The sequence below is a fragment of the Lewinellaceae bacterium genome (assembly GCA_020636105.1).
Lineage (GTDB): Bacteria > Bacteroidota > Bacteroidia > Chitinophagales > Saprospiraceae > BCD1.
Map to the genome: position 1 here is coordinate 3,863,992 of JACJYL010000001.1, position 115,343 is coordinate 3,979,334.

The following is a 115,343-nucleotide window of genomic DNA, read 5'->3' on the forward strand; positions in this document are numbered from 1 at the left end:
TACAACGAAAAGGAAGTTTCTACCGAAAAGCTTGACGAGATCATTAAGAAAGCTACAGAAAAAGCACAAAAATAGTGTCTTAAAAACCGAATCGTTCAACCCTTTTAGTTTGAAAATGTTTAATAGCTGTTCTCAATCTAATTTAAGGAATTATTTGACCAAATTTTAAACTCAGAAATATGTTCCAGAAGGACGAATTTATGAAATACGCTACCGGCCATCTTGGTATGAGTAGCATGCACCTGGAAAAGTATGCTCAGAAAACAATGGGCACTTATCCCAACATTTCGGCATTTACGCCTAATGTGATCGAGGAAAGGCAGATGAATGTCGCCGCCATCGATGTTTTCTCCAGGATGATGATGGATCGTATTATTTTCATGGGCGTGCCTGTGAACGACTATGTGGCCAACGTCATCCAGGCGCAGTTGCTGTTTTTGGAGTCTACCGATCCGAAACGCGATGTTCAAATGTTCATCAACAGCCCGGGAGGCTCGGTTATCGCCGGTCTGGGAATTTATGACACAATGCAGTACGTATCGCCGGATGTGGCGACCATTTGCGTTGGGCTGGCGGCTTCTATGGGTGCCGTGTTACTCGCTGCCGGAACAAAAGACAAACGCTCCTGCCTGCCCCACAGCCGGATTATGATCCACCAGCCCCTTGGCGGAATGCAGGGACAGGTGACCGAGATGGAGATTTATTACACCCTCATCAAGGAGCAGCAAAAAGAACTTTACGATATCCTGGCCCAACACACCGGTCAGCCTTATGAAAAGATCGAAAAAGACTGTGATCGTGACAATTGGATGAAAGCAGAAGATGCCAAAGCTTACGGCCTCGTCGATGAGGTGCTCAGGAGAGATAAAAAATAAAAGAAACGATCAGGTAAAACTGATCATGAAACAGTAATAGGATTAATCTTTAAATTTGGGTTAATCCTATTTTTTTCAATCTAAAAGGCTAAGTAGGATGGCTAGAAATAAAGAAAAGGTGAAATGTTCTTTTTGTGGAAGAGATAAAAGTGAATCTTTAATTCTCATTGCCGGTATTGACGGACATATCTGTGAGCTTTGCGTTGAGCAAGCCAATGATATTATCCAGGATGAACTTTACGGAAAGGAGAAAAGGGAACCTGAAAAATCAAAAAGCAGCTATTTCCTGCCCAAATCAGTTACTCCCAAGGATATCAAAGACCACCTGGATCAATATGTCATTGGTCAGGATGATGCCAAGAAAGTGTTGTCGGTGGCGGTTTACAACCACTACAAAAGATTGCGCCAGACCCCGCAACAGGATGAGGTGGAAATCGAAAAATCCAATATTTTATTTGTTGGACGTACCGGTACCGGAAAAACGTTGCTGGCCAAAACCATCGCAAAATTCCTCAATGTTCCTTTCGCCATCGTAGATGCCACTGTTTTTACAGAAGCTGGTTATGTGGGGGAAGATGTGGAAAGTATTCTGAGCAGATTGCTCCAGGTTTGTGATTATGATACCGCTGCGGCAGAAAAAGGTATTGTATATATTGACGAGATCGACAAAATTGCCAGAAAGAGTGACAACCCTTCCATCACCCGTGATGTGTCCGGGGAAGGGGTGCAGCAGGCGATGTTGAAAATGCTCGAAGGCACTGACGTAAACGTACCGCCCCAGGGAGGACGTAAACACCCTGAACAAAAATTGGTCAAAGTCAATACCGAAAACATCCTCTTTATTTGTGGAGGGGCCTTTGATGGTATCGAAAAGAATATCGCCAGACGAATCAATACGCAGGTGATCGGATACAGAAAACAAGAAGAGGAAGATGACAAAATTGATGTTGATAACCTTCTTCAATATATTTCTCACCAGGATTTAAAGCAATACGGGCTCATTCCTGAATTGATCGGTCGATTGCCGGTACTTACTTACCTGGAAACCCTGAGTAAGGGGGCCCTTAAGGAAATTCTTTCCGTACCCAAAAACTCCCTGGTCAAACAATACAAGAAACTTTTCAGCCTGGAAAATATCAAGCTGAGTTTTACGGATGAGGCGCTGACGTTTATTTCCGAAAAAGCGCTGGAGTACAATTTGGGGGCCAGGGGCCTTCGTTCTATCTGTGAAGCCATCATGACCGATGCCATGTATGAACTGCCTTCCAATAAGGATGTTACTACTTTTGAAATTACCAGGGAATACGCTGAAGAAAAACTCGGTAAATCGAAATTCAATAAACTGAGGGCAGCCTAAAACCTGCTGTTAAGATTCAAAATACAATTTTCAATCTCCAAATCTGGCTGGTTTTTTCCTTCAGGTTTGGAGACTGAAAATGCTGACCTCCAACTTCCAACGGATGAGATATTTTTCTGAACTGGCTTACCGGGGAACTCATTATTTTGGATGGCAACGCCAACCACAGCAAATCAGCGTTCAGGAAAGTTTGGAAACAGCCTTTTCTACCATCCTTCGGAAAGATCTCCAGATTACCGGTTGCGGCCGAACGGACACCGGGGTGCATGCAAGTCAGTATTTCATTCATTTTGACCTGGAGGAGCCATTTCATGAATCTTTGGTTCATCGCCTCAATAAACTCCTGCCACAGGATATTTCCATCAAACGTATTTTTGAAGTTTCAGACGAAGCTCATGCCCGGTATGATGCCTACGAAAGAAGTTATGAATATTACATGGGGTTTGAGAAGGATCCCTTCGCTACAGATCTCGTATGGCATTTTCCTTTTGCCGAAAAACCGGATTTAAAAAAAATGAATGAGGCCGCCTCTCTTTTGTTGAATTATGACCATTTTTATACTTTTTGTAAGAGCAATACCGATGTCAAAACGATGAAGTGTGAATTGAAAAGGGCAGAATGGATCGAAAATTTTGAAAAAAATCAATATGTTTTTTACATTACAGCCAACAGGTTTTTAAGGGGAATGGTGCGCCTGATTGTGGGAATGTGTATCAATGTTGGATTGGGAAAAGTGTCCTTGGAGGAAGTAAGAACGGCATTGGAAACACAGACCCTATTGAAAAAAAGTTTGAGCGTTCCGCCTCAGGGTTTGTACCTGACCGGCATCAAATATCCATACCTTTAGCAAAAAAGATCGTTAACCATAAAATGTAGCAGATCATGAAAAAAGCACAATTCAAGACCAATATTAATTGCAATAATTGTATCCGCAGCGTCACAGGGTTCATCAATGATGTGGAAGGCATCGACAAGTGGGAAGTCGATATTGAAAATCCGGACAAGATACTCACCGTGGAAGGTGATTTTGAGGTAGAGGCCCTTATCGAGGCCGTTGAGGATGCCGGATACGATGCCACTGAAGTAGTCCTTTAAATGATCCTTTACTTTTTCTCTACCAAATAAATACAATATTAGCATGAAAATTAAAGACAGCTTAAAAATTTTGATGAGCGGATTGTTCATCCTGATCTCCGTCACGGTATTTTCTCAAAAAATTGAATATGCCAAAGACGTTACCCCGAGCCGGTTTGATTACGGTAAGATGTGGACTTTTGAATATGCTCCTCTCGATTATTTTGAAAAAACATATGACTTTCGCCCTGATGAAGCGTGGCTCGAACATGCCCGAATGTCAGCACTTAGGTTTTCTTCCTATTGCTCGGCTTCTTTCATTTCAGCCAATGGCCTGGTCATGACCAACCACCACTGTTCCCGAGGGGAAGTTGGTAGTGTGATGGGCGAAGGCGAAGATTTTGATAAAAATGGCTTTTATGCCACCTCTTTGGAAGAGGAGCGAAAAGTTGAAGGGTTATTTGTCAAACAACTGGTGCGCATCGCTGATGTCACCCAAACAGTCAAAGAAGCGGTGGCTAAAGCTGCCGATGAACAGGAAGCGGCCAGAATACAGGAAGAAACCCTGAATGAGCTCATCGCTCAATACGGTGAAAAAGCAGGTTGGGAAGGGCTGGAAGTTGAACCGGTTGATTATTACAGCGGCGGACGTTTTTCCCTTTATGGTTATAAGCGTTACGATGATGTGCGTCTCGTGCTGATCCCTGAATTGCAACTCGCATTTTTCGGAGGCGACGATGATAACTTCACTTACCCGAGATACAACCTCGATTGTACCTTATGGCGCATTTATGAAAACGGAAAACCATTAAACACCAAAGATTTTTATTTTAAAGTCAATGTTGATGGGGTGAAAGACGGGGAACCCGTTTTTGTGGTAGGCAACCCGGCCAGTACCGAGCGGTACAGGACCATGGCCCAGCTTGAATTTGACCGTGATTACCGCTATAAGATACTGCTCGAATGGTTGTCCAACAGAAAGGCCATCATGGAGACACAGCTGGCGGATAATTATTCCCATGACATCCAGGAAATGATCTTCAATTTTGCCAACAGCATCAAAGCCATTGACGGTATTGTAAAAGGAATGTACGATCCCTACCTGATGGGCAAGAAGCAGGCGATGGAAGATTTGATGAGAGGAAAGTCAAAAACAGTGGCCGGAGGCAATGATTACTGGCAACAACTGGCTGATACTTACAAACCCCTGGAAGGATATTCTTCCGAGTTGAGGTTCATAGGCAATTCACCCTTTGGCGGTGCTGCCTTGCAGTTGGCTCATGCTACCTATGGTTATATTGAAGCGCTCGACAATGAAACCACCACGGAAGCGGATCTCAAAGCCATGAAAGAACAAATCCTTGCCCTGGGTCAGGAATTGGAAGGACCTTATGAAAAGACTTATTTGACTACTCTTTTGACTGAATTGCAAAAATATGCACGAAGCGACGATGCTTACATGAAGGAGCTTCTTGGCGGGAATACTCCGGAACGTGCTGCTGCTGATATGCTGAAAGAGACGGCTTTCTCCTCTGCTGAAGGCATCGAAAAAATGCTGGATAAAAAGGCGAAAAAGCTTAAAAATTCCAAAGATCCCATCATCAGGATGGGCCAGTTGCTGGTTCCTGAATACAATAAAGCCATTGCTGCTTTTAGCGCGTCTGCTGTGATGAGAAACGATTTGGCCAGTAAAATATCCAACGAAGTATTTTCTCATTACGGGCTTGACATTCCGCCGGATGCTACTTTCACCCTTCGACTGGCAGATGGTGTGGTACAATCCTATAATTACAACGGAACCAAAGCACCTCTCAAAACTACTTATTATGGACTCTACGATCGCAACCGTAGTTTCGACAATAAATTTCCATGGGCTCTTCCCGAAAGATGGAACAATGCTCCCCGTGAATTAATGGAAGCTCCTTTGAATTTTGTTTCCACCAACGATATCATCGGAGGCAATTCCGGCAGCCCGATCATCAACAAAAAAGGAGAAGTTGTCGGCCTGATTTTTGATGGCAATATAGAATCCCTTCCCGGAAATTTCATCTACGATGAAAAAGTCAACCGGGCCGTTTCCTTACATGCGGGAGGGATGATCGCAGCCCTCAAATATATCTATCGCGCGGATAGGTTGTTGAAGGAGTTGGGAGTGGAGTAAGTGTTGGCCGGTAAAAAGATAGCGCCGGAACCAAAATAAAGAAGTAAAATTAATGCATTTTCAGTGCTCCGTCCCTTTATCAGGGCGGAGCACTGTTTTTTTTAATATGGAGAGGGCTTATTCTATTAAAAAACCCTTATTCAAAAAATATAATGAATCTTGTGTTACGCAGCAATTAAGTATGATGTGATTGCAGTGCATGGACCTTTGGTATGTGAAATTTATAGCTACTCCAACTCATTAAAAGAAACTTCTCTTACGTTAAAAGTACCTTCCCCTTCCCCCTAAATGTTATACTTTCGTTAAGAAAGGAGGCTAATCTTTATGGGGGGCAAATTCCTCGTAGCTTTATGACGTTTGAAGGGACAGTAACGCAAAACAATCTATGAGTCCAAAAAAAAAGATCGGCTGGATCAGTGCCTCAGCTATTGTTGTAGCCAATATGGTTGGTATCGGTGTGTTTACGACGCTGGGCCTTCAGTTGGATATGCTGGGCAATACCTGGACGATTCTTTCTTTGTGGATCATCGGCGGAATTATTGCCCTGCTGGGTGCTTTTAGTTATGCCGAACTCGGTACTAAATTTCCACATTCAGGCGGGGAATATCATTTTCTTTCAAAAATATATCATCCGTTTTTAGGATACCTCTCCGGATGGGTTTCCCTGACGGTAGGATTTGCCACCTCTATCGCCCTTTCTGCCATGGCGATGGGAGCCTATCTCAATAACATGCTTCCCTTTTCAAGCTTGTGGATCGCTTTGTTGTCGATCATCTTGTTGTCCTTGATTCACTCCTTCAATATCCGCCAGAGCAGTTTCTTCCAGAACATTTTTACGTTGCTCAAAATACTGTTCATCGCCTTTTTGATTTTTAGTGGATTCTTCCTTACTTCTGATGCCAATGCATTTGATTTTAGTTCAACATGGAAAGGAGAGATATTCACTCCCGCATATGCCGTCGCTCTCGTATATGTGATGCATGCTTTTTCAGGATGGAATGCTGCTGCTTATATCGTGGATGAAATTGACCGGCCCAGGCGTAATTTGCCGCTGGCCCTGATTGGCGGCACCCTTCTGGTAGGTGTTTTATTCATCTTTTTACAGATGGCGTTTTTGAATCAGGTCAAATTTTCGGGCCTTGCGGGAAAGATTGAAATCGGACAGATCGTAGCCGAAAAGATGTTTGGTAACGGTGGCGGAAGTATTGTGGGCGGACTCATCGCCCTGATGCTGGTAGCCAATATCAGCGCCATGATCTGGGTGGGCCCGCGGGTGACCCGGGCCATGGCCGATAAATATGACATCTGGCAATATTTTGCTAAAGACAATCGGGCTGGGATTCCCGTAAGAGCCATCTGGTTGCAGGCATTCATTAGTATTTTGATGGTGGTGACGAGTTCTTTCGAACAAATTCTCACCTATAGCGGATTCATCCTCCAATTATTTACTACGCTGACCGTGGCCGGCGTCATCGTTGTCCGGGTTAAAAAAATGGGAGGAGAAGGGTATAAAAGTCCGGCTTATCCATGGTTGCAGATCATTTTTCTTCTTTTCAGTGTATGGACCCTTGCCTATTTGCTCTATGCCAAACCATATGAAAGTATGCTTGGCCTGGTAAACCTGCTTGCAGGTGCTCTCTCCTACGCTTTGAATCTCCACCAGAAAAAGGCATTGAAAAAAAACAAGGAAAAACAAAAATCACCTGCTGAGGTGGATGCGTCTTAGCGTTTTGATAAAATCAATAGACCTGTTTACCGCTGCTTCACCCTGTCCTTAAAGAGGAGTCTTCCTCAATGTTACTTTTTGGCATTCCCTTTTTTGCCACCTAAAATACGGCTCAAAATTTTAGTGGTGATCAAATAGGTTGGCTTGACCCCATCAACACCCAGCCCCCCGGAGGCCAGTGTACCTCCCGTAATCAGCGGATTATCAGAGGCATAATAGGCATACCTTAACACGATTTTGTCGTTGACGACCTTTCGAATCTTCGAGGCCGCCTGGATGGCCTTCTGGTAATGCGCACCTTCCATTTCAAGACCAATGCTGTTCCATGAAGATTTAAAGAAATACCTAAGGATATCTTTATTTTGGAGTGAAGTGCCGAGTACGGTAATCATCGGACCTTCATATACGGGAAGGCCGTGGTTTTCAAAATCTTCTTTACAAAAATCATTTTCAAAAGGATAATTATCAGCTGTTCCTTCAAAAATGTGGGCTGTCGGTACCATAATGTCTCCCTTGTCGCCAGCCAGGATGCCCGCTTTCCCCATAATTGAAATGGATTCCACATTGATGGGATAACGTTCCTCTCCCAGTTTATAGGGTTTTAATAATTCGTCCATGGTTTCGTACGCCTGTTCTCCAAAGGCATAATCCATTACTACCAGGATCGGTTTTTGTGATTCAATCAATTCCTTGTCGGCGATTACCTCCCTGGGAAGAATATCCGGGTTTATTTTTGCGGTATCAAAAATCTGAACCGTGATGTTTGTGCCACTGGTATTGTCGATAACCGACATGCCGTTATTGAGGGCATAGGTCTGAATCTTTTTCCGCAATTTGTTGTTTTTTCCCTGGCTGATCTCTCTCGCCAGAAACTCTACCTCTTCTTCGTTATATTTTTTTCCGAGTGCCGCTTTTCCGTAAATGGTATTCATTACACTGTGCAGGTTGGCACTGATGATATGAATAGGGCGATCAAACAAGTTATTTTCAAACAGAAATTTTTTAATATTCGTGGCCCAGCGTTCTCCGTATTCGTGATGTCCGATACGTTCCCGAAGCATGGGGGAAAAACTGATATCCCGGTCCGTTTTGTCATGAAATTCCTGGAAGGAAAGATTGCCCAGCCAATAGGTAATATGAAACAGGCTATTGACTTCCTCGTCTTCCTCAAATCTTTCATAAGCCGATTTTACTTCGCTATAGGTTCGGCCGAGTAAAGTGGTCATGTAGGTAAAAGCCACCTCCTTGTCGAATTCCTCCCCGCTTTTTTCGCGGGCTACAATGTCTTCGAGTTTTTCCCATTCCCGCTTTTTTTCGCCTTTGTGGGTCTGGCTGTTTTGCCGGATTTTTTCGGCTTCGATGTACATGAAGGTGAGGTGAGTGAGAATGTCATATATGTCGCTCCTACCGCGGGTAAGTTCTATGTACATTTCCTTATTGTCAATGCGGTAGGCATTTCTTCTTCTTTTTGACGGGACGAAGCAGGGCAGGCCGGAATGCTGTAAACCTTCCCGGGAAATCATACGGATGAACCGGCATTCTTCGATGCCTTTTGGCAATCGTTGAAAAATGTAAAGTAATCCATCGAGTTCGATCCGCTCAGGATCGTTGATGGATCCGTATATTTCAGGATTCAATGTTTTCAGGGAATTGATCATTGCCTCGCCTGAAATGCCAAGCGGTTTATAAGTACCACGGATAAAGAGGTGTCGCATGGCAATGTAAAGCTTTTCAATGGCAGCCCTAGATTCCTGGGCACGGCTACGTTGTGAGGTGGTTAGTGACATGAGTATTCTTGTTGCTGGTTATCTTGTTACTGGTTATTTGTTGCTGGTTTGGTAGAGTTCGATTTCTACTCTTCGGTTTTGCCGGCGACCTTCAGCTGTTTGGTTACTGGCGACTGGTTTTTGTTCACCATATCCATTATAGGACATTCTTGAAGGACTAATTCCTTGTCTTTCAAGATAGTAATAACAATTTTTGGCGCGCTTGCGCGAGATATATTTATTTTGATCTTTGCTCCCTCCGCTATCGCTATACCCGTTTAACCGGATGCTATAGGATGGGTTTTCCTGTAAAAAAACGGCCACCTGATCCAGGATTTCATAAGAATCGGGATCGTATTTTCCGGTGTCAAAATGGATATGTTGTTGATTGAGTTCGCTGGCTTGTTCTTCGGCAATGACTATTGCCGGACAACCATTGTTTTCATACAAGCCAAATGCTTCGGGACAGTGGTCCTTAGCATCCTCAACGCCGTCTCCGTCCGTATCGGGGCACCCTTTAAAAATGTCAATGCCGTAAGCATTTGGGCATTTATCGTCTTCATCAAGTATACCGTCCCCGTCAGTGTCGATTTCTGGGCATCCTTTCCGGGGTGCTGTCCCGGCGATGTACGGGCAATCATCGTCCAGGTCATCTATGCCATCCCCGTCAGCGTCTTTGTAGGGGCATCCAAAGTGAATGGCAGGGCCGGCCTCAAAGGGGCATCGGTCGATCTTATCCGCAATGCCATCGGCATCGGCATCCGGGCAGCCGAACAAATCAGGGACACCCGGATCGAAGGGACAATCATCAATAAGGTCCTCCAAACCGTCTTCATCCGTATCCGGGCAACCGGAAAATTGTTCTTTCCCCGGCACTTCGGGGCATTTGTCTTTGGTATTGGGAATGCCGTCCCCGTCGTCGTCAGCTTTACGAAAACGGTAACTTACGGAAAGCGTTCCTACTCCGTACCAATCATTTTGTTCGGGATTCCCTGCCTGACTGATACCGTCGAGATAATCGGTAAAAGGCACACGCAAACCAGCATCAGCCTCCAGGTAAAAACTGGCGCCGAGGTAAACATTAACGCCAATACCTCCTGAAAATCCAAAAAAAACATTGGGGTAATCCTTTGCCAGGTCGGAAATGATACCTTCTTTGTTGCCATCGATTTTATTTCTGTCAAAATTGGCATCAGGCTCAATAAAAAAAAGCGCCGGCCCGAAAAATACCGAAGGTGAAATTCTTTGAAGATCCGTTTTTCGGAAAGGCTCCCACTCAGGGGTAAAGGCGATTTCGGTAACAGAAGTATTGAAAAAAAAACCGCGGCTGAGTCGTTCGGGTTGTTCAGTGAAAAGATAATCATCCCCGGAAAGGCGTGTCGTCAGAAAACTGGATTTAAGACTAAAAAAATGGGTCAGTTCTTTTTTGATAAAAAATCCGTAGGCTCCCTTTGAAGTGCCTATGTTTAGGCCGGTTTTTGGGGCGATATCACCAAAATAGGTAGAAATGCCACCAATAGCCCCAATTTCCCATGCTCCGTTTTGAGCTATGGACAAAGCGGGAAGCAAAGAAAGCAGCAGAATGAAGACTCCTTTTTTGAAGAGGTAATATGTTATAGTTTTTGGCCCCACAAGTAGCTTTGCTTTGGTAATTTCATGGACAAAACTAATCCATCTTAAGCTAATTTGTATAAAAAGCCCTCAAATAATAATTCGTTGGAGGGCCGGGCCGTGGGGAATCTTTTTTAAAAGAATGGGAATTCAATTTATTGAAAACAATTTCCATCAACCCCAAGAAGTAAATAAATGGAGTAATTACCTCACATTTCATAGCCATTTTGTCAGCTTTCCTTCCCAATTAATGGCTTCGATCCGTATTTTTTGCAAAAGAAAATGAATATTTACGCAAAGGCTTATTTTTTCTTGAGCAACTCAATTTCCCGTTCTCTGTTTTTGAGCAGCCGGTTCAGTCTTTCATTTTCTGACTCTAGTTCGTCGATCCTTTTATTGAGTCTGGCTACTTCGGTGTCGTTACTCTTGTTTTCAGTGGTTTTCTTTTCTTCCTTTTGGGGCTGAAAATCGGTGGTGTCGTGAGTATCTTCCGCCAGATCAATACCAATCATTTTTTTTAGTTTAGCCACGCCATCCTCCCCATTGTAATAGGAAGCCCCGAAATAGGCAAGAGGAACAATAATAGCCATTGCAAAAAAGAAACGTGCAAATCCGGTAAGTTTAAATTTAGAAGCCATGAATTATTTATTTATTACAAAGATAATCACTGAGCATTATTTTATCTTCAAAATTCTACCTGCTTGCTGATTTTTAGGATGAAACATGCCCTGGAAAGGTTTTAAAAATAAATTGACATAATTTTGAGGGAAACTCCTCTTGAGGGACGGGGTGAAAGACTTAAAGACAAGGTTTCCTTTCCTTTAGGCTGAAAGTCTGATCAGGTTTATAGAAGACCTCTTGGGGAAAAATACCCGTTTTTAAACAGCAAGTTGTATCTTGTTTTAGTTTTAAAAGCGAATTAGGGTGTTTTTTTAAATCGATCCAATAAAAATCGGACTGGTTGGTTTTAGGAACACTCATTTTTTGTACACAAAAATTATTTAAAAATGAAGCAATTATTAGGATTGTGTTTGACACTCTTTTTGACAACCTCCCTTTTCAGTCAGCTGGAATTACCACAAAAAAGCCCAAAAGCATCCACTTCTTATGTCATTGGTTTGACGAAAGTTTCCATCAACTACAGCAGCCCGGCGGTAAATGGCAGGGTAATTTGGGGCGGTTTGGTCCCTTTTGACCAGGTATGGAGGGCGGGGGCCAACGAAGCGACCACTGTTGAGTTCAGTACTGATGTAATGGTTGAAGACAAATTTTTGAAAAAGGGGAAATATTCTCTTTTCTTCATTCCTAAACAAGACGGCAAGTGGATCGCCATATTCAATAAAATTGCGGATCAATGGGGTGCCTATTCCTACAATGAACAGCAGGATGCCTTGCGTGTAGAGGTACAGACCAAAGATACGGATTCTATGGAGGAGCGACTTAATTTCAGTATAGTGGATCTGGCTGATGAGAGGGGTTATATTCGTTTTGGATGGGAAAAGAAGCGCGTGTATATTCTTTTCCGGGAGGATTTGATGGCCCAGGTTTTGGAAAATATTAAAGTAGCTTCTGAAAGTGCAGCTCCTGATGACAAATGGCTGATCCATGCACAGGCAGCTGATTGGTATTTAGAGAATGGCCATCCCGCAAAAGCAGAGGCTCAGATAAATATTTCTACGGCACTGGCACGGCATTCCCGAAATTGCTGGATTGAGGCCAAAATAAAAGCCGAAAAGAAGGATTACAAAGGAGCGGTAGAAAGTGCAAAATTAGCCATGGACCTGGGAGAAAAAGCCAATAGTAAATTTTATATTTCTTCAAAAGACCGTATGGCAGAGGCCGTAAAAGAGTGGTCCGGAAAAATGTAGGATCTGCGGAAGTACGGGGCCGATGCGCCGGCTTGCCATGGATGAATGCCAAAGGAGTGACCCATCAATTGAATACTTGTTCATTTGCGTTGCTCCTTTGGCATTTTCAGGAATTTAGCCCTTTTTCATGGCATTGCCTATTTCCCTGAAAACCCTTAGCTTTGCAGGGAATTAGCGGAGTTTTTATTTAAAAGTTTAAAAAGCCAATTGAGCCTTTAGGCTCCCGGCGAAAGATATAAGGGGTTCTTCCCTAAAAGATGAAGTTGGATTTTCTCGAGCAGCCCGATAGTGAGTTTTCTCATTATTGGGCTTGTTCTTTTTAGGGGGACCATTTGAAATGCCTAACACTTTCCTACCGAGCAGTAGGGAAGGTGGAGATACTCCTCCTTAATCAGTTAATAAGTAAAGTGATGAGGAGTCACTTCAATATTTTTTTGCGTGTATACTTTATTGATCATACTCTTCCGGATGCCAGAAATGTTTTTCAAGATCAACGATTTTATTTTTTTCCACTTTCACGCCTTCCTTTTCCAGCTTTTCCTGCATCAGTTCAGGATGTGCAAAATGATTACGGCCACTGAGTTCTCCTTTTCTGTTGACCACCCGGTGTGCAGGGATGTCCATGCCCATGGAATTATTTAGCGCCCATCCGACCATCCTGGCAGAGCCAAGGCTCAAATAATCGGCAATTGCTCCATAAGTGCTCACCCTTCCCGACGGAATACGCCTAGTAAGTTCAAAAACTAATTCGTAGTAGTTATCTTTGCTCTTCATAATATTCAGATCATGTTGAGAACCAAAGTTAAGGCAAGTTCCATTACCAATTTAACGGATGCCCGTTATTTTGCTGCCATGGGAGTGGAGTGGCTGGGATTCAATCTAAATCCACAGAACGGATCCGTCATTTCAGCGGCAAGTATCCGTGAAATTGAAGGATGGGTAGAAGGCGTTCAGATTGTTGCCGAGTATGGGAGGGAGCACTGGGATAAAATCCGGGAAAGCGTGTTGGAGGTCATTCCCAATGTTATCCAGGTGGGCGAAAATTGTGGGATACAGGAAATGCTCGAGTTGCCTCCTTCCGTTCAGGTGATAAGGGAATTCATTATAGATAAAGAAACCTCTGCCGAACAATTGATTGAGGAAATGGAAAACCTGGACGGTCATGTGATGGCTTTTGCTTTTAATTTTATGGGCAATAGCCTTACCTGGGATCATCTGGTTAAGGGCATACCCTTTTCCGTCAGTACCCTCGAAGAAATTACCGCCCGGTTTCCTGTGATCCTTGAAGTGGATCTGGACGTTCCCGGACTGAAAGCATGCCTTTCATTATCTTCTTTGGAAGGGATTACCCTCAAAGGAGGAGAAGAAGAAAAAACAGGATTTAAATCCTTTGAGGAGCTGGATGAGTTGTTTGATGTACTGATGGATTGATTCTTAATTTGTCATTTTTCTAAAAAGATTGATGTATCTTTGATTTTCACAAAAAATAATGCTTTCATGAAGCGCGTATTTATTTTCATTCCAGTCCTGTTGTTAATAGTAGGTAACCTGAAAGGTCAAAATATACGTACCAACGAGGAGCCTCTCATCACTTCAATGATGGATAAATTCGTCGAAGTCAACCGGGCTACCCAATTTGTTGAAGGATGGCGCATACAGATACTTGCTACAACCAACAGGGAGCAACTCGAAAGTGCCCGCCAGCGGTTTCAGTATCGTTATCCCAATGTGCCGGTCAGTTGGGTGCATTCCAGCCCACACTATAAATTACGAGCAGGAGCTTTTTCCACCAAGCTGGAAGCACTGAGGCTTAAATATATTCTTGAGCGCGATTATTCAGGGCTTTACCTCGTTAAAGATGATCAAATACGCCTTGAGGAATTATTGAGTTCGTTTTAGTATTCTCTGATTTTCCATAAAGTGCAACCTGGATCATTTGGTCCTGATTTAAAAAATACAAATTTGACGAGTGTAACCCAGACTTTGAGGAAGCGACCGGATTTTGTCACCTTTGGGATATTCCTGGGCTTGGTGGCTATCGGTTGGCTGATGATTTTTACGGTAGGGTATGAGGATGGATATACCATGGCTAATTTTCTTGGCACACCCGTAGGAAAACAGACTATTTGGATCGGCATCAGTTTTTTTGCTTTTTTTATGATGCAGCTGGTGAGCTGGAAATTTTGGCAATCCTTTGCTTATCCCATTTATATCTTCACCTTATTTTTGTTGATTGCTGTTTTATTTTTTGGTGCCAATATTAAAGGAGCTATGTCCTGGTTCAGGTTCGGGGGATTTACCATACAGCCTTCGGAGTTGGCCAAGGTGGGGACTTGCCTGGCTATGGCTGCTTTCCTGGGAAACTACAATACCGACCTTAAACAATTGCGGTGGCAATTGATAGGGGTGTCCATTATGGCTGCTCCTATTCTGCTGATCCTGTTGCAGCCGGATGCCGGATCGGCCCTTGTTTTTACTTCTTTTTTGATCGTTTTTTACCGCGCCGGATTTCCGGCCAGTTATTACGTAATCGGCTTTTACAGTGTGGCTGTTTTGATATTGGGCCTGGTCTCAGCACCTTTTGATCTTATTCAATGGCTCATTCTTTTGGCGATGGTTATCATGTCAACAAATTTCCGTCCCAAAATTTACGGATTATTAACTGCTGTCGTTTTTGCTGCCGGGGTCATTTTTTTACACCGGAATCTGCCTGAATATGATTGGTATATCTTTGGCGGTACCCTCCTCGCGGCGGTGGTTTTGTCGGTAGTGCTGTGGCAGCGAAGAAAGCAAAAAGAAGTGAGTCTCCTGATCGGAGCGGTGTTATTAGGCAGCGTGTTGGCTTTGGGGGCTAATTTCGGATTTAACAAATTGCTGCCTCACCAACAGGACAGGATCAACGTTTGGCTGCGCCCGCACCTGACCAATGACAAAGAGGCCGGATACAACCTGGCCAATTCCAAAATGGCCATTGGGGCGGGAGGGCTTGAAGGGAAAGGTTTCCTGAATGGTACCCTTACGAGGGGCGGGTATGTTCCCGAGCAAATGACGGATTTTATTTTTTGTACCATTGGTGAGGAACAAGGATTTGTAGGCAGCATGGCCGTGATTATTTTATTTTTACTGCTGCTCTACCGCCTTACCATTATTGCCGAACGACAACGAACGGATTTTGTGCGGTATTATGCCTATGGGGTGGCCGGCATTATTTTCGTTCACTTCTTTATAAACATAGCGATGACGATGGGGCTGATGCCTATTATTGGTATCCCTCTTCCTTTTATCAGTAAGGGAGGATCTTCCCTGCTCGGCTTTTCCATTATGCTCGCCATTATTCTGAAAATGGATAGTACCGGAAGGTAATGGACTTATGATTGAAAATGGATCAATCGTCAATCAACAGATTCAATCCCCCATCACAGTTGCCACGAGTTTCCTATTACCACCATGGTTTCTGAATTCACAAAGATATATTCCCTGCCAGGTGCCCAGGTTGAGCTGCCCGTTGGTGATCGGAATAAAAAGAGAGGTGTCGGTAAGAGCTGTTTTAATATGAGCCGGCATATCGTCGGGGCCTTCCAGGGTATGTTGCAGGAAGGACATATTTTCAGGAACAAGCCTGTTGAAGATATTTTCAAAATCCGTCCTTACCGAAGCGTCCGCATTCTCGTTTATAGTCAATCCGGCAGAAGTATGCTTGATGAAAAGATGAAGCAGGCCTGTTTGTGGCAATTCAGGCAGATGGTTCAGCACTTCGCGGGTAATCAGATGGAATCCCCTCGGGAAAGCAGGCAGGCTGAAGCTCGTTTGTTGGATCATCGGCGTATTATTTTCATACAAACATACATCAATTTTTTACCTGATGCCGGCAAAATGATGATATTTTAGGCTTGAAGTGGGCATATAAATACTATGAAAATTCATTTATGGGCTCTAAATATAACTTTCCCGGAGTCAATGTGTTTTTTATAATGATATAGGGGCATTTTTGCCGCGGTCAGTGGTAAAAAGTGTTTTGAATTACTTAATTTTGCTGCCCTTATCCGAACAGGCTTTTTTAATTAATAAACTGACAAACCTATGGCATTCGACATTGAAATGATAAGGGCGCATTACGCCCGTTTCGCCAACAGAGTAAATGAAGCAAAAAAGGTGTTGGGTTCCCCACTCACACTTGCTGAAAAAATTCTTTATGCTCACCTCCACGAGGATTCACCATTAGAAAAATATGAAAGAGGGAAAAGTTATGTTTTTTTCGCCCCCGATCGTGTAGCCATGCAGGATGCAACAGCCCAAATGGCTCTTTTGCAATTTATGATGGCTGGCCGAGATAAAGTAGCGGTTCCTTCAACGGTTCATTGCGACCACCTCATTCAGGCAAAGGTGAATTCCAAAATTGACCTGAAAGTAGCAGAAGACATTAACTCTGAGGTTTATGCCTTTCTTCAGTCGGTTTCGAATAAATACGGTATTGGTTTCTGGAAACCGGGCTCCGGCATCATACACCAGGTAGTTCTGGAAAATTATGCTTTCCCCGGGGGAATGATGATCGGAACAGATTCCCATACCGTAAATGCAGGTGGATTAGGCATGGTTGCCATTGGTGTTGGAGGGGCTGATGCCGTGGATGTGATGGCAGGAATGGCCTGGGAACTTAAAATGCCAAAGCTCATCGGCGTAAAACTGACAGGAAAACTAAGTGGTTGGACCGCGCCAAAAGATGTAATCCTTAAAGTGGCCGGCATTCTTACCGTGAAAGGAGGAACCGGTGCCATTGTTGAATATTTCGGAGAAGGAGCCCAAAGTATTTCCTGTACCGGTAAAGGTACCATCTGTAATATGGGTGCAGAGATCGGAGCGACGACCTCTACTTTCGGGTATGATGATTCTATGGAGCGTTACCTTAGGGCTACCGAGCGTAGTGAGGTCGCTGATATGGCCAATCAGGTCAGAGAACACCTCACGGGTGACCCCGAAGTATATGCCAATCCTGAAAAATATTTTGACCAGGTGATCGAGATCGATCTTTCTGAACTCGAACCTCACCTGAACGGTCCTTTTACTCCTGACCTGGCAACGCCTGTTTCGAAAATGAAGGAAGTGCTGGCAACCGTCGACTGGCCCAGGAAAATAGAGGTAGGGTTGATTGGCTCATGTACAAACTCCTCTTACGAGGATCTTACCCGTGCCGCTTCCATCGCAAAACAGGTAAAAGACAAACATCTGGTCATGAAATCAGAACTGGATATTAACCCTGGTTCAGAACAGGTCAGGTATACGGCGGAAAGGGATGGATTACTGGAGCTTTTTACCGATATCGGGGCCAACCTCTTCACCAATGCATGTGGCCCGTGTATCGGGCAATGGGATCGTGCAGGCGCCGAGAAAAAAGAAAAAAATACTATCGTTCATTCTTTTAACCGAAATTTCTCCAAACGGGCTGACGGGAACCCCAATACTCACGCTTTCGTAGGTTCCCCGGAGTTGGTGGCTGCCCTGGCTATCGCCGGAGATTTAGGGTTTAATCCCATGACCGATACGCTTACCAATGACAAAGGAGAGCAGGTGAAACTCGATCCTCCTTTTGGGGAAGAATTGCCTTCAAAAGGTTTTGATGTTGAAGATGCGGGCTACAATGCCCCGGCTAAGGACGGTAGCGGGGTTCAGGTTGTCGTGGATCCCGCATCAGATCGTTTGCAGCTGCTTACGCCATTTGAGCCATTGACACAAGATGGTATGAAAGGCATGCGCCTGTTGATCAAAGCAAAAGGAAAGTGTACTACGGATCATATCTCCATGGCAGGCCCCTGGTTGACCTACAGAGGACACCTCGAAAATATTTCGAACAACTGCTTTATTGGAGCCATTAATTACTTCAACAACGAAGCCAACAAGGTGCTGAATCTCGAAACGGGCCAGTATATGGCTGTTCCTGACTCGGCAAGAGCTTATAAAAATGCAGGGATAGGCACGGTTGTTTTCGGAGAAGAAAATTACGGTGAAGGTTCATCCCGCGAACACGCTGCGATGGAGCCACGTTTCCTCGGAGTGAAGGCAGTTATTGTGAAGTCCTTTGCCCGTATTCATGAAACCAACCTGAAAAAACAGGGCATGCTCGGTCTTACCTTTGTGAATCCTGCCGATTATGAAAAGATTCGCCAGGATGATAAAATCGACCTTTTAGGGTTTGATGAAATGGCTCCGGGTAAGAACATTAAAGTGGTGCTGCACCATTCAGATGGTACTGAGGATACTTTCGAAGTGGCGCATACTTACAATAAAGCCCAGATCGATTGGGTTCGTGCAGGTTCTGCATTAAATAAAATCAGGGAAGAACTGGGGTAATATTTTATTCTTCCTGGGTTAATAATACAAAGCCCTTCTGCCTGTTTGGTGGAAGGGCTTTGTTGTTTTTAAACACGTTCAGGTTGATTTCATAGCAGATAACTTCACAATTTCTTTACCTCCACTTAATCACCTGCTCACAGTCTGATTCTACCTTTGTGGGATTAAATGGAACAACCGGCGATGGTGCTATGGTTGCTCCATGATACTCATGATCTGACAATGAAAAAACATCAAAAACGAAAAATCGATGTGCTCGTGATCTCGGATGTGCACCTTGGAACCTTTGGTTGCAGGGCAAAGGAATTGTTGAATTATCTGAATACAGTGAATCCGCAAACCCTGGTCTTAAACGGAGACATCATAGACATTTGGCAATTCAATAAGCATTTTTTTCCCAGCTCACACATGAAGGTGATTAAACATCTGACTTCTTTATTGGCGAAGGGCACAAAAGTATATTATGTCACGGGAAATCACGACGAAATGCTCCGAAAATTCAAGGGACTCAGACTGGGGTCTTTTGAGATCGTCAATAAGATCGTGCTCGAAATTGACGGGCGCAAAGCGTGGATTTTCCATGGTGACGTTTTTGATGTAAGTATGAAACATTCCAAATGGCTGGCAAAACTTGGAGGTTTGGGGTATGACCTGCTTATTATGATCAATACCCTTTTTAATTTCGTGAGTCAAAAAATACTGGGAAGAGGGCGAATCTCACTTTCCAAAAGAATAAAGAATGGGGTAAAAAGTGCCTTAAATCATATAAATAATTTCGAAGAAACTGCTGCGGATATAGCCATCTCCAACGGGTATGATTTTGTCATCTGCGGGCATATTCATCAGCCCAAAATGCGGGAAATTATCAACCAGGAAGGAGGACGGGTTATGTATATGAATTCGGGCGATTGGATCGAAAACCTTTCTGCTCTTGAATATGCCAAGGGTGAATGGACTATATATGATTATTTTAATGATCCGGTGGTTCAGCAAATCAACCAGAAAGAACAATCCAAACAACCACAAGAAGTTATGCAAATAGATTACTCCAGTAAGCAGCTATTGTTTGAGCTGGTGGAAGAGTTTAAGGTTAGCGGTTTCCGGGTTTAGTAATAGGACAGGTTCGAAATGTTATGAAATTAACCATTTCTTCCGGTCCTCTTACTTTAATAATTTTATCAATCCTAATCCTAAAAAAAAAGCAGAGCATACCGGTTAATGACCGGTATGCTCTGCTTTTTTGCGCTCAGAAAGGCTGAAAAGGATCAATGAGATTTATCACCTGCCCAGTTCAGTCCGATATGGGTGCCGTCCGGGATGACGGTTCCTTTAGGGATGACAACGACGCCGTCCCTGATATAATGGGTTTTCTCCTTCGCATCGTCAAGTGCAACACTTCCATGGATGTGGACATTATTTCCAATGCGACAGTTTTTATCGACGATAACATTTCTTAGAAAACAATTTTTACCGATTCCCAGGCTAATGGTTGATTCGTCCAGGATTTGGTCAATGGTTTCGTAATAATCGTTACCCATGATGATGGAGTTGGATATGTCGGTATTTTCTCCAATTCTCGATCTGATCCCAATGACGGAACGTTCCACTTTTTTTGCATGGATAAAGCAACCTTCAGCTACAATGGCCTGGTTAAACCAGGTGCCAAAAATTTTTGATGGTGCCAGAAGACGTGCCCGGGTGTAAATGGGTTTTTCCCGGTCAAAAAGGTTAAACTTCGGAATATCGTCCGTCAGGGCAATATTGGCTTCGTAAAAAGAACCAATGGTTCCGATATCTGTCCAGTATCCGTCAAAAGAATAACTGGCCACTTTATGGCCGTTTTCGATGGCAAAAGGAATGATATTTTTGCCAAAGTCCATGGCCTTGTCGTTCTGATCGAGGAAAAATTTGAGGCTTTTTTTATTAAAAATGTAAATACCCATTGAGGCCAGGAAATGTTTTCCGGCAGCTTCATGCTGTTCGGTTACCGGGGATTTCCAGTCGTCAAGTACTTCGGCGGTCGGTTTTTCAATAAACCTTTCGATGTACCCCTTTTCATTGACTTTCATAATACCAAAACCCGGTGCATCTTTTGCGTTGACGGGGATAGTGGCTATGGTCAGCTCAGCTTTTTGCTTAATATGATATTGAGCCAGTTTTTCGAAATCCATCTGGTAGAGCTGATCCCCTGAAAGGATGAGGATATAATCGTAATCGTGCTTTGTCAGGTGTTTCATGGATTGGCGTACCGCGTCGGCGGTTCCCTGGAACCAGTTTTCGCTGGTAGGTGTTTGTTCCGCCGCCAGAATGTCTACAAAACCATGACTGAAATTGTCGAAATTGTAGGAATTTTTAATATGTTGATTTAAAGAGGCCGAGTTGTATTGTGTGACCACAAACATTCTCCTCACATTTGAATTCAGACAATTGGAGATCGGAATGTCAATAAGTCGGTATTTTCCACCGATGGGTACGGCAGGTTTAGAGCGTTTGCTGGTCAAAGGATATAGTCGTGATCCGGCTCCGCCGCCTAAAATAAGTGAGATCATTTTTATCATAGCTCGTCGTTTTTTGTGTTTTCAAACAAAAGGAGGTATTATTGTTAAATTAATCCGAGTAATTCATCATATACATTTTTATAGGCCTTTGCAGAGGCTTCCCATGAGAAATCGAGGGCCATAATTTTTTCCCTCACTTCATTTAGTGCCTTGGTATCCTTATAAAGTTGAGTGGCCCGGTAAATGGAGGTATGGGCATCATGAATAGTGAAATTGTTGAAACGGAATCCACAGCCGCTTCCGTCAGGCTCACCCATATCGATTACCGTATCTTTTAATCCGCCGACGGAACGAACGATTGGTACCGTGCCATAAGCCATGGCATACATCTGGTTGAGTCCGCATGGCTCCACCCTTGAAGGCATCAACAAGAAATCCGATCCGGCGTATAACTGATGAGCTAATCCTTCATTGTATTCCAGCCGGGCATGGAAACGACCGGGGTAAAGGTGGTTCAGGTAAGCCAGGCTACCGTGAAGATCAGGGTCTCCCGTTCCCAGAATCGCAATGGCAACATCAAGACCGCTGTGCATAATGCTATGCACGAGGTCAGGGATCATGTCGGCTCCTTTTTCCTTGGCCAGCCTTCCGATAAAAGTTACCAGGGGCAGGGCCATGTTGAGCGGAAAACTGGACTTTAAAGTTTCTTTGTTTTTTTTCTTAAAGGCCGAAACACTCCTTTTTAAAGTGTCTGAAATATAGGGGTCTGTTTTCGGGTCCCACACGGCCGCATCAATGCCATTGATGATGCCTATAGATTTATGTTGTTCATGGATGAGCAATGGTTCAAGCCCTCCTGAACTGCTTTTTAGTTCTTCCAGGTAACTTGGAGAAACCGTAGTAATGCGCCAGGAAGATTTTATGGCTGCCGCTAAAGGGGTAATGGCATTTTTCCAATCCAGCACGCCGCGGGCAAAGTTTTCGAAATGAGGCAATAAATACATTTTGTCCCAGCCAAAGGTACCATGATATTCTCCATTGTGAATGGTAAAAACGGTAGGCGTATTGCCCAGGGCCCAATTGTATTCGGGGCAGTATTTCATCATAAAAGGAATGATGCCTACCTGGTGATCATGGCAATGGATGATCTGCGGTTTTCCGGGGCTTTGAATGATCCACTGAAGGGCTGCCTGCTGAAAAGACATGAATCGGCGAATTTCGTCGCCATAACTATAACCTGCAGGATCATTGTAAATACCGGGCCGGTCAAAATAGTCAGGAATATTGGCCACAAAAAGAGGAAATCCAAGGTCTGTGGATTCCAGCTTTTCAATTCTGAACCAGACATTATGATTGTGGAGCCAGGTACTGCCCTGATAAACAGGAGAGAAAGTCTGGCTCTCGATCCACTTTGTTTTGTATTTCGGAATAAGCACTCCCGTAGATACGCCCAGGGCATTAAGGTATTTGGGTAAGGCACCAACAACATCGCCTAAACCGCCCACCTTAGCAGCTGGATAACATTCGGCGCTGATGTGAAGGATTTGCATACTTAAAGATGATTTTTCTCTTGCACTAAAGATATATTTTTTATTTTTAAAATGATAGTACTGATGACGAATTTTGAAAAGAAAACCGCTATAGGCAATTATTTTCCAACAAAAAGTACACCTGGATGAATCTTAGTTCAAGAGACAAAACGGGGTTATCGTACCGTTAAAAAAGCCTCGGCGAGCGCCAACCCTTTTACCTGTGTTTCTACGTAGTCATGGAGCGTTTGGTAATCTCCCTGCGCATATTTCAAAAAAGCCGATGCCTGACCGTAAATGGCAGAGGCATTGATTTTATGCGTCAGATAGTATCCGTCAAGGAAGTCTTTTACGCCCCCCGAAATGATTACCTGCTTGCAAAGAATTTTATCTTTCCCTCCGGAAAGGATGTCATTGATAAAACCGACCATTTCTTCAGCGGTATGCCCCACCCTGGCGATCCCTTCAAAAATTTCGATCTTGTTTTCATCCCTCAGCATTTCCAGCATGGCAAAGTTTGTGCCCCCTGCTGCACCAAATTCGATGGCAGCTAAAGGCAGTTCAAGCAGTGCTTCGAGACTTTTGGGGCCGAATCCCTGCCCGACTTCCTTGACGATGACAGACAAGCCTGGCATTTCGTCCAGGAGGCGTTTAAGGTTGTCAAGTGGTGGTTTAATGAAACGGTCGCCTTCCGGTTGAAGCCATTCCTGTAAGGGATTGATATGGAGGATGAGACCGTCGGCATTCAGGCGGTCGATCAACATTTTTATTTTATAAGATTCGCCTTGCTGGAACAGTTGTTCCACCTGGGCCACGCCGAGGTTGGCATAAAAAGGAAGTTCGTCGCCGATAATTTTCCTGAAATCAAAATCTTTCAAACGAACATCTCCGGATAATAGAGAACGGCATGATCCCAGGCCCATACCCATGCCAAATTCACGGCACGCCCTTGCGAGATTACTGTTTATGGTAAAAGCTTTTTCCGTTCCGCCGGTCATACTTGAAACCCAGATGGGGACCTGCATTTTTTTGCCAAGGAAGTTGAAATCTCCCCCGGTCTTATTATCCGGGTGGGCAGATAACATGGGTTCATAATAAAACCGGTTATCTAAACGAGCCGCTTCAACACGGGATTTAAAAGCGAGATCTATATGGTCCCGTTTTCGGTTTTCGGCATTAGGATCATTTTCGTCTGAACCAATATTTTTTTGTTCTTTTGTCACAGATCAAAGAGGTTTTCGTGTATATTTCGTAAAATTAAGCAATTAAATTCACCAAAGGGTAAAGTATTCACCATGGACACCATGGGATTTAAATTTTGAAGCAATCCGACAATATGAAAAAACTGACCGCACCACCAACATTAGCTCAAATTGAAGAGACTCATGAAGCCATTAAACCGTTTATTCATAAAACGCCGGTGCTCACCTGTCAACAATTAGATAACATCAGTGGAGCCCACTTGTTTTTTAAATGTGAAAATTTTCAAAAAATCGGTGCCTTCAAAATGCGCGGAGCTACCAGTGCCGCACTTCGTTTGACCGACGAAGAAAAGCGCGCAGGACTGGCAACCCATTCCTCCGGTAATCATGCCCAGGCCGTAGCACTAAGTGCTAAATTGATGAATATCCCGGCTCATATTGTCATGCCGGATGTATCCCCGGGAATCAAAGTGAATGCTACCCGGGGATATGGTGCACAGATTTATTTTTGTGACAATAACCAGCAGGCCCGCGAGGATGCCCTGGATAAAGTATTACAGGAAACGGGCGCCGCCTTTATTCACCCTTACGACGATTATAATGTTATTGCCGGACAGGCTACGGCCTCAAAAGAGCTGCTCGAAGCGGTTCCTGAACTGGATATTGTACTAGCCCCCATCGGCGGTGGCGGTCTGATGAGCGGAACCGCCCTGTTGACAAAATACCTGTCAGGAAATACCAAAGTATATGGAGCGGAACCTCAAAATGTGGACGACGCCTGGCGTTCCTTTACTTCCGGCAAACTCCAAAAAAACACCACAGTCAATACTGTTGCAGACGGGCTGCGGACCAATTTGAGTGAAAGAACATTTGGCATCATTCAAAAGTATGTGGATGATATTTTTACCGTTTCGGAAGATGCTATCCTGGAAGCAATGATGTTGATTTACGAACGAATGAAAATCGTCATTGAGCCTTCTTCCGCCGTTCCCTTTGCAGTGGTGCTCGCCCATCCTGAAATTTTCAAAAATAAAAGAACCGGTATTATTTTGAGCGGAGGAAATGTTGATTTGAAACAAATTTTTTCCTGAAACTTGTCTAAAATAATACATACACTATCGAAAAATGAAACGTTTTTAGCCCCATTTTTCCCAAATTCGGCCCTGCCTGGTCAGACCTGAGTTTAACCTGGCGAACTCGCCTTTTATAGAATTTTTTAAATTATCAAAACTACGATCGAACATGAAAAAAATCGCCTTGCTCTTATTGGCTGTAATAATGATCCTCCCCGATGCCCGGGCCCAGAAAAAAACACTTTCGGGAAGTTCCCTGTTCGGAGACCTTCGTGCGCGTCAGATCGGTCCGGCCTCCATGAGTGGCCGGGTGACTTCCATCGCCGGCGTTCCGGGGAAATCTGAAGTGATCTATATAGGCACGGCCGGCGGCGGCGTCTGGAAAACGGTTTCCGGCGGTCCCGTACTCAGGCCTGTATTTGATGAGCATATTATGTCAATAGGCAAAATTGCCATCGACCCTAACCATACCGAAACGGTTTGGGTGGGTACCGGGGAAACCTGGGTGAGAAACAGTGTATCCGTAGGCAAAGGGTTGTATAAGTCCACCAATGGCGGTTCAACCTGGGAGCTCATGGGTTTTGAAAATTCGGAACGCATTGCGGATATCATCGTTCATCCCCAAAATTCCGATATTGTTTACGTAGCTGTTTTAGGGCATCTTTGGGATGGCAATGAAGAACGCGGCGTTTATAAAACAACGGATGGCGGCACTACCTGGACCAAAATTCTTTTCGTCGATCAGGATACCGGGGCTACTGACCTGGATATCGATCCCGAAAACCCGGACATTCTTTATGCGGCGATGTGGAGTTTCCGCCGGTTGCCCTGGACCTTTGATTCAGGGTTTACAGGAGGGAGTGGCTTGTTTAAAACAACAAACGGAGGAACTACCTGGAATAATATTCACAATGGTTTGCCGGAAGGTAAGTTGGGAAGACTGGCCATCGCTGTTGCTCCGTCCAACGGGAATTTAATCTATCTGTCCGTTGAATGTGAGGATGCCACAAAAAAGGGCCTTTACCTTTCAACCGACCAGGGCGATTCCTGGAAAAGGGTGAGTACCGAATTCAACACGACAGTTCGGCCGTTTTATTTTGCCAATATGGTGGTGGATCCGGCCAATGACAGTATTGTCATGAAGTGTGGATTGCAGGCGATCATCAGCGAAGACAGAGGGGCTCGTTTTCGCTCCGTTGACCAAAGTGTGCATTCGGATATTCACGATATCTGGATCGATCCTGCTAATACCAAACATGTGCTGGTGGGAACGGATGGGGGCGTTTATGAGTCGCTGGACAGGGGGCATACCTTCAAGATGTGGATGAACCTGCCGGTTTCCCAATTTTACCACGTAAGTGTGGATAATGACATTCCTTATAATGTTTATGGCGGCTTGCAGGACAATGGTTCCTGGTTCGGGCCTTCCCAGAAAGCAGGAGGCATCACCAATGCAGATTGGGAATCGACCTTTGGCGGGGATGGTTTTTATTCTTTCCGCCATCCTAATGATAATAATATCATTTTCAGTGAATACCAGGGAGGCAACCTCGTTCGCTACAGCAAAAAATCAGGACAGGCCAAAAACATCCGGCCTTTTCCAAAGCAAGGAGAAGAAAAGTACCGTTTCAACTGGAACGCGCCCATCCATCAAAGTCCCAACAATCCGGACCGAATGTATTTTGGCTCGCAGTATTTGTTTATTACGGAAGATATGGGAGATTCCTGGAAAAGCATCTCTCCGGATCTGACCACAAATGATCCCGAAAAACAAAAACAGCATTTGTCCGGCGGATTGAGTGTTGATAATTCAACTGCCGAGAATCATTGCACCATTTATGCGATCGCAGAATCCAAAGTGGATGAAAAAATCATTTGGGTGGGAACGGATGACGGCAATTTACAGGTTACTTCCGACGGCGGCAGCCTTTGGAAAAAGACCAATGTTAATATTCCTGACCTGCCACAAAATGCCTGGGTAACCGGTATAGAAACGAGTCATTTCGATGCAAAAACCGCCTATGTAACCTTTGATGACCACCGTAGAGGAAACCAGCAACCTTATATTTACAAAACAACAGACCTGGGCGAAACATGGACTTCCCTCGTTACGGAGGAAATTGAAGGTTATGCCCTTTCCGTTCGGGAGGATACTAAAAAATCCAATTTACTTTTCCTGGGAACGGAATTCGGGTTGTTCATTTCCATCGATGGAGGCAAAAGCTGGGCGCATTTTGATAATAATATGCCCAAGGCAGGCGTACGGGATATGGTTATCCACCCACGCGATAATGCCCTGGTGATGGCAACTCATGGTCGCGGGGTGATCATTCTGGACGATATTACTCCTTTACGTCAGTTAGCGGAAGAAATGCTTTCCTCTTCTTTTCAATTTTTAAAGACGGCTCCCACCGTATTGCGTGATCCCGGATCAGGAGGCGCCTGGTTTGGAGGTTCAGGTAATTTTGTAGGAGACAATCCCAGCACCGCCGCCCAGATCGTTTACTATATGAATCGCCGGCATACCTTTGGTAAAATGTATATAGAAATCTGGAAGGACGGAGCATTGCTGCGCACGCTGCCAGCCGGTAAAAGCGCCGGCATCAATGTAGTTGACCTGCCAACGGCCCTGAAAAAACCCAAAGCGGCCCCGACAAAAAACAGGTCGGCTCTCGGCGGCTCTCTCTTCGGGCCCAATCTGGCCGCTGGGGAATATGAAGCACGCGTCATTAAAGGAAAAGAAACATTCACAACCACTTTTTCACTGGTCTATGACCCTTATTCGGAATACACGACAGAGGATCGGAAGGTGCAGCGGGAATACACCATGAAGTTGTATGATATGACGGAGGAACTGGCTTATATCTATCAAACCCTGAATGATATTGAAAGCAAAGCCAATGCTCTTGCAGAAGCCAACCCAAAGCAGGCAAAAAAGATCAAACCGCTGGCAGAGACGGCTAAAAAAGAAAAAGACAAACTCGTAGCCCTCGGCGGTGATTTCTACGTGGACGAAGGCGAGGAGATCAGGGAACGGATTTCCAACCTCTACGGCATGGTCAGTTCCTATCCCGGACGACCTTCTGACTCCCAGATGGAAGAAACGGATAAACTCCGTACCGAAATGGATGCGGTTGATGCGACCTTCAAGGATGTGCTTACCATGGTAAACAAAACCAATGAATTGTTAAATAAGAAAGGGCTTGGATCGATTGAAATTCAGTCCAAAGAATCATACCTAGAAGGGGAGTCTGAAGGAAGCGATACCGGGGGCCAGTTTTTTCAAAAAAGCAACGGCATGTATAAGGAACTGAAACGCCTGGGGTTCGATTTTAGACTTTTTTAGGACTTAAACGGGACGGCATTCGGGGCTCCTGGGGGATAAATATCAGGATGCCCGAACGTCGTCCCGTTTTGTATAGTTGAAAAGTATTACTTTTGTCAGAGTTTAAAATGACAAATAAAGGAATAAATGGAAGCTGCTGACTTATTAAAAGCCTACCAGGACTGCGATCGTTCGGCCCTCAGAAAACTCTTGCTTGCTGAGGTGCCCAAAGAAGATTTTTACCTTCCCCTACAGACATATTTACAAGAACAGGTCGAAGACCTCCGAAATCGCTTAAAAGCCGTGGTCCTTAACCCCGACGGGGAAGCCGCGCAACCATTTAAAGGGCTGGTGTATTTGCAACAACATTTCAGTCAAAAATGCCTGAATGTTTTGCCATCGGAATTTGACAAAATCCGTGATGAAATCGCTTTTGTGATCGCTGAGGCCGGCAGGGATTTACCGGAAGGCTACAAAGGGATGGCCATCGCCCTGTTGCGTTATGCCTGCAAAATCAACATCAGTAATGAAAAATTCAAAGCACAGGCGGAATTGTTGCTGAGGCGCAAAGAAGATGCCCGACTTTGGGAAACTACCCTGAATAACGAATCTGTACGCCGGAAGACCATCAGGAATTACTTCATCGCCGGTGGGTTGATCATCGGGATGCTTATTTTAGGCGTATGGGGCGTGAACCGGTATCAGGAATGGAAAAGTAAAGACCTTCCGGTTCAGGAAGACAGTGAGATTACCCGAAATGATCAACCCCGGAAACGGGTGGAAGATACCAACGAAGAATGGTTTGAGAATGAACGGTTGCTGGCCGCCTCTTTCACTATGGGGAATGAATATACCAAAGCCCTTAAAGAGCGCGGCAATGTGGAGGCAGAACTTAAGGAGCAGGGATTCCTTTTTGGCAATGACCCTATGCAGTGTTACCGAAGTTCGGCTTTTGATTGTAAGCGGCCCGCAAAATCGATCACCGTCCACGGGGATAAAAAACACGATGCTATTTTGTTTCTCCTTTGGAATAACCGTGTAGGCCGCCAGGTTTACATCAAAAAGAATACTTCTTTTTACGTTTGGCTCAATACCCATGAGGATGTATATGCGGCGGTCATCTTTGGCAAGAATTGGGACGACAACCTCGACAATCCCTGCGGCGGTAAAGGCTTCTTCAGCGAAGATATCATCTACGCACCACCCACTTCCAATGCGACCATCCCCAAAAATTTCCGTTCCGAGGATCCCAAACTCGATATCCGCCTGCGCCACGAAAAATTATTGCCCCAGCAGAAGGTGGACCAGGAACGGTTCATGTATTTGATGACGGATTATAAGTAAGGGGAGATGGACGGAAGACGGTTTACGGTTTAGGGAGATCAAGCAGGGGGGGGGAATTGTGAACTTACCGTTATGTTATACGGCATTAAAACCCAAAGAATAGAACTTAAATTGATATCAAAAATTTGCTTTCATGACTCTTGAAGTTTGAAAAGACAAGAAAATGGTTTTTACTAATTTTCGATATAATTTTAAAGTCCAGCTTTTAAAAATGAAAAATATGGAAAAAATAATATTTCTATTGCTTATAATAGTATTTAGCATAACATCAAAATCACAAACTCTTGACTGGATAAAAACAGTTGGAGGGATATGTGAGGATGTAGGGAATTCAATAGCAATAAATGAAGAAGGAGATGTTTTTACAATAGGATACTTTTGTGAAACGGTAGATTTTGATCCTAATAATAATATGACTAATCTTACTAGTGATGGATTTTTTGATATTTTCATACAAAAGCTGGATTCAGAAGGAAATTTGATTTTTGTTAAAAGCATGGGAGGAATTAGTGATCAAAAAGGAAACTCAATAGCTGTAGATAAATCAAATAATATTTATTCTACTGGTGTTTATACTGGAACTTCAAATTTTGATCCCAATGATGGTATCAGTTACTTGATGGGAAGTGAGAATATTTATATACAGAAACTTGATGAATCTGGAAATTTGATATGGGCTAAAGGTGCTGGAGGACTTAGCCATGATACAGGTATGTCGATTACAGTTGATAATGTTGGTAATGTTTATAGTACCGGTTTTTTTTCAATAACTGCAGCCTTTGATTTTAATGATGATACTTACAATTTGACAAGTTCCGGATCGAGAGATATTTTTATCCAAAAACTAGATTCAAATGGTAATTTAATTTGGGTAAGAGGGATGGGAGGTCCTAACTCAGATATAGGGAATTCTATTGCTGTTGATAATTTAGGTAATGTTTATAGTACTGGATATTTTTCTTCAATTTCAGATTTTGATCCTAATGAAGAGAATAGTAATTTCTTAATCTCAAATGGTAGTTGGGATATTTTTATACAAAAGCTAGATTCAGAAGGAAATTTGGTCTGGGCTAAGGGAATTGGAGGAACTAGTGATGATGTTGGAAATTCAATAGCAATAGATAATTACGGTAATATATATACTACTGGTAGATTTAGCGGGGCAGTTGATTTTGACCCCAATGATGGCACCTATTATTTAGAAGGCGAAGGTGAAGATATTTTTATCCAAAAATTAGATTTAGAAGGAAACTTAATTTGGGCAAAAAGGGTCGGAGGAAGTAACAATGATATTGGATATTCTATAACAACAGACGATGAAAATAATATATATATTACAGGACATTTTTCAGGGGCAGTTGATTTTGACCCCAATGATGGCACCTATTATTTAGAAGGCGAAGGTGAAGATATTTTTATCCAAAAATTAGATTCAGAAGGAAACTTAATTTGGGCAAAAAGGGTCGGAGGAACGGGAACTGGAGATGGACTTTCTATAAAGGTAGATGAAATGAAAAATATTTATATTACTGGTTATTTTTCAGGAACTATAGATTTCGATCCAGATGAAAATATTTTTAATTCCATTTCTGCAGAAGGTGGACCTAATGATATATTTATATTGAAACTAACTGGAGAATTGAATGTAGGATTAAATTACATACAACAATCAAAAGTCAAACTATACCCCAATCCAAATAGTGGTCAATTTAATATAGAAATATCTGAAGAAGTAGAAAATGCCCGATTCGAAGTAGTAAATAACCTGGGTAAGAAAGTTTATAAGGGTTTTCTAAATAAAACAGCTAGCACGATTAACCTACCAGGATTATCATCTGGAATTTATCATATTACAATAATACTAGATACAGGAAGAAAATTCTATACAAAATGTATTTTGGTAGATTAACTTTGAAACGCCGTACAACATTGGGCTGTCAATGCCTCCTAAACGTCGGCACTGCTTTTGCGCGATCCAACTTAGTTATGTGCCATTGATGATAAAATATGAACGAACCAAGAAAACACCATTTTGTACCGGAAGTTTATTTGCAAAGATTTGCAATAAATCACATACTTTTTTGCAGCAGACCCAGCACAAAAAAGCAAGTCGAATTACACCAACAGAAGTAGGTGAATTAACTTCTTATATAATATCATTAAAAGATACAAATCCTGAAAAGGCTAAATTCCCCCAGGGTAAAAAACAATAACTACAGCTCCACCAGACCATAAAAATCAAAATTATGGATGAATTCATATCAAACTGGAAAGCCGATTCCGTCAAAAATGAGGATGAGAATTTCGATTTTTTGACCGCTTTAAAAATGAAAAATGCGCGAAGGGTAGATGCCCTGGCCGCTGAAATTCATGCTGAAGCATTTCAAAAGATCAATTGCCTGGATTGCGCAAATTGTTGTAAGACCTTAGGCACTTTGGTCACTAAAGCAGACGCGATCAGAATCTCTGATTTTTTGGAAATATCGACTCAGGAATTTCATGAGATTTATTTGGAAAAAGATGAAGAGGGCGATCTGATTATAAAAACCTTACCATGTTCGTTTTTGGCGGAAGATAATACGTGTAAAATCTATTCGGTTCGACCGAAAGAGTGTAAGGAATATCCTCATACCCATAAAAAGGGATTTGCCAGCAGAAGATTTATGCATAGCCAAAATACCCTTACCTGCCCTGCGGTATTCTACATTGTAGAGAAGATGAAAAACATATACAGATACTGAACAAAAGCCTTAAAATATAACCACTAGTGCCAAAATCACAATACCACAACATACAATCGACAAGCGTTTACGTGCAGGTCGTGCTGCCGCTGGCACTGCCCAAACCCTATACGTATTTCGTGCCGGAAGAACTGGTCGACAAGATACAGTTTGGCGTTCGGGTGGAGGTGCAGTTCGGGCAAAACCGGTTGTACACCGCCATTGTGGTCAAAATACTGGATGAACAGCCGGAAGGGTTAAAGCCCAAGGCCATTCTCTCGGTGGTGGATTCCACGCCCATTGTCAATAAAATTCAACTGAAACTGTGGTTGTGGATGGCCGATTATTACGCCTGTACCATCGGGGAGGTGATGAATGCGGCCCTGCCGGCCAACCTAAAGCTTTCCAGCGAGACGCGATTGGTACTCAGCCCGGTGTTCGTGCCCGATGAGATCCTGCTCAACGACCAGGAATTTCTCATCACCGAAGCCCTCTCCCTCCAGGAAGAGATCAGCATAAAGGATGTGAGGGATATTCTCAATAAAGAAACCGTTTATCCCCTGATCAAGAGCATGTTGGAAAAACACCTGATCTACCTGAAGGAAGACCTGGTAGAAAAGTATAAACCCAAACAGGTAGCCTGTGTTCGTTTGTGTGAGCCATACGTTTCCCAACCGGGACGATTGGGCGAGGCTTTTGAAAAGCTGAGCCGATCCGATCGACAGGCAGAAGCGCTGATGGCTTATATCCAGCTATCCAAAAAACAGGATTTTGTGCGCAGGCAGGATATTTACAAACTGGCGAATGTAGATACTTCGGTGATCAATGCCATCATAAAAAAAGAAGTTTTCGAAAGCTACGATCGCGAGGTCAGCCGCATGGGCGCCTATGAAGAAGATACCGTAGATGCTGCCGAACTTTCGGACCAGCAAAACGGAGCCCTCGAAGCCATAGACAAGGCATTCCAAAACCAAAGGACGGTACTGCTGCACGGGGTTACCGGCAGCGGAAAAACACGGGTGTACGTGGAGTACATCAAAAAAGTCATGGCGGAAGGAAAACAGGCTCTTTACCTGCTGCCGGAGATTGCCCTGACGACACAGATCGTGCAAAGGCTTCAGCGTATTTTCGGGAACGACATCGTTGTTTATCACAGTCGTATGAGCAACGACGAAAGGGTGGAGATCTGGAATGCCGTCCTGAATGGAAAACCCGTGGTGCTTGGGGCACGTTCGGCCCTGTTTTTGCCTTACCAAAACCTGGACCTCATCGTTGTGGACGAAGAGCACGATGCTTCCTTCAAACAACACGATCCGGCTCCCCGGTACAATGGGCGCGATGCGGCGGTTTACCTGGCGCACCTGACCGGGGCAAAAACCATTCTCGGTACAGCCACTCCTTCCCTGGAATCTTACCAGAATGCCAAAAAGGGCAAATACGTTTTGGTCGAAATGCCGGAACGGTTTGGCGGTATTCAAATGCCTAAAATCGTCATTGCCGACGCCAAGAAAGAACTGAAGGAAGGGAAGATGATGTCGCATTTTACGACGCTTTTGCTCGACACATTAAAAGCAACGCTCGAAAACGGGGAGCAGGCCATTCTGTTCCAGAATCGCAGGGGGTATTCGCCCACTTACCGTTGCGGAACCTGTGGCTGGCATTCGGAATGCATCAATTGTGATGTGAGTCTTACCTACCATAAGTTCAAGGAGCACCTGGAATGCCATTATTGCGGGTATCATACGAAATTACCGAAAGCCTGCCCGGCCTGCGGCAGCAACGACCTCACTCTCCAGGGATTCGGAACGGAAAAGATTGAAGACGAACTCAAGATCTACCTGCCGGGGGCTAAGGTCGCCCGTATGGACCTGGATACGGTCCGTTCCAAAAATGCCCTGGTGCGACTGATCAATGATTTTGAGGAAAAGCGTATCGATATTCTCGTGGGAACGCAGATGGTGACCAAGGGGTTTGATTTTGAAAGCGTAGGTGTCGTGGGCGTTTTAAGTGCCGATCAGTTGCTGCAGTTTCCCGATTTTCGTTCGGCAGAACGGGCTTTCCAGATTATGGTGCAGGTCAGTGGCCGGGCAGGCAGGAAGAACAAACAAGGTAAGGTGATCATCCAGGCCTTTAACGTGGCTCATCCTGTGTTGAGGGAGGTGATCGACAATGATTTCAATAGCTTTTTTGCCAGGGAAATTCAGGAACGACAAACCTTCAATTATCCCCCTTTTTACAAACTCATTAAGATTACCCTTCGCCATAAAAAACCACAGGTGGTCAATGACGGGATGCGTGTCTATGCCTCTTTTCTAAAGAAAAAACTGGGCAGTTGGGTGATCGGCCCTGCCGTACCTTACGTTTCGCGTGTCCGTGGGTATTATATCCTCGACCTTATGGTGAAAATGGAACCCCATCCGAACAAGATGAAATTCGCCAAAGAATCCATCGCCGAAGCGGCCATCTACCTGAGCCAGGGGCAGGGATTTTCGACCATTCGGGTGAATGTGGACGTGGATCCGATGTAGAGGGAGGGTTCAAGTGGTTCAAGTGGAGCGCAGCGACATCCCGCACCTTAGGTCGGGAGAGTTCAAAGGGCAGGCGGCGACATCCCTGTACTGTATATCGGGAGAGTTTCAAATTGTTTCAAAAACTGAATTCAGGCGAGGTGCCGATGGAAGGTAAAGTTTGGCTTTTTTTTTAAAACTGTACGAACAATGGGCTTTTCCTGGTGCTGCAGGCTTGTCATTGAAAATAAGCCTATTGCCACATTTTATCTATTTTATCGGCCACGGATCCTCGTTCACTAAGCCTGATTATTCCCAGAATTGTATTTACGGTCCAACCCGGGGAAATAATAAGTTTCACCTTTCCGGATACCTTTTCATCTCTTTTTTTGATTTCGGCCTCCCAAAGGTCTTCGGGAGTATCGGCCAGTGTTTTGGCGAATTTCCAGGCACCGTCCCTCGCTTTTTTCATGCTGAAGTCAGCCAGGAAATTATCTGCATTTCGGGCCAGTTTGAGGATCCATTTTAAAGTGGGCCAGACTTTTGCAAGGTCATTTTCCACCTCTTCAACAAGAGAAGAAAGAATCTCATTGATCTGGTGAAAATCTTCATTCAGGTCTTCGATATTTTTGCCTTTTGAAATTTCGGCGGCGGCAATGCCCAGGTCGAGGTTGATGTGTGCATTCATTCCTAACAACAAGTGTTGGAGCACTATGGGCCAAAAACGGGTGGATAGTTCAAAGGTGTGGCCCCAGGAGGTTGTGATCTTTTTATTTTTTTGGTAATCAAAATAGGCATCCAGGTACCTTTGGGCAAAAATGACGTCCAGCTTTTCCATCCTTAAATTATCATTGAACAGGCCCTGGTAGATGCCTTCTTTAACCTTTTTTGTCACTTTTAGATACAATACGGCAAAGTACCCCAGAGGGTTCTGGTTTGTTTTTGAATCAATGATGATTTGTTCTAAGGTGTCAATTACCTCGTCAATGGACTGCATAGGCTGTAATGATTTGGAGGAACGCCGTTAAGAACAAATATCGGGTTTTTTCTAATAGAATTTTAGATTACAGTGTATTGAAAGTTATAACAAAATTAATGGTCAAAAATTTACCCTAGAAAAAATTGCTACTCAACAGGAATGGGAGAATGACCAATATTAAGCTGATGCCAAAACCCCAAAACGAAATGCGGTATTGGAAATCTTTTTCTTCATGGTTTTTATGGCTGAGCACCGTGAAGACAATCCCCGTTCCCAAAAGCACCTTTGAAATAATAGAAATCGTTTCTGAAATTTTTGCCAGCACGGAAGGGTCAAAAGAATCCAAATCGAAACCAATAAAAAGGAAGAAAATCCCCCAGGTTGAGAAAAGATAAGCGATAAAAAAACGGAAGGCAGTTTTTTTGTAATTGCTTTCCATTTTGGTAATGAAGTTGAATTTGCTATTTGATTTTTGCATTTTATACGGGTTGTGGATCTTTGGAGGAGTAAGTTAGGTTAAATTATCCGGATAACGGTTGTTTTTATGAAGTGTACCGGCTAGTAATACGCAATGATGGAAACCGCCAGTAAGATAAAGCCTATAATGTATCCCCACATCGAAACCCTGTACTGGTAGTCATGGACTTCCCTGTTCCGGTAACTCATGATAGCGAAAATCAGTCCAATGAAAAACACTCCCCATGAAATGTAGAGTAAATATTTTAAAAGACTGCTGTAGGCCACAGGGTCTTCAACCGCTTCGGGAATCCTGCCCGATACAAAAACGATAGCCCAGTTCAAAACCAGGTAACCCACAAAAAGCCAAAAGGCCCATTTTTTGTGATTGGTTTGTGGTTCAGGCAGTTGAGGTTGCTGTGGATTATTGACCACATTGAGTGGGATGAAAGTATTATTCATAATCTTATAAATTACTGAAAATCAGTAAATTTAAAATTTAAATTTATCATTTTAAATTTTCCTAATGTTCTCATAGCCTTATCTTCTCTTGGATATTTCATTGTAGCTGATCTGCTTTTGGCGGGAGCATTTAAAACGATTGATTTCCGGGTTGCGCTTGTTCAGGTGTTTCTGACTTACGCCGCTGTGGACACGCTTGCGCCATAATTTAAAGCTCTTGATTTTCATGGTTTTGCGCATCATCTGAATGACATCCTTTTCACTCAATCCAAACTGAAATTCGATAGCCTCGAAGGGGGTACGGTCTTCCCAGGCCATTTCGATAATCCGGTCCAGCGCTCTGTCTGTTAGATTGGCTTGCATACAATTGTTTTGTCTTCTTACTTAAATACTGTTTGGATACGCTATCAACAACGCGTTTTCAGGAAATTGGTTGACGCTCACGAAGGATTTTTGGGACAAACCCCGAGGAGGAAATGGGATAACTGTTATTTGTTTTTTTTGGGGTTAAGTAAAATGAAAAAGAATTTATTTAAAAAAAAAATTACCTAATGTTTGTTTTAATTAAAAATAAAAGGCTTATGTTTGGAATGTTGTGAATCAAATCGTTTGTCAAATAGTTTAGAAAAAAAAGGGTATGATCAGTAATTATTAAAGGTTCCTCCTTTAATCCCGATTGTTTGTACAAGATCACTAATAAAAGTATTAAGACCATACCACTAAACACTAACAAGTTACATTACTTCTCAATAATCAGCTTTCAAAGCCGAGCTCCCTTGCCTTTTGGGTAAGCGGGGATAGTGTTCTTTATTTTTTCACCCAAAGATTCCGCACAGGATGGTTGTGTCCACCTGGAATCTGTTTAAAATATTTTGCAATGAATCATACCTTCTATCTTGTCAGTGCTGACGCTGGAATAGATTATGACCTTCCATCAGCTAATACGATACGGGAATGGATACAGGCCTTGAATGAGCAGGACGGTCAGACTGGAAATAATGTCCTATTTGAAAGTGCCACCGGCGGTCAATTTCCTATTCCTGGGATCCCAGCTCCAAGACCTGCCATGTATGTCTCTGTCGAAACAAGTTTTAAAAAAAATGATTTGAGAGATCAGTTGTTATCGTTAATAGATGCAGATGAATCTTCCGAGTATGCAGACAAGTTTATGATCGTTTTCGACAATGACTAGAGCTTTGGCTGAAACGGATAAATTTTCAACAGGAAAGCACCCGATAAAAAACGAGCTTTAAGGCTCTTCAGGCCCGGGGCAGGCCTAATTATTGAAGAATTTTTTTATTAATAAATACCTACACGAATTAAATTATTCATCTATAAACCTTATAAAATTTTAGATCATGGCATCAGAAACTGTAACGTATACAAATTTCAAAATAACATTAGATAAAAACTCTGCGAAAGAAATTTCAGTAGCGCCTCAATCGGTAACACCTGTGGAAGACTCAAGTGATCTCAAAATTGATTTGAGCCCCGCGCCTGATGATGCCTTTAAACAAGGGGATAACTTTGTAACTGTGACCTATACATCGGACACGGGTACTGTTGTAACTAGGAAGGCCAAATTAACCCTAGACGATACCAGAAATAACGCTGTACTGAGCCCAAGTAAGTCTTCTGTGACTTTAAATTTCAGGGGGCAAATGGCTATTGGACCGGACCCGCTAAACCCCGCGGTAGAGCTTGCCGTCCGTTTTGGCAATATGAATAAAAATAAAGACTGGATCATAGACTTTAGTGATAAAGTTGGGGACGAAAAAATCCCCGGCACAAAAATAAATGTAGGCGCGTTGGTCAATTGGCTGAATACAAAGAATGAGGAAGTAGCAGCAAATGAAACGGCACAAGTTGGAACAGGTTCGACTGTTGAAAAACTGGAGTTGCAAAAACCGGAATTGCTAACTGATGGCCAATTTAAGGATATTATGGACTACAATATTGTATTCAAGGAATTCCATTTCAACATTACCCAAAAAACCTTTAAAATCGAGATTGAGAGTGAAGGTGGTCAAGAATTGACTATTGGGGCCTTTACCCTTAAAAATATAGGTTTTTTGGTAACGAATGAAGAACTGACCGAAGAGGAAGTCTTAAAGCTTGCTTAGAAAGAGATATAATTATTTTGAACCAGCCGATTAGCCTGTGCCTGAACAATCCTTAAACAGGCATAGGCAAAATAGCTTTCCGGAGGGCGACCGTTTAAGGGCCTTCGATGCAGTTAGGATAGTCAGTTGGCCGTGCTGTTTTGGGCCTTTAATTACCGGAATACTACTTCAGGATAACTTTCCTTTCCAATGCAGGGGCAGGGAAGTTTAGGAAATGTACGGACATAATCAAAGGCCGTTGCCGGAAGATTTAGGATCAAACAACCCTCTATTGAATCACGAAAGTATTTATGAGCGATACATCTGCAAAAACGGATCAGGAAAATTCATCAAACGAGGATGATCGGAAAAACCCCTGGCGTTTGGGTCTCTACGGCACCTTTCTGTATGGTGGTCTTGAATTTTCCGGGCGAACGGGGGTATCGATGGGTAAGGAAAAAAGTATTTATTTTTTCCTGGAAAAGGTAGGCAAACCGCTCGGTGTGGGCGATTTAATTCGTGCATTTGACGATAGGTTCAAAGATGCAGATCTGCCTGATGTACTGGGTAAACTACCTGCAGTTAAGTCTATCTTTATAAAGTATGGTTCCACAGTAGATGAAAGCAAATTTGAAATTGGATTAAAGACCCAAATAGAGATAAACGATAAAACGCCGCCTCTTGATATTACGCTCCTTTACCGATACGATAAAACCAAAGAGAGCAGCTCCAACTCCTTTGGGGGTATTTTAGAAATAGGCGATCATCATTTTAGTGTTGAGTTTTCCAGTCAAAAAATTACTGGAGGTGCTGGGAATGGAGAAAGCTCCAGTTCCTTTTTACTCGCCCGGTACGATTATTCAGGCGCCTTAAACCTCAAAACCCTTTTTGAGCCTCTTTTTAAAGGAGCCCCTAATTTTATTCCCGATATTACCATTCAGAATTTCAAGGCCTTCCTGTTGTATAGCAAGGAGAATAAGCAGGTTGGCGGTGACCCAGGGAAAACAAGTTCCTCCCGATTTTTATTGGGCATAGGAGCCGGTTTAGGGGAAACCTTTTCTTTGGAAAACCTGCCCCTGGCCGGAAAAATACTGCAGGGAGATAAATCCTTTAAGATCGATGAGATACTGGTCATGGTATCCTGGGGCAGTTTTACCAAGGAAGAATTCAAAGCCCTTAACGGTGGCAAAGAAGAGGCCTTAAAATTGCCGGAGCCGGATGCTAACATTGGCAAGCAAGGTGGTTTTGCCTTCCATCTGTCTGTCAAAATGACCATTGGCAAGGAGCGTAAGGCTTATTTCTTTTCTCCGGGTCAGAAACAATTGGAGGCAGATGCTAAAGAAGAACAAGCGGCAGTAAAAAAGGGGGAAGATAAGAACCTTCCAGCTGCAAAAGATACCAATGTTACCAACATCCCGGGCACCGTTTCTTCCAGTGCCAAATGGGTGAAAATCGGTAAGAAACTGGGACCGGTAGAGCTGCAACGCGTTGGCTTCGGTTTTTACAAGGGTAATATCATCATTTTGCTGGATACCTCCCTGACCATTGCGGCTTTGGGCGTCCAGCTGAAAGGTTTTGGCCTCGGTTTTGAAGCCAAATGGCCGCCGAAGGTGACAGAGTTTTACCTCGACGGGCTGGGCATTTCCTTCAAAAAGGACCCTATAGAGGTGAGTGGGGCGTTTATGCGGGGTACCCAGGAGGTGGATGGCCAGATGGTAAACGTGTATACAGGTGCTGCGGTTTTAAAGCTCAGTAAGTTTAAGATTTCAGCCCTTGGGTCTTTTGCTAAAGTTGTTGTTACAGTCGATAAAATAGACCCCCAAACACAACTGGTATTATTAGATGAAAATGGGGTGCCCGTAAAAGAGGATAATTCCTATACCTCCATGTTCATTTATGGGGCCTACGATGGTCCCATCGGAGGACCGGCCTTCTTTTTTGTCAACGGTATTGCCGCCGGGTTTGGCATCAACCGAAAAGTAAATGTACCGGGTATTGATGAGGTCCAGGATTTTCCGCTGGTCTCCCTGGTCATGAACGCCAATGTCGCGAAGCCAAAGAGTTTGATGGATATTCTGTCGGACCTGCAAACGCCCCAAAAATCAGGGAAACTGCCCATTGAAATTTCCCGCGGCGATTACTGGCTGGCGGTGGGTATCAAGTTTACTTCCTTCAAGATCATTGATTCTTTTATTCTGCTGATCGTTTCCTTTGGCAACCGGCTAAGGTTTGATATCCTCGGATTATCTGTTTTGTCTTTGCCGCCCAAATTAGGGGAAATGGATCCGTTGGTATACGTGGAACTGGTCCTAAAGATCAGCTTCGGAACGGATAGTGATGTGATCACGGTGGAAGCCATGATTACCCGTAATTCCTACGTTTTTGGTAAGGATGCCAAATTGCGTGGTGGTTTTGCCCTTTACATCTGGATACGCGGTCGGCAAGAAGGCGATTTTGTCGTTACCCTTGGAGGGTATCACCCACGCTTCAAAAAACCCGTCCACTACCCGACGGTGGACCGCTTGTCGCTCAACTGGCAAATTCTTCCCGTGCTTTCCATGAAGGGAGAGCTGTATTTCGCCCTGACCCCTTCCCATATTATGGCGGGCGGTAAATGGGAGGTGGAGTTCAAGACTTCATTCTTAAGAGCTTATGTGATCATCTGGGTAGATATCCTCATTGGGTGGGCGCCCTTCCAGTATGATTTGTCGGCAGGTATCCGGATCGGCATTGAAGCCCATATTGCTTTTATTCATTTCAAACTGGAAATGAGCGCAGAACTTACCATCTGGGGCCCTCCTTTTGCCGGAGAGATACTGGTGACCTGGAATATATTTTCTTTCACCGTTCCATTTGGCGACTCCTCCAAAAAGGAACCCGATCCGCTTAGCTGGGACGAATTCAGGAGTTCTTTTTTACCTACAAAAAAGGAAGCCAATACAAACGAGGAGGTCGATACGGAAGAGGAAATCACTTTAGAAGAGGAAATCACCCAACCGCTTACCATTTTCATTGAAGACGGTATCATAGTAGACCATAAGGATCAAGAGGGGAACAGCCTTTATAAAATCGTTAACCCCCACAAGCTTGTATTGAAAATTGATTCGGATATTCCGATCACGTCGTTGACAGAGGCGGTCAATAACCGCTTAAAACTTCAGGGAGAAGCACCGATACAGGCCCCCGTAATATTAGGCATACGCCCGATGGGGATCTCCCAATTGACTTCCATCCTGGAAATTGATTTGAACTTGAAAGAAGCGTCTTTGCTGGAAAATGAGCAAAAGAAAGAAGACTTTACCTTCTCGATCCAGCCCTTTGTAAAAAGCGTTCCCGAGGCCCTGTGGAGTCCGGAGTCCTTGAATACAAAAGATAAAACGCCAAAGGAAGCGAAGGTGATAAGGAATACGCTGGCAGGTTTGATCATCCAACCAATTGAAAGGCCTATTCCCAAAGGTACGCCGGAATTTGACCTGAAGGGTAAGTTCAACCCTGTAACAAAGCAGCTCGAGTGGGAACGAAGTTTCTTAAAGACCGGGCCTGATAATAAAAAAACCACAAGAGATTCGATAAAAAAAGCTGATGATAAATCCTCGGTGGCCATTGATATTATGAAAGCATTTTACCTGCTGGAAGACGAAGCCATTGAACCCCAAACGATTAATCATCAAAAATGGGAAGCGTATGTAGATGAATTGCAGGATGATCCTGTGATATCAGGGATAGGCGAAATTCCTCAATACGAATAATAAAAATGACCAAAAAAATAATGACGATATAGATGGCGAATGATGCATCAAAAATAGAATGGAAAGAGGAGAAACTCGTTTTTATCCAACATAGCCTTCCAACCATGCTGGCAGGGAAATACCATTTTACTGCCGATGTCACGGGGATCGAGGATAAAAATGGTGCAGCCGTTGGTGGATTAGAAGGAAATTCACAAACCTTTCACGTTGATGCTCCACGGTTTACCCTGGATGTGGGAGGCATCTATGCAGTGTATCCTCCGGACGGGCATTATGGGCATGTAAAAACAAGCCTGCCCCATATCGTTTTTAACCGAAGGACTTTACCGTGGGAGCGAACCATTGATGGTCAATTGGCTAAGGATGCTGCCAACCCCATACCCTGGATGGCTTTGCTTTTGTTGTCTGAAAAAGAGATACTTGAAAATAAGGAAAAGCCCATTAAAATACAAACCGGTTCCCTGAGCGATTTGGAGGTAAAGCAGGACAACATAAAGCGCCCTGCATTAACACTAAATCCATGGGAAAAGGTAGACTTAAGCCAGCCTTGTCAATATATAGATATACCGGGAGCGTTATTTAAGAACATAGCCCCGCCCCTGGAAGACTTGCCTTTCCTGGCTCACGTAAAAAAGGTATCTGTCGACCAGAATAAAGAAGCGGCCAGTATCGATGATGACGGCTTTTTTTCTACCCTCATCTGTAATAGAATGCCTTCAGTCAATCAGGAGGATCCAGATTCAGGCTTACATCATACCGTTTTTCTGGTGTCCCTGGAAGGGCATCAGGACACGATAGAAAAAAAAGGTGAATTAACAAATGAAACGTCCGTTCGGGTAGTTACCTTTTATCAGTGGAGTTTTACCCAGGCTGCCGGCAAAAATTTTAAAGAACTGTGTGAAGATTTAGCCGTCAATCAACTTAAGTACCACCCTGATCTTCCTGATAAAGAAAATCCTGATTCACCAGCTTCAAAGGAAAAGCAAGCTTCCATGGCGGCTTTAGAGAAAAATAAGGCTTTGCAAAAAGCTTTTGAGTATGGTTATGTTCCGTTGCCGCAACATACCCGAAATGGCCTTGAAACGTACGCCTGGTACCGGGGACCTTTAAGCCCGAATTTTGTTCCTACTGACCCCCGGACCAGGATCTACCGAAGTGCAGACAAGGCCCTTAGGTATGATCAGGACACCGGCCTCTTCGATGCTTCCTATGCCGCTGCCTGGCAACTGGGCCGCATGCTTGCCCTGAAGGATAGTTTATTTAGTAAAGATTTATTTACCTGGAATAATCAATATAAAGCATTGGAAAATACTTCTTCCGCTTTAAATACGGTGATACATACCTTACCTGGCGTGGGCAAAGAACAATGGGAAAAGTTAATGCCCAAAATAGAAAAGCAGAAAGCATCCAGCGATTCCGAAGAGACGGAAGTATCCAATGATTCCGAAAAGCAGGAAGCCTTTATTTTCGAGGATCTTGTCCAGGCTTTTTTAACCGAAAAATTCAACCCGGGAGAGGAACAGGTCAAAGACAGCCCTGAAAAAAAAACCATCAAAAAACTGGATCCTGAACGTCCCCCTATTCCCCAAACCCTCAGGAATTGGCTGGAAGATAAATTGTTGCTCTTCGATGTTCCTTTCAACTACCTGGTGCCCAATGAAAAAATGCTGAAAGAAGAAACCCTCGCCAATTTTCACATGGATTATGGCTGGATCGAATGTTTGTTGGATGGTGCCCTGAGTATAGCATGGACAAGTGATTCTGAGAACCTGATGAACCAGGTTATGGAGAAAGGGCCTTGGTCCAGGATAAAGAACCAAGCGGATCAAATGGCTGCGGAGTTAAAAGAAATTAAGGACAAAGACAAGGTCATATCTCCTTCTTTGAACGGGTTTATTTCCGGCTTCATGTTGCGGTCCAAATTAATATCGGGCTGGATAGGGGTTAAAGTATTTGCTAAAGGAGTAGATGCGAGTTTAGAAGATGATCTTGATTGGCTGGTTCCTCTGCGACTGGAGCGTATTAAAGACGATATTCTGTTTTGTTTATTCGACCGAAAAGTCAGGCAAATAGTGATCATTCAGCCTCCGGAATCCATGCATTTTGGACTGGAAGAATCAAGTAAGGAGAAATTTTTAAAGCACCCTAGAGTTGCGGAAAAAGGAGATTTATTGGGAACAATTGATACGCAAAAAAAAGTAGAAAAGATTCCTTTTCGCAACAAGACATTAAAAGTTTTGGACATTAAAAAAATGGCCAAAAATATGCAACAAGTAACCGGTCAGAAAACATTCACCTCGGCCCAGTTTGCCTTTCACATGGTTGAAAGCCCGATACTTTTCACTTTGGAACTTAAGTATTAAATCAAAATTGATGAGCGAGAACGTACCATATTTTATCGTGCCGGTGGATTTAAAAGCCTTTATTTTCAATGGGGTTGCTCCATCTCCCCATGATCAATGGAAAGACCTGGGATTGGATTATGACAATATCGAAGGACTGGTGGGGAGTAAATTGGAAAAGGGAGGCTTATTTTCATCTATCAGGATTCCCAGCCAGGAAGTGGGTATTCACTTGCATTGGACCTTACCCTCTGCGCTTACTCATGGTATTGTTTATAAAGAAGAATTGAATTTCCCTGCTGTGCCGAATCGTTGGCTGGTATTGAGAATACATAGTGAACAAGACGACCTAAAACATAAAGCCTGGGTGATAGAAAGTGATTATACGGAGGATGACGACTGGTCACTCAATTGGCTGTCCATGGATGAGAAGGAGGGGTTTGTTTCCAAAAAAATTGGGAAGGTTATGTCCTTTGAGGACTGGACGGAGCCGGATGAAACAAGAGAAACACTAACGGCCATGGCTCCAGGCAATCCTGCTTTTTCGGCATTGTATAATAGCTGCCAGAATGTTTTTGGCTTTCATGATAAATTAGAGCATTTGGATAAGACGCAGAAATTAACTTTTACTTACTTAGTGGTGGGCTGGTATTCCGATGGACAACTGGACCCACTTAATCCTGCTGGCAAGACAGACAAAAAATTATGGGAGTTGCGCCTGGAAGAGCTTAAAAAAAGATGGGAGCACCCGGGCACATGGCCGGAAACAGGACAGGATACCATTTGTCACTCGGCACTTCATGAGGTCGTTTGGAGTAACAATGAAGACAAAACGGCCCCGGTAATAAAAACCGCTGTGAATACCGTATTGGGAAATACTGCGGTAGAAGGGCTTAGTGCCCGGTTATCCAAACAAACGAAAGCGGATGAAAAATTGCTCTCTGCCTTTCAATATGATTTATTAAAAGAGGTGAAAACACGGGGTGAAATTGAATCCCAAGTCCACGAGAGAGGGTTTGCGCCCATAGGAGGAGGAACGGTTTGGGAGATCGAACGCACCGATGAGGCCAAAGAAAAGGAGGAAGAAAAATTGCCGCCTTTTCCGGACCTCACTTTTTTCAGGGAGGCTGTTGTAAAAGAAACTAATGAGGCAAAAAAAACTGATGAACCCAAAGAAGTGGCTCTGGAAAAGAAGGCTCTGGAAAATTTAGCAAAATTGAAGACCTCATTCTATCAACTCAATAAGGATCAAAATTCATATGATGAAAAGATCCGAAGAAAAAATTCCCTGCAGGTTGAATTCAGAGCTGCCTGGGACCGGGAATTATTAGATAAGGTGGCGGTTGAAAAAATTAAGGAAAGTAAGGAGATCAAGGATGTTCAGGCTGAAATTGATTCGCTTATTAAGGAAATAGAAATCTTATCGGATAAACTCGGTTACGACCATAATGACGGGTACCGTTATGGTACTTCCCAAAAAGAGATACATGAATTATTGGGTTATACCCAGGAACCTGAAAAAAATGACAAAGGCAATCTTACCTTAAATGCCAAAGGCAAATACCGGCTGGCCCGAAAAAAAATGCCCAACTTTTGGCGACCACAAGATCCGGCTTTGTTGTTTTACGGGCCAGGTATCGATGACGCAGATAAATACCGCCAGGAAGATTCGAATGAAAAAGTGAAAGGCAGGTTGATGGAGGGGGTAATCGATAAGGTTTTATTGCGGACGGAAAAAATATCGAAGGAATGGGTTTCTGTTGAAGATGCCGGATTGCCCGCTTTTCCATTGGCCATTAAACCAGATATGCCCCTGGATGTGGTCGAAAGCCTGTATTTTGAAATGCTCCTGATGGATCAAATTGCTGCGATAAAAATGGCAGAAACCTTCTTTTCCACTAAAAGTGGTAGAGGAACGGATAATGATAACCACAAAAGTTTAGGTGAGGCTATTAAGAATTTCTTAAACCCCAAAAAACCTATTGAGGCGCAACTCCAAAATCAATTATTGGGATTCCAGTCAGCCGATGGAGGCAGTATTACTGCAAAAGATATTTTCGACATGGGGAGACAAAAATATTTCGCCTCCATTGGGCAAACCAGGTGGCAATCGCCCTGGACGCCTTTGTTTATGTTGTGGGAAATAGAATGGTACCCGGATTACAAAAAGCAGGCAGATAGCTGGGAATTTGATTTTTCCAACTGGGAATGGGATAAAACCCAATACAGCTGGAAAGGGGATGTCAATACTGAAAATAAAATGGTATTCGAGGGTAAAACTTTGTTGTCAAATGTGGCGGAGCAATTACTCAAAAGCAAATTGCAAGGCTTTGATAAGTTGAGTCAAATCAATCTTTTGTCGCAATCTTTGGACGGGCTGACCGATTGTTTGCTGATGCAAAAACAGGCCATCAGGCTTCCGTTAATGGAAAAAAATGAAGGGGACAAAAAGATTCGGCGTATTGAGAATTTAGATCAATACGAGTCGAAGAGTCATTATTTCCTCCCCATGTCAGATAGTATAAAGGAATCGGCACCCAATTTTTTTCCTTTGAGGGCCGGCCATATAAAAATCAGGCAACTCTGGATCGTTGATTCTTTTGGTCAGATTCAATATGTTGGAAAAAGAGATACTTTAAAGGAAACAACCAATTTTTCGGGTAGTTTGATCGCTGCCAGTGACAATCAATCTAAAGCGAAACACCTTTTTAGGTTGCCGCCCCGGCTTTGCCAGGCCGCCCGGTTGATGTTCAGATGGAAATCTGCGAAGCATGCCGATCAGGATTCCAATTCCGACCCTTCCACCAGTCCTGTATATGGATGGATTTTGTATCACCGGATAGACGAAAGTTTATGGATTTATGATCAGGAAGGCATGGCCCTGGGAGCCCTTTTTTATATTTCGGACAACCAGCCTTTTGGATGGCGAAACGCCCCGGTTAAGGGCAATGAAACGAAGGATCAAAACATGGAGGCTGTCGTGAAAGATGAAACTTTGCGCCTTTTTGTGCAAAGCTTGCAAGCTTCTGGAAAAACCTGGGGAGATCTGAAAAAAGTACTGGAAGACCTGGATGTTTCCTTCGGCAAAAAAGGCCAGCAGTATAGCAATAACCTGGCCCACCAGGTAAGTCAGCCTTTGGCCCTTGCCAGGGCTTCGGTTGGGTTGGAATCTTTTGGCCTTCCTGCTTATCCTCAAACGAATAATGCAACCTGGGATGAGAAAACTCAATTGGAGGCCCGGGGCCTTCAGAATATAAAATTTAACCTTAGCCTGGGAAACCGTGAGCATAGAAACGATGGTCTGGTAGGGTATTTTCTGAATGATGATTTTGAAAAGTTAAATCTGGCTCATGGTTTTGAGCCTTCCAAAAATGAGTATTTCGGAGCCGGGCAAATTCAACTTGGGTTGAATGCCCCAAGGCTCGACCTTACCTTGTTAATTGACCCAAGGGGAGGGGTGACTGCCAGAACGGGTATTCTCCCGGAGAAATTTATTGACCTGCCACAGGAATATATCCAGGAACCTTTGGAGAATATGGAATTATATATCCAGACGACACCGGTACTTAGCGCCCTGGATGAACTGAATCTTCCCCTTCAGCAACAATCCAGGAAGTGGTCCTGGTTTTTTCTCGATGAAAAGGGGAAATGGGGACATAAAGAAGCTCATCCCGGATCCGCCAATAATGATTTTAAATCCCTCGGCCTCCAGGAAGGATTTTTGAAATTGGAAAAAGAAGGGGTTATAATACAAACACAGGAAGAAGAAAAATAACTTTTAAATTAAAAAACGAACAGATGGATTACAAAATTGAACCGGAAAACAACTGCTTGAATAGCTTGGAAAAAAATACTGGCAAAAAGCTTAGTTATAAGCTTTCTGGGACTGAAAGTAATGATAAAATGGCTGCCATCCACCTTATCAAGGTAGAAGGCTTAAGTATAATTACTGACGGTAACCATGTGTATACGCCAGGTTATGTTTATGATGGAAATATTACTTATGATAGAACAAAAACAGGCGCGGATTTTAAAATGGGGCAAAAACTAAAAGATTCTTTTGTTTTTGAATTTGAAAATGTCTATTTAAATCCGAACCATAACCCGGAGATAAAGCAGGCCACGCTAAAAGTTACCTTATTCGGGAAGGATAAGGAAAAGGAATTGGCTCAACTCCCTGCGTTCGTTCGTATAGCCAAAAATGTAAATACCATTGAATACTTCCACATTAATCCTTCCTTTCTGTATAATTCAGGAGTAGTCAAACTTTCCTGGAAATGCCGCAATATAAGTGAATACAGTATCCATTATGCAGATGGTGGTGAAGTTGATATTGTAGGTTCTGAAGTTCTTCCTGAAATAGATGATAATGGCGTTTGCGAAGGAATAAACCTGCCAATAAAAATTGTTGACACTTCCGAAGAGGCAACACATATTTATTTGAAGACTTCCAAAGGGGAACAGGTCGCCAAAGAAATTAACAAAAGAAAAATCATTACTCCTAAAACTGGTTGGAATACCACTGCTTTGTCACAAATTGTGAAGAAAAAAAAGGAAATAAGCGAAATACTGCAATTGATAGGGAATGAATATGATTACAAAATCTGGACATTGGGGAGGTACAAAAAAGAAGGATCTATTCGACTTTGGCAATCAAATACAGGAGGCACGGACGATTGGGAACCAGTGGGCGAGGAAGCAGCAGCGATCGAAAAAGAAGAAGGAAAACCCATTCGACTTCGGCAATCTAATACAGAAGGCACGGGAAATTTGGAACCAGTGGGCGAGGGCGGATCTGCCATCATAATTGAGGAAGCGGATCTTCACCGGCCTTCGGTATTCTATGCCAGTGCAAAAAATGAGCCTGCCAGGCTTTATTTTATTGGGGGAAGTTTACTCGAGATCCGCAGTGAAAGCGCCTCCAACCAGTTATGTAGTTATGATGTGGATGTATCCAGAAAAATCAAGAATCGGAGACAAGAGCACGAGCCGATAAAAGGGGATCCCATCATGGGACATTCCTGTGTTGTTTTTCCTGATGCTAATGGAATCGACAATATTTGGGTGATAGGCGGACTGGATGAATTCGGAAACGGGCTCAATGAAGTCAAACGGTGGGACGGTAAACAATGGCACCAGGAAACGACCCCTGAAGGATTTCCCGCAAGGTGCCAGTTTTCGGCGACCGTTTTAAGGGATGCTTCAGCCCCGGAAGACATGGATAAAATGGAGATCTGGATCGGAGGAGGTTTTGAAGCCTTTGAAGGAAATCCGGTAAGGGATATATGGAAGTACAGTAAAACGAAGAATGGGTGGTCGTGGGGGCAGGTTTTCGATATTGAAAAAAGATCACCCATGACCATTTGTGAGCATTCTAAATGGCTCGTCGCTGCGGCCCTTATCTCCATGGAAGGGAAAATATTCCTTACGTATGTCACCAAAAATCAGGATGGCCGGGAAATTGCTCATTGCTGGATTGTCTTCGACAATGAATATAAAACCGGAGACATAACCAGAGAAGGTTACAGAAAGGGGGCACCTGGAGGTAGCCCATCTGTTGGATGGGATAATATCCTTTTAGGCGGGGGAAACTCCTATTGCCTCCAAACACTCGGGTTCAATGGTTGCGTATGGCTCATCGCCCAGCAAGATAGTAAACAGGATTATATTAACCTTTCAAAAATGTATTATTTAGTTCCGGAACAAACAAATAAAAATTCCTAACAAATAATAACTCACAATATGAAAATATTTAAAAAATCTGGTCAGATTCGTTCTTTTATCCTCCTTTTTTTGCTGCTCAGCCTTTCTACCTTAGAGGCTCAGGATGTGAAAGTGATGACCTTATTGTCAGATAAAGAGGTCACCGTGTCCAAGCCAGCACCGGACAAGGTATCTCAAAAAGATTACGATGGATTATTCATAAAAGGAGAAGAAAAGAATGGAAGTGTTAGTTATGAAAACCTGAGCTACCTGCAATTCAACCTGGGTAATATGCCGAACCATGCTCAAATCAAATCGTTAACGCTGCGGATTTATTTAAAGGAAGCAGTGGGTTCTAAAACCCAATCGGTTAAGGTTTATCCCCTTGATGCTCAGAAGGTTTGGAGTGACTTCAGTTGGGAAACACGGCCCGACAGTGGAGATAACATCCCTATAGGAAAAAGAAAGGCGATTGGGCTCAAGGACGTAAGCCCAAAGCAACGGGATTCAGGCACAGATTTTAAGTTCAATATCAAAGATCCGATTATCAATTCCAAAATGGCTGCCCGTGGTCTGATTTCACTGCTGCTGGCTGCAAGTAAGGAAGATTACGAATATTACGCTGCACGAACAGCGCAGGAAGATGGGTATGCCTATCAGCCCAAATTGATCATTGAATACTCCATAGACTCCCATTTGGCGCTGGGTAATTGGGCACAAATGAAACAAGACCCCCAGCACAGTGGCCAGCAAACCTGGGCATCTAATGTCACACCGGATTTGGTAAAAGCCAGGAAAATCATTGAAGGCACGAATCAATTTTCTTACACAAAGGTAAATCCTGTCATCTATGATGGTCAATTGATTTGTGCCGTTCAACAGACAGGTACTGGTAATGGTAATGTCGAAGGCAACTATTTGCATCGTTATGCTTTGACTTCAACCGGGGAACGCTTAAACCCTGAAAGCCCAAGATTGAGTGATATTGTAAAACACCAACCTGTGGTGGGTCCAAAGAAACAACTCTATTGTATTCTTGGTAAAGCGGCTACTACATTGGTCGAGTTGGATTTAGAAAACAACTTCGAAGAAAAAAAACGCTTTACCACAGAACCGGTCACTGCCACGCCGGTGGTGGGCATTGACGGCAGTTTATACTTGTCTACTAAAGGAGGGCTCTATGCCTACACCCCTGATTTTAAGATCAAATGGAAATATGCTCCACTTACAAATTTAAAAAATCATCATTTCGGAAGCCTGGCACTCAGTAAAGATGAGCAGAAGGCTTATGTTGTTTTTGGGGATGATAACAAACTTGTGGTGCTGGACACCAGGGATGGGACAGTCCTTAAAAGTTCAGAAGAAATATTTTCAATTAAGATTGAAGGTGACGAAACAAAAATCCCGGTTCCTGCTGTGGATGTAAAAACGGGAAAGGTCGTGGTGCTTGATGGGTTCAGAACAGGAAAGCAATTGACCGTTTTCAATATTGACGGTAATCTGGTGAAAACCTATGATGGTTGTGGTAAGTCAAGCGAATGTTTTTCTCAGCCGGTCATCACAAACGGAAACGCTTATTTTATCCAAAATGGAGCCCTGATGAAGCTTGATTTAGCAATAATGAACCTTGTTTCAGTAGGAGGCACTTCCCTGAACCCGGCCAGTACGCTTGCTGCGGATAAAAACGGAAATGTTTATGTACTCAATACAACCGGTAAAGCTGCTGATTTGACGATTTACAATAAGGGTGATGGCACAGTAAAAACAACTCCGTTGAATGAGCTGAATGATGCTAATTTAACTGGCAACCGCCTGTTATTGGCACCTGATGGCAACCTGGTCATTGGCAATGATAATTTCGTAGCCCTCGTTCAACCGGTATCATTTGTGGGGGATGTAACGACCTTGTCGATCACTTCTGTTCCTGAAGACCAAAAAGTGTATCGTACCATCAATGCCATTGAGGTCGGAGCAGTAGTTCATAAAAGCCCTAACAATACGATCCTTTATGCCGGAAAATCTATTTCCTTCAAACCCGGCTTCAGCGTTGAAAGCGGTGCTAAGCTGACGTGTAATATCGGGAATTGGAAGGTAAAGAAGAAATCGCTTTCAATTGGAGATTCATACGCAGGAGGCATTATAGTCCACTTAACCGGGGATGGACATGGTTTGGTAGCAGTCCCGGAAGTTTGGACTAAAACCAATTGGTTAGCTGGAATGGGCATTTGTAATACTTTGAATTATGATGGATACACCGATTGGCGAATGCCCTCTAAAGAGGAGCTGAACCTGATATATGAAAATTTATTTAAGGCCAACCTTGGAAATTTTGTTCCTGAAGAATATTGGAGCTCGGAGGTGTCTGGAGGACGTGTCATGAAACAAAATTTTGCAAATGGTGCTCAGGAGTATACTGATGATAAAGATAGGATCTCTCATCACGTTCGCCCGGTTAGGTCATTTTAAAAAATGCCTGGTGGTCAAATTTTAATAGAAAAATACTTTTTTAAAAGAATAAAAAATGAATACAATGAAAAATACTATTAAAAAAAATAACCTAAACACCTCTTTTGTTACATTCCTTTTCTTATTACTCTTTTTGGGAAGCAGCCAGTGGCTGCTAGCACAGCCATTACTTATTGACGAAAATAAAGTACAAATCAATTTCCCATTGGAAGTCAATAAAACTTCCACTTTTGATGGCCCTTTGATTGTAAACAAAAGTGCGACTTTTAAGGAAGACTTAACGGCATCAGGGAGTTCAACTTTCACTGGCAAATTAACGGCATCAGGGAGTACGACTTTCACTGGTGAATTAATTGCATCAGGGAGTTCGTCTTTCACTGGCAAATTAACGGCATCAGGGAGTACGACTTTCACTGGCAATGTAGGTATAGGGACGACTGACCCTGGGGGATACAAACTTAACGTCAATGGCCCTGTATTTGCCAGTGGATTTAACATGAGCAACAAGATTAAATTGGATATCCATAATGGTGATCCTATCATTACTTTTTCTCACGCAGGTATTGCAAGAATAGGAGGAGCAACTAGAGGTCTGGGAATCTGGGGTGGCGAAAAGGCCAGCAAAGACGATACACCAGCATTGTTTATTAATCCAGACAATCTTGTTAGTATCGGATTTACGGTATTTACCCCCCAGGAAGCACAATTGCATGTTGCCGGACCCGCGGCAGTTTATGGTAGTGAGTTAGCTGGTTTAATATTTAAAAATTCAGGGGGGGATATGTGGAAAAGGGTTTATGTTAAAAACAGAGAATACAGAAAAATAAGTATTTTAGCCGAAGGGGATATTATTACAAAAACGGGACTTTTTACGACCTCGGATATCCGAATAAAAAAGAACATCAGCCTAACCTCAACACTAAAAGACCTGCAAAGCCTGAAGGCCATAGAAATTGTCAATTACGAAATGATCGATGATATTGCCGACAACAGAAGCTATAAAAAAGTCATTGCCCAGCAGCTCGAAGAGGTCTATCCAATAGCAGTTCAACAGGCGACACAAGGTTTTATTCCCAGCGTATTTCAGCCATCCATTTCCTTCGATAAGATCACCACAGGTGAATACCAGTTGGTAGTGGCAAAAGAACATCATTTGGCTGTAAATGATAAGCTTGATTTGAAATGTTATCCTGGCAACAGCAGTGTAATAGCAGAAGTAATCAGGGTTATATCCCCCAAGGAGTTTGTAGTCCAATCCACTACCGAACTCGATAATATGGAATCCATTTTTGTCTATGGAAAACAAGTGGACGACCTTTTAAGTGTCGATTACGATGCCATTTCCATGCTCAACGTCTCCGCTACCCAGGAGCTGGCCAAACAAACGGAGCAGTTGCAAGCCGAAAACCAGGCACTCACGGCGCGTGTCGCGGAACTGGAAAAACAATTGGAAAGCATGGATGAGTTGAAAGCGAGTGTGGCGCAGTTGCAGGCGATGATGCAGGACAAGACGGCTGTGAATTCCAGTGCAATTTTTGGGAAAGAATAAGCCGTTTTGGCACAACGAAGAATTATATTTTTAATCTTATAAAATTATTATCATGGCAAAAGTAAGAGTTGAAACAAGTTTTACCTTACGACAATTAATAGATTCCCCTCAGTTAAATCTAACGGTTGATACCTACTCCCCAGGGCTAGCCATAGGTCAGATCATTAGCAGGCTTAACGAGGTATTTAATATTGGGTTTGAGTTCGATGGCAGTAATGTTTATTTAAACACAAATGAATTGGATGACAAATTCGTAATGATAACTGTTCTATTACCTGAAGAAAATGACCAAATTAACGGTGGGAATCTAAGGAGGGCTATACTTTAATCAGGTTTCTTAGTAGAGCAGGAGTCATCCGAATTTAGCCTTTTAGATGACTCCTGGTTGTTTACCCTCAATGTTTACTTAGGGATAAAACTATAGCTACTTTTTTCCTGGCTAAGGACTCCGGGGGGAACTTTTAGCTATTCACTCACTTTAAAAATAAAAATGATGACCGATTTAGAAAAATATTTAAAGGAACGATACACAGCTGAAACGATACAAATTTCGCAAAAAATTGCCATAGTTGGGACCGATAAAGAGGGCTTCTCTCCGCTTCTAACACTTTATGAAAAACTTTCAGATCAAAATCCAAATTGCTTGAGTGCATATCTTTTAAAAGAGAAAGAACCGAAATGGACTAAACCGTTGAATGACCTATGGTTAAAGCAAACCTTAGCCATAGAAATTTTAGATACCTTCTATATAGCTCATCCGGCAATTAATGATGCATTAAAAATTGCATCAGCAGAAGGCCAAGTGAAAGTTAATTTGAAAACTTTCTCTAAGAACTATAAGGGTTACAAAAACGATTCTTATGATGAAGTGTTGTCCTTGATTAATGCTGAATTCGTAAATTTTGAAGAATCCAAAATACCTATTGCCGGTAATGATTTTGCCGGGATTCTTACACGCAATAACTTTTAAAGGCTCATAAAAGGATAAGCAGTGCTATGAGATTTAATAACCGACCCTATGGAGGATTCTAATCCTGTGTTCTTTTTTCTGGATCTCTCCTCATGAACGGAATAAACCTGCTCGTCCGCTTTTTATAGGCTTCATAATCCGCATGGCCTTCGTATTTCTTTTCCATCATAGGTACCCCTGAAACGAAAAGAATGAGCAAGGTGATCATCAATGGACCCATGAGGCCAAAGGTACCCCATGGCGAATTCAGGGCGATCAACCCTATGCCCCACCACAACACCACTTCTCCAAAATAATTGGGATGGCGGGTGTATTGCCAAAGGCCGGATTGAATGATCTTTCCCTTGTTCAAAGGGTCTTTTTTAAACCGGACCAATTGGGCATCGCCGATGGCTTCGAAATAAAAACCGATAATCCACAACCCTATGCCGATATAGTCGAGCAGGTTTAATTCCGGTTGAGAATGCGTAGCCACAATCATTACCGGAGCCATGATCACCAGCAGCAGAAACCCCTGAAGCAGGTAAACCTGCAGGTAAGACCTAATGAAAAAAGATTTGCCCCAGTCTTTGCGCCATTGCAGGTATCGAAAATCTTCCGTTTTGCCTTTGTTTCTAATGAAAATATGGATGGCCAGCCTGACGCCCCAAAGGAATATCAGACTGTATAATAACAGTGCCCTGGAAGTAGGTTCTCGGGTGAAAAAATAAAAACCGCACAGCAGAATATACCCTAGTCCCCAGGCGATATCGGCCACATCATTCCTTTTGATGATAATGGAGATCACGAACCACAGGGTAGCGTAAATGAAGATCAGTAGAGCGGATTGTAACATTATTTCAACCATTTCAATGAACCATTTTTACGATGTAAAATCCCGCGACACTGACCACTGCAGTAAGCACGGCGCCCCAGGTAATATCGATAAAAACGATTTTGATCGGCCAGTCTTTCAGTGTGGCGAGATTGGTCAGATCATAAGTGGCATAGGTGAAAAAGCCAAACAAAGCGCCCAGCAAGATGGCCTGGCCGAGGGACTCTTTTTGCACCGCCGGGTAAATGGCAAAAATGGAAATACCGATGATGAACAACAGGTAGAAAATAATGGCGGCTGTCCAGTTGACTTTATCCGACAAAAAATTGCCCAAATGTTTTTGATACAAGTCTTTGGCGATGAGCCCCAACCAAAGCATATCTACAGCGAAGAATACGATGGCTGTTAGCAGGTAACTTAACATGATTTTGGTAATGTTTTCCATGGCAATGCTGAATTTTAAAAGAAAACTATGCGAAATCAAAGATTCTCGAACACCCGGTTTTTCATAATAGTTTGTGGGTAGAAGGAAGCGGTATCCCCCACCGTCCTGCGTCAGGATACAGGGATGGTTTAAATTAATTAATCACCCCACGTGTAACCACGTTATTTCCTGGTCAAAGGTAGTTTATAATAAGCAATTTTTATATCAATCCCTGCGTCATCTCTGGCTTGTTTATCCTTGATGAAAGATAAGCCTGCAGGCCCTGCCAACCTGTTTGCCAGACACAAACAAATAGCATCCACGATGTCATCCTTTTTTACATCCTTCCTTTGGGTGTTCCCCAGGATATCATGGTAAAGGGGAGAAATTTCAGGATCGTATTTTTCCAGAATAGCCAATCGATCCTTTATGCCTTCGTTTTTTGATTTTTTAGTGAGCAAAACCTGTTGAGGTGGGTTTAAATATTTGAAACAAAGTTCGGGATGGCTTTCATAAATCTCCAATTGCCTGTTGCCTTTCAAAAGAAAGTCGTCGACCTCTTTTATTTTGCTGCTGATAAAAAAGGATTGAATGGATAGGCTCTTACCTTCTGTTTTTTGGTTTATTGATTTGGCAGACTCATAATCTGTAAATTTTAAAGCTTCCCGGCAAGGCGGATTAAAAACGGTTGATTGCCTTCCCGGCAACTCCTTCCGTAATGAACTTTCAACAGTCCTGATAAAATCATCAGAACTCAATCCGATGGGAATATCGATAAAGATTCTTTGGAGGTCGGAGTGAGCACCGATCAACCCGGTAAAATTTTCGTGGACGGCATAAGTATAACGATCATTATCGTATTTGATCATCAGCCAGCCTTTTTTGCATCCATCCACCCCTGCAATAGCCATTTTATTCTTTTATTGTTTAACGATTTTGAAGACTTTATCGTCCCCTTTACCTGTCAGGAAAAAAAATATTTCCGGAGGTAGTTAAGAAAGGTCAAAGGTAATTGACCGTCCATGAAACAAACTCTTTTCCTTGAGTATTTATGCGAATCAAGGGTTGAACCCACTTCGGGGTTCTTTTATATTTTATTGAAAATAAACTGATTATACCCGTGGTTATTCATATTTAATCCTTTCAGGATAAAATGTTCGATAGGACATTAAAGTAAATAACCCTCCCGACCGTTGGTACGTTATGTCATTGCATTCCATGTGTGAAACTCACGGGGGTGATGATCACCAGCAGCAGTAATGCCTGAAGCAGGTAAACCTGCAGATAAGACCGTATGAAAAAGGATTTGCCCCAGTCTTTGCGCCATTACAGGTATCGGAAATCCTCGGTTTTACCTTTATTCCTGATGAAAATATGTGTGGTCAACCGAAGACCCAAAGAAAAATCAGGCGTAACCTTCAGGCCTTTCAAATTGAAATTTTGAAGCATCCAGCTCCATTATTTTTCGGAAGGTGTCGCTGGTCCTGATGAAATATTCTATGTCAAAGAATTTTTTTCCTGTGGTTCGTTCCTCTATAAACCCGAACCAGTTTAAAAATCGTGAAAAGACTCTTGTATGGATACAATTTTGAGTATATTTTTCCGCCGAATGGTATAAGCTACGGGGTTCGATAGCCTCTAAAATAAAGGGGAACGCCAAAAGGTATTTTTCGACATAAAACTGCAAGTTTCTTTCTTCTTTGCCATATTGGAGTAACAGATAGAGCAGATACCCGAAAGTATTCTGAATATGCCCGTTGTCCTCGTATAAGTCGTGATATTCCCAATTAAATTTTTGATAGTAGGTCTGGAAAATGGCTCTAAAAAGCAAGTCCGGTTTGTCCAGTAATTTTTTGCCTTTGGCCGTCAGCGAAACCTTACCATGCCGCTTTTTTGTGATGCCGGCCAGGTCTGCGATGATGCGGACAGTTTGGAGCACTATACTGTCAGATTCTTTGTTCAATTTTACAGTACCTTTTTCGATATGGCCTTCATTAATAATGCCTAATGCGTAGAGGTCCTTGCATGTTTTTACCTGTAAATTGCCTTTAGGAGTCAGCTTCATCTGCCCGGCTTCCTCAACCATTTTCAAGTAGGCGGTTATCAGTTTAAAAAAGGGCACTTCCTGGGTAAAAACGTTTTTGTCGACAGGCACTTTCCATTGGATGGGAGAAACATCCTCGAAAGGCTGGTATAAAATGTGGTGCATGTCCTGGGGCGAAAGATTGTCAATTTCAGGCATGGGTTGACGATTTTCAAACGCCATGAATGCCTCTAATTCTTCCTGGAAAAAATCAAGTTCTTCGTCCGTTGGTATTTCCGATTCCTCGGGATCAATGTGAGCATGAGCTTTTATTTTTTCATCCACAGGCAGCTGTGAAATAACGCCATTTTGAGCAACAATCCTGTTGAAATCATGCATGATTGATTCTTTCATTCCAGGACCAATGAGGATAGGATAGGAAGAAATTATTCCGTCGTATATAATTTTGTCCTTAAAAGGCAGCAATACAGCTTCCACCATTACCGGTAAATTATTTCCCCAAAACATTTCAAACGGATCACTCAAGGCCAAAACCTCATAGGCAAACTGGTCATCCATAAAAATGGCATGTTCAGAAGTCAATTTTACGACGACAAAAGTTCCTTTGGTAAAATGCTTGAACTGCTGAATGAGTTCAATATCTTCCTTTGAGAGCTCCTTTGAAAATTCATGGATAAATTCATCCAGCAAATGAAGGTTTTCGTATAATGCCTCTCTAATGGGGTATTTTTTTTCCACTGACCACCCAAGGAATTTTTCAAGAGTGGTATTTTTTGGAAAAAGAGCCAGTTTTTTGCCGGCGAAATAAATTAATTTTGGGTGAATGCGAATGTATTGGTTGTATTCCTGTTCATTTAATCTCATGATTCCTGGTTTGTATTGCCAACGGTGAAACTAAACTGTAAAATACTCTTTCAGCAACAAATATTCCTGTTATTGACGATATTATTGATTATTTTTTGTGGAGCTCGTAAATGTTCATCGCCATTTCTAAACGAAATATTTCGAGCCATTATACCTATATTTGTTTTTATTCAACAACCTGTATATCAATGACAACCCGTATCACAACATCACTTTCCATTTTTTTCCTTTTCCTGTTTTTGACACCACATGCTTTCAGCCAATGTGATTTCAATGAAGTGACCATTACTTCCACAACCGGGGAGTATGCCGATGAAATGAGCTGGCAACTACATGATAGTAATGGTTTGTTGATTACTCAATTCCAGGGAGAACAGAATGCCACTACTACTCAGGAAGTGGTTTGCCTGATGGATGGTTGTTATGTGTTTACCGCCAGCGACAGTTACGGCGATGGCTGGAACGGAGGTTCTGTCCATTTGGAATGGGAGAACTCGTCAGAAAATTTTGGCCTTGATATTGGAACCGGTCAGGTATTTTATTTTGGGATCAATGCAACCGACTGTATCCCTGAAATTTTGGGATGTACGGATCCCAATGCTTTCAATTACGATCCTTTGGCAACCGTAGATGACGGTTCTTGTATAACGCTGGAGGGTATTGTCGATGTTCAATCGTTTGATACCTTATTGTACTCGGGCCCCAAAGACAACCGGATCAACTTTGTAATCCAAAATCGTACGTCTGCCAATCCAAACGACAATTTTACCAATGCCCAGGAATTACGCAGTCGGTTGGAGCTGAATTTTCTTCCTTCTTTTGATTTCAATGATCCGGGGGCAAAGATGCCTTACGCACAGTATAAAAACTTTTTCAACCTTTATGCCGCCTGGTGGCCCGATGCGCCGGGCGATCATACCTGGTGGAGTTTCAACATCATCCAGCAACTTAGGAATGAAATATTTCTCCCTTGGGCCAATGATGAAACGGGTTGGGTCACCTGGTTTTCTACTTCAAAATATGGAGGAGGTGGTGGTGCCGGCCTGAACCGGGAGGCAAGAGTGGGTGATGGAAAAATGTACGGAACCGATTATGAAACCTTGCTGCATGAATTCGGCCATACCATGCCGGGTTTGTTGGATGAATATACTTCCAGTGGAGAATGGTCCGGCAACCAGTGTTTTGAGACAGCCAATACGACCGGCTTTACCCTAAAAGATGAAATCCCCTGGCGAAAATGGATCGACGATGCGACGCCTTTACCGACGCCTTACAACGGAGCCTATGAAAATGTGATCGGGGCTTTTGAAGGAGGGCTCACCAACTATTTTGGTTGTCATCGCCCCACAGCCAAAGGCTGTTATATGGGCGCCGGCGGTTTTGGGGAAGGGTACGGACAGGATCTCTGTGCGCCATGTGTGCAAAGGGTGATCTGCTTTTTATACAAATATGTCAACGTCATAGAAAATCCGCAACCGTCTAATCCCGAACTGACCGTAACAGGAAACCAGACCATCACCTTTTCAGCAGACGTGGTAGCCCCGGAACCTAATACTCAAAAATACGAATGGTTCCTCAATGGAAAACGGATCGCCGAAGGCACCACCTCCATTGAGGTGACCTTTGGGCCATGCGCCGATTATAAACTCGTGTTTGCGGTAACTGACACCACTGATCTGGTGCGTTACGATGAAAAATTCGACGAGACCTACCCAAAACCTTACCGTGAGTTCGTGTGGACCATTGACCAGTCAGCTGTCAATGTTTACAATATGAATGCCACCGTTTCAGCCGTCAATGCTGATTGTACCGGAGAAGAGAATGGCCTTGCCGACTTTTCGGTTACTGGAGGGCTCGCGCCATATGAATTCTGGCTGGACGGCGTCCAGGTGTCCAATCCCGCCACAGGACTTGCCCCGGGCACCAGTGATTTTACCATCGTGGATGCCAATGGTTGTTCCATTGAACGGAAAGTCCAGCTGGAACAGGATGAAGTGCTGGACCTGAAAGTCTGTTCCGTGCATGACGGCGGTTGGGAAGTGTCGCTAGAATCCGTTCATTACGATCCCGGAGAACTGGATATTCAATGGTCCACAGGAGCCACCGGGCTTACCCTTACCAGTGTGCCTGACGGAGATTATTCCGTTACGGCAACCGTTAACGGCTGTTCGGTCACCAAATCCTTTAGCCTGGTATCCGCTGCTGAAAATATGACCGTTTCCCATCAATATTTTCCTTCCGAACTGGAACGGAATACCGGAACCATTTATGTTCAGGTCGAAGGCGGGACACCGGCATACCTGATCAAGTGGTTCGATCGGCTGACGGGAGATCGTACCGATGATCATCCGGACAATATCATCGCCAGCGGAACTACCTGGGGACATCTGCCCGAAAATGCTTTTGACGATAACCTGGGGACCAAATGGCTCCATGCCGTAAGCAACGATGCCTGGGTGGGATACGAATTTCCAGAACCGACTACTATTGTACATTACGCCATTACATCGGCCGATGATGTGCCCGAGCGTGACCCTAAAGACTGGCGCCTGGAGGGCTCTGATGATGGAAATACCTGGTCCGTACTGGATACACGGACCAATGAAGATTTTCCCAATCGTTTTCAACGCAGGGTGTTTACCATCGGGACACCCCTGGCTTATAAATTTTGTCGGCTTTTTGTGATGTCGAGTGCCGGGGAAAACCAGATACAGCTGCAGGAACTTGAATTCATTGGCACCGATCCTTCTGGACCTTTTGACTATAAACCCGAATTTGACGGTCATTTCACTCGTACCGATCTTGCCCCCGGAGATTACCGTTATGAGGTGGCCGATGCCTCCTCTGCCTGTAAAGATGCAGAGGTCGGTATGGCGGCCTTTGAAAGTTTTACTGCAAGTGGACTTACGGTCGTGCCAGACGGTCAATGTGGTGTGAGGATAGAAAATCCGGATATGGAAATGGATTATTTTTGGTTGTCTGATGAAACAGGAACTGCTTTGTTGGGAATGGGAGGTTCGTTTACGCCGCCTTCGGAAGGCAACTATTACGTGACGACCGCTCCTGCCGGCACCGGTCAATGGAGCAGCAACCGGAGAGGATTTGCGGTAACCATGCCGGAAATACCAGTAGTGCAAGGTCCGGAAGAGGGTATTTATTCCATCGTGGATCCATTGCCCGATGCGGAGTATTTATGGTATGATGCAGATAATTGCGGAACGCCCGTTCAAACAGGAACTACTTTTGAGCCGGGTATGGAAGCGGGCGAGTATTACGTGGCAGCCAGAAGTGCGGTTCAGTATCCCGATCCGGTAGATCCGGCAACTGTTCCCGGTTTGTTGCTGAGGATGGATGCTGCTGATCTTAATGGCGACGGCATGATCGATGATCCGGCTCCGGGTACCAGTTCCATTCTCGACTGGTATTTCCCAACGGGCAATAACTGGGCTCCGGACAACTGGTTTGCTTATCGCTCCAATCATCAAAATGGATTGGGTATTGCCGATTGGGCGACCTTGTGGCTACAGCGTCTCCAAAACGCCCAGAATAATTACCAGACGGTGTTGATGGCCTATGAAGAAAATGCCTTGTCATGGGGCGGCACTGCGCCCATGGAGGGCCTTTCCGTCAATATTCCACGACATGCCGATGCCTCTCAACTTTTTTCCAACAACGCTCCTGCCACTACACTGAACGGAACCACCTATCTGAACGGGAAAGTGGTGAACCCGCTGACAACCGCCAACCCCATGAAATTTTGCGTATTGGGTTCCGTATTTACCACGCCTTCATTTGCGGATATTTTTTATACCGATACGCACTGGGAAGGCAAGGTCGGCGAAATGCTGTTTTACGATCATGCGCTCACCGATGAAGAGATGAAAGGTATTTCAGCCTTTTTGAGACAGAAATGGATCAGTACCGCCGAACTGGAAAGCCCAAGGGTTCATATTTCCTGGCCGGGCATTACCGCTTTGGAAGAGGAAGAATTTGTGGTTGAAAAAGTGAGTATTTATCCTAACCCGGTAGGCGACAGATTAATCATCGAAAGTGGGTTGGATGGGAATTTTCGCCTCAAACTTTTTAATGTGCATGGAGCGTTATTAGAGGATCGGATCGTTGACACCCGTAAGGAGGAAATTGATGTGTCCGGGCTCACTGCCGGATTGTATTATATTGAGATAATAGAAAGCGATGGAAAGCGACAAGTGGGTAGGTTTGTCAAAATGTAATGGGTTCCATTTGCAATGCATCTTGTTAATGGTGAATAGTGAATGAATGTTGGGATAAAGGGTAAGGTTTAAATGCAAAGTCCGCCAGGGTTACGCAAGGAACACAACGGATTCAATGGTAACGGAATACGATTGATGAAAACGGGATGAGAAAAATCTCTCCCTTTTTTCATTCCTCCTGGCGCACTTTGCGAACCCCCTTGCGCGCCTTGCGTTTAAAAAAGCTTAGTCAAACCGGGGATTACCTGAGAAAACAGAGGCAAGGATCCTGATTCATAAGTTACGACAAATGGTCGATCACCCGCTTTAACTTTTGCTGAATTTCATAAGCTATGTCCCCCAAATTTTCATTTTCAACGGATATCATCGATGCGATAGGATCCACTGCGGAAACTTCGATAGCGCCGTTTTTATTTTCCTGCACAATCACATTGCAGGGGAGAAATACGCCGATCTTATCCTCACCTTGTATGGCTTTATAGGCGTATTGAGGATTGCAGGCTCCCAGAATTTTATATTTTTTGATATCGACGTCAATTTTCTTTTTCAAAGTGGCCTGGAGATCGATTTCGTTCAGGACGCCAAAACCTTCTTTTTTTAATTCCGCGGTTACTTGTTCGATAGCGTCATCGAAATGATTGCTGGTAAGAATTTTGCTGAAATAATAAGCCATAATGTTGTGTTTACTTGTTAATGAATGGTATAAAATAGAACAATCATTAACCTTGAAGGTTTTACTTTTTGGGAAGTATCCTTAGTAAATTTTTACGCTTCTTATGCTCCATTTTTTATCACTAAACACCAACCATCCTTTCCCTGTCAAAATCAATGCCCTCCCGGACAAATACATATCCCAATTGATTGGACAACATTTCAGTGCCATCAATTTTAAAAGGGGGTTTATTCCTATGACTGTGACCATAAATCCAATAATCAACCTGGCTTTTGGCAATTTCATCTGTCAAATCAACGCAGAAACCTTCATTGAGCAGACTTCCCATGAATTCCGGAACATTACATTGGAGGCTTGGAAGGTGATGGGTTGCTACAATTGTTTTTAATCCATCGGAAGTGGAAATTTCTTTTTGCAGCCATTGCCAGGAAGTTTGGAAAAGCTCATTATAACTTTCAATGGTCAATCGTCTGTTTTTGAATTGGATTAGTTTAAAATCATTCATGCCGGCTAAAATAGCATGGACTTCTTTCTCAATTTTTGACCACAAAGTAGTGAAGATCAATTTGGTGTCATGGAGGATTCGGGTGGTATTGTTGACCAAAAAAACATTTGATTTGACTTGATATTCATAGTCCGTTTCTAAGCAAATTTCAGCATCAAAGCCACCATAAAATTCATGATTCCCGGGGATCAGGAAAACCTGGTCAAAGTCTTTTGAAACCTGCTCAAAAAAAGGATGGTCCTTAAAATGTCGCCCCAGATGAAAGGTGTCTCCGGCGATGATCAAAATATCTCCTTTCGGAATCAGCGGATTTCTTTTTAACCAATTCCAGTTTTGGGGAAATTCAAGATGCAGATCAGAACAATACTGTATTTTCATAAGCTAAAGATACTCGTTATAATTTTTTGTCAAATACGATGGAGCACCCTTTTTACGAATCAAACCAATTTGTACTGAATTTTTGTAAAGAAAAAAATCCGTTTCTATTCGTCCAATCCGTTTTATCCGCGTTCCACCATCCCTTTTTCCTCAAAAAAATCCGTTCACAACCGTCCAATCCGTTTTATCCGCGTTCCACCATTCCTTTTTCCTCAAAAAAATCCGTTTCTATTCGCCCAATCCGTTTTATCCGCGTTCCACCATCCCTTTTTCCTCAAAAAAATCCGTTCACAACCGTCCAATCCGTTTTATCCGCGTTCCATCCTCCTTTCCCAAAAAAATCCGTTCTCATTCGCCCAATCCGTTTTATCCGCGTTCCACCATCCCTTTTTCCTCAAAAAAATCCGTTCACAACCGTCCAATCCGTTTTATCCGCGTTCCACCATTCCTTTTTCCTCAAAAAAATCCGTTTCTATTCGTCCAATCCGTTTTATCCGCGTTCCATTCTCCTTTTCCCAAAAAAATATCCCGTTCCCCAAAAATCTTCCCTAAATTCGCAACGAACATCTGCAAGACCTCAATCTATGTACAAAAAAGAAACACAAAAGGCGCTCTACGAATTGTCAAAGGCCTACCTGGATGAAAAAAGTGCCGAGCGGCAAAAGCCTTTACAGGATCAGTTGCCGGATCTTCGTGAGTTGATCACTTACCACGAATGGCGTTATTATATCCTCAATGATCCTGTCGTTAGTGATTTTGAATACGATACGATTTTCAAACAGCTGGAGGCCATAGAGGAAGCACATCCCGATTGGATTACGCCCGATTCTCCGACCCAGCGGGTGTCAGCTGACCTGACGTCGGATTTTCCTTCCGTGGAACACCTCACGCCCATGTTGTCCCTGGGCAATTCCTATAATGCCGAGGATCTTATCGATTTCGATCAGCAGATCAAACGACTGCTCAATATGTCTGAGGAGGAGGATATTGAATACGCTGTAGAACCCAAATTTGATGGAGGATCTATTGCCCTGGTGTATGAAAATGATGTATTGGTCAGGGCGGCTACCCGCGGAAACGGCGCCGTAGGAGATGACATTACCAACAATGGGAAAGCGATCTTCTCCATTCCACTCCGGGCTGATTTTTCCAGCGTTGGAATCTCCAGGGTGGAGGTGCGTGGCGAGGTCCTTATCCGTAAGGATCGTTTTGAAGCCATGAACAAAGAACGGAGCGAAACTGACCAGATGATCTTTGCGAATGCGCGTAATGCAGCCACGGGAGGATTGCGGATGAAAGACCCCCGGGAGGTGGCGAAGCGAAATCTGGAAGCATTTATTTACACCCTAGGTTATGCGGTGGATAGTGCGGGCGTGGATCGGATGGAACATTTTGCGACCCATAATGAAAGTTTATCTTTCCTCTCTTCTATTGGTTTTAAAGTCCCGCAGGCCGAAAGGAAAGTATGTAAGAATATCCGTGAAGCTGTTGATTTTTGCCTGCACTGGCAGGAAAAACGCGATACCTACGAATACGAAATCGACGGCATGGTGGTAAAAGTAAATAGCAGGGAATTGCAGGAACGTGCCGGTTATACAAGTCACCATCCCCGGTGGGCTATTGCGTTCAAATTCCAGGCTAAACAGGCCACCACTAAACTGGAAAGTGTGGAATACCAGGTAGGTAAGATTGGTTCCATCACCCCCGTGGCCAAGGTGACCCCCGTTCCGCTGGCCGGCGTAACGATATCATCCATCTCCCTGCACAATGCCGATTTTATTGCCGAAAAAGACCTTCACCTCAACGATACTGTTCTCATCGAAAGGGCGGGAGATGTGATCCCATACATTGTCAAAGCCATGCCCGAATTGAGGGATGGCAGTGAAGAACCCATAGTGTTTCCAAAAGTTTGCCCCGTCAACACGACGGATACCCCGATCGAGCTGGTGCGAATGGAAGGCGAAGCCGCCTGGCGTTGTCCGAATTGTGTCTGTGGAGCCCAGGATTTGCAGCGGATCATCTTTCATGTCTCCAAACCGGCCATGAATATTGACGGCATGGGCAAATCCATTGTTGAGCGTTTTTATGAACTCGGATGGATACGGGATATTGCCGATGTGTACCAGCTGGACTATGAAAAAATTGGCCAGCTCGAAGGTTTCGGAGAAAAATCAGCCGAGAATCTGCGTGAGGCTATTGAAAAGGCCAAAAAAAGCCCGATCCACCGACTCCTGCACAGTCTGACCATTCACCACATGGGACAAAAAGTATCCAAACTACTGGCCCAGGAAATCAATTATGTATTGGATTTGCAACACTGGACTGAGGAGGATTATACCAATATCAAAGACGTAGGTCCCAAGGTAGCCGAAAATGTACGCCGTTTTTTTGCAGATGAGCATAACATTGCCGTGTTGAAAAAAATGGAGGCTTTGGGCGTGAATATGTACCAGACCGATGAAGATAGACCCCGTGAAATTTCCGGTGATGCGCCTCTCGCCGGCAAGACCATCCTTTTTACGGGCACACTGGAGCAAATGAGCCGAAAGGAAGCACAGATGAAAGCCGAAGCGGCCGGCGCTCGTAACATTAGTGCAGTAAGTTCAAAACTATCCATCCTCGTGGCGGGTGAAAAAGCAGGTTCCAAACTCAAGAAAGCCCAGGCGCTTGGTACGGTGCAGATCCTTACGGAACAGGAGTTTCTGGATTTGGTTGGTTAAAAATACCATTTTCCTAAAAATCAGTATTTTTAACCAACCAAATCCATTAAAATTATGAAAAACACCCTTTTAACCTTAAGCTTTCTTTTGCTGTACTGTTTCGCTTTTGCCCAGTTGGATTCTCCCAAACCCATTATCTTTATCACCGATGCCAGCGGTTCCATGTGGCAAAAAATCGGAGATGATTTTAAAATTACCGTGGCTCGCGAAGTCCTTGGGGATCTTACTGCCAACATGCCGGAAAACCAGCCCCTGGGACTGGTGGCCTACGGGCATCGTGAAAAGGGCGATTGCAACGATATTGAAGAATTGCTGCCCATGACCAACCTCGACAAAGCGGCATTCCAAAAGGCGATGAAGGGCCTCAATCCTTTGGGGAAAACTCCCCTGGCCCAATCAGCCCGGTTTGTCATCGAAAAATTAAAAATCAGCGGACAGTCGGCCACCATCATTCTCATTACTGACGGGATAGAAACCTGCGAAGGCGTTCTTTGTGATGTGGTAAAAGAAGCCAAAGCGGCCGGTATAGATTTTGTGATGCATGTGGTAGGATTTGACCTGGGCGATGCAGACAGGGCGCCATTGGAATGTGCTGCCCGGGAAGGTGGTGGACTGTATATCGACGCTTCCGATAAGGATCAACTATCGCAGGCCGTGAAGCAAACAACTGAAGTGACAGTGGATGTGCCCAAAGGAAGATTGTCCGTGCTGGTGAGACGTAATGGAGAACTTATTGACGGAGCCATTCGTGTCCTAAAACCAGGAACCGATATCGACATTACGGGTATCAGAAGTTATAAGGGACCGGAAACAAATCCTGCGCTGATCAATGTTCCGGCAGGAAAATACGATGTAGAAGTAAGTGTGGTGGGCCAACGCGGAATTCCTGTGATGAGAAAGGAAAGCATCCTTGTCGTTGACTCTAAGGTTTCTGAACAGGTTTTTGATTTCTCCACCGGATTTTTGTCGTTAACGGTAACCAATCAGGGAACCCTTCACGATGCTGCTGTGAAAATACGTTTGTATGGAGAAAGTGAAACGGTAGTTTCTAACCGCACCTACGAAAGCGCAGCAACCAACCCGATGAATAAAGAACTGGCGCCGGGCGTTTATGACGTCATTATCAATTCGGTAACCATTAAAGGAATCACCTCAAAAGCGATCATTGGCAGGGTACATATCAAGGCCAATGAAACGACTTCCCTTGTCCATGAATTTCAAAGCGCCGAATTATCGGTTGGAGCCTCTTTTAAAGGAGCCCTTTGTGATGCGGCTGTTGATATTTATTCTCTGGATACACGGCATTCGGTTGATGCGAGGAGAACTTATGCCAGTGCCTCCTCCAATCCCAAAAAATTTATTCTGAGTCCCGGAACTTACGAGGTAACCGTTAAAGGAATAAAAGTGGAAGGTGATCCGGAAGAGGTGTTTAAAATTACCATTAAGAATGGTGAAAAAGTGGAGCGATGGGTGAAGTGGTAGGGAGGTGCTCTATTTCTTTCCCTCTACCACAATCACGATTTCTCCTTTTACTTTAGCCTGGTCGCCGTAATGGGCTATGAGTTCTTCCAAAGTAGTGGTTTTCACATCTTCGAATAACTTGCTGATCTCCCTGCAAACAGCAGCTCGCCTGTCTGCCCCACAAAATTCAGCGAGTTGGGACAGGCATTTCACGAGCCGGTTGGGAGATTCATATAGTACAAAAGTATTTTCCAAAGATGCCAGGTGGATCAATCTCGTTTGTCTTCCTTTTTTATGGGGTAAAAAACCTTCGTAGTGAAAACGATCACAAGGAAGTCCGGAGGCGACGAGTGCGGGAACAAAGGCTGTTGGACCAGGCAGACACTCTACTTTGATGCCTTCATTGACACAGGCGCGAATCAACAAAAAACCAGGATCGGAAATACCGGGAGTACCGGCATCCGAAATCAAGGCAACGTTGGCGGCTTCAGACTTCAGCTGCTCGACGAGCCCCAGGGTAACCTTGTGTTCATTGTGGGCATGATAGGAACGAAGGGGAGTGTCTATATTGTAGTGGGACAATAGTTTTTTCGAAGTTCTTGTATCTTCTGCGAGAATGAAGTCTGCTTCTTTCAGCAGCCTTATAGCTCTGAGGGTAATGTCTTCGAGGTTTCCGATGGGAGTGGGTATTACGTGAAGCATATTATTCAGTGATGATACGGATTAAAAAATGGAAAGCAAAAATGCTCTTTGTTTCCTTGCAGTACCGGGTAAAATAATCAGGGCTTTAAATCCAAATTAAACATTAACAGTCTTTTTGTTCAAAAAATGCAGCACCAGGTTGATCAGGAGATAAAGCAATACATTAACACTGAAAGCGGCTCCCTTCAAAACAATAAGCAACACCAATGATACAACTATAAAGATAAACCGGATTTCGTTTCCTGCCCATTTTAATGATTTCAATTTGAAGCTGAACATGCTGATTTCTGCATTGAGTAACCAGCTGAATAAAGCAATGACAAGGTATAAAAACCACTGATTGGTTACCAGATCGCGCATGCCGAAATAATCAAAATGATAGATCAGCATAAGGCCCACCATGAACATGGTCACGTTGGGCGTCGCCATACCGATGAAATTTTCCGTTTGTCTTTCGTCAAGATTGAATTTGGCCAGCCGAAGCCCGGAGAAAACCGTCAGCAGGAAGGCCGGTGCAGCCAACCATGAAAAATGAATGTCTTCGGTACCTTCCAGTCCATAAAATAAGAGGACATAAAGGATAGCTCCGGGGACCAGGCCAAAGGAAACCATATCGGCCAGGGAATCCAGTTCTTTGCCAATAGATGAGCTCACCTTGAGCCATCTCGCCACCCCGCCATCCAGCCAGTCGGCCAAACCTGCAAAAAAAAGCAGGAAAAAGGTGGTTAGGAATTGGCCATCCAAAACAGCCACCACGGCACAACTGCCCAAAAACAGGTTGATCAGCGTGATGAAATTGGGAATATGTTTTTTTATCATAATCAATAATGCTTCAATATAAACCTCCAAATGGCCGTCAGGGCAATATTTGCGGAATACTGGATATTTTTTACCCGGTCTTTGGTAAGTTCCAGTTTACGGGTAAAAATGTGATTTTCATTGGAAACACAAATCCAAACCGTTCCAACCGGTTTTTCAGGGGTGCCTCCTCCCGGCCCTGCAATGCCTGAAATGGATACCGCAATGTCTGTCCCCAGTGATTCGCGGGCGCCTTTCGCCATTTCAATAACGGTTTCTTCACTGACCGCTCCGTGCTGTTCCAAAGTTTCCGGGTTGACGTTTAGTAAATTCATTTTCAATGCATTGCTGTAAGAAACAACCCCGCCTTCAAAGGCATCGGATGAACCGGGGATAGTCGTCAGCAGGTGGGAGACGTAACCTCCGGTACAGCTTTCTGCTGTGGATAATTTCAATCCTTTTGCCCGGCAGCATTCCAGTACCACTTCCTGCAAAGTCTGGTTTTCATACCCATAAACGAATTCGGAAAGCATTTCAACGATTTTGGCGGCTTCTTCGTCAATGGCTTTTTGGACATCCTCTCCATTTTCGGCCCTTGCACTCAGCCGTAATCGTACCTGCGCCAATCCGGGAAGATAAGCCAGTTTGATAAAACCGGGCAGGGCATCTTCGATAGAACTTATTTTATCCGCCAATACAGACTCCCCTATTCCGCTGGTCAAAATGGTGCGATGAATGATGGGGTAAACGTTAAACCTTTTTACCAGGCGCGGGATGACTTCATGTTCCATGAGGTATTTCATCTCGTAAGGAACTCCCGGCATGGATACGATGACCTGCTCTGGCAGATCGAACCACATGCCCGGGGCGGTGCCCATTTTATTTTCCAGCAAAAGAGCGCTCGAAGGCATGAAACATTGTGCTTTGTGGCCTTCCGTTTGTTGGATGCCCCATTTTTTTAGTAGTCCGGAAATACGGTCATAGGTGATCTGACTGAAAACCATCTCGTTTCCAAGCAGGTCAGCAATGGCTTTTTTGGTGATGTCATCTTTTGTTGGTCCCAGACCGCCGGTTATGAGTACAACGTCTGCCACCTCTTGTGCCTGTTGTATCCCCTGAATGATTTCGTCGTGCCCGTCACTTGTGGTGATGATCTTGACGACTTTGGCTCCCGCCAAATTCAGTTGTTGGGCCATCCAGGCTGAGTTGGTATCAACGATTTGTCCAATGAGAATCTCATCTCCGATGGTTACTATACTTACCTTCATAAGTTACCTTAGGTTACTATTTTATTTTTACTTCCAGTATGGCTAGTTCAAGAATCATATTTCTTCAATGATTGATTGACCTTTTGAATGATCTCCGGAAGTCCACTGCCATGTTTCATGGAGTCTTAATTTTCCGTTGGGCAGCTTCTCAACTTTAGAAAAACACCTGCCCGTATTTAATTCGCCAAGAAGATTGATTTGGTGGTAACGCATTTCAATATTCCCATTCGGGTCAACCTTGCCCAATAAATGTCCCTTTACAATATTGCCTCCGGAATATTCTGATGTGAGAATGTTTCCTTCCTGTTGGTACAAAAAAATAGTCTGGTCAGAAGTCTCTCCATTTGCCGTATTGGAGATCGGTCTGAATTTTTTATTGTGATAATTGATCATGTCCCGTGTAAATCCAAGCTAAAAAAAATCTAATCGCCGGCCTCTTTTAGCCCTCTTGGATTTAAAAAACGCCGTAAGGCTCAAGGAGGGCGGCGAGCGAAGCAAAGGTAACGGCTTTTATTTTATCAAATAACAGGAATGAAGTTTATTTCAATATTCGCTTAAACTCAATTTTGGGGATTCAGCGGTTCTTTAAAGGCGATTTTTCCTGAGGGTTCCTCAAATCTGTTTTGTTAAATATTGACAACATAGCGAATTTTCGCTAAAATATTTCGTTAACCCTTTACAAAGTCTAAAAAAATCCATATTTTCGTAGCGAATTTTCGCTATTTTTGGGAATTGTTTACGTAAATAAAATAAAATCATAGAGTTATGCCGGATACAATTGAAAAATCAGCCATCTTAAATGGAGGTGAATTTCTCATCAAAGACAGTAATGTAGAGGGAACATTTATCCCTGAGGACGCCAACGAAGAGCAGTTGATGATCAAGGAAATGACAAAAGATTTTCTTGAAAATGAAATTTGGCCTGTTGCCGATAAGATAGAAAAGCAGGTGGAAGGAGTCACTCCGGGGTTGATGGAAAAAATGGGGGAACTGGGTTTGCTGGGCGCGCATATGCCGGAAGAATACGGCGGAATGGCACTTGATGAGAACACCAATACTCTGATTGCGGACACTTTTGGGCCTGCAGGACCGTTTACCGTTTCTTTTGCAGCACATACGGGGATTGGTATGCTACCCATTTTGTATTTCGGAACAGAGGCCCAAAAGGAAAAATACCTGCCGCGTTTGATCTCTGGGGAGTTGAAAGCCTCCTACTGTTTGACGGAGCCGGGTTCCGGATCCGATGCCCTGGCAGCCAAGACAAGAGCAGACCTAACGGAAGACGGGAAGCACTATATCATTAACGGGCAAAAAATGTGGATCACCAATGCCGGATTTGCGGATGTATTCATTGTATTTGCTCAGGTGGACGGGGATAAATTTACAGGCTTTATCCTGGAAAAGGGTATGGAGGGTCTTACGCTTGGCGCCGAAGAAGAAAAGCTTGGCATCAAAGGATCGTCCACCCGCCAGGTATATTTCGAAAATGTAAAAGTACCGGCAGACAGCGTATTGGGTGAAATTGGCAAAGGACACCTCATTGCATTCAACGCCCTGAACATCGGTCGATTCAAACTGGCTGTACTCAGCCTTGGAGGAGCGAAAAAAAGTATAGAAACTGCTATTCAATACGCCAATGAGCGTTACCAGTTTAAAGTGCCTATCGCTTCCTTTGGAGCCATTAAATACAAACTGGCAGAGCAGGCCATCCGTTTGTTTGCCAGTGAAAGTGCCTTGTTCTGGACCTCCAATATGCTTACGGAAAAGAAAAAAGAATTTGAAAATGGAGGCATGACTTTCGGACAGGCCAAATTAAAAGCAGCGGAAGAATACGCCATTGAATGTGCCTTGTTGAAAGTCAGTGGCTCCGAAGCTCTCGATTATATCGTAGACGAAACCCTGCAGATCCATGGCGGAATGGGCTATTCAGAAGAAGGGACTTCCGCCCGGGCTTACAGGGATGCCAGGATCAACCGAATCTATGAAGGAACCAACGAGATCAACCGCCTGCTGTCAGTAGATATGTTGCTCAAACGCGCGATGAAAGGCAAGATCGATATCGTAGGGCCGGCCTGGGCTGTTCAGAAAGAACTGGCTTCCATGCCCGGTTTTGACCAGCCTGAAGGACCTTACGGACAGGAGATCAAAGCGTTGAAAGAATTCAAAAAAGCCATTCTGATGGTAGCAGGAGGAGCCGCCAAAATGCAGATGGACGGACAGCTCAACCTCAAGGAGGAACAGGAGATCATCATGAACGTTGCGGATATGATGATCGATGTCTTCGTCGCAGAAGGTTTGCTCCTGCGTGTGATGAAACTGGCTGAAAAACAAAGAAAGCATCCGCAGGAAATTTACGACAACATACTCAGGGTTTACTTCCATGATGCCAACAGCCGTATTGCCAAAAATGCTACGGATGCTTTGGCTTCCTTCGCAGAAGGCGACCTGTTGCGTACCTTCCTCATGGGGGTCAAACGTTTTACCAAGTACCCTCCGGTCAATGTAAAAAAAGCACGTCAAAAGATTGCCGATACAATGATCGCGGCAAACGAATATTGTTTCTAATTTAAAGGATATTACTCTTTTTGCAGCTGGATTCGTTTCAAGCGAATCCGGCTTTTTTACTTTTAAAAAATCTTAATGACCCGGTAAACATGGTCATCCCGAATTTTCAAAAACTGTCTGAACTGGAAATTTTTTGAAAATTCGGGATGAACTCATGTTTGAACCCTCCCTTAATGACTTTTTTTATTCAAATATTTTTCATTTTTCCAGTCCGGTAAGTTGAAAGACTTCCACGAATACCTTGAATGGTAATGCTTAAACCTTTCTTTTTTATTTTCCAGGTCTTGCAGGATACCCGCTCTATCGGCAGCCGACCCGGAGAGCAGTTTTTCCTTCTGCTCCAGTAAAAGATACAGATTGTGGTCGGGCATTAAATGGATGAGGAAGTAAGTGTCAATTCCGTTTTTCGCTCCTTTTGAAAGGTTGTATTTTGTAATAGCCACGTTCCAGTTGACTCCGGAAAAAGCCAGGAGAACAAAATAGAAAAACCAGGCATTTTTTTGAATCAGGTAAAAAAAGGTTTTTGGGCCCTGTACCTTTTCCCTCATAGTCCAAAGGCCGTAAAGGACCAGAACGAGAAAGAAAAACACCCCGATTCTTTTGTATGCAAGTCCGTAGGCATTGATATAGTGGATGTTGCGCATACCGACGGAAAGGGTGAGCAGGGCATTTTGAATGATCCACGCTTGGACCAGCTGGCGGATGAACCTGTTGTGGGGCAGGAAATTGAGATTGCCACGGAAAAACCAAAGGATGACAATCATGGCCATAACAATGCCCAGGATGAGCAAACTCGTTCCCTGGTGGACAAACTGACTCAATTCCTGCGCACCTCTTTTTTCAAAAGAGAACCAAACGTAAACGATATCAAGCAGGTTTGCAACAGCAAGTTGTAGATTCAGTAAAGCCAGGACCAGAACCCCTATTTTGTATTCCTTCTTTAGGCTCAGGGTATTCAAAGCTGAAAAATAATCCTTTACTTTTCTCCTTTTCCGGATCAGATCTTCTATCCGGCTCTCTTCTCTCCGCTTAAAAAAACCGTTTAAATGCGAAGTGAAAAATATCGCTCCGAACAGCATGGTCCCCAATAGAATATGCAAAAGTGTTTCCGGGTCTAAATTCAACATGGGGCCTTCATTGAATGACTTAATGATCCGATCGTAGAGTTGAGCGAATTTTGGATTGGCTGCATAATAAATAGAAAAAAACAGGGCCACCAGGCCCAAAGGAATGAGGAGCAGAGTGGCTATTTTCCAGAACGATTTCAGAATGGAAACTTTTTTTTCTTCGGTTGATCCTGAAAACAGCAGAAACGGAGATTCAAAGAAATTTGAACATCCCAAAATCCCGGCGTTTACAAATGATTTTATGGGTTTGGATTGGTTGAACCCCATCCATAACACCAGGGACAATACCCAGGCCGTTTTTGAATAGTCAGAATCATTCATTACGATCAGCGCCGATGAAAAAAGTGTTCCGAGGGCCACGATAAACACCGGTCCGGAAATGTTTGAAATACCATAATGTTTTCCAAAAAGGATCAGTAGGAAAGTCGAAAAGATAAAGGTATTGAGTCCCCATTTTTCTTCCCGGAACAAGAAGGCTAAAAGCAGACCGGCGACCAGGGCGGAAATTCTAAGCATATTTGTTTTATTCATGGTGTTTGATTAAAGTTTTAAACAATAAATATCCAAGCGACAACAGGCAGAAGAAAATGGCCGTGATGCCCAGGACCCTCAGGTTGTGAACAGGATTTAAAAAGATATCGAAAATGTCACGGATCAGGTTCGCCGGGTCAGTCAGAATGTCCCAGCTGTTCCAACGTTGGAACCTGCCGATATAAATGCCGAAACTGCACAGGAGGAGGGAGCAGAAAACAAATAATCCATCTGTCCTGGGATGGATGTACTTCGCCCAGAATTCCCCGGCGAAGACCAGGGAAAAAAAGCCCAGCAGGAGCCCGGTCCAGGCAAAGGAAAAAAGCAAAATCATATCATACCACAATGGAAGAGGTGGCCGGTATTTTAAATGAACAAGGTCGGTGACCAGGTAGGGCGCATTGGGTAAAAAAAGCAGCCAAACCAAAAGGAAGGCCCATATCACCATTTTCACCTGGAAAGCATTCCTGATGCGTTCCAGATGATAGGCGATGAGAAAAGGGATCCACGCCAGAAATAAATTCCAGGCCAGAAACATAAAAAACCATGGACTGTGGTTCATTTCTGAAGAATGCCAACCGGGCATATTGAAAAGGGCTTCGGTTCTGATCAACCGGAACAGCAGCAATAAACCGTTGAACCCACTGTTCAAAACGAGTAGGGAAAGGATCTGTTGTTTTTTGGAAAGATTTGCGAGGGATGATTTGAAGAATATTTTTATATCCATTTTGTGATTTTATATGAACAAGGGAACATTCTCGGAAGGAAAGCCGGACATGCAATTGCGCAGCAGGAAGACAGGCTCTCGTAGCAGGTATTCAAATTGCCACCGGTGAATGGGGGCCAGTTTTTTTCCTCTTTTGAAAGCATCCGTAAATAAATGCCAGCATTCAGGGAAAGCCAGCCAGCCTATGATGATTACCATGAAAAGGTAAGGCGTTCGCTTGCCGTTGCCCAACAGGCAAAATTGCATGCGCACCTCATCTACAATGTGGGTGCTGTATTCCAGCAAAACGTGCAGGGCGTCATGGGATTCGAATTTAGCCAGCATTTCAAAACCGTTCTTATCCAGAAAATGGAAAATTTCTTTTCCCAGGCTGCCTTGCGCGAAATGCCCCAGCTGCTGTGTCGTCCAGGGCCAGGCTTGCCTTTTTTGTTTGAATAAGCACCCGTAAACGGGATAGGAACAGTAGAAAAATTGCTCCATCAGCCATCCGCGTAATTTGAATGCAGGTAACCTGCGGGGTATTTCTAATACTTGAAGCATTTTTAAAAGTACTTTGTTTTTCAAAGTTTATTATCAAAAAAATAGAAACGAAAAATTCCGTTTCAATTCATCCTCCCACTGTCAGGATCAGGATTTATGGGATGCCAGGATTTACAGGATTGTATAATATTTTTCTAAATTTTCAAAACCAATTAGTACCGGGATCTCATCATCACTTTCTCATATTCAAAATTTGCTCCAGGGCATTCAGATGTTCGTTAAAAGCCTTCTTCCCCAAATCTGTCACGGCATAGGACGTATTCGGTTTTCGGCCGATGAATTGTTTGCTGACCTCGATATATTTTTCCTTTTCCAGGGCCTTTAAATGGCTTGCCAGGTTGCCGTCAGTCACCTCCAGTATTTCCTTCAGGCTGTTGAAATCCATGCGGTCGTTGACCATCAGGATGGACATGATGCCCAGCCTGATGCGATGATCGAAACTCTTTTGTAAACCTTGTATGATTTTCTCCATTAAACCCGCTCGTATTTCAAATACATAACCGTTCCGTAAATGATGTGCAAAATGCCGAAGCCTATAGCCCAGAATTCCAATCCAAAACCTATGTTGAATAAGGCGATGAGGCCCAGCATTATTTCACTGTATCCAAGATACCGAATATCGTTTAAAGTGTATTTACTGGCATTGACCAGTGATAACCCGTAAAAAACCAAAGTGGCCGGAGCGATGAAACCATTCACTCCATTGTACATCATTCCCAGACAAAAAACTCCGCCTGCGACCAAAGGTACTGCCAGGTTTAAAAGTAATCGCTTTGTCACCGAATCCCAAACCTGTTGTCCTTTTTTTCGCGCCTTTCTTATGGTGAAAAACATGCCAAAGGACAATGCTCCTGACAGAACAACAGCCCCGAGCAGTAAAAAAAAGGTGATGTAATCCATTCCCCATTTTGTCGTTTGGGCAGCAGCCTGGTAATAAAGCCTTTTTTGCTCAAACGGAGTCATATCGAGATAAAGATAAACCATGGCGACTCCGGCGAGTGCAAAGATGCCTGCCATCACGCCTGAAAGGCCACTGAGTGATATGAAACGGGAGGAGCGTTCCATCATATTGCGAATCTCCCCCAGGGTTTCCAAATGCTGTTGTTCAGTTGTTTTCATTAATTAAAGTACTTTGAAAAACAAAGTTAAAGAATAAAATCAAAAAAGCAAATTATTTTTTCTGTGAATCTTGCTCTTAATTCAATAAAGCCTATATTCATCCTCAATGTAATACATATGGCCAGGATCAATTTTTCAATGCTTTTATTGTTTTCAACGTTGTACGTTTCCATGTTCGCCCAACCTGCAGGTCCGGACACCATGCAGGTTGAGCTGAATCCGATCATGGTCAGCGCTACTCGATTGGGTTCCAGGTTTGAAAGCTCAGTGCTTCCGGTCACGGTGATCCAACCGCGACTGGTGGACAACACGGGGATCAGCTTACATTCCATGATCTGCGGTATGCCCGGCGTTTTTGTGATGAATGCCAACAATTACGCGCAGGATCTTCGTATTTCCATTCGCGGGTTTGGTGCCCGGAGTGCTTTTGGGATACGGGGCATCAGGATCGTAGTTGACGGCATACCGGAAACCACGCCTGACGGACAGGGGCAACTGGATAATCTCGACCTATATGCCATTGGTAAGGTTGAGATCGTTCGAGGGGCTGCATCCAGTTTATATGGGAATGCTTCAGGAGGGGTGATCTATATCTCTTCTATGCAGGACGTCGATTCAACTTTTGCCGAAGTCAATGCCGGTCTGGGATCTTTTGGCTTGCGGAAACTCGATGCGATTTTCGGGTATGTCGGTAAAAAAAATAAAGCCATTCTGCATGGCAGCCATGCCGGCGCGGAAGGATATCGGGAGCAAAGTGGTTTTGAGAACAATGTGTTCCAGATGAACTGGACCCGGTCTGGCAATAAAAATACCCGGTGGGCGGGCATTATCAACTACACCGATGCCCCCAGGGGAGATGATGCGGGAGGCCTTAACCAGGAGGAAGTAGCGGCAAACAGGCGTCAGGCGCGGGATGTTAATGTCATTTACCAGGCCGGAGAATCCATCCGACAACTGAAGGGCAGTCTTTCATTTGACAAGGATTTGGGAGGGGGGGCAGCCATCCGGTTGTATGGGTTTGGTAACGGCCGCTCTTTTGAGGGAAGGTTACCCCTGAAAGCGGGAGGCTGGGTCGGTCTTCAGCGGGTTTATTACGGACAGGGCGGGTATTATGCTCTCCAAAAGATCAGGGAGAACAGAGTTGAAAACTACCAGTTGGGGTATGATGTGCTTTTTCAGAAAGATGACCGCATACGTTTTGATAATCTGGAAGGAGTCAAAGGCGACCGGAACTTTGACCAGTCGGAACAATTCAACAACCAGGCTGTTTTTGCATTGGCCAAATGGACCTTTCCCCGTTGGTTTGCCGAACAAAGTCTGCGGGCGGACTTCAACCAGATGATCAACACCGATCACTTTTTGGAGGATGGTGATGATTCAGGAATGATCAATCTGTCGAATGTAAGTTTCAGCTCAGGGCTGGGATTTTTTGTCAATTCCCAGGTGACCCTGGTGGCGCGTTACGGCACCGCATTTGAAACACCGGCCCTGAGTGAGTTGTCGGCGAACCCGACAGGCGGTGGAGGGTTCAATGAAAGTTTGTTGCCCCAATCATCGGCAACCCTGGAATTTGGCCTCAAGGGCCATTGGCGGAGGCATTGGTTTGATCTGACCTGGTTTGACGTTCGGGTGAAGGACGAAATATTGTCTTATGAACTGGAGGCCTTTCCGGGCAGGACCTTTTATCGGAACAGTGGGATTACCCGACGTTCCGGAGTGGAACTTGCCCATTCACGTAGCTGGAATAAAAAATGGACAACAAGACTATCCTATACTTTTTCCGACTTAAAATTTGAGCGCTACCTTTTCGACGGAACAGACCTTGCAGGCCTTAAGCTGCCCGGCATTCCCCGGCATATGTTTTCCTGGCAGATTGATTTCATGCCAGCCTTCGTAAAAGTAAACCTTAAAGGCCAGCATTATAGCCAATTTTGGGCCGAAAACCTGAATACCGTCGAGGTAGAGCATTATGCTTTGATTGACCTTTCCCTGTACCGGACATTGAAAACGAATAAATTTGAGATAACGCCTTATTTGCATATTGAAAATGTATGGAATGCCGACTATTTTGACAACATCCGCATCAATGCTTTTGGCGGCCGGTATTATGAGCCGGGGCCAGGAAGGCAGTTTAGGATTGGAGTTAAGTTTAGGATTTGACCTTTAATGTTCATATCATTTTCGATTCCTTGTTTCGATCCAGATCAAGTATTATGGACGTTCCTGTCTTTAGCTGACAGTGCTTTACGGTGTCTTTTTGGGTTACTTTAACACCGGTCATTTTCTTCACATTTAATTAACCATGGTTAATCTTTCATTAAAGCCAGACTTTCTTTGTAGTACATGGTCTGCTTAAAACGTCTTAAGGGTGTATAACGAGGCACATAAAAAATGTCCTTTTTGTAAACCTTTAAAAATTAAGCTATGAAAAAAGTAATTTTCAGTTGGTTGGTATCCATGGTCCTTTTGACTACAGCCAGCGCCCAGTATGGTGGGACAGACAGAACAGGATACGATGGGGACTATTTTAGCCTGGAAGGTGCTATTGAATTGTTTAAACAGTCCCGCTCTCTCAGTGATTTTGAAAGAAAACTGAATACCGAAGATACCTGGGTCAATAACCTGGACCTTGACTGGGACGGAAGGATTGATTACATCCGCGTTGAACACAGAAGACAGGGTAATTTCCATGCCATTGTACTTCAGGTGGCACTAGGCAGGTATGATGTGCAGGATGTGGCTGTCATAGAAATTGAAAAAACAGGTCGCCGGGATGCTGTTCTTCAAATTGTAGGAGATGAAGATCTTTATGGACAAGAGGTTATTGTAGAACCTTATGAAGGATATGCTTACAACGGATCCAACTACAATTCGAATTACAACAGCAGTTACGTCAATGTTTACTATTGGCCGGCTGTACAGGATATTTTCGGATACAACTATCGTGTGTATGTTTCCCCTTACCGGTGGCAATATTACCCAACATGGTGGAGTCCCTGGCACCCATATGCCTGGAATGTGTATCGCCCAAGAATCGTCGTCTACCATCAACACTATCATGTGGCCCGTGTACACCGGGTAATCCATGTGCATAATTTTTACAAACCTCACAGGGTCTATAGCCACAATGTTCTGGATCGTACCAATAATGTTCGGGTAAAACAAGGTAAAGCACCGGTCAAACGTGCAGCTGTAGTGCAAAATAATAATCGTAATGACATTAAAAAGGAAAATAATGTCGTGAAGCAGCCCCGGGTTAATACTCCAAACCGCCAGGCGGATAATGGGAAAAAAGCCGAACCAAGGGTTCCTGAGACCAACCGTAACACGACTCCAAAGGTGACTAAAGAACAGGAAAGAAAAACAACCACCCGCCCGGAAACAAACCGCGCTACTGAACCGGCTAAACCTTCTGTGGATAACAGAAGTGCCACACCTGTCAGGAAAAATGATTCCGGGAAAAGTGCGACGGTAAGAAAGAGTACACCAGCTCCTGCTCCGCAAGCCAGGACACAATCAAAGCCAGCCGCAAGTAGCCCTGGGGTTGATCGTTCCGGTCAGAAAAGAACTCAAAAGCCTGCGGCTTCCGTTAAAAAACAGGCTCCGGCGACAAACAATAAAGCAGTTAAGAATACGCCTGTAAAAAGCAGTAGTGCTAAAAGTACGAGAGGACAATAAAACGTAAAATAGATTCAAGGTTTAGCTAACGAGTCCCTCCGGTCTTAATGATCGGAGGGACTATTTTATTTAAGAGCCATGTTTATTTAAAAATGTTATTTATCCGATTTTTGGATTTTCAGGGCTATCCCCTGAACTTCATCAAGCACCCTTAACAGGTTAGCTCCCCAAAGTTTTTCGATTTCTTTTTCCGTATAGCCGCGCCGGACCAGTTCTACGGTCACATTTAAGGTTTCCGAGGCATCGTTCCATCCTTCAATACCACCTCCACCATCAAAATCAGAACTGATCCCTACATGGTCGATGCCAATTTTCCTAACCAGGTAATCAATATGATCCACAAAATCGAAAACGTTCACCGGTGGGGCGATCTTTTTGACCTCGTCCATTCGGGGTTCAGCCAATTTAACGGTTGCCTTGTATTGTTCGAGATAAGCATCTCTGTCCTTTTCTTCCATTTTGCGCACCTCTTCCAGGGGTAAAGTTTTGAATCCTTTGTTTTTCCCGATCTCATCCAGCAGGGCATTATAGGCATCCTGATATTTTTCTCCTTTTTCGGTATTTAGATAAGTTTTGAATGCCACGGCCTGAACAACCCCACCGTTGGCTTTTATCCATTCCAATTGTTCATCGTCAAGGTTCCGGCTGTGATTGCATAGTGCCCTGGCAGAAGAGTGGGAGGCAATGATGGGTGCCTTTGAATATTTAATCATATCCCGCATGGAGGATTTGGCGGGATGGGAAACATCGACCATGATGCCCCATTTGTTCATCTCGGCGATGACCTGTTTGCCTAGTTCACTCACTCCGTTATGTAACCAGATATTGTCTTTTTCCCCTGTATTGGAATCACAAAGCTGGCTGTGTCCATTGTGAGAAAGCGATATGTAACGGGCGCCAAGATCATAAAATTCCTTGACTCTGCTGACATCCGTTCCGATGGGGTAACCGTTTTCGACGCCAATCATGGCTACTTTTTTTCCGGAATGGTAACTGGCTCTTGCTTCTGCCGAAGTAAGGGCCAGTCCGATTTGATCCGGAGCGATCTCCTCGGTCAGTTTGTGGATGGCTTTAAATTTATCTATAGCATTTTCATAGGCCTTTGCATAACCTTCTTCGTTCAGGTCATCCTGACTGGTAAATACAACAAACCAGGCGCAGTCAAGGCCCCCTTCATGCATTTTGGGAAGAGTGACCTGGTTGTCGAGTTCCTGGGTATAGTTGACCGTATCGGTAAAATTTTTGGTATTGATATCAATGTGGGTGTCCATTACGAGAACCTTTTCATGAATGGCTTTCGCCCTGGCCAGGAGATCAGTTGAAACGGTGTTGGAATCCATAGTATTTTTTGTTGTTTTGCAGCAAGTCATGATAATGAGTAAAATCAAGGGTATTTTACAGGATTCATAATAGTTCGGGTGTATTTTTTACATCAATATACAAAAAAATACTGCAGAAGTCCGAAATTTCAGATTTTCTTCAGAATTATGTACTTAATTTGTAAGTGTAAAACAGAGATTTATTAATGCCTTGGAAACCAAGTTTTATTAATAGTTTTAATTGGCAGGTTTCCGGATTTTTATTTTTATTTTGTTTTTGAGTGAGGTGTTTCGCAACGCTTTTATTTTTTTCGAATTTTTATCCTCACTCCGGTTTTATTTTTTTATATTTTATATTTAAATTTTTAACCTACCTTGCCGGGTGTTGAGCTATGCTCCACCCGGCAATTGTTTTTATAGGATAGTACTTTCCTGATCATGATTAAAGACAGAAAATCTTCTTTGGGGTCCACAATATTTTTCAAGGCTTGATTTGCGTAAATTGTCGATCCCTGATCAATATGCTGTCTCTAAATACAGTAATATTGAACAGGGATCAACGAATGCTGATTTTAGGTTTTTTTTAATTTCAAAATTCCTCGTTATCAATGGACCACCTGTTTTCTTCCTATTTTGCTGCGCCGATCTCCTTTCCCTGTAAATAAGGAATAAGCACATCATTCTTGTATTCATTGGTACCATCATAAGTCAGGGTGACCACCCGGATGCCGGTAATGCGTTTTATCTCATTGGTCATGGCTTCCGTGACAAGGGAAGGACAACAAAATGAAGGATTGGTTTGAACAAAAAGCGCAATATCAGGGTGGTTTTCGAGGATATAGAAAATTTTCAGGATGTTGCCGTAGGATTCTCCTGACAGGAAAGGACTAATATTGAATTTTGATAATTGTTTTTCCAGTTTTTTAGGATGGATAACCGTAGGCCGGCCCAGGTACCTTTCAAAATGCCGGTAATATTTTTCTTCAATCAGTTTCACAAATGCAGAAACCAGCCTGAACTGTGCCGCATTTAAATATTCGCCCCTGCTGATCATAAGGCGCATTACATTTTCTTCAGTTAGCTTGTGATAATCGGAATAGGGAATGGTGACCACTTCTCCCCCGGCTTGTTCAATAGCCCGGTGCAAGTCCTGGTTCATTACGTCATTATCGCAAACATAAACATCCCCAAAAATGGCAACCTTGGGCCTCCGAATCCCCTTTTCGTGGGGGACCTGGTCAAATAAAGTAACGGCATCTTCAACTGCCTTTTCCATATTTTTTTTGCCGAGAAATGCCTGTTCAAGCAGCATTACGCTTTCTTTTAAGGCTAGCTCCGTAGCTCCTTCAATCAATTCGTAGGGCCTTATTTTACAGGCTATCGCTCTCAGTAAACCACCTAACAGGTAAGCGAAGTAGGCATAATAACAAGCGCTGAGGGAAATTTCCAGGTGCGTCAATAATCCACCGTAAACGTTGGCCTTTTCAAAACCATTTCCGTGTTTTTCAAGGATATTTTTAATGTAATGGGGATACAGTCTTATGTTACAGGACGATTTGTTTTCAAACATCCAGAGCAGCGTTTTTTCGGGCGGCAGATCGTGTTCCCGGAGGTATTCTATATATTCCTGGGCGATAATATTGACGGGCAGACATTGCCCGGTATTATGGGCCATACTTTTAGTAATAATCATCGGACTGGAACGCATCAGGCGGGCATCAATGCCTAGCCTTTTTAAATTGGCTACCAACAAGGGCGACACGATGGAATCCCAATCGGGAAATAATAAAATTTTGCCGGCTATTTTATTTTCAATAACGGGCACAATAGGCTGGGCATCAACTTCAGGCTTTCCCTCCGCTCTGGAAGCATGATTGCTGAAAGATCGAATGGCCGCTTCGATTCGAGTTTCATACCCAACATTGGAGTCGTGTTCGTCTATTTGCAGAATGAGATATGGCTTATTGTAACGGGTGAGCATGTTTTTGAAATAGTCGATAATAAAAGCATCAGGGGAGCACTTAAAAGCAGTAATGAATACCGGGTAAAGGTTTGGAGTATTGGCCACCACTTTGGCGGTTTCGAGAATTTTGGAAGCAAAATACCAGGGAATTTTCTTTAGCATCAGATCCATTTCTCCAGGGGTTTGATCATCGGAAGGGATCATATCCTGATAGTAGGTTTTTACCCCTAGTCCGCTGAAAATATCAGGAATTCCTTTGTTTAAGACTTTTGAAAGTACAACGTAGGGCCTTCCCAATAAAACCACCGACAAGTTTTTATCTTTCGAAAAATGCGATTTGAATAAATCCACCATTTTTTCTTTTTGTCCGGCAAAAAAAGACAAGGCCTCATTCCATGCATCACGTACCGTAAAAAAATTGATATCTCCTTTCAATATCGGTTTTAAACAATTTAAAAGCTCATGAGCAACATACAAATTGCCTTTTGAAAAATTCAGAAATGGAGATAAGCATTTATCCTGGATGCCATTTGACTTCATGGTAAAAACAAGGGAAGCGCTAAACTGGGTGTAGTAGCAATACTGTCTTTCGGCATCTTTGGAATTTTGACGGTTTTGCAGGAACACCGGCAAAAAGATATAATCCGCTTTCTTGGCAAGATACATGGCATGCCCGTAATGAGAAGAGATGGGGGCACAGAATTCCGCCCCGGCAACACATTTTCCCGTTTTCAGAGGTTCCATATACGGCTCACTGGTTACCGTCCGGATGGATAAATTATTAAAAAAACGCTTCCAAAGGGACAACTCCTCAAATAAATGAAGAGAAGCGGGCAGCCCGATGGTAATGTCATGCTTAAATGGTTTTACGGGTTTTACAGCAGCTATTTTTTTCCTTTCTTTCAAAAGATCAAAACCCGCCTTGTTTTTAAAAACATGCTTTTTAGTGTCATAATCACGACCACACATAAAACCGTAAGCCACGGTATCATTCCTAATGTTTGCGAGACTTATGCTACAATGATTAGTACATAAATCACAGTGCTCGGTTCTAACGGGGATATGGTCATGATAAATTTCCAGCCCCCTGAAATGGGTGGTTGTATTTTGCTGTTCATGAAGCAACAAAGCCGATCCTAACGCCCCGGTTAAATGACAATATTCGGACACAAAAATGGGTTGCTGAAGCCGTTGTTCAAATGCGGCGATCAAAGATTTGTTTCGGGCTGTAGCGCCCTGGAAACAAACATTTTTCCCAATGGAAGCTTCGCTGGCCACTTTTTTCAAATAGTTTTCAGTCACCGAATGAAGTGCAGTTGCCAGGATTTCATTGGAATCATATCCTTTACTGAGCAATTGATTGATATCCCGCTCCATAAAAACCGTACAACGGTCGCTGGCCATCGGCGCATTGGCGCTGGACGCTTTGGAGGAATAATCTTCCAGGGAACAATCCAGTTTTTTGGCCTGTTCTTCAATAAAACTACCGGTACCTGCCGCGCAAACCGTGTTCATCTGTGAGAAAGTAACCCTTCCGTTTTGCATCAGTGTAAATTTGGCATCCTGTCCACCGATTTCAATAATGGTATCGGTTTCGGGTCTGAGCTCATAGGCTGCCCTGGCATGAGTAGTAATCTCATCCAGGATTAAATCGGCGCCTATTATTTTTCCGACAAAACTCCTTCCAGACCCGGTGGTGCCCACTCCTTTAATGTCGAAACGAATGTCATTTTCATTTTGTACATGCTCAATGGCCTCGAATATGGCCTTCACCGCAAAAAGGGGATTTCCTGCAGTATAAGTATAGAATCCGGCAAGAGGTTTTTTATCATTATCGAGTAAAATAGCTTTGGTACTGGTCGATCCGATGTCTATTCCAGCGGAGCATGAATGATTTTTCAAGGTGTGGAGATCGCGATAAAGATCAATTTCAATCTTCTCCGGATGGCAGGTGTGCAAGGAAGAAAACTTCCAGGATTTAAAGCTCGAAAAATCGGGGTAAGGGCTTAATTTTAAGATCAATGGTTCGTAGAAATATTCTTTAGCCGATTTTTCCTTTCCTAAAATTTCATCCAGCGACTTAATATTCAATGCAGCCCGTTGCGTTTCTTCTTTCAGAAGCATTAAACCCGCTCCTATTGCGCCAAATAGATGAGCATTATCGTGGCGTAAAAACGCGGCGTCCAGCAGTTGTTCAAGATGTTTGATCACCGCCGGGTTTTGGGATACCCCACCACTGATCAATATCGGCAATGCCGGAGGTTGCTTGCTGAAAACTGTATCTACAATGTTTGTGGCCAGTCCTTTGCACAGGCTTTCGCAAATAGCCTCGATGGAAAAACCCCGTTGTTGTGCATGGATGAGGTCTGTTTTCGCAAACACGGCGCAGCGGGATGCGATGTCAGGGATTTCATCCTGGTTGTTCATCGCTTTTTGACAAAGCACCTCAATACCCGGCAGATTCAACCGGCGGGCCTGTTGATCCAGGAAACTCCCCGTTCCTGCAGCACAGGAAGAATTTAACTTGGTAAATTCATAATTTCCCCCGCCATCAAACTGAATGAGCATAAATTTTTCGGCCCCGATATGCAGTACTGATAACGCCTTGTTGCACAAGTGTTTGGTGGCAGCGATAATGGCCACCTGCGTATTGTACTGTCGGACGAAATCCGTATTTAATTCGGTTGACGAAGAAACGAACCCGATCCCGTAAACGGGCCATGGGTTTAATGCTTTTTGAGCATTTAATAAGGCTTGTTGTAAATTTCCTTTGTGGAAGCAATAGAAGTGATCAAGAATCTTACCGCTAAAATCCATTTGTACTATGGATAAGGATACGGAACCCATATCAATTCCAAGGATGGATCCAGGGTTTTTCGGAGCATTTTTCATTATTATAGGTTTTAATTATCCAAATAAATTCCTACTGCTCCGGAAGAAGGAATCAAGCAACTGCAGAAACTTCCTGCGAGAGAGGTTCCCGCAAAACTTTTGTTAGTCAGGGTCAAGGTGGCTTTCAAAGGTTAGTTGATCCACTCCGCCCAAAGTCTGATAAATTTACGATAAAAAAGGGATGGAGTCAAGGGGGGCGAACGAGAATGAAAACGAATAATATCAAAAGTAATACGAATACTCATTTCTTTGCATAATCCTTGTCGTAACGGTAAACTATTCCCTTCAATGACCTTATCTTTGCGGGGAATTTTATCACTTCATCCAAAACCATACCATGCTCTCAGACGCATTTGAAGTTTACGGCGGTAATACCCTTTCCGGCAAGATCACTCCCCAGGGAGCTAAAAACGAAGCCCTTCAGGTTATTTGTGCCGTTTTACTCACCTCCGAAAAAGTAACCATCTCCAATATTCCTCAAATTTTCGATGTGCAGTTATTGATTGAACTGCTCGTCGGGTTGGGGGTCAAAGTAGAACAGCAAAGTAAACATTCAGCCGTTTTCCAGGCGGATGAGGTGGACCTCGATTACTGTTATTCGGAGGAATTTCTGCAAAAAGCGGCACGTATTCGTGGGTCAGTTATGTTGATCGGCCCCCTGTTGGCACGCTTTGGGAAGGCTACCCTGCCCAAACCCGGCGGCGACAAGATCGGGCGGCGCAGCCTGGATACTCATTTCCATAGTTTTATTAAACTGGGAGGGAAATTTACCTTTGATAAGAAGGAGAACATCTATTATGTCGAAGCCCCCAATTTGAAGGGCTGTTACATGCTCATGGATGAAATTTCCGTTACGGGAACAGCCAATACAGTCATGGCCGCTGTATTGGCAAAAGGGACGACACAAATTTACAATGCAGCCTGTGAGCCCTATCTGCAGCAGTTGTGTGCCATGCTCAACGGAATGGGGGCGAAAATATCCGGCGTTGGCTCCAATTTACTGACCATCGAAGGAGTTTCGGAACTTGGAGGCACTACGCATCGCATGTTGCCGGATATGATCGAAGTAGGAAGTTTTATTGGGCTGGCAGCCATGACGCAATCGGAGCTGACCATCCAAGGTATCGACCGCCTGGCCCTGGGCATCATTCCCCATACCTTCGAACGCCTCGGTATCGAACTCATCTTCAATGGGGAGGACCTGACTATTCCAGCCCAGGATAAATATAAAATAAAGACCAATATCGACGGATCTATTCCAGTCATTTATGATGCGCCCTGGCCGGGATTTACGCCTGACCTCTTGAGCATCATCCTTGTGGTGGCCATCCAGGCAAGAGGCAGTTTGCTGGTGCATCAGAAGATGTTCGAAAGCAGGTTGTTCTTTGTGGATAAACTCATTGATATGGGGGCCCAGATTATTCTTTGTGATCCACACCGGGCCACTGTGATCGGTTTGGGCAGAAAACATCCTTTGAGAGGTCTGCAAATGGCTTCACCGGATATCCGTGCCGGGGTGGCTTTGCTGATTGCGGCATTGTCAGCTACCGGTAAGAGCATTATCAACAATATTCACCAGATCGACCGGGGGTACGAACGCATTGATGAACGCCTGAATGCCTTGGGGGCTAAAATTATCAGGCATTGAGTGCTGGTTACTGGTTACTTGTTGCTCGGTACTGGTTGCTTGTTACTCCGAGGTGAAATCTTCGGGCGAGGCATAGTCGGAAAGCAAAAGGTGTCATCTCGGTGTTAAACTGGATGCTTGCTGGTTACTCGTTACTGGTTGCTTGTTACTGGTTACTACGAGGTGTCATCTCGGTGTCTGGAACATTTACAAAATTTACGCAAAATTGACTTAATCATGATCATTTACAACGTTACGGTTAAAGTAGATCTTGAAATCCATGACGATTGGATGGCCTGGATGAAGGACATTCACATCCCTGAAGTCATGGCAACCGGTTTTTTTACCGAAAAAAACTTTTGCAGGCTGTTATTACAGGACGAATCCGACGGGATTACGTACACAATTCAGTATTTTTGCAAAAACATGAGCGATTTGCAAAAATACCAGGGGGCTTACGCCCCGGCTTTGCAGGCAAAGGTTATAGAGCGTTACCAAGAAAAAGTCCTGGCATTCCGCACCCTAATGGAAACCATTGAATAAAACCAACAACAAGTAACTAAAATAAAACCATATAAAATGACTTTTGAATTTACGGAAGAACAACTCGCTGTACAGGAAGCGGCAAGAGAGTTTGCCCAGAAAGAACTCAAGCCCGGGGTGATTGAACGGGATTCCAAAATGCAATTCGCTACGGAACAGGTCAAAATGATGGCAGAACTCGGATTTCTTGGCATGATGGTGGACCCGAAGTATGGAGGCGGAGGAATGGATACCATCTCTTATGTTCTGGCCATGGAGGAGTTGTCAAAAGTAGATAATTCGTGTTCGGTGTTGATGTCTGTGAATAATTCTCTCGTATGCTGGGGACTCGAGGCATTCGGAACCGAGGACCAAAAACAAAAATACCTCACAAAACTGGCCACCGGGACGTGGCTGGGGGCTTTTTGCCTTTCGGAGCCCGAAGCAGGCAGCGATGCTACCCATCAACGCACGACAGCAGAGGATATGGGGGATCATTATATCATCAACGGAACCAAAAACTGGATCACTAACGGAGGGTCATCTGATATTCATCTGGTCATTGCCCAAACCCACCCGGAACTAGGACACAAAGGTATTAATGCCTTTATCGTGGAGACGGATTGGGAAGGTGTTGTGGTAGGCGCCAAGGAAGACAAACTGGGCATTCGCTCCTCAGATACCCATACCATCATGTACAATGATGTGAAAGTCCCCAAAGAAAACAGGATTGGAGAAGATGGTTTTGGATTCAAATTCGCCATGAAAACCCTTGCGGGCGGACGAATTGGTATCGCCGCACAGGCTCTTGGTATAGCAGGCGGAGCTTACGAACTGGCAGTAGCTTATTCCAAAGAACGGGAAGCTTTCGGCAAACCGATCAGCCATCATCAGGCTATTGCCTTCAAACTGGCTGATATGGCCACCGATATCGAAGCGGCTAAAATGCTCGTTTACCGCGCAGCATGGCTGAAAGACCAGGGCCTGGATTACAACAGCGCCAGCGCCATGGCCAAAGTTTTTGCGTCGGAAACCGCCATGAAACACACCGTCGAAGCGGTCCAGATTCACGGGGGATACGGATACGTGAAGGAATACCACGTCGAGCGACTGATGCGTGACGCCAAGATCACCCAGATCTATGAGGGAACTTCTGAGGTACAGCGCATCGTCATCTCCAGGAATATTCTGCAGGGACAACTTTATCTTCCTAACGGAAAGGCGGAGTAAGTATGGATCATTGAAAAGCAATCCCGGAAAATTATCTCCAGGAGATGCCTGTAAATAAAAATCATCATCCCGGATTTGTTGAAAAAACAAATTCGGGATTCTTTTTGTAAAAGGGGATTGAACATTCCATTCCCTGTATTTTAATATTTATACCTAAATTCACCCCGGTTTTCTGTTTTCTTAAAATGATTGTTGGTGTTTGAACGATTTTCCATTCCCAAATTATAATATAAACCTGAAACAATTTGACCATGAGATTTCTAACCTTTTTATGCCTGTTTGGCTTCGTTTTGCCCTTAAGCGCGCAGCTCCAGTCCCCTGATGAATTCCTGCCTCATAAACTGGGGGAACGATTTACACCGCATCACCTGTTGGTCGATTACGTGGAATACGTTGCCGCCAACAGCAATAAGGTGAAACTGGTCAAATATGGAAAGACCAACGAGGACAGACCGTTGATCCTCGCCATCATATCCAGTGAAGAAAATATGGCGAATCTGGAAAATATACGCCTGAATAATTTGCGGAAAACAGGTTTACTGGAAGGAACAACCGATGCTTCCCTGGACAGGGCCATCGTATGGTTGAGTTACAGCGTCCATGGCAATGAGGCCGGAGGTTCGGAAAGTTCCATGGCCGTGCTTTATGAATTGGCTGGCGGAAAAAATAAAGAAGTGGAGGAATGGTTAAAAAATACCATCGTCATTTTGGATCCTTCTTTGAATCCGGATGGTTACTCAAGGTATTCGCACTGGAACAGGAGTGTGTCCGACCTTATCCCCAACCCTACACGCGGCGTCAGGGAACACCGGGAACCCTGGCCGGGAGGTCGCGTCAACCACTACCTTTTCGATCTCAACCGCGACTGGGCCTGGCAAACGCAGGTAGAGACACAGCAACGTATGAAAGTCTATCGTCAATGGATGCCCCATGTGCATGCCGATCTGCATGAACAATATCCCGATAATTCTTATTATTTCGCGCCGGCGGCTCAGCCCTATCACCAATACCTGACCGACTGGCAGGCCCGTTTCCAGACGGAAATCGGGAAAAATCATACTAAGTATTTTGATAAAAACGGGTGGCTCTATTTCACCAAGGAAGTTTTTGACCTGTTTTATCCCAGTTATGGCGATACCTATCCGGCTTTTAACGGGGCTATCGGCATGACCTACGAGCAGGCAGGGCACGGCATTTCAGGTCGGGCCATTTTGATGGAAACCGGAGATACCCTCACCCTCAATGATCGGATCGAGCACCATAAAACTACTTCCCTTTCCACGATAGAAGTTTCTTCACTCAATGCTGACCGGATCATTAAAAATTTTGAGGCATACTTTAAAACGGCAAATAACGACCCTCCGGGACAGTTCAAGACCTATATCATCAAACATACCAATAATCCTGATAAAATGAAGGCGCTCTGCCGGCTGATGGATAATAACGGAATCCGCTATGGCAAAGCTACGGGAACGCAGGGCGTAAAAGCGTTTGATTACCAGGAAGGGAAAGAGATCACTCTAAAAGTGGAATCAAGTGACCTGCTCATATCTGCTTACCAGCCACAGGGCGTGTTGACCCAGGTGCTTTTTGATCCGGATGCCAAACTTGCCGACTCCATGACTTATGACATCACCGCCTGGTCGCTGCCTTATGCATACGGGCTGGAAACTTATGCCACCAAAGAACGGCTGACCCCCACAAAGGAGTATTTGTTTGAAAACTTTGACTTAAAACTTACAGAAGATACGAAACCCTACGCTTATTTCCTGCGTTGGGGTTCGATGGAAGATGCCCGATTTTTGGGTGCACTGCTGAAAAAAGGCATCAAAGTCCGTGCAGCACATACGCCTTTTTCAAATGCCGGGAATACCTATGCCTCAGGAACACTCGTCATCACCCGGGCAGACAATCGTAAAATAGCAGGTTTTGATGCCGTAGTCCGCGAGGCAGCTTCAGCATATAAGCGCAAATTATTTCTTGCTTCCACCGGTTTTTCCGATTTTGGAGGGGACCTTGGATCTGAGAATTTGCAGTTGCTGGAGCATCCGAACATTGCCCTGCTTTCCGGCCCGCAGACAGGAGCCAATAGTTTTGGTCAGTTGTGGTTCTTCTTTGAACAGGAACTAGAATATCCCGTTGATGTTTATAATGCCGAAAATATTGACCGAATCAACCTTGAAGATTATGAATTGCTGATCCTTCCGGAAGGTTATTACAATTTTTCTTTCAAAACCAGGGAAAAGATCGTCGATTGGGTGAGAGGCGGTGGCCGTGTCATTGCTTTAGGAAATGCCGTAAATGCTTTTGCGGGCCAGGAAGGATTTGCCCTCAAAGAATTCGCCACCGATGATGCCGAAAGTGAAGCCAAAAGGCAGCAGGAAAAATCTTCCATGGACAGACGGCTGGATTCCTATTCCGACCAGTCGAGACAATACCTGTGGGAGGCCAGCCCGGGGGCGATATTTAAACTAAAAATGGATAACACCCATCCACTGGGATATGGATTTGGCAAGACTTATTTTTCCTTAAAAACCAACAGCCTGGCTTTCCAGTATATCAAAGGGGCCTGGAATGTCGGAACGGTTGGGGAAAAGTCTGAAGTGATTGGTTTTGTGGGACAAAATGCATTAAAAAAACTGGCCAACACCACGACCTTCGCCGTGGAAGACCAAGGCCGGGGTGAATTCATTTACCTGGTGGACAACCCGCTTTTCCGAAGCTTTTGGGAGAACGGGAAGCTGTTGTTTTCTAATGCGGTGTTTATGAAGTGATTAGGATTTTTGTAATTCTTCCAAAAAAGTATCTGCATCAACGATTTCAACAGGAGGGAAATCAATTTCTTTTAATGCATTAAAATGCTTGTCATTTGAAACGATGTATTTGACTCCGGCAGAAATGGCGCAATCAACGAATTTGTTATCATCAGGATCTTTTTGGATTAAATTCCACCGAAAATATACATCAATTTTTTCAACGTTCTCAAGCTTAATTAATAATTCGGCGAGGTTTTGGGCGATTTCATTGTTAGTCTTTTGACCAATTATTTCAATGTATTCCTGTAGGATTTCATTACTTATGGCCAATTGAAATTTAGATTGGATTAAACCATCAAAAATCGGACGATATTTCGATATTTTAGGTAAGGACATCAATAATACATTCGTATCAATAACGACCTTCATTTTTAATTATATTTGGTTCTCATGTGTTCTTTTGCCCATTCTTCTATTTTTTCCGGGCCCCATTGTTTGTCTTCAAAATGTTCATCTATACCTTCGGTTACTTTTTTTGAAAAATATTCCACCAATAGATTTTTTATCTCCTTGATTTGTTTTTCACTGAGATCATATTTGAATACTTCCAGTAATTCAATTTGTAAATTGGTTAACTTTTTTGCTGCGTTCATATTTCATCAATATTTAAACCAAAAGTAAAAGTACATATAAAGTATTTTAAAGTCAATGTTTTAGTTTTCAGGGAGGTGGACAATTTTTAAAATTTATTTTAATCCGCTAAGATTCCTTTAGATCATTGACGGATGATTATTTTTTAATCAAACAAGATGCATACCGGGCTCGGGGCCTCAATCTGATCCACAAATTCGAGGTATCCGTTGTCTTTATCCCGTTTGAAGGAGACGATATTGTTGGAATGCTGATTGGCGACAAGCAGGAAATTCCCATCCGGGGATATTGAAAAGTTGCGGGGCCACTTTCCCTGAACATTTTCATGGCCCGCCCATTGTAAAAAACCGTCGGATTCATTAATGCTGAAAATTGCGATACTGTTATGTCCCCGGTTGGAGGCGTACAGGAATTTTCCGTCCGATGAAATATGAATGTCTGCACAGAAACTGGGTTCGGAATACCCCAAAGGCAGTGTGGGAAAAAAGGCAACCGCTTCGTACAGGCCGGTTTCGCCTTTCTGTACCAGGTCTATTGTATTGTCCAGCTCGTTGATCACATAAATCCAGTTTCCATTGGGATGAAAAGCTAAATGTCGCGGACCTGCACCTGGGCGCATGGCCAGTTTCTGGGGATCATTTGGCACTAATTTTTCCTGTTTAGAATCAATTTGGGAAAACCAAAGTTCGTTGGTGCCCAGGTCAACGGAAATGACATTGTTCCCATCGGCGGTAAACCAGGTGGAATGCGCATGGGGTCCTTCCTGTCTATCCGTGGTGCCGCTTCCGGTATGCTGTTCAACGTCAAGTAAATCGGTCAGGGAACCATTTTTATTCAATTTCAGCAACCCTACATTTCCCCCGGTGTAGTTGGCGGTGAGCACGTACCCGGATTCATTGATGGTCACAAAACAAGGGTCGGCTCCGCCCGAAGAACGCTGGTTGATCAAAAGCAGGGTATCGCCTTTGATCTTAAAAGATTCAACCATGCCGGCTCCCCCTTCCGGATGCGTTTCATTGACGGCCAACAAAAAACGTTTGTCCGGGCTCAGGGCCAGAAAGGACGGATTTTCAGCAGTTGCAGCCAGCCCTGTCTTTTTTAAATGGCCATCCTCTGAAAGTGAATATTTATAAATACCCTGGCTGTCCCCATCGGTATAGGTGCCGACGTAAAAGGTATGATCTTTGTTTTCCATGGCAGCGGTATCTTCATTATTCCGACAACCGGCCAGGAACAAGAGTGCAAAAATCGTGAGGTAAAATTTCATGGATTGTTTTTTTATTGCCTGATTACTTTCTTTGTAATCAATGTTCCGTCATTCAATTCAATGTGCAAGATAAACAAACCTGACGGGACCAAACTCAAATCCATTAAATTATCTGACATCCGGATTGGCTGTCTTTTGCCGGCGAGGTCGAGTAACTGAATGCCCCGAATGTCTGAATGGGAAGTTGGCCAATAAATGGTCAAAAAGGCCTTTGCAGGATTTGGGGAGAGGATTATTTCCTTTTGTGGAATAACCTGCTCCAGGCCGTTTGGCGAGATGGCGGTAGAAGCATTGAAAGGAATCCTGCAGTCGGAAAGGGAATTGTTTGAATTATCGAGAATGATCTCGCCCGGGAGCGAATCAAGTGAAAAATCAAAATTCTGAAATTGGTAATAAAGGTAAACCATGGAAGGGCCTCCGATCCCGAAAAGTTCGAAATTGTTGTCCAACAATAGAATATCTTCCTCCGTCGGGCAAATGCTGAAAACGGGAGCATATAAGGTGTGGTAGGTACTTTGAATGAAGAAATGGATTCGGTCTCCGTTTTCATTATGGGTAAAAAGGACGGAATCAATGCGGATGGAATCGCAAAGCGCATAGGCTGAGTCACATGAAATTTGTGCCGACACGACATTCATCTGGAAAACCGTCAGGCATATCAGGAAGCATTTCTTCATGGTTAATGTATTGGAATAGTCTGGTCAAAAAAATTGTAAATACCCGCTAAATTGAAATCAGGTTTAAGACCTTTAAAAGTCGTTTTTTATCCATTTCATCCGTGCCGGCAAAGGCAGGTTCTATACTTCCACGATGGAACACAGATAGAACGAATTTGACGAATATAAACGGATTTTTTTTTGCAGGATAATCCAATTAATTCGTTTCTCATTAATAAAATAAATTTGGCAATCCTTCCTGTCAAAGCTGACGGCAGACAGGCAGGGGCGAAAATCCATGATTTCCCTTCGCCTGAAGAAAAATCAAGGATTTTCACTCTTTCAACCTTTAATTGTCATTGCGGTGCCCCGTCATCCAGCCAGCACTGGATCTGCCCCAGTTGCTCACTGGTAAGGCTACCTCCCTGGGGCATGGTTCTGAAATCCAGAACGGTGCTCCTCAGTTGCCCATTATTGACGATCGTTTTGATGTTGTTGTAGCTCGTAAAGGTGCCGTTATAGGTGTTTCCGCCATGGCACCCCGACAGGTTACAGTTTTGCTCAAAAATTGGAAAAATGACGTTAGAGAAAGTCACGGTGCTACAGTCTACATTGGCGATTGGCGTTTCTTTGGTGCAGGAGGTTAAGGCCAACAGCGTGCCGAAAATTAAAAATGAGAGCTTTTGCATGTTAAAATTTTTATGATTAAATGAATGGGTGCTTTGCTCCTTCCTGGAAAAAGCAAAAAAAGTTATTATGGAAGACGGAAAGATTTGGATTTTAGTTGCGTGGGGAGGTGTAAAATGAAGAAAACCACGATTAAATGACAAAACTGTGAATTTTAAAACCCTACTTCCCCAAAGAAAGCACCTTGCCCCGGTGCAACACATGCCGCTCAACCTCCAGCCTCAGGATCTCCCGCTCTGCGGGGGAATCCGTTGCCAGCATCTTTTGGGTGTTTTCCCACACGTTCTGCCGCCAGCTGCTGATCAGGCGGGATAACAGGTATTCATCGAGGCGGCCGAAAGCCTGGTCGATCCAGGCCATGATGGGGTCATTCGGTTCGAGAATCTCATCCTGTACTTTGTCGATGGTAGCAGAGATGATGTCGTTGACGGTGCAGTGATCCTCGTAGCGGATTTTTTGGACTTCCGGAGAAAGGGTAGGCCATTCGTCGCACAGCACATCGTAAAGCGTGAGGACCAGGTCATAGTTTATGTGTGCATTCACCCCCATCATGAGTTTTTGGAGCCGATGCAGTTTTTTTTGCCGGGTGGCTTCATGCACCTGCTTCCAAACCTGGGGTACTTCTTCCCCGCAGTCGTAACAGGCCAGGGCTTCAAAATAATAATCGGCAAAATGATGCAGCAGGTTGTTGACCCATAACTTGTCGTGAAAACGGTTCTCTTCAACGGCCGTCAGCATATTGGCGGTCATCAAACGGTAGCAGCTCAAAAATACATGCCGTTGATCGCCCGTTTCCTGCCAGTCGATGATGTGTTGCTCCATGCGTTGGAGCACATTTTCCTGTGGTTTCATAAGATGACTTTTACAGTTTTTGTTTCAGAACGCGTCGATTTTGGATTGAAAAGGCCTAAAGGCCAGGTTTTTTGGTTTTATTCTTTTCGTCGCGCTAAAGCACGACGCAAATGTTTTTTAATTTTGCATGGCTTGATGAATCAAAAAACTACTGACCTTCCATCGTAATACGCCCGTTATTGATCTACTTCACCTCAAAGCCCACCACCACATATTTTCTATACGTTTTGAAATGCTCAAGCACATTGTCGGGTGTCAGTTTCACGGTTTTACCGTCGGTTTCGATATTCAGGTAAACCAGGCGTTCTTTCAGCGCGGCGGCGGCATAGTCGTTCTCCAAAGAGAAATTCATGTCCGATCCGATCCATAAGGCTTGTTTGGGTTTTAATTCACAGCGCACGATTTTGTTTTCGGGATCAAATTGAACACCGGAGTCATTTTTGATCTCCGAAATATCGGTTTTCTTTCCAAATCCGACGATCCTTGGGCTGGTGGCAAACACTTCGTATTCGGAAATTTCACGAGGTTGGTACTCAATGGTGATATTGTGGTCGGTGGAATTAAAAATGTAGAAATCCGTGATGTAGGAACAGCCGGATAAAGACAGTAATAGAATAAAAGCGAATATTTTTTGCATAAGTGGGTGCTTTTGACTCATAACCTCAGTATAGAAATAAGAGAAATTTAACCGCGATGGACGCGAGGGAGGTGCAACGGGCGCAAAGATTGCTTTGCGCCCGTTGCGAACTTAGCGGTTAAAAATATTAATTGCGTTTCGCCGGGGTAGAAAATGGCGGTGGAGTCACTTTTAGTTCCTTTTCTTTTTCGAGTTGTATTAAAACTTCTTTGACGGCTCTTTCCAGTTGGGGATCTTTGCCTTGTGACAACGATTTTGCATCCTGGAACACTTCAATGTCCGGTGCAACGCCATGGTTTTCTGCTACCCACTTATGGTTGATGGGGTCGAATACCGCATTGTCGGGGGCAGTGACCCGACCTCCGTCTACCAATCGATAATGTGTGGATGATTTCACCAGCCCTCCCCAGGTACGGGTGCCGATCAGGGCTCCTGCCTTTTGTTGACGGAAAACCCATGGGAAAAAATCTCCCCCGGATCCCGCCATTTCATTGATCAGCAAAACTTTTGGACCCAATATTCCGGCCGGCAATTTTATCGGCACCCCGTTGGGTACCTCATTGGTAAGGGCGGCCCTGAGGTTACGGGTCATCAGGTCAACCATGTAATCATCCAGCAATCCGCCACCGTTGAAGCGCTCGTCAATGACGGCACCTAATTTGTCCTGCTGCGCAAAGAAATAACGATTGAAAGACACAAAACCCGGTCCCCCGGTATTCGGGATCCAAACATACCCCAGTTTGCCACCGGATAGCTGATCCACCATTTTGCGATTGTTTTCCACCCAGGCTCTTTGCCGTAAACCATATTCGCTGGTTACCGGGACGACGATCTCTTTCCACGCTCCTTCAAAGGTGGGTTTGTCGTTGATATGTAAAACGGTCTGGCGGTTAGCGGTACCATCCAAAAACTGGTATGGATCATCGGTATCTCTAAGTTCTTCTCCATTAATTCCTACGATATAATAACCTTCTTGGACTTTCAGTTCAGGACGGTCCAGCGGGCTCGTCAGGTCCGGATTCCAGCTTTCTGTCGTATAGATCTGGCTGATTTTCCATCGGCCATTTTCGGCCACCAGGTCAGCGCCCAGTAATCCCACTACGGATTTATCCACCTCGGGATGATCCCCACCGGAAACGAAACTATGTCCAACGGAAAGTTCTCCATTCACCTGATCGAGAATATAGTTGAGGTCTGCCCGGTGTTTGACAAAAGGCACCAACGGGGCATAACGATCGTGGACTTTCTGCCAGTTGCGACCATGCATATTCGGATCGTAGAAATAGTCGCGCTCGTAACGCCAGGTTTCTTCAAACATCTGGGCCCATTCCTCCGTCCGATTTAATTTCATCTGAAGGTCAACCTGAAGCGATTTTCCGTCTTTCCCGTTGGGTTTGGCGGTATCCATGACCTTCCAGCCGCCGTTTATCCTGGCAAGCATTTTCTTACCGTCGGTGGATACGGAAACCTGGCGCACGCCGTCGATAAATTCTTTGGCTTCACGATCCTCAAGCGTAAATTTCTGGAGGGTAATGCCGTTACCGTTGGGTTTGTCTTCTCCTATAAAAACGGATCCTGCCGGAGCGGTTAAAGTGAATCGATAATTGCTCTCTGAAATAGGAAGGGCAATGATCCTGCGCTCAATACCTTCAAAATCGATCAGCACGGAATCTTTCTTTTCTGCGGGGGCTTCTTTGGCTTTTTCCCCGTCCTTTTTATCTGCCGGAGCTTCCTTGTCTTTGGCTTTATCCGCAGGTTCTTCTTTCTTTTCTTCCTTTACCGGTTCTTCATCGCTGCGCGGTTTAAAAGGAGAGGCTTCGTCTTTTCGCAAATTGATCACATAAGCGGCGTACTCAGGATCGGCCGTCATGGAACTGGTATTCGCCCATCCGGAACCGAGGGCGAGTTCGGTACTGGCCAGGAAGTATAAATGTTTGCCGTCCATATCCCATGAAGGAGAAAACGAATCGGCAAAAGCATTGGTGACGGCGCGGAAGTTTTGATCTTTTTGTGACCAGATCATGATCTGTCTGAAATTATTGCTTCCTGTTTTGGAATAGGCCAGCCATTCGGAATCTGAAGACCAGGTAAGACCCATATCTCCCCGTTCGAGGTTGGTCCCGCCGGTATCTGCTGTTTTGATCTCTTCTGTTTCCAGGTTGACAATCCTTACCCTGACATCGTCATCCACAAAGGCGATGAACTTCCCATCCGGGGACCAGGTGGGTTCCCAGGCCATTTTTGAAATGCCAATGGATATACTTCTGGGGGCCGACAATCCATCCTGGGCAGCTAACATTAACGCATAACCTTTGCCGCCGGCATCGGAGAACCAGGCGATGTCCTCTCCTTTGGGAGACCAGAGCGGCGCGCGGTCGGCAGCCCCCGAGCTTTGGGTAATGTTCCTGGTATCTCCATGCTCTACCGGAACGGAAAAGATCTCTCCGCGGGCTTCCATGACGGCCCGTTGTCCGGTGGGAGAAAGCGCTGCGGCACTGACATCCTTACTGAGGTCTTCCCATTTTGTTTCTGCCCAAGGGAAATCTCCTTTCACCAGGATATTTAATTGTTTGGTCTTTCCGGTCGCCGGGTCAAGGGTATGAAGATAACCGTCCCTTTCGATGACAAGGGTACTTCCATTTCCGTCCAGCCATTTTACATCTGAGCCGGTGAAAGAAGTTATTTGGTTAAGCTTCTTCGATTTAGGTTCATAAGACCAAACGTTGGAAATGCCGTCCCTGTCGGATAAAAAATAGATCATATTGCCCATCCAGAGCGGTTGAATTTCAAACGTTGATTCATACGGGATTTTTGTTTCCGAAAGATCAGCCAGGTTTAGGATGGTCAATGGAGTATTTTGCCCGCCTCGGTATCCGCGCCATTCCGAATCCCAGCGGCGTACCCGGTCGATAACGATCTGTTTGCCATCCGGGGAGTAGGAACCGTCATTTCCCCATTGTTGGGTGAGCATGGTTGATGGCCCTCCATCGACAGAGACGGTCCAGAGTCGATTAAAGTTTGTAGGGGCGGTTTCCCGGTTAGAGGCGTAAAGCACTCTTTTGCCGTCTACCGACCATCCGCGGGCAAGGGCCGAACTTGGGTGCCAGGTAAGTCGTTTGGGCGTTCCTCCTTCAATGGGAAGGGCATAAACGGCTTCATTTCCTGAACGGTTGGACGTAAAGGCGATCGTTTTACCGTCCGGTGAAAAATGAGGGTCGCTTTCCACCGCAGGCGTACTGGTGAGTCGGACGGCATCCGCATCACCAAGTGAGGTGATCCAAATGTCGCCGCCGTAGGCAAAGGCAATATGTGTAGCACTGATGGTGGGTTGCCGGAGCAATCGGGTTCCCTGTGCGAAAATTGAATGCCCGCAAAGAATGGTAAATACGATAACGGTAAAAAGTCTGGAAATGTGTTGTGTTTGTTTTTTTACTTCGGGAGATTTGTCTTTGATATCCATCATGTTTTTTTTGGATTGGTGTTTTAATTAAAACAAGATAAGTTTTTTTGGTAAAAAAGCGAAAATGGGATCAAAGACTATAATAATCCGTTTTTATCCATTTTACCTGTTCAATCCGTGTTCTATTCTTCCTTAAAAATAAAACGGAACCCGGTTTGAACGAATATAATTGAATTTTACTTTTGCGCTATGATCACCAGGTCGGTCACAGGAGCCCCGTCCGGTCCAGAATATTCTTTACGACTTAATTCCAGGATGGCAAACCCGTTAACCGTCAGGGCCTCTGTCAGGTATCCGGCTTCATGGTAATGAATAAACAACTGGTCAGGCTCCCCGGAACTTGGGCCTTTGAGCCCGGATTTGTCGTAATCATCTTCCATGGTACTTAAATAGAGTACGCCATCGGGGTTTAATGAAGCAAACGCATCCTGTATGAGTTTGATCGAGTCCTCCTTGGAGAGGTATGGTAAACAAAAGCCACCCATGATGCCATCGTACTTTTTACCTGTGCGGCGAAAATCTCTGCAGTCCATCAATTCAAATTCAGCGGCAGGGTTATTTATTTTGGCCAGGGTGATCATCCGTTTGGACAGGTCGGTTCCCAATAGTTTAATGCCCGGGCGTTTTTCGAGCAAATACCGGGTAATATTTCCGGGGCCGCAGCCCAATTCCAGGATTTCGGCATTTTCCTTTTTTATGGCGTCGCAAAACAGATCAAAGGTGTCGTGGTACAAACTCACATCCATGTATTTTTCCTGGTACCGATCGGCATATTTATCGAAAAGGTCGACGGCCATTTTTGTTTTATCCATTTTTAAAAGGGCATTTTTGGCCACCTTCAATGCCCGAAGGGAGCTTTTCTTTTTGGAAGAATGAGCCGCCATTTTCAGTGTGATGTCCTTCAATGTCCGGACGGCATCCACGATGAAAGGCCCTTTATTCAGCATCACACATTCTGCCTGAACGCTCATAGAGGCATCCGATACTTCGGCGCGGGTGGCGACCCCTGTTTTGGCGAGGTTCTCAAGCACCTGGGTGGCCCAGATGACCGGGACGTGGGCAGCTTCGCACAGCCAAAGAATCTCATTCTGCACCTCGGAGATGCGTTCGAACCCGATCTCAACCGCCAGATCTCCCCTTGCGATCATCACCCCGATTTTATTCCGTTTCATGGCCTCAAAAAGGATGAGGGGCAGATTTTCGAAAGCCTCCTGGTTTTCTATTTTTAAGACAACCCCGATGTCGTTGTTTTTATTTTTATCCAGCTCATTGTATAAATGGATGACATCCTCCGGCTTTCTGACAAATGAATACCCGACTATATCCGCATATTGGCAAACAAACGGGAGTAACTCAATATCCCGTTCTGTCAGGGAAGGCAGATTGAGCATGGTGTTGGGCAGGTTGATCCCTTTGTTGGAGGAGAGTTTTGATTTATAGGCTTTGATGATCTCCAGGATGGCGTCGTCCGGGTTTTTGTCAATGACGACGGCTTTAATCATGCCATCATCAAAATAAAGGGTGTCCCCTACTTTTATGTCATCAATGATCTGTGGGAGTAAAACGCCGATCTCGGCAGCATGGATTAAGTCGTTATTTTCATCATGAAGGGATTCCCGGCCCTTCGTATCCTTTTTGGTCAACACCAAATGATCCCCGACATTTAGTTTTACATACTCATTGATTTTCCCTTTTTTGGTATGGATCTGGATTGCGGAGGTCCTCATTTTAGGTCCGGACAGATCCATGAAAATCTTTACCCGTTTGTTTGTTTCTTTTTTTACCTGATTGATGTTGGCGATCATTTTTTTCCAAAGGTCAACATCTCCGTGGCTTAGGTTTATCCGGGCGATTTCCATGCCTTCCGCTACCAAATTCCTGATCAGAGTGATGTCATCTGCAGCCTCGTCGGGTAAAGTGACCATGATTTCAGTAAAGTGTTTTTTCCTGTTTCTCCCGAAAAGTTCGTTGGCGTGCTTTCGCAATAACTTCATGCTTCGTTTATACCCGATGGTTTCCACTTCGGGTTCGTCAATCCATGTTTTTCCCTGGAGTAATCGTAGGAGTTTAATGACATTGAAGAGGTTGGAATAGACATAACCTTCAGCCGTCCTGATGGAGGAAATGCCCAGGTCGGAAAGATTGTCGTGGAGTTTTCTCAGGTCAAAACTTCTGAGGATCATGTACCGGTACAGGTTTTTGGCACTCAGCCTGAACGTTTCATGGACTTCAGAAGAAATGCTTCTGGCTGCAGGATCCTGTTGAACTATTTTTTTGTAAATTTTTTTTAACTCCTTTTCTAATTTTTTGATTGTCATAGCTTTAGATTGATAAAGACCTTCTGCCGGATTTTTTATTTATTTTTTCTCAAATAAAGTTTAAATATAAGGTCTTTTGGTGCTGGAAGGCATAATATGGATGTAATTAAAGCTATCTACAAGGTCTAATTTTTTCCAGGTTTTTGACTCGCCGGAAAATAGGCAGAGATGAATCACTACCGCCTCAGGGTATAAGTCAATTTATAAGAAAGGTTGCTCTGTTGGTCGTAAGAGAACGTACTCCAGACTTGTTCATTTTTTTTATTTATCTCCACTGTGTAGGCGATGTCGCACTGAATGCAGTCGCCCCCCAGAATAATAACCCGTTTGGCCTGTTCGTCCACTTTTAGCACGCCGATTTGGTTGACGGCATTTCCATTTTCGGTATAGTTGAATTCGAAATCTTTTAAATTATCAAGTGTTAATCCATCAATTGTGGCTACTTTCATGGAAAGTGTTCCTACGTTTTTCTCATCGGTAAGCGTTATAGCAGAGCCATCGGGATGTATTTCATAGCGCTCTAACCGGTCAATGTTCCAGGTACCTTCCAGCCGGTCGAGAAACATATCCTCTTTCTTGCATGACCAGGAAGTGAGTAACAACAGGAATAGTGAAATTTGGATGAATCGTTGTTTCATTGATTCTCAGACTTATTTTTAATAAAAATATATTCAATGGAAAGGCCAATGCGAATCCCCCGGAATTCATCTGAATAAATGACGTTCTCCTGGTCTGCCCCGAAAGAATCATTGAGCCAAATGCCAAAATCACGGGGAAATGAATTGGAACGGTATCTGTTCACATCGAAATCCGTTAACTCCGTACCTTCACTGCCTAAGTTGCTGCCAGGAAAATTGAATGCCTTGGTTACCCGGCCGGACAGGATAAAATGACCCAGCCGAAAACCCAACCCCAACCCAGCCTCGTAACAAGGGGTAAAAGTGGTGTAAACGCCGTTGATGTCGAATACATAGTCCTGGCTGCGGGAGCCATCAGGGAAGACGGTGAGTACGTCGAGGGTGGTATTTCGGAAGCCAATGTTAAAGATGCCCTCCAGCAAGATATTTTTAGCCAGCACCGGCCCTCCGCTAAAAATAAAATTCAAATCCCTGAACTGCAAATGATGCTCCTGCCCGAAATTGCCGGCTACCCTGGAGTTAAAGGAATGGTTGCTCTTGCCGTAAGTGACGGTTGTGGCAAATGTCCATTGGGGTTTTAAAAAACGGTAACCCAATGAATATTGAAGGCCTTTCAAATCAAACGATCCCAATGCTTTTAATGGTTGGGTGGCGCTGCTGCCAAAATAGTCATTATACGAGCTGACGAAGGTGTTCATGCCCTCGGTGTCAAAGCCATCCAATTCGTACCCGACTCCAATGGTTAATTGTGCCCGCAGTGAAATGGAAAAGCACAAAACTGCTGTGACAAAATAAAAAATTCTCATGTTCATTGTTGTTATTCCTTATCCTGCTGATCTTCCATTTGCTTGCGGAGGCTCAATGGCCGCATATCCGTCCAGACCTCTTCTATGTACTTCAGACATTCATCTTTGGAGCCTGATTTGCCAGCGTCATTCCAGCCAAGCGGGTTTTCCCGGTCAGCGGGCCAGATGCTGTACTGTTCTTCGTGGTTGACCACTACTTTGTATATAGTCGTGTCATTTTCTTCTTCCCATGACATAATGAAATTGTTTAGAGGTAAAAAATCATTGCTTCAGTGCGCAAGGACGTTTATCAAATATACTTGAATTATTTTAAACAGTTTCTATGTTTTTTCTCTCTTGCTGCAGGCGGTTTACGAATTGTTGGTTACAAAATTCGGCCAATTATTCATGTATTCTATAAAATTTTCCCCCAGTCCTTCTTTACGAAGATATTCTTTTGACACCGGTGTTGGGGTGGGGATGAAATCTGGATTAGCCATCACCTTTTCCGGAAAATCATGATGAAGGATGGCCGAACGACCAATGGTAACAAAATCTACCCCGGCACTTAATATTTTATGTACATCATTTCCTGTACTGATTTTTCCGGCTACCGTCAGTAATACATCCTTAAAATCAAGGCCGGTGAAGTGCTCTAATAACGAATGGGTTTTAAATTTTTCTTCTTCCGGAAGTTTAAAACAATCCCACAAAGAGAGGTCGAGGAAGTCAATATTTCCCTGATCAATTAATCTTTGGCAAACCCATTTTATTTCAAGCAGATCCATGCCGAATTTTTCCGGAGAGAGTCTGGTGCCTATTATAAAATCTTTACCACAGGCATTTCTTATGCCATCAATTATTTCAAATAAGATACGAGCTCTGTTCTCCAGGCTTCCCCCGTATGCATCGGTTCTGTGGTTGATCTCGGCGCTCAAAAACTGGGTCAGTATGTAGCCATGTGCACCATGAACCTCCACGCCGTCATAACCGCTTTTTTTTGCTCTGACCGCCGCTTTTATAAAATCATCTCTGAGTTGCAGAACTTCTGCGAGCGAGAGTTCCCGGGCGCCAAATTTTTCGTTTGGGGACGGGCAGACAGGAGGTTGTTGATTTAATTCAGCGGGTGACCGCATACCGGCATGATGCAGTTGGATTAAAGCCAGGGAGCCATAGGCGTGAAGGCTTGTCGTTAATTTTTGATGTCCTGGAATATGTTGATCAGAGAAGATTCCTAATTGCCCTGGAAATCCTTTTCCAATGGCCTGGACATGAGAAGCGCAGGTCAAAACTATTCCAAATTGCCCTTTTGCTCTCATGGTCAACCAGTGCAATTCATCATCAGAAAGTTGACCATCTTCGTAACTTTGTCTATTGGTTAGCGGTGCCAACATGAATCTGTTTTTCGAGACGCCTCCACAGGGGAAATTAAGGGGCGTTTCCGGAGAATTTTTCATTGTGAGTGATTGTTTCAGAAAAGGCTTTTGAGCTAGTTCATATGAATTAGCTCATTTAATAAAGCTAAATTAGATTTTTTTAATAAACGCACATATTTAAACCTTTTAAATCTTTCCCCGGCTAAGCCATGTTCAAATTTTTACTTTCACCACCACTTTTTTTACCGCTGAAGGTTCATTCAAACGAATACAAGGCATATGTAAATCATCGGGAAAAAATATCATAAAAGTCCCTGCGTCGAACCTGATAAAATCGGATTCCAATGCATAAAAATCATAATCATCCGCTTCATTGATTTCTATGGGAATTTGATCGGTCAGTGAAGTGATGCCGACCAGCTCGTTTCCTGAAATAACATATTGAACGTCGATGTATTTATGATGCCCTTCAAATTTACCTTCACTAATATCTTTGGTTTGGTATTCCATGACAATGGTGAAAAGGTCGTCGTCTATGTCATATTTACCCACAGGAATTTCAGACAAATCGGTTTCATGAAGATAACGGAAGGCTTTAGCAATTTTAGGACTCAGGCCTCCATAAAGGCTGGAATTTTCGAGTTTATCTTTTACCATATCATTTAATTATTGCCAATTTATTATACGTCCCCAAAAATACATGATTACCATTACAGTTTCTTTTAAAATCAGAAAGTCTTTTATCCTCACCTAATGGGGGGATGGAAAATCTTGGCTCCTCAAGGAATTCCTTACTTGTTTTGCGCTGCCTGAATGAAGCCATATTTTCGAAATATCCCCTGTTTTTACGCCAAAACCCTTTCCGGAAGCATCTATTACACAACAGTAAGATACCCCTTACCCGTTAAAATTAGTATTTTTGAAAATCATTTTAATCGTCGTCGTAATGAATATGAATCAATTTCAAATCAAACTGATTTCCTTTTTGTTGTTTTCCCTGATTTTTACGGGATGCAGCAATGAGGTGACAGATAGTTTTCGCCCCGTTCCCGTAGCTGTGGGGAAAGTCAATCAGATCAATGTAATTTGTGATAAGGCCATGTGGGAAAGCCATGTGGGAGACAGCCTTCGTTATTATTTTGAAGGACCCTACCTGATCCTTCCCCAGCCGGAACCGCTCTTTGATGTAAGGCAGTTCACCCCGGAAAACCTGGAACACCAGCCTTTGAGAAAAGAACTGACTACTTACATCATCCTTGCCAATCTCAGTGATGATGATTCTCCGACCACACAGATGGTCAAAAAGGATCTCGGGCCGGAAAATGTCCGCAAATCACAGGAAGACCCCTCTTACAACTGTCCCGTAAGTAAGGATCGCTGGGCCAAAAATCAATTGGTTTTTTATCAATTTGCCTGGTCGCATGACCAACTGGCAGAAAACATCACCGATAATTTTCCGAGCATTTCAAAAAGAATCCAGGACCACGATCTGCCCAGTATTGAAAGGACGGTTTTTCACTCCGGCAACAATGTTTCTGCCCAAAAAACAATTCAAACCAATTTTTCGGCGGAGGTCGCCATTCCGGCCGATTATACCGAAGCCGTCAACGATGGTAAGCTGATCTGGTTGAGGAGAAGCAGTGATCAATACAACAGCAACCTGATCGTCACTTCCGTCCCCTATACCGATGAAGCCCAGCTGACCCCTGCAGGCTTAAAGGCCATCCGGAACAAAATTGGAAGAGAATATATTTCTTCTACCATTGAGGGCAGTTACGTCCAGGTCAATGATACCGATTTGCCCATGTTCACCTCCGTAAAAACGGTCAACGGCAATTACGTTCTGGAAGCCCGGGGCATTTGGGAAATGGTGAATGATTATATGGCAGGACCGTTCATCAGTTATCTCGTTTATAATCCGAATAAAAAAGAACTATTGTTCATCGATGGCTTCGTGCTGGCCCCCAACAAGGCCAAACGCGATTATATGCAAAACCTCGAGTATATTCTGAACGGTGTGAAGTATTAGGCTGTTTACTTGTTGCTGGTTCCTCAATACGTCACCTCGGCAACAAGCCACCGGGTAACAAGTAACGAGCAACAAGTTACAACTTCGCATCAAAGTTCACCAGTTGGACAAAGTTGACCATACGTTCGGTGATCTGATCGTCATTGATTTCTTTCAAACGGGTGATACTGAATTTTTCAACGCAGAAAGAAGCCATGGCGGAGCCGTAGATGACGGCCCGTTTCATATTTTCAAAAGAAAGGTCCTCTGTAGAGGCCAGGTAGCCGATAAATCCTCCTGCGAAAGTATCCCCTGCGCCGGTGGGATCAAATATTTCGGCTAAAGGTAAAGCCGGGGCAAAAAACACATTGGAGTTCTGGAACAACAAGGCTCCGTGTTCTCCTTTTTTCACTACGATCACTTTAGGGCCCATCTTATGGATGGAGGCGGCGGCTTTTACCAGGGAGAATTTACCCGAAAGCTGCCGGGCTTCCTCATCATTAATGGTGAGGACATCGACGTGTTGGAGTACTTTTTTCAATTCGTCCAGCGCCGTATCCAGCCAAAAATTCATGGTGTCGAGTACGATCAGTTTCGGGCGATTTTTGAGTTGTTCGATGACACGCAACTGAAGGGCGGGCGGCATATTCCCCAGCATAAGGTAGTCGACCTCTTTATAACTTTCAGGCAACACGGGATCAAAAGTCTCCAGCACATTGAGTTGGGTGTCCAGGGTTATTCTTTCCGTCATATTCGGACGATATTTCCCATTCCAGGAAAAGGTTTTCCCGCCTTCCACCACCTGTAATCCCTCCAGGTCAATGCCCCGCGACTCCAGGTAGTCGATTTCGTGCTGAGGGAAATCATCTCCCACCACAGAAACAACCTTTAGTCCGTCTGTAAAATAAGAGGCTGCAAGGGGAATATATACTCCTGCGCCTCCAACGACCCGTTCAGCTTTACCAAAAGGTGTTTCGATGCTGTCAAAAGCCATGGTACCTACCGTCAATAAACTCATATGATTAATTTCAACTTCAAAATTTGAGAGTTCTAAGGTAAGGCTTTCTGCGAAAAAAATCGAATCAGTTGATAAAGAAATTCAAAGCTTAAGAGAAAAAGCAAAACAATCAGGAGATTGGTAAGATATCCTACGGAAATGCCTTCAAATATTCAGGTATATTGAAGAAAAAAAACTTACCTACCCCAAAAAAGTTGTGATGAATAAAATATATTTTAATAGAGTCAAATATATTTTTCAATGGTATCTTTATATGACATAAATCCCAGGTTTTAGAGTTCTAAAAAACTTATCTCATGGCTATTAGTTTTTTTGTTTCAGATTTACACGGCAGTATCGAACGCTACGAGAAATTATTCCAAAAAATTGAAGAAGAAATTCCTTCTGCTGTATTTTTCGGTGGCGATCTTTTGCCTTCAGGGTTATTTATGGCCACCAATCGCAGTAACGTCTCTATTGATTTTATTGACAATGTTCTGAAAAGGGGGATTGTCATGCTCAAAGAAAAACTGAAAAATAATTACCCTAGAATTTTTATTATATTAGGCAACGACGACAGTAAAATTCATGAAGAAGAATTGATCTCCGGGCAATCCAAGAAGCTTTGGGAGTATATCCATGGCCGGAAAGTGACATTTGGTGATTTTGATGTTTATGGATATTCCAATATTCCACCAACTCCGTTCCTGATGAAAGACTGGGAAAAATATGATATTTCCAGATACGTTGACCCGGGCTGTGTTTCGCCAGAGGAAGGTTTTCGCTCTGTTGAAGTCAGGAAAGGAGAAATTAGATATTCAACCATAAAAGCGGATATCGAATTACTGGTTGATGGTGCCAATGTTTCAAAAGCTATTTTTTTATTTCATACTCCTCCATACAAATCAAAATTAGACCATGCAGCTTTGGATGGAAAAACTTTCGACCATATTCCTCTTGATGTTCACATTGGGAGTATTGCCGTTCAACGATTTATCAAAGAGGCCCAACCGTTGATTACTTTACACGGGCATGTTCATGAGTCGGCAAGACTTTCCGGTACCTGGAAAGAAACCTTCGGAAATACCCATGCATTTTCTGCTGCCCATGATGGACCGGAACTTGCACTGGTTCGGTTTGATCCTGAATTTCCCGAAAAGGCAACGAGAGAACTTATATGAACATGCTTAAATATCCAGGCCTATAGGCAAAGGTCTTGCCGCATCAGTTATTGCTCCAATTTTTATTGCGAAGCTTGTTCTGTTTTTAATATCTTCGTCCGTAACGATATGAATATCAAGCAATCCGGAAATTTTATAGCCTGTTCTGATAAAATAGTTGTATTCCAGACTTGTTCCCCATCCTTCTAACCACGATAGTAAGTTGTTGCGCTGATCCTCAGTGCCCTGGAAATGAATGAGAATATCAATGTCACTGCCCTGAGAAGCTGTCGCGTTTTTAGTACTTCCGAATACGTAAAAATTTTTCACTCCAAAACGTTCCGGATTCATTTTAGAAGCGATTTTTTCGGCTGCTTCTAATCGCCAACGCCAGTGAAAATCATTATTTTCTGCCTTTGTATGTTCTGTCGCTTGTTTTTCTTTGAATGCAGGGATAATAGATTTTTCTTCAAGGACAGCGACGGCTTTATTTTCATCTCCATTCATTAAAATTTTTAAACTATTACCACCGGTGCATGTGGAAATATCAATAACTTTTATTACTCCAGACAGGGAATTTAAATCCGGGAATAAACTGGATAAGATATTTGGTGAATCAGTAAAAAAAGATTCATTGAACGTATTGCCGAATTCATCAGGATAGAGCGGCAAATAAAGAATATTGGCTTCGACAAGATCTTGGAAAAAATGCGTTCCAAAGGAGAGCTCAGGCACATAATCTTTAAGTTTCCGGGCAATTTCAATTAAAACAGCCGTATTGTTGATTTCAGAATACGTGACACTTACACCTAGTTTAATATCTCCCCGGCTTCCCCACCGGCCAGGACCCAATAAAATAAATTGTCGTTTTGGTAAAAGTTTATTGAGTCGGCCTATCGCTCTTCCAACAGCTGCTAATTCTTCATAATTTGATAATTTCCCATATTGTTCCGGATCAACATATACAACATGTGTGATGTTTGAAACCATTCCATTTGTTATATACTTATTGGCCGAAAAGATTAATTTTTCTTTGGGAATATCAAAAGGTATGGTAGCCGGTTTACTTACTTTTCCATAACTTTGAGGTCTGCATTGAAGCAAATAAAAATCTTCTCCGTTATGAGCGAATTCAATGTCTACGGGATATCCAAGTTCTTTTTGAAGTACCGATAACGTAGCGTTAATTTGTTTAATAAAGTCTGTGTTATTCACCAGGTCATTGAAAGTAACGACATAATTTTCTTTTTCAAAGTTCATCCCCAAACGCCTGACCTGTTGGATATAATTCTCTGAAATCTTCGATACAATTTGATTGATAATAGGGTATTCTTTCCCGTGTTCTTTTAAGAGTTTATCGATTTTAATAGTTTCAAAACTGCGTTTTTCTAAATTGATAACATCCAGTTTTTTAGGCGAATACCTAACGATTTCATCTATGGCGACATTGGCTCTTAAATTAGGCTTGCCGGGAGCGATAAGTACCGGGTAATCATCACTCAAACGGTCAACGGCACGTGTTCCCAAACCGGGGACAAGCCTTATCAAACCGTCTTCTTGTTTAATTCTACTCGACCATCGGTAATTGTTTTGTGAAAATGCCACCCCGGCGAAAGCAGGAAAAAAATAGTCCCCTACTCTTTTTCCAACGACTTCCTGAATCATTATGGCCATTTCTTCATGAAAATAAATCAAGTCTCTTTCCAATCTGTATTCAATAGGGTCAGGACCAAAGGTGGAGGCATAAACTTCAGCAATGGCATCCGTTAGTTCGGAGAGCCTTTCCATTTTAGAACCCTGGTTAGAAATGAATAAACTTTTATATTTTCCGGCAAAAACAGCATCATACCTGTCCTCCAATAAACTGGTGCTTCTAATAATGAGCGGATAATTTCCAAAATCATCAAGCATTGCCGACAGTGCTTTTGTCATCTCAGGAGGAAAAGAAGAATTCTTAAAAACATGAGAGACGTAAGAGTATTCTTTTCTGATTTGCTCGATGTCTTTATGTTTTTGTTCTACAATGTCTTCAAGGTTATTGAACTTCATGAACTTCAATATTCCATCAGAAGTAATATACCAGGTATTGGGAATTTTAAATCGTTTGGCAAACTCGTCACTAAGTTTTGACTTTTTTAAAATATTTTCTGATAGAAAAAGCCCTGAACTTTTTCCGCCTAATTTACCATGGCTATTATTAGGATAGATGACCTTGCTTAATAAGTTGTAATAATCATCAACTCCAATAAAATCCTTAGCGACTTTGATGAATTTTTTCTGATCACTTAACAAGCGCCTGGAAAGCGTGATTCTAAGGCTTATCGCTCGAATCGGTGTCAGTTCCAGGCCATGGATTTTAAGGTGATGATACCGTTCCAACACACTGTTTATTTCATCGGTAGTCGAGCTGTCATTGTTTATAACATTGACAAGGAAACCAGATTGGTCTTGTTTAATCCAACGTCCAATACAATCAATAATTTCTTGTTCGTTTAAATGCTTGCTTGTAATTTCAAAAATTTCATTACTTAATATCAGAGAATCTAATTCCGTTTTAGCCTGGTAAGGAAAATTTGCTTCTTTGTACAAACCACTTTCTTCCGCATAGGTGGG

General features: G+C 43.7%; 87 protein-coding genes (2 of these 87 only partly in view). 42 read left to right on the forward strand and 45 right to left on the reverse strand.

Annotation, left to right across the window (positions count from 1 at the left end; genetic code table 11):
- The 7 genes from H6571_14480 to H6571_14510 all read left to right on the forward strand — a co-directional run.
- On the forward strand, positions 1 to 75 hold the 3' end of the coding sequence (locus H6571_14480; protein ID MCB9324943.1) for a hypothetical protein. The gene continues 1,299 nt to the left of window position 1, outside the view; only the last 75 of its 1,374 coding nucleotides appear in the window; the start codon falls outside the window, past its left edge; its stop codon occupies positions 73 to 75.
- A gap of 104 nt (positions 76 to 179) precedes the next feature.
- Complete coding sequence (locus H6571_14485) at positions 180 to 875, forward strand: ATP-dependent Clp protease proteolytic subunit (GenBank protein ID MCB9324944.1); 696 nt, start codon at positions 180 to 182, stop codon at positions 873 to 875.
- A 97-nt stretch (positions 876 to 972) separates the two neighbouring features.
- Positions 973 to 2,232: an ATP-dependent Clp protease ATP-binding subunit ClpX gene (clpX, locus tag H6571_14490; GenBank protein MCB9324945.1), complete on the forward strand. Its 1,260-nt coding sequence runs from the start codon at positions 973 to 975 to the stop codon at positions 2,230 to 2,232.
- A 103-nt stretch (positions 2,233 to 2,335) separates the two neighbouring features.
- On the forward strand, positions 2,336 to 3,079 hold the full coding sequence (truA, locus tag H6571_14495) for a tRNA pseudouridine(38-40) synthase TruA (GenBank protein ID MCB9324946.1): 744 nt from the start codon (positions 2,336 to 2,338) through the stop codon (positions 3,077 to 3,079).
- A 35-nt stretch (positions 3,080 to 3,114) separates the two neighbouring features.
- Entirely contained in the window at positions 3,115 to 3,327 is a 213-nt protein-coding gene (locus tag H6571_14500; GenBank protein ID MCB9324947.1) for a heavy-metal-associated domain-containing protein, read from the forward strand.
- Between the two features lie 43 nt (positions 3,328 to 3,370).
- On the forward strand, positions 3,371 to 5,467 hold the full coding sequence (locus H6571_14505) for a S46 family peptidase (protein ID MCB9324948.1): 2,097 nt from the start codon (positions 3,371 to 3,373) through the stop codon (positions 5,465 to 5,467).
- A gap of 385 nt (positions 5,468 to 5,852) precedes the next feature.
- Positions 5,853 to 7,193 (forward strand): amino acid permease, encoded by a 1,341-nt coding sequence (locus H6571_14510; GenBank protein ID MCB9324949.1) that lies wholly within the window; start codon positions 5,853 to 5,855, stop codon positions 7,191 to 7,193.
- A gap of 71 nt (positions 7,194 to 7,264) precedes the next feature.
- Here the strand turns inward: H6571_14510 and H6571_14515 are convergent, their stop codons facing one another.
- The 3 genes from H6571_14515 to H6571_14525 form a co-directional block, all read right to left on the reverse strand.
- A complete protein-coding gene (locus H6571_14515; GenBank protein ID MCB9324950.1) occupies positions 7,265 to 8,980 on the reverse strand; it encodes a hypothetical protein in 1,716 nt (571 codons plus the stop codon).
- Between the two features lie 33 nt (positions 8,981 to 9,013).
- A complete protein-coding gene (locus H6571_14520) occupies positions 9,014 to 10,591 on the reverse strand; it encodes an OmpA family protein (GenBank protein ID MCB9324951.1) in 1,578 nt (525 codons plus the stop codon).
- Between the two features lie 281 nt (positions 10,592 to 10,872).
- On the reverse strand, positions 10,873 to 11,208 hold the full coding sequence (locus H6571_14525; protein MCB9324952.1) for a hypothetical protein: 336 nt from the start codon (positions 11,206 to 11,208) through the stop codon (positions 10,873 to 10,875).
- A gap of 369 nt (positions 11,209 to 11,577) precedes the next feature.
- Here H6571_14525 and H6571_14530 point away from each other — a divergent pair, with 369 nt between their 5' ends.
- Entirely contained in the window at positions 11,578 to 12,438 is an 861-nt protein-coding gene (locus H6571_14530) for a DUF2911 domain-containing protein (protein ID MCB9324953.1), read from the forward strand.
- 447 nt (positions 12,439 to 12,885) lie between these two features.
- Here H6571_14530 and H6571_14535 read toward each other — a convergent pair whose 3' ends face one another.
- Positions 12,886 to 13,212 carry an MGMT family protein gene (locus H6571_14535; GenBank protein MCB9324954.1) on the reverse strand — a complete coding sequence of 109 codons (327 nt, stop codon included), beginning with the start codon at positions 13,210 to 13,212 and terminating at the stop codon, positions 12,886 to 12,888.
- Between the two features lie 12 nt (positions 13,213 to 13,224).
- Here H6571_14535 and H6571_14540 point away from each other — a divergent pair, with 12 nt between their 5' ends.
- From H6571_14540 to rodA, 3 genes are all read left to right on the forward strand, one after another.
- The gene (locus H6571_14540) at positions 13,225 to 13,869 is read left to right on the forward strand and encodes a hypothetical protein (protein MCB9324955.1); all 645 of its coding nucleotides are present in this window, start codon (positions 13,225 to 13,227) and stop codon (positions 13,867 to 13,869) included.
- Positions 13,870 to 13,935: 66 nt separating this feature from the next.
- The gene (locus H6571_14545) at positions 13,936 to 14,337 is read left to right on the forward strand and encodes an SPOR domain-containing protein (protein MCB9324956.1); all 402 of its coding nucleotides are present in this window, start codon (positions 13,936 to 13,938) and stop codon (positions 14,335 to 14,337) included.
- Positions 14,338 to 14,400: 63 nt separating this feature from the next.
- On the forward strand, positions 14,401 to 15,801 hold the full coding sequence (rodA, locus tag H6571_14550) for a rod shape-determining protein RodA (protein ID MCB9324957.1): 1,401 nt from the start codon (positions 14,401 to 14,403) through the stop codon (positions 15,799 to 15,801).
- 42 nt (positions 15,802 to 15,843) lie between these two features.
- On the opposite strand, the gene H6571_14555 is transcribed toward rodA, so the two are convergent.
- Positions 15,844 to 16,257, reverse strand: a complete 414-nt coding sequence (locus H6571_14555) for a YjbQ family protein (GenBank protein ID MCB9324958.1) — start codon at positions 16,255 to 16,257, stop codon at positions 15,844 to 15,846.
- A 261-nt stretch (positions 16,258 to 16,518) separates the two neighbouring features.
- Between H6571_14555 and H6571_14560 the strand changes: the two genes are divergently transcribed.
- Positions 16,519 to 18,783: an aconitate hydratase gene (locus tag H6571_14560; GenBank protein ID MCB9324959.1), complete on the forward strand. Its 2,265-nt coding sequence runs from the start codon at positions 16,519 to 16,521 to the stop codon at positions 18,781 to 18,783.
- Between the two features lie 222 nt (positions 18,784 to 19,005).
- Positions 19,006 to 19,893, forward strand: coding sequence for a UDP-2,3-diacylglucosamine diphosphatase (locus H6571_14565; protein MCB9324960.1), 888 nt, complete (start codon positions 19,006 to 19,008; stop codon positions 19,891 to 19,893).
- Positions 19,894 to 20,048: 155 nt separating this feature from the next.
- Here H6571_14565 and H6571_14570 read toward each other — a convergent pair whose 3' ends face one another.
- The 3 genes from H6571_14570 to H6571_14580 form a co-directional block, all read right to left on the reverse strand.
- Positions 20,049 to 21,341 carry a glucose-1-phosphate adenylyltransferase gene (locus tag H6571_14570; GenBank protein MCB9324961.1) on the reverse strand — a complete coding sequence of 431 codons (1,293 nt, stop codon included), beginning with the start codon at positions 21,339 to 21,341 and terminating at the stop codon, positions 20,049 to 20,051.
- Positions 21,342 to 21,385: 44 nt separating this feature from the next.
- The gene (locus H6571_14575; protein MCB9324962.1) at positions 21,386 to 22,831 is read right to left on the reverse strand and encodes a glycogen/starch synthase; all 1,446 of its coding nucleotides are present in this window, start codon (positions 22,829 to 22,831) and stop codon (positions 21,386 to 21,388) included.
- A 155-nt stretch (positions 22,832 to 22,986) separates the two neighbouring features.
- Positions 22,987 to 24,012, reverse strand: a complete 1,026-nt coding sequence (locus H6571_14580; protein ID MCB9324963.1) for a type 2 isopentenyl-diphosphate Delta-isomerase — start codon at positions 24,010 to 24,012, stop codon at positions 22,987 to 22,989.
- A 134-nt stretch (positions 24,013 to 24,146) separates the two neighbouring features.
- Here H6571_14580 and H6571_14585 point away from each other — a divergent pair, with 134 nt between their 5' ends.
- The 7 genes from H6571_14585 to priA all read left to right on the forward strand — a co-directional run bounded on the left by H6571_14585 (position 24,147) and on the right by priA (position 35,002).
- A complete protein-coding gene (locus H6571_14585) occupies positions 24,147 to 25,103 on the forward strand; it encodes a pyridoxal-phosphate dependent enzyme (GenBank protein MCB9324964.1) in 957 nt (318 codons plus the stop codon).
- A 151-nt stretch (positions 25,104 to 25,254) separates the two neighbouring features.
- The gene (locus tag H6571_14590; GenBank protein ID MCB9324965.1) at positions 25,255 to 28,431 is read left to right on the forward strand and encodes a hypothetical protein; all 3,177 of its coding nucleotides are present in this window, start codon (positions 25,255 to 25,257) and stop codon (positions 28,429 to 28,431) included.
- 126 nt (positions 28,432 to 28,557) lie between these two features.
- Positions 28,558 to 29,754 carry a hypothetical protein gene (locus H6571_14595; protein MCB9324966.1) on the forward strand — a complete coding sequence of 399 codons (1,197 nt, stop codon included), beginning with the start codon at positions 28,558 to 28,560 and terminating at the stop codon, positions 29,752 to 29,754.
- Between the two features lie 220 nt (positions 29,755 to 29,974).
- Entirely contained in the window at positions 29,975 to 31,663 is a 1,689-nt protein-coding gene (locus tag H6571_14600; GenBank protein ID MCB9324967.1) for an SBBP repeat-containing protein, read from the forward strand.
- 88 nt (positions 31,664 to 31,751) lie between these two features.
- A complete protein-coding gene (locus tag H6571_14605; protein MCB9324968.1) occupies positions 31,752 to 31,967 on the forward strand; it encodes a hypothetical protein in 216 nt (71 codons plus the stop codon).
- Positions 31,968 to 32,000: 33 nt separating this feature from the next.
- Entirely contained in the window at positions 32,001 to 32,495 is a 495-nt protein-coding gene (locus tag H6571_14610) for a YkgJ family cysteine cluster protein (protein MCB9324969.1), read from the forward strand.
- 26 nt (positions 32,496 to 32,521) lie between these two features.
- Positions 32,522 to 35,002 (forward strand): primosomal protein N', encoded by a 2,481-nt coding sequence (gene priA, locus H6571_14615; protein MCB9324970.1) that lies wholly within the window; start codon positions 32,522 to 32,524, stop codon positions 35,000 to 35,002.
- A 232-nt stretch (positions 35,003 to 35,234) separates the two neighbouring features.
- On the opposite strand, the gene H6571_14620 is transcribed toward priA, so the two are convergent.
- The 4 genes from H6571_14620 to H6571_14635 all read right to left on the reverse strand — a co-directional run bounded on the left by H6571_14620 (position 35,235) and on the right by H6571_14635 (position 37,241).
- Positions 35,235 to 35,978 carry a hypothetical protein gene (locus H6571_14620; protein ID MCB9324971.1) on the reverse strand — a complete coding sequence of 248 codons (744 nt, stop codon included), beginning with the start codon at positions 35,976 to 35,978 and terminating at the stop codon, positions 35,235 to 35,237.
- Between the two features lie 115 nt (positions 35,979 to 36,093).
- A complete protein-coding gene (locus tag H6571_14625; GenBank protein ID MCB9324972.1) occupies positions 36,094 to 36,438 on the reverse strand; it encodes a hypothetical protein in 345 nt (114 codons plus the stop codon).
- Positions 36,439 to 36,518: 80 nt separating this feature from the next.
- On the reverse strand, positions 36,519 to 36,878 hold the full coding sequence (locus H6571_14630) for a hypothetical protein (protein ID MCB9324973.1): 360 nt from the start codon (positions 36,876 to 36,878) through the stop codon (positions 36,519 to 36,521).
- A gap of 78 nt (positions 36,879 to 36,956) precedes the next feature.
- The gene (locus tag H6571_14635; GenBank protein MCB9324974.1) at positions 36,957 to 37,241 is read right to left on the reverse strand and encodes a TIGR03643 family protein; all 285 of its coding nucleotides are present in this window, start codon (positions 37,239 to 37,241) and stop codon (positions 36,957 to 36,959) included.
- Between the two features lie 514 nt (positions 37,242 to 37,755).
- Between H6571_14635 and H6571_14640 the strand changes: the two genes are divergently transcribed.
- The 10 genes from H6571_14640 to H6571_14685 all read left to right on the forward strand — a co-directional run bounded on the left by H6571_14640 (position 37,756) and on the right by H6571_14685 (position 55,759).
- Entirely contained in the window at positions 37,756 to 38,070 is a 315-nt protein-coding gene (locus H6571_14640; GenBank protein MCB9324975.1) for a hypothetical protein, read from the forward strand.
- Between the two features lie 166 nt (positions 38,071 to 38,236).
- A complete protein-coding gene (locus H6571_14645; protein ID MCB9324976.1) occupies positions 38,237 to 39,001 on the forward strand; it encodes a hypothetical protein in 765 nt (254 codons plus the stop codon).
- A gap of 290 nt (positions 39,002 to 39,291) precedes the next feature.
- Positions 39,292 to 42,729 (forward strand): hypothetical protein, encoded by a 3,438-nt coding sequence (locus H6571_14650; protein ID MCB9324977.1) that lies wholly within the window; start codon positions 39,292 to 39,294, stop codon positions 42,727 to 42,729.
- A 32-nt stretch (positions 42,730 to 42,761) separates the two neighbouring features.
- Positions 42,762 to 45,092, forward strand: a complete 2,331-nt coding sequence (locus H6571_14655; protein ID MCB9324978.1) for a hypothetical protein — start codon at positions 42,762 to 42,764, stop codon at positions 45,090 to 45,092.
- A 10-nt stretch (positions 45,093 to 45,102) separates the two neighbouring features.
- Positions 45,103 to 48,846 carry a hypothetical protein gene (locus H6571_14660; GenBank protein ID MCB9324979.1) on the forward strand — a complete coding sequence of 1,248 codons (3,744 nt, stop codon included), beginning with the start codon at positions 45,103 to 45,105 and terminating at the stop codon, positions 48,844 to 48,846.
- A 23-nt stretch (positions 48,847 to 48,869) separates the two neighbouring features.
- A complete protein-coding gene (locus H6571_14665) occupies positions 48,870 to 50,795 on the forward strand; it encodes a hypothetical protein (protein ID MCB9324980.1) in 1,926 nt (641 codons plus the stop codon).
- Between the two features lie 18 nt (positions 50,796 to 50,813).
- Positions 50,814 to 53,240: a DUF1566 domain-containing protein gene (locus H6571_14670; protein MCB9324981.1), complete on the forward strand. Its 2,427-nt coding sequence runs from the start codon at positions 50,814 to 50,816 to the stop codon at positions 53,238 to 53,240.
- 64 nt (positions 53,241 to 53,304) lie between these two features.
- Entirely contained in the window at positions 53,305 to 54,789 is a 1,485-nt protein-coding gene (locus tag H6571_14675; GenBank protein ID MCB9324982.1) for a tail fiber domain-containing protein, read from the forward strand.
- Between the two features lie 52 nt (positions 54,790 to 54,841).
- Complete coding sequence (locus H6571_14680; GenBank protein ID MCB9324983.1) at positions 54,842 to 55,117, forward strand: hypothetical protein; 276 nt, start codon at positions 54,842 to 54,844, stop codon at positions 55,115 to 55,117.
- 162 nt (positions 55,118 to 55,279) lie between these two features.
- On the forward strand, positions 55,280 to 55,759 hold the full coding sequence (locus tag H6571_14685; protein MCB9324984.1) for a hypothetical protein: 480 nt from the start codon (positions 55,280 to 55,282) through the stop codon (positions 55,757 to 55,759).
- A 58-nt stretch (positions 55,760 to 55,817) separates the two neighbouring features.
- Here the strand turns inward: H6571_14685 and H6571_14690 are convergent, their stop codons facing one another.
- The 4 genes from H6571_14690 to H6571_14705 all read right to left on the reverse strand — a co-directional run bounded on the left by H6571_14690 (position 55,818) and on the right by H6571_14705 (position 59,905).
- Positions 55,818 to 56,606 (reverse strand): DUF1295 domain-containing protein, encoded by a 789-nt coding sequence (locus H6571_14690; protein MCB9324985.1) that lies wholly within the window; start codon positions 56,604 to 56,606, stop codon positions 55,818 to 55,820.
- Position 56,607: 1 nt separating this feature from the next.
- Entirely contained in the window at positions 56,608 to 57,018 is a 411-nt protein-coding gene (locus H6571_14695; GenBank protein ID MCB9324986.1) for a DUF2177 family protein, read from the reverse strand.
- Positions 57,019 to 57,179: 161 nt separating this feature from the next.
- Entirely contained in the window at positions 57,180 to 57,908 is a 729-nt protein-coding gene (locus H6571_14700) for a DUF429 domain-containing protein (GenBank protein ID MCB9324987.1), read from the reverse strand.
- Positions 57,909 to 58,402: 494 nt separating this feature from the next.
- Complete coding sequence (locus tag H6571_14705) at positions 58,403 to 59,905, reverse strand: hypothetical protein (protein MCB9324988.1); 1,503 nt, start codon at positions 59,903 to 59,905, stop codon at positions 58,403 to 58,405.
- Between the two features lie 188 nt (positions 59,906 to 60,093).
- Here H6571_14705 and H6571_14710 point away from each other — a divergent pair, with 188 nt between their 5' ends.
- The gene (locus tag H6571_14710) at positions 60,094 to 64,137 is read left to right on the forward strand and encodes a T9SS type A sorting domain-containing protein (GenBank protein ID MCB9324989.1); all 4,044 of its coding nucleotides are present in this window, start codon (positions 60,094 to 60,096) and stop codon (positions 64,135 to 64,137) included.
- Between the two features lie 280 nt (positions 64,138 to 64,417).
- On the opposite strand, the gene H6571_14715 is transcribed toward H6571_14710, so the two are convergent.
- Positions 64,418 to 64,810, reverse strand: coding sequence for a DUF302 domain-containing protein (locus H6571_14715; protein MCB9324990.1), 393 nt, complete (start codon positions 64,808 to 64,810; stop codon positions 64,418 to 64,420).
- Between the two features lie 121 nt (positions 64,811 to 64,931).
- Positions 64,932 to 65,693: a metallophosphoesterase gene (locus H6571_14720; protein MCB9324991.1), complete on the reverse strand. Its 762-nt coding sequence runs from the start codon at positions 65,691 to 65,693 to the stop codon at positions 64,932 to 64,934.
- A 584-nt stretch (positions 65,694 to 66,277) separates the two neighbouring features.
- Here H6571_14720 and ligA point away from each other — a divergent pair.
- On the forward strand, positions 66,278 to 68,413 hold the full coding sequence (gene ligA / locus H6571_14725) for an NAD-dependent DNA ligase LigA (GenBank protein MCB9324992.1): 2,136 nt from the start codon (positions 66,278 to 66,280) through the stop codon (positions 68,411 to 68,413).
- Between the two features lie 54 nt (positions 68,414 to 68,467).
- Positions 68,468 to 69,895, forward strand: coding sequence for a VWA domain-containing protein (locus H6571_14730; GenBank protein ID MCB9324993.1), 1,428 nt, complete (start codon positions 68,468 to 68,470; stop codon positions 69,893 to 69,895).
- Between the two features lie 9 nt (positions 69,896 to 69,904).
- On the opposite strand, the gene rsmI is transcribed toward H6571_14730, so the two are convergent.
- The 4 genes from rsmI to H6571_14750 form a co-directional block, all read right to left on the reverse strand.
- The gene (rsmI, locus tag H6571_14735) at positions 69,905 to 70,576 is read right to left on the reverse strand and encodes a 16S rRNA (cytidine(1402)-2'-O)-methyltransferase (GenBank protein ID MCB9324994.1); all 672 of its coding nucleotides are present in this window, start codon (positions 70,574 to 70,576) and stop codon (positions 69,905 to 69,907) included.
- A 96-nt stretch (positions 70,577 to 70,672) separates the two neighbouring features.
- The gene (locus H6571_14740; protein ID MCB9324995.1) at positions 70,673 to 71,395 is read right to left on the reverse strand and encodes a CDP-alcohol phosphatidyltransferase family protein; all 723 of its coding nucleotides are present in this window, start codon (positions 71,393 to 71,395) and stop codon (positions 70,673 to 70,675) included.
- A 2-nt stretch (positions 71,396 to 71,397) separates the two neighbouring features.
- Complete coding sequence (locus H6571_14745) at positions 71,398 to 72,642, reverse strand: competence/damage-inducible protein A (protein ID MCB9324996.1); 1,245 nt, start codon at positions 72,640 to 72,642, stop codon at positions 71,398 to 71,400.
- 54 nt (positions 72,643 to 72,696) lie between these two features.
- Positions 72,697 to 73,035, reverse strand: a complete 339-nt coding sequence (locus H6571_14750) for a n-acetylglutamate synthase (GenBank protein ID MCB9324997.1) — start codon at positions 73,033 to 73,035, stop codon at positions 72,697 to 72,699.
- 372 nt (positions 73,036 to 73,407) lie between these two features.
- Between H6571_14750 and H6571_14755 the strand changes: the two genes are divergently transcribed.
- Positions 73,408 to 75,207: an acyl-CoA dehydrogenase family protein gene (locus H6571_14755; GenBank protein MCB9324998.1), complete on the forward strand. Its 1,800-nt coding sequence runs from the start codon at positions 73,408 to 73,410 to the stop codon at positions 75,205 to 75,207.
- A 170-nt stretch (positions 75,208 to 75,377) separates the two neighbouring features.
- Here the strand turns inward: H6571_14755 and H6571_14760 are convergent, their stop codons facing one another.
- The 5 genes from H6571_14760 to H6571_14780 form a co-directional block, all read right to left on the reverse strand.
- Positions 75,378 to 76,865 (reverse strand): DUF4173 domain-containing protein, encoded by a 1,488-nt coding sequence (locus H6571_14760; GenBank protein ID MCB9324999.1) that lies wholly within the window; start codon positions 76,863 to 76,865, stop codon positions 75,378 to 75,380.
- Positions 76,858 to 77,592, reverse strand: a complete 735-nt coding sequence (locus H6571_14765) for a DUF1361 domain-containing protein (GenBank protein ID MCB9325000.1) — start codon at positions 77,590 to 77,592, stop codon at positions 76,858 to 76,860. The genes H6571_14760 and H6571_14765 overlap by 8 nt, the downstream gene beginning before the upstream one ends.
- 9 nt (positions 77,593 to 77,601) lie before the next feature.
- Positions 77,602 to 78,132: a hypothetical protein gene (locus H6571_14770; protein ID MCB9325001.1), complete on the reverse strand. Its 531-nt coding sequence runs from the start codon at positions 78,130 to 78,132 to the stop codon at positions 77,602 to 77,604.
- Between the two features lie 172 nt (positions 78,133 to 78,304).
- A complete protein-coding gene (locus H6571_14775) occupies positions 78,305 to 78,604 on the reverse strand; it encodes a transcriptional regulator (protein ID MCB9325002.1) in 300 nt (99 codons plus the stop codon).
- Positions 78,604 to 79,251, reverse strand: coding sequence for a hypothetical protein (locus H6571_14780; protein MCB9325003.1), 648 nt, complete (start codon positions 79,249 to 79,251; stop codon positions 78,604 to 78,606). The genes H6571_14775 and H6571_14780 overlap by 1 nt, the downstream gene beginning before the upstream one ends.
- Positions 79,252 to 79,314: 63 nt before the next feature.
- Here H6571_14780 and H6571_14785 point away from each other — a divergent pair, with 63 nt between their 5' ends.
- Both H6571_14785 and H6571_14790 read left to right on the forward strand, forming a co-directional pair.
- Positions 79,315 to 81,411: a TonB-dependent receptor gene (locus tag H6571_14785; protein ID MCB9325004.1), complete on the forward strand. Its 2,097-nt coding sequence runs from the start codon at positions 79,315 to 79,317 to the stop codon at positions 81,409 to 81,411.
- Positions 81,412 to 81,675: 264 nt separating this feature from the next.
- Entirely contained in the window at positions 81,676 to 82,929 is a 1,254-nt protein-coding gene (locus tag H6571_14790) for a hypothetical protein (protein MCB9325005.1), read from the forward strand.
- 95 nt (positions 82,930 to 83,024) lie between these two features.
- Here H6571_14790 and H6571_14795 read toward each other — a convergent pair whose 3' ends face one another.
- Both H6571_14795 and H6571_14800 read right to left on the reverse strand, forming a co-directional pair.
- Entirely contained in the window at positions 83,025 to 84,299 is a 1,275-nt protein-coding gene (locus H6571_14795) for a membrane dipeptidase (GenBank protein MCB9325006.1), read from the reverse strand.
- Between the two features lie 577 nt (positions 84,300 to 84,876).
- On the reverse strand, positions 84,877 to 89,103 hold the full coding sequence (locus H6571_14800) for a CoA activase (protein ID MCB9325007.1): 4,227 nt from the start codon (positions 89,101 to 89,103) through the stop codon (positions 84,877 to 84,879).
- 337 nt (positions 89,104 to 89,440) lie between these two features.
- Here H6571_14800 and murA point away from each other — a divergent pair, with 337 nt between their 5' ends.
- From murA to H6571_14820, 4 genes are all read left to right on the forward strand, one after another.
- The gene (gene murA, locus H6571_14805; protein ID MCB9325008.1) at positions 89,441 to 90,751 is read left to right on the forward strand and encodes a UDP-N-acetylglucosamine 1-carboxyvinyltransferase; all 1,311 of its coding nucleotides are present in this window, start codon (positions 89,441 to 89,443) and stop codon (positions 90,749 to 90,751) included.
- A 216-nt stretch (positions 90,752 to 90,967) separates the two neighbouring features.
- The gene (locus H6571_14810) at positions 90,968 to 91,273 is read left to right on the forward strand and encodes a DUF4286 family protein (protein MCB9325009.1); all 306 of its coding nucleotides are present in this window, start codon (positions 90,968 to 90,970) and stop codon (positions 91,271 to 91,273) included.
- Between the two features lie 36 nt (positions 91,274 to 91,309).
- Positions 91,310 to 92,482: an acyl-CoA dehydrogenase gene (locus H6571_14815; protein ID MCB9325010.1), complete on the forward strand. Its 1,173-nt coding sequence runs from the start codon at positions 91,310 to 91,312 to the stop codon at positions 92,480 to 92,482.
- Between the two features lie 251 nt (positions 92,483 to 92,733).
- Positions 92,734 to 95,256 carry a zinc carboxypeptidase gene (locus tag H6571_14820; protein MCB9325011.1) on the forward strand — a complete coding sequence of 841 codons (2,523 nt, stop codon included), beginning with the start codon at positions 92,734 to 92,736 and terminating at the stop codon, positions 95,254 to 95,256.
- On the opposite strand, the gene H6571_14825 is transcribed toward H6571_14820, so the two are convergent.
- The 14 genes from H6571_14825 to H6571_14890 all read right to left on the reverse strand — a co-directional run bounded on the left by H6571_14825 (position 95,257) and on the right by H6571_14890 (position 109,222).
- The gene (locus H6571_14825; GenBank protein MCB9325012.1) at positions 95,257 to 95,667 is read right to left on the reverse strand and encodes a putative toxin-antitoxin system toxin component, PIN family; all 411 of its coding nucleotides are present in this window, start codon (positions 95,665 to 95,667) and stop codon (positions 95,257 to 95,259) included. It abuts the gene before it with no gap.
- 2 nt (positions 95,668 to 95,669) lie between these two features.
- Positions 95,670 to 95,891: a hypothetical protein gene (locus H6571_14830; protein ID MCB9325013.1), complete on the reverse strand. Its 222-nt coding sequence runs from the start codon at positions 95,889 to 95,891 to the stop codon at positions 95,670 to 95,672.
- Between the two features lie 143 nt (positions 95,892 to 96,034).
- On the reverse strand, positions 96,035 to 97,156 hold the full coding sequence (locus H6571_14835; protein MCB9325014.1) for a lactonase family protein: 1,122 nt from the start codon (positions 97,154 to 97,156) through the stop codon (positions 96,035 to 96,037).
- Between the two features lie 11 nt (positions 97,157 to 97,167).
- A complete protein-coding gene (locus tag H6571_14840; GenBank protein ID MCB9325015.1) occupies positions 97,168 to 97,833 on the reverse strand; it encodes a T9SS type A sorting domain-containing protein in 666 nt (221 codons plus the stop codon).
- Positions 97,834 to 98,168: 335 nt separating this feature from the next.
- A complete protein-coding gene (locus H6571_14845; GenBank protein ID MCB9325016.1) occupies positions 98,169 to 98,501 on the reverse strand; it encodes a hypothetical protein in 333 nt (110 codons plus the stop codon).
- 160 nt (positions 98,502 to 98,661) lie between these two features.
- The gene (locus H6571_14850) at positions 98,662 to 99,351 is read right to left on the reverse strand and encodes a hypothetical protein (protein MCB9325017.1); all 690 of its coding nucleotides are present in this window, start codon (positions 99,349 to 99,351) and stop codon (positions 98,662 to 98,664) included.
- Positions 99,352 to 99,535: 184 nt separating this feature from the next.
- Positions 99,536 to 99,988: a hypothetical protein gene (locus H6571_14855; protein ID MCB9325018.1), complete on the reverse strand. Its 453-nt coding sequence runs from the start codon at positions 99,986 to 99,988 to the stop codon at positions 99,536 to 99,538.
- A gap of 127 nt (positions 99,989 to 100,115) precedes the next feature.
- Positions 100,116 to 103,448 carry a PD40 domain-containing protein gene (locus H6571_14860; protein ID MCB9325019.1) on the reverse strand — a complete coding sequence of 1,111 codons (3,333 nt, stop codon included), beginning with the start codon at positions 103,446 to 103,448 and terminating at the stop codon, positions 100,116 to 100,118.
- 176 nt (positions 103,449 to 103,624) lie between these two features.
- Entirely contained in the window at positions 103,625 to 105,766 is a 2,142-nt protein-coding gene (locus H6571_14865; GenBank protein ID MCB9325020.1) for a methyltransferase domain-containing protein, read from the reverse strand.
- A gap of 176 nt (positions 105,767 to 105,942) precedes the next feature.
- Positions 105,943 to 106,404, reverse strand: a complete 462-nt coding sequence (locus H6571_14870) for a hypothetical protein (GenBank protein MCB9325021.1) — start codon at positions 106,402 to 106,404, stop codon at positions 105,943 to 105,945.
- Positions 106,401 to 107,210 carry a hypothetical protein gene (locus tag H6571_14875; protein MCB9325022.1) on the reverse strand — a complete coding sequence of 270 codons (810 nt, stop codon included), beginning with the start codon at positions 107,208 to 107,210 and terminating at the stop codon, positions 106,401 to 106,403. Before H6571_14875 ends, H6571_14870 begins: the two co-directional genes overlap by 4 nt.
- Before the next feature lie 11 nt (positions 107,211 to 107,221).
- A complete protein-coding gene (locus tag H6571_14880) occupies positions 107,222 to 107,446 on the reverse strand; it encodes an MbtH family protein (GenBank protein MCB9325023.1) in 225 nt (74 codons plus the stop codon).
- A gap of 114 nt (positions 107,447 to 107,560) precedes the next feature.
- Complete coding sequence (locus H6571_14885; protein MCB9325024.1) at positions 107,561 to 108,583, reverse strand: NADH:flavin oxidoreductase; 1,023 nt, start codon at positions 108,581 to 108,583, stop codon at positions 107,561 to 107,563.
- Between the two features lie 195 nt (positions 108,584 to 108,778).
- Positions 108,779 to 109,222, reverse strand: a complete 444-nt coding sequence (locus tag H6571_14890) for a YhcH/YjgK/YiaL family protein (protein ID MCB9325025.1) — start codon at positions 109,220 to 109,222, stop codon at positions 108,779 to 108,781.
- A gap of 262 nt (positions 109,223 to 109,484) precedes the next feature.
- On the opposite strand from H6571_14890, the gene H6571_14895 reads away from it, so the two are divergent.
- Positions 109,485 to 110,594 carry a DUF4837 family protein gene (locus H6571_14895; protein ID MCB9325026.1) on the forward strand — a complete coding sequence of 370 codons (1,110 nt, stop codon included), beginning with the start codon at positions 109,485 to 109,487 and terminating at the stop codon, positions 110,592 to 110,594.
- Between the two features lie 76 nt (positions 110,595 to 110,670).
- Here H6571_14895 and H6571_14900 read toward each other — a convergent pair whose 3' ends face one another.
- Positions 110,671 to 111,591 carry a bifunctional hydroxymethylpyrimidine kinase/phosphomethylpyrimidine kinase gene (locus H6571_14900; GenBank protein ID MCB9325027.1) on the reverse strand — a complete coding sequence of 307 codons (921 nt, stop codon included), beginning with the start codon at positions 111,589 to 111,591 and terminating at the stop codon, positions 110,671 to 110,673.
- Between the two features lie 296 nt (positions 111,592 to 111,887).
- On the opposite strand from H6571_14900, the gene H6571_14905 reads away from it, so the two are divergent.
- A complete protein-coding gene (locus H6571_14905; GenBank protein MCB9325028.1) occupies positions 111,888 to 112,751 on the forward strand; it encodes a hypothetical protein in 864 nt (287 codons plus the stop codon).
- Between the two features lie 6 nt (positions 112,752 to 112,757).
- Here H6571_14905 and H6571_14910 read toward each other — a convergent pair whose 3' ends face one another.
- Positions 112,758 to 115,343, reverse strand: the 3' portion of a protein-coding gene (locus H6571_14910) for a nucleotidyltransferase domain-containing protein (GenBank protein MCB9325029.1). It continues 588 nt past the right edge of the window; 2,586 of the gene's 3,174 nt are visible here — the last part of the coding sequence; its start codon lies beyond the right edge, outside the window — the gene reads right to left on this strand; the stop codon is at positions 112,758 to 112,760.

What these genes read in the sequence shown, in the direction of transcription:
- truA (MCB9324946.1), top strand. Translation starts at nt 2,336, where the DNA reads ATGAGATATTTTTCTGAACTGGCTTACCGGGGAACTCATTATTTTGGA.
- H6571_14845 (MCB9325016.1), bottom strand. Translation starts at nt 98,501, where the DNA reads ATGCAAAAGCTCTCATTTTTAATTTTCGGCACGCTGTTGGCCTTAACC.
- H6571_14535 (MCB9324954.1), bottom strand. Translation starts at nt 13,212, where the DNA reads ATGAAGAGCAAAGATAACTACTACGAATTAGTTTTTGAACTTACTAGG.
- H6571_14640 (MCB9324975.1), top strand. Translation starts at nt 37,756, where the DNA reads ATGAATCATACCTTCTATCTTGTCAGTGCTGACGCTGGAATAGATTAT.
- H6571_14880 (MCB9325023.1), bottom strand. Translation starts at nt 107,446, where the DNA reads ATGTCATGGGAAGAAGAAAATGACACGACTATATACAAAGTAGTGGTC.
- H6571_14835 (MCB9325014.1), bottom strand. Translation starts at nt 97,156, where the DNA reads ATGAAATTTTACCTCACGATTTTTGCACTCTTGTTCCTGGCCGGTTGT.
- H6571_14585 (MCB9324964.1), top strand. Translation starts at nt 24,147, where the DNA reads ATGAAAAAACTGACCGCACCACCAACATTAGCTCAAATTGAAGAGACT.
- H6571_14710 (MCB9324989.1), top strand. Translation starts at nt 60,094, where the DNA reads ATGACAACCCGTATCACAACATCACTTTCCATTTTTTTCCTTTTCCTG.
- H6571_14600 (MCB9324967.1), top strand. Translation starts at nt 29,975, where the DNA reads ATGGAAAAAATAATATTTCTATTGCTTATAATAGTATTTAGCATAACA.
- ligA (MCB9324992.1), top strand. Translation starts at nt 66,278, where the DNA reads ATGTACAAAAAAGAAACACAAAAGGCGCTCTACGAATTGTCAAAGGCC.
- H6571_14775 (MCB9325002.1), bottom strand. Translation starts at nt 78,604, where the DNA reads ATGGAGAAAATCATACAAGGTTTACAAAAGAGTTTCGATCATCGCATC.
- H6571_14840 (MCB9325015.1), bottom strand. Translation starts at nt 97,833, where the DNA reads ATGAAGAAATGCTTCCTGATATGCCTGACGGTTTTCCAGATGAATGTC.
- H6571_14790 (MCB9325005.1), top strand. Translation starts at nt 81,676, where the DNA reads ATGAAAAAAGTAATTTTCAGTTGGTTGGTATCCATGGTCCTTTTGACT.
- H6571_14525 (MCB9324952.1), bottom strand. Translation starts at nt 11,208, where the DNA reads ATGGCTTCTAAATTTAAACTTACCGGATTTGCACGTTTCTTTTTTGCA.
- H6571_14545 (MCB9324956.1), top strand. Translation starts at nt 13,936, where the DNA reads ATGAAGCGCGTATTTATTTTCATTCCAGTCCTGTTGTTAATAGTAGGT.
- murA (MCB9325008.1), top strand. Translation starts at nt 89,441, where the DNA reads ATGCTCTCAGACGCATTTGAAGTTTACGGCGGTAATACCCTTTCCGGC.
- H6571_14730 (MCB9324993.1), top strand. Translation starts at nt 68,468, where the DNA reads ATGAAAAACACCCTTTTAACCTTAAGCTTTCTTTTGCTGTACTGTTTC.
- H6571_14770 (MCB9325001.1), bottom strand. Translation starts at nt 78,132, where the DNA reads ATGCTTCAAGTATTAGAAATACCCCGCAGGTTACCTGCATTCAAATTA.
- H6571_14755 (MCB9324998.1), top strand. Translation starts at nt 73,408, where the DNA reads ATGCCGGATACAATTGAAAAATCAGCCATCTTAAATGGAGGTGAATTT.
- H6571_14485 (MCB9324944.1), top strand. Translation starts at nt 180, where the DNA reads ATGTTCCAGAAGGACGAATTTATGAAATACGCTACCGGCCATCTTGGT.
- H6571_14555 (MCB9324958.1), bottom strand. Translation starts at nt 16,257, where the DNA reads ATGATCCAACAAACGAGCTTCAGCCTGCCTGCTTTCCCGAGGGGATTC.
- H6571_14565 (MCB9324960.1), top strand. Translation starts at nt 19,006, where the DNA reads ATGAAAAAACATCAAAAACGAAAAATCGATGTGCTCGTGATCTCGGAT.
- H6571_14650 (MCB9324977.1), top strand. Translation starts at nt 39,292, where the DNA reads ATGAGCGATACATCTGCAAAAACGGATCAGGAAAATTCATCAAACGAG.
- H6571_14690 (MCB9324985.1), bottom strand. Translation starts at nt 56,606, where the DNA reads ATGGTTGAAATAATGTTACAATCCGCTCTACTGATCTTCATTTACGCT.
- H6571_14590 (MCB9324965.1), top strand. Translation starts at nt 25,255, where the DNA reads ATGAAAAAAATCGCCTTGCTCTTATTGGCTGTAATAATGATCCTCCCC.
- H6571_14765 (MCB9325000.1), bottom strand. Translation starts at nt 77,592, where the DNA reads ATGGATATAAAAATATTCTTCAAATCATCCCTCGCAAATCTTTCCAAA.
- H6571_14700 (MCB9324987.1), bottom strand. Translation starts at nt 57,908, where the DNA reads ATGGCTATTGCAGGGGTGGATGGATGCAAAAAAGGCTGGCTGATGATC.
- H6571_14815 (MCB9325010.1), top strand. Translation starts at nt 91,310, where the DNA reads ATGACTTTTGAATTTACGGAAGAACAACTCGCTGTACAGGAAGCGGCA.
- H6571_14905 (MCB9325028.1), top strand. Translation starts at nt 111,888, where the DNA reads ATGGCTATTAGTTTTTTTGTTTCAGATTTACACGGCAGTATCGAACGC.
- H6571_14680 (MCB9324983.1), top strand. Translation starts at nt 54,842, where the DNA reads ATGGCAAAAGTAAGAGTTGAAACAAGTTTTACCTTACGACAATTAATA.
- H6571_14660 (MCB9324979.1), top strand. Translation starts at nt 45,103, where the DNA reads ATGAGCGAGAACGTACCATATTTTATCGTGCCGGTGGATTTAAAAGCC.
- rsmI (MCB9324994.1), bottom strand. Translation starts at nt 70,576, where the DNA reads ATGCTTCACGTAATACCCACTCCCATCGGAAACCTCGAAGACATTACC.
- H6571_14745 (MCB9324996.1), bottom strand. Translation starts at nt 72,642, where the DNA reads ATGAAGGTAAGTATAGTAACCATCGGAGATGAGATTCTCATTGGACAA.
- H6571_14575 (MCB9324962.1), bottom strand. Translation starts at nt 22,831, where the DNA reads ATGCAAATCCTTCACATCAGCGCCGAATGTTATCCAGCTGCTAAGGTG.
- H6571_14605 (MCB9324968.1), top strand. Translation starts at nt 31,752, where the DNA reads ATGATAAAATATGAACGAACCAAGAAAACACCATTTTGTACCGGAAGT.
- H6571_14820 (MCB9325011.1), top strand. Translation starts at nt 92,734, where the DNA reads ATGAGATTTCTAACCTTTTTATGCCTGTTTGGCTTCGTTTTGCCCTTA.
- H6571_14540 (MCB9324955.1), top strand. Translation starts at nt 13,225, where the DNA reads ATGTTGAGAACCAAAGTTAAGGCAAGTTCCATTACCAATTTAACGGAT.
- H6571_14825 (MCB9325012.1), bottom strand. Translation starts at nt 95,667, where the DNA reads ATGAAGGTCGTTATTGATACGAATGTATTATTGATGTCCTTACCTAAA.
- H6571_14850 (MCB9325017.1), bottom strand. Translation starts at nt 99,351, where the DNA reads ATGAAACCACAGGAAAATGTGCTCCAACGCATGGAGCAACACATCATC.
- H6571_14560 (MCB9324959.1), top strand. Translation starts at nt 16,519, where the DNA reads ATGGCATTCGACATTGAAATGATAAGGGCGCATTACGCCCGTTTCGCC.
- H6571_14570 (MCB9324961.1), bottom strand. Translation starts at nt 21,341, where the DNA reads ATGATAAAAATGATCTCACTTATTTTAGGCGGCGGAGCCGGATCACGA.
- H6571_14515 (MCB9324950.1), bottom strand. Translation starts at nt 8,980, where the DNA reads ATGTCACTAACCACCTCACAACGTAGCCGTGCCCAGGAATCTAGGGCT.
- H6571_14890 (MCB9325025.1), bottom strand. Translation starts at nt 109,222, where the DNA reads ATGGTAAAAGATAAACTCGAAAATTCCAGCCTTTATGGAGGCCTGAGT.
- H6571_14885 (MCB9325024.1), bottom strand. Translation starts at nt 108,583, where the DNA reads ATGTTGGCACCGCTAACCAATAGACAAAGTTACGAAGATGGTCAACTT.
- H6571_14510 (MCB9324949.1), top strand. Translation starts at nt 5,853, where the DNA reads ATGAGTCCAAAAAAAAAGATCGGCTGGATCAGTGCCTCAGCTATTGTT.
- H6571_14695 (MCB9324986.1), bottom strand. Translation starts at nt 57,018, where the DNA reads ATGGAAAACATTACCAAAATCATGTTAAGTTACCTGCTAACAGCCATC.
- H6571_14500 (MCB9324947.1), top strand. Translation starts at nt 3,115, where the DNA reads ATGAAAAAAGCACAATTCAAGACCAATATTAATTGCAATAATTGTATC.
- H6571_14630 (MCB9324973.1), bottom strand. Translation starts at nt 36,878, where the DNA reads ATGAATAATACTTTCATCCCACTCAATGTGGTCAATAATCCACAGCAA.
- H6571_14720 (MCB9324991.1), bottom strand. Translation starts at nt 65,693, where the DNA reads ATGAAAATACAGTATTGTTCTGATCTGCATCTTGAATTTCCCCAAAAC.
- H6571_14830 (MCB9325013.1), bottom strand. Translation starts at nt 95,891, where the DNA reads ATGAACGCAGCAAAAAAGTTAACCAATTTACAAATTGAATTACTGGAA.
- H6571_14685 (MCB9324984.1), top strand. Translation starts at nt 55,280, where the DNA reads ATGATGACCGATTTAGAAAAATATTTAAAGGAACGATACACAGCTGAA.
- H6571_14610 (MCB9324969.1), top strand. Translation starts at nt 32,001, where the DNA reads ATGGATGAATTCATATCAAACTGGAAAGCCGATTCCGTCAAAAATGAG.
- H6571_14865 (MCB9325020.1), bottom strand. Translation starts at nt 105,766, where the DNA reads ATGACAATCAAAAAATTAGAAAAGGAGTTAAAAAAAATTTACAAAAAA.
- H6571_14860 (MCB9325019.1), bottom strand. Translation starts at nt 103,448, where the DNA reads ATGGATATCAAAGACAAATCTCCCGAAGTAAAAAAACAAACACAACAC.
- clpX (MCB9324945.1), top strand. Translation starts at nt 973, where the DNA reads ATGGCTAGAAATAAAGAAAAGGTGAAATGTTCTTTTTGTGGAAGAGAT.
- H6571_14635 (MCB9324974.1), bottom strand. Translation starts at nt 37,241, where the DNA reads ATGCAAGCCAATCTAACAGACAGAGCGCTGGACCGGATTATCGAAATG.
- H6571_14875 (MCB9325022.1), bottom strand. Translation starts at nt 107,210, where the DNA reads ATGAGAATTTTTTATTTTGTCACAGCAGTTTTGTGCTTTTCCATTTCA.
- H6571_14780 (MCB9325003.1), bottom strand. Translation starts at nt 79,251, where the DNA reads ATGAAAACAACTGAACAACAGCATTTGGAAACCCTGGGGGAGATTCGC.
- H6571_14715 (MCB9324990.1), bottom strand. Translation starts at nt 64,810, where the DNA reads ATGGCTTATTATTTCAGCAAAATTCTTACCAGCAATCATTTCGATGAC.
- H6571_14665 (MCB9324980.1), top strand. Translation starts at nt 48,870, where the DNA reads ATGGATTACAAAATTGAACCGGAAAACAACTGCTTGAATAGCTTGGAA.
- H6571_14625 (MCB9324972.1), bottom strand. Translation starts at nt 36,438, where the DNA reads ATGCAAAAATCAAATAGCAAATTCAACTTCATTACCAAAATGGAAAGC.
- H6571_14675 (MCB9324982.1), top strand. Translation starts at nt 53,305, where the DNA reads ATGAAAAATACTATTAAAAAAAATAACCTAAACACCTCTTTTGTTACA.
- H6571_14595 (MCB9324966.1), top strand. Translation starts at nt 28,558, where the DNA reads ATGGAAGCTGCTGACTTATTAAAAGCCTACCAGGACTGCGATCGTTCG.
- H6571_14750 (MCB9324997.1), bottom strand. Translation starts at nt 73,035, where the DNA reads ATGATCAATTATCACAATAAAAAATTCAGACCGATCTCCAATACGGCA.
- H6571_14645 (MCB9324976.1), top strand. Translation starts at nt 38,237, where the DNA reads ATGGCATCAGAAACTGTAACGTATACAAATTTCAAAATAACATTAGAT.
- H6571_14810 (MCB9325009.1), top strand. Translation starts at nt 90,968, where the DNA reads ATGATCATTTACAACGTTACGGTTAAAGTAGATCTTGAAATCCATGAC.
- H6571_14670 (MCB9324981.1), top strand. Translation starts at nt 50,814, where the DNA reads ATGAAAATATTTAAAAAATCTGGTCAGATTCGTTCTTTTATCCTCCTT.
- H6571_14795 (MCB9325006.1), bottom strand. Translation starts at nt 84,299, where the DNA reads ATGACTTGCTGCAAAACAACAAAAAATACTATGGATTCCAACACCGTT.
- H6571_14530 (MCB9324953.1), top strand. Translation starts at nt 11,578, where the DNA reads ATGAAGCAATTATTAGGATTGTGTTTGACACTCTTTTTGACAACCTCC.
- H6571_14900 (MCB9325027.1), bottom strand. Translation starts at nt 111,591, where the DNA reads ATGAGTTTATTGACGGTAGGTACCATGGCTTTTGACAGCATCGAAACA.
- H6571_14740 (MCB9324995.1), bottom strand. Translation starts at nt 71,395, where the DNA reads ATGATAAAAAAACATATTCCCAATTTCATCACGCTGATCAACCTGTTT.
- H6571_14855 (MCB9325018.1), bottom strand. Translation starts at nt 99,988, where the DNA reads ATGCAAAAAATATTCGCTTTTATTCTATTACTGTCTTTATCCGGCTGT.
- H6571_14655 (MCB9324978.1), top strand. Translation starts at nt 42,762, where the DNA reads ATGGCGAATGATGCATCAAAAATAGAATGGAAAGAGGAGAAACTCGTT.
- H6571_14870 (MCB9325021.1), bottom strand. Translation starts at nt 106,404, where the DNA reads ATGAAACAACGATTCATCCAAATTTCACTATTCCTGTTGTTACTCACT.
- H6571_14760 (MCB9324999.1), bottom strand. Translation starts at nt 76,865, where the DNA reads ATGAATAAAACAAATATGCTTAGAATTTCCGCCCTGGTCGCCGGTCTG.
- H6571_14800 (MCB9325007.1), bottom strand. Translation starts at nt 89,103, where the DNA reads ATGAAAAATGCTCCGAAAAACCCTGGATCCATCCTTGGAATTGATATG.
- H6571_14620 (MCB9324971.1), bottom strand. Translation starts at nt 35,978, where the DNA reads ATGCAGTCCATTGACGAGGTAATTGACACCTTAGAACAAATCATCATT.
- H6571_14505 (MCB9324948.1), top strand. Translation starts at nt 3,371, where the DNA reads ATGAAAATTAAAGACAGCTTAAAAATTTTGATGAGCGGATTGTTCATC.
- H6571_14705 (MCB9324988.1), bottom strand. Translation starts at nt 59,905, where the DNA reads ATGAGATTAAATGAACAGGAATACAACCAATACATTCGCATTCACCCA.